The organism is Bradyrhizobium sp. SZCCHNRI1009, from assembly GCF_032487575.1.
Taxonomy (GTDB): Bacteria; Pseudomonadota; Alphaproteobacteria; order Rhizobiales; family Xanthobacteraceae; genus Bradyrhizobium.
Map to the genome: position 1 here is coordinate 285010 of NZ_JAUEUL010000003.1, position 114205 is coordinate 399214.

Annotated in this window: 103 protein-coding genes and 3 tRNA genes (1 of these 106 cut by a window edge); 51 read left to right on the forward strand and 55 right to left on the reverse strand. The window is 65.2% G+C overall.

The window, feature by feature from the left end; all coding sequences use genetic code 11:
* Window positions 1–1880 carry the end of a beta strand repeat-containing protein gene (locus tag QX010_RS08145; protein ID WP_316178759.1) on the forward strand. The gene continues 2782 nt to the left of window position 1, outside the view, so only the last 1880 of its 4662 coding nucleotides appear in the window; its start codon lies beyond the left edge, outside the window; it ends in the stop codon at window positions 1878–1880.
* Window positions 1881–2044: 164 nt separating this feature from the next.
* On the opposite strand, the gene QX010_RS08150 is transcribed toward QX010_RS08145, so the two are convergent.
* Window positions 2045–2959 (reverse strand): septal ring lytic transglycosylase RlpA family protein, encoded by a 915-nt coding sequence (locus tag QX010_RS08150; RefSeq protein ID WP_316178761.1) that lies wholly within the window; start codon window positions 2957–2959, stop codon window positions 2045–2047.
* A 926-nt stretch (window positions 2960–3885) separates the two neighbouring features.
* On the opposite strand from QX010_RS08150, the gene QX010_RS08155 reads away from it, so the two are divergent.
* A tRNA-Ser gene (locus tag QX010_RS08155) sits at window positions 3886–3975 on the forward strand.
* Between the two features lie 118 nt (window positions 3976–4093).
* Here the strand turns inward: QX010_RS08155 and QX010_RS08160 are convergent.
* From QX010_RS08160 to QX010_RS08170, 3 genes are all read right to left on the reverse strand, one after another.
* Window positions 4094–5365 (reverse strand): reverse transcriptase domain-containing protein, encoded by a 1272-nt coding sequence (locus QX010_RS08160; RefSeq protein ID WP_316178763.1) that lies wholly within the window; start codon window positions 5363–5365, stop codon window positions 4094–4096.
* Window positions 5366–5634: 269 nt separating this feature from the next.
* Window positions 5635–6900 carry a hypothetical protein gene (locus QX010_RS08165; protein WP_316178765.1) on the reverse strand — a complete coding sequence of 422 codons (1266 nt, stop codon included), beginning with the start codon at window positions 6898–6900 and terminating at the stop codon, window positions 5635–5637.
* Between the two features lie 429 nt (window positions 6901–7329).
* Complete coding sequence (locus tag QX010_RS08170) at window positions 7330–8061, reverse strand: Spy/CpxP family protein refolding chaperone (RefSeq protein ID WP_410051930.1); 732 nt, start codon at window positions 8059–8061, stop codon at window positions 7330–7332.
* 390 nt (window positions 8062–8451) lie between these two features.
* Between QX010_RS08170 and QX010_RS08175 the strand changes: the two genes are divergently transcribed.
* The 7 genes from QX010_RS08175 to QX010_RS08205 all read left to right on the forward strand — a co-directional run bounded on the left by QX010_RS08175 (window position 8452) and on the right by QX010_RS08205 (window position 15538).
* Window positions 8452–9792 carry an ABC transporter substrate-binding protein gene (locus tag QX010_RS08175; protein WP_315799987.1) on the forward strand — a complete coding sequence of 447 codons (1341 nt, stop codon included), beginning with the start codon at window positions 8452–8454 and terminating at the stop codon, window positions 9790–9792.
* A gap of 124 nt (window positions 9793–9916) precedes the next feature.
* A complete protein-coding gene (locus QX010_RS08180; RefSeq protein WP_315799988.1) occupies window positions 9917–10852 on the forward strand; it encodes a sugar ABC transporter permease in 936 nt (311 codons plus the stop codon).
* Entirely contained in the window at window positions 10852–11763 is a 912-nt protein-coding gene (locus QX010_RS08185) for a carbohydrate ABC transporter permease (protein ID WP_316178769.1), read from the forward strand. Before QX010_RS08180 ends, QX010_RS08185 begins: the two co-directional genes overlap by 1 nt.
* Before the next feature lie 19 nt (window positions 11764–11782).
* Window positions 11783–12883, forward strand: coding sequence for a sn-glycerol-3-phosphate ABC transporter ATP-binding protein UgpC (locus QX010_RS08190; protein ID WP_315799990.1), 1101 nt, complete (start codon window positions 11783–11785; stop codon window positions 12881–12883).
* Between the two features lie 29 nt (window positions 12884–12912).
* Complete coding sequence (locus tag QX010_RS08195) at window positions 12913–13911, forward strand: hydroxyacid dehydrogenase (RefSeq protein ID WP_316178770.1); 999 nt, start codon at window positions 12913–12915, stop codon at window positions 13909–13911.
* Window positions 13912–14157: 246 nt separating this feature from the next.
* Window positions 14158–14568, forward strand: a complete 411-nt coding sequence (locus QX010_RS08200) for a hypothetical protein (RefSeq protein WP_316178771.1) — start codon at window positions 14158–14160, stop codon at window positions 14566–14568.
* A gap of 178 nt (window positions 14569–14746) precedes the next feature.
* Window positions 14747–15538 carry a transporter substrate-binding domain-containing protein gene (locus QX010_RS08205; protein WP_315799993.1) on the forward strand — a complete coding sequence of 264 codons (792 nt, stop codon included), beginning with the start codon at window positions 14747–14749 and terminating at the stop codon, window positions 15536–15538.
* A gap of 157 nt (window positions 15539–15695) precedes the next feature.
* Here QX010_RS08205 and QX010_RS08210 read toward each other — a convergent pair whose 3' ends face one another.
* On the reverse strand, window positions 15696–16133 hold the full coding sequence (locus QX010_RS08210) for a hypothetical protein (RefSeq protein ID WP_316178772.1): 438 nt from the start codon (window positions 16131–16133) through the stop codon (window positions 15696–15698).
* Window positions 16134–17052: 919 nt separating this feature from the next.
* Complete coding sequence (locus QX010_RS08215; protein WP_316178773.1) at window positions 17053–18072, reverse strand: 1-aminocyclopropane-1-carboxylate deaminase; 1020 nt, start codon at window positions 18070–18072, stop codon at window positions 17053–17055.
* A 147-nt stretch (window positions 18073–18219) separates the two neighbouring features.
* Between QX010_RS08215 and QX010_RS08220 the strand changes: the two genes are divergently transcribed.
* Together QX010_RS08220 and QX010_RS08225 are read left to right on the forward strand one after the other, a co-directional pair.
* Window positions 18220–18696 (forward strand): Lrp/AsnC family transcriptional regulator, encoded by a 477-nt coding sequence (locus QX010_RS08220; RefSeq protein ID WP_315799995.1) that lies wholly within the window; start codon window positions 18220–18222, stop codon window positions 18694–18696.
* Between the two features lie 91 nt (window positions 18697–18787).
* Window positions 18788–19666, forward strand: a complete 879-nt coding sequence (locus QX010_RS08225) for a DUF2147 domain-containing protein (RefSeq protein WP_316178774.1) — start codon at window positions 18788–18790, stop codon at window positions 19664–19666.
* 77 nt (window positions 19667–19743) lie between these two features.
* On the opposite strand, the gene QX010_RS08230 is transcribed toward QX010_RS08225, so the two are convergent.
* Window positions 19744–20151 (reverse strand): cupin domain-containing protein, encoded by a 408-nt coding sequence (locus tag QX010_RS08230; RefSeq protein ID WP_008965351.1) that lies wholly within the window; start codon window positions 20149–20151, stop codon window positions 19744–19746.
* 54 nt (window positions 20152–20205) lie between these two features.
* Window positions 20206–20904: a ribonuclease activity regulator RraA gene (locus QX010_RS08235; RefSeq protein ID WP_006613956.1), complete on the reverse strand. Its 699-nt coding sequence runs from the start codon at window positions 20902–20904 to the stop codon at window positions 20206–20208.
* A gap of 247 nt (window positions 20905–21151) precedes the next feature.
* Between QX010_RS08235 and pxpB the strand changes: the two genes are divergently transcribed.
* From pxpB to QX010_RS08250, 3 genes are read left to right on the forward strand one after another with little or no spacing between them, the layout of a single operon-like run.
* Window positions 21152–21883: a 5-oxoprolinase subunit PxpB gene (pxpB, locus tag QX010_RS08240; protein ID WP_316178775.1), complete on the forward strand. Its 732-nt coding sequence runs from the start codon at window positions 21152–21154 to the stop codon at window positions 21881–21883.
* On the forward strand, window positions 21880–22914 hold the full coding sequence (locus QX010_RS08245) for a biotin-dependent carboxyltransferase family protein (RefSeq protein WP_316178777.1): 1035 nt from the start codon (window positions 21880–21882) through the stop codon (window positions 22912–22914). The genes pxpB and QX010_RS08245 overlap by 4 nt, the downstream gene beginning before the upstream one ends.
* Before the next feature lie 50 nt (window positions 22915–22964).
* The gene (locus QX010_RS08250) at window positions 22965–23732 is read left to right on the forward strand and encodes a 5-oxoprolinase subunit PxpA (RefSeq protein WP_316178779.1); all 768 of its coding nucleotides are present in this window, start codon (window positions 22965–22967) and stop codon (window positions 23730–23732) included.
* A gap of 6 nt (window positions 23733–23738) precedes the next feature.
* On the opposite strand, the gene QX010_RS08255 is transcribed toward QX010_RS08250, so the two are convergent.
* From QX010_RS08255 to QX010_RS08275, 5 genes are all read right to left on the reverse strand, one after another.
* Window positions 23739–23888, reverse strand: a complete 150-nt coding sequence (locus QX010_RS08255) for a hypothetical protein (RefSeq protein ID WP_315711980.1) — start codon at window positions 23886–23888, stop codon at window positions 23739–23741.
* Between the two features lie 159 nt (window positions 23889–24047).
* On the reverse strand, window positions 24048–25649 hold the full coding sequence (locus QX010_RS08260; protein WP_316178781.1) for a sulfite reductase subunit alpha: 1602 nt from the start codon (window positions 25647–25649) through the stop codon (window positions 24048–24050).
* Complete coding sequence (locus tag QX010_RS08265; RefSeq protein ID WP_316178783.1) at window positions 25646–27436, reverse strand: NirA family protein; 1791 nt, start codon at window positions 27434–27436, stop codon at window positions 25646–25648. Before QX010_RS08265 ends, QX010_RS08260 begins: the two co-directional genes overlap by 4 nt.
* A 343-nt stretch (window positions 27437–27779) precedes the next feature.
* Window positions 27780–28934, reverse strand: coding sequence for a CmpA/NrtA family ABC transporter substrate-binding protein (locus QX010_RS08270; protein ID WP_315800003.1), 1155 nt, complete (start codon window positions 28932–28934; stop codon window positions 27780–27782).
* Window positions 28931–29521: an ANTAR domain-containing response regulator gene (locus tag QX010_RS08275; protein WP_315800004.1), complete on the reverse strand. Its 591-nt coding sequence runs from the start codon at window positions 29519–29521 to the stop codon at window positions 28931–28933. Before QX010_RS08275 ends, QX010_RS08270 begins: the two co-directional genes overlap by 4 nt.
* A gap of 113 nt (window positions 29522–29634) precedes the next feature.
* Between QX010_RS08275 and rimO the strand changes: the two genes are divergently transcribed.
* Window positions 29635–30960 carry a 30S ribosomal protein S12 methylthiotransferase RimO gene (gene rimO / locus QX010_RS08280; RefSeq protein ID WP_316178785.1) on the forward strand — a complete coding sequence of 442 codons (1326 nt, stop codon included), beginning with the start codon at window positions 29635–29637 and terminating at the stop codon, window positions 30958–30960.
* 17 nt (window positions 30961–30977) lie between these two features.
* On the opposite strand, the gene QX010_RS08285 is transcribed toward rimO, so the two are convergent.
* The 8 genes from QX010_RS08285 to QX010_RS08320 form a co-directional block, all read right to left on the reverse strand.
* A complete protein-coding gene (locus QX010_RS08285; RefSeq protein WP_316178787.1) occupies window positions 30978–31559 on the reverse strand; it encodes a hypothetical protein in 582 nt (193 codons plus the stop codon).
* Window positions 31560–31570: 11 nt separating this feature from the next.
* Window positions 31571–32416: an aKG-HExxH-type peptide beta-hydroxylase gene (locus QX010_RS08290; RefSeq protein WP_316178789.1), complete on the reverse strand. Its 846-nt coding sequence runs from the start codon at window positions 32414–32416 to the stop codon at window positions 31571–31573.
* Window positions 32417–32442: 26 nt separating this feature from the next.
* Window positions 32443–34362 (reverse strand): RiPP maturation radical SAM C-methyltransferase, encoded by a 1920-nt coding sequence (locus QX010_RS08295; RefSeq protein ID WP_316178790.1) that lies wholly within the window; start codon window positions 34360–34362, stop codon window positions 32443–32445.
* Window positions 34363–34388: 26 nt separating this feature from the next.
* Window positions 34389–35534: a radical SAM protein gene (locus QX010_RS08300; RefSeq protein ID WP_316178791.1), complete on the reverse strand. Its 1146-nt coding sequence runs from the start codon at window positions 35532–35534 to the stop codon at window positions 34389–34391.
* Between the two features lie 24 nt (window positions 35535–35558).
* Window positions 35559–35795 carry a hypothetical protein gene (locus tag QX010_RS08305; protein ID WP_315800010.1) on the reverse strand — a complete coding sequence of 79 codons (237 nt, stop codon included), beginning with the start codon at window positions 35793–35795 and terminating at the stop codon, window positions 35559–35561.
* Window positions 35796–35935: 140 nt separating this feature from the next.
* Window positions 35936–36856, reverse strand: coding sequence for a hypothetical protein (locus QX010_RS08310; protein WP_316178792.1), 921 nt, complete (start codon window positions 36854–36856; stop codon window positions 35936–35938).
* Window positions 36857–36894: 38 nt separating this feature from the next.
* Window positions 36895–38073, reverse strand: coding sequence for a radical SAM protein (locus QX010_RS08315; protein WP_316178794.1), 1179 nt, complete (start codon window positions 38071–38073; stop codon window positions 36895–36897).
* Between the two features lie 191 nt (window positions 38074–38264).
* On the reverse strand, window positions 38265–39386 hold the full coding sequence (locus tag QX010_RS08320) for a DUF2336 domain-containing protein (RefSeq protein WP_316178795.1): 1122 nt from the start codon (window positions 39384–39386) through the stop codon (window positions 38265–38267).
* A gap of 417 nt (window positions 39387–39803) precedes the next feature.
* Here QX010_RS08320 and QX010_RS08325 point away from each other — a divergent pair, with 417 nt between their 5' ends.
* The 3 genes from QX010_RS08325 (at window position 39804) to QX010_RS08335 (ending at window position 42467) form a co-directional block, all read left to right on the forward strand.
* Entirely contained in the window at window positions 39804–41000 is a 1197-nt protein-coding gene (locus QX010_RS08325) for an acetylornithine transaminase (RefSeq protein ID WP_316178796.1), read from the forward strand.
* A 301-nt stretch (window positions 41001–41301) separates the two neighbouring features.
* Window positions 41302–41577 carry a hypothetical protein gene (locus QX010_RS08330; RefSeq protein ID WP_316178797.1) on the forward strand — a complete coding sequence of 92 codons (276 nt, stop codon included), beginning with the start codon at window positions 41302–41304 and terminating at the stop codon, window positions 41575–41577.
* 137 nt (window positions 41578–41714) lie between these two features.
* Window positions 41715–42467 (forward strand): hypothetical protein, encoded by a 753-nt coding sequence (locus QX010_RS08335; protein WP_316178799.1) that lies wholly within the window; start codon window positions 41715–41717, stop codon window positions 42465–42467.
* A 37-nt stretch (window positions 42468–42504) separates the two neighbouring features.
* On the opposite strand, the gene QX010_RS08340 is transcribed toward QX010_RS08335, so the two are convergent.
* The 3 genes from QX010_RS08340 to pcsA form a co-directional block, all read right to left on the reverse strand.
* Complete coding sequence (locus tag QX010_RS08340; protein ID WP_315800017.1) at window positions 42505–43479, reverse strand: quinone oxidoreductase; 975 nt, start codon at window positions 43477–43479, stop codon at window positions 42505–42507.
* Window positions 43480–43664: 185 nt separating this feature from the next.
* A complete protein-coding gene (locus QX010_RS08345; RefSeq protein ID WP_315800018.1) occupies window positions 43665–44393 on the reverse strand; it encodes a TerC family protein in 729 nt (242 codons plus the stop codon).
* Window positions 44390–45124, reverse strand: a complete 735-nt coding sequence (pcsA, locus tag QX010_RS08350; RefSeq protein ID WP_316178802.1) for a phosphatidylcholine synthase — start codon at window positions 45122–45124, stop codon at window positions 44390–44392. Before pcsA ends, QX010_RS08345 begins: the two co-directional genes overlap by 4 nt.
* A 118-nt stretch (window positions 45125–45242) precedes the next feature.
* On the opposite strand from pcsA, the gene QX010_RS08355 reads away from it, so the two are divergent.
* A complete protein-coding gene (locus QX010_RS08355; RefSeq protein ID WP_315800020.1) occupies window positions 45243–46442 on the forward strand; it encodes a UbiH/UbiF family hydroxylase in 1200 nt (399 codons plus the stop codon).
* Between the two features lie 6 nt (window positions 46443–46448).
* On the opposite strand, the gene QX010_RS08360 is transcribed toward QX010_RS08355, so the two are convergent.
* Complete coding sequence (locus QX010_RS08360) at window positions 46449–47402, reverse strand: AEC family transporter (RefSeq protein ID WP_315800021.1); 954 nt, start codon at window positions 47400–47402, stop codon at window positions 46449–46451.
* 144 nt (window positions 47403–47546) lie between these two features.
* Here QX010_RS08360 and hspQ point away from each other — a divergent pair, with 144 nt between their 5' ends.
* Entirely contained in the window at window positions 47547–47879 is a 333-nt protein-coding gene (gene hspQ / locus QX010_RS08365) for a heat shock protein HspQ (protein ID WP_315711998.1), read from the forward strand.
* A gap of 155 nt (window positions 47880–48034) precedes the next feature.
* Here hspQ and QX010_RS08370 read toward each other — a convergent pair whose 3' ends face one another.
* A complete protein-coding gene (locus QX010_RS08370; RefSeq protein ID WP_315800022.1) occupies window positions 48035–48811 on the reverse strand; it encodes an invasion associated locus B family protein in 777 nt (258 codons plus the stop codon).
* Between the two features lie 261 nt (window positions 48812–49072).
* On the opposite strand from QX010_RS08370, the gene QX010_RS08375 reads away from it, so the two are divergent.
* The 3 genes from QX010_RS08375 (at window position 49073) to QX010_RS08385 (ending at window position 53805) form a co-directional block, all read left to right on the forward strand.
* The gene (locus QX010_RS08375) at window positions 49073–50899 is read left to right on the forward strand and encodes an extracellular solute-binding protein (RefSeq protein ID WP_316178804.1); all 1827 of its coding nucleotides are present in this window, start codon (window positions 49073–49075) and stop codon (window positions 50897–50899) included.
* Between the two features lie 51 nt (window positions 50900–50950).
* Entirely contained in the window at window positions 50951–52459 is a 1509-nt protein-coding gene (locus tag QX010_RS08380; RefSeq protein WP_316178806.1) for a class I adenylate-forming enzyme family protein, read from the forward strand.
* Between the two features lie 113 nt (window positions 52460–52572).
* On the forward strand, window positions 52573–53805 hold the full coding sequence (locus QX010_RS08385; protein WP_315800025.1) for a GGDEF domain-containing protein: 1233 nt from the start codon (window positions 52573–52575) through the stop codon (window positions 53803–53805).
* Between the two features lie 42 nt (window positions 53806–53847).
* Here the strand turns inward: QX010_RS08385 and QX010_RS08390 are convergent, their stop codons facing one another.
* From QX010_RS08390 to QX010_RS08400, 3 genes are all read right to left on the reverse strand, one after another.
* The gene (locus QX010_RS08390; RefSeq protein WP_316178808.1) at window positions 53848–54558 is read right to left on the reverse strand and encodes a hypothetical protein; all 711 of its coding nucleotides are present in this window, start codon (window positions 54556–54558) and stop codon (window positions 53848–53850) included.
* Between the two features lie 466 nt (window positions 54559–55024).
* Window positions 55025–58540, reverse strand: a complete 3516-nt coding sequence (gene mfd, locus QX010_RS08395; RefSeq protein WP_316178810.1) for a transcription-repair coupling factor — start codon at window positions 58538–58540, stop codon at window positions 55025–55027.
* Entirely contained in the window at window positions 58540–58827 is a 288-nt protein-coding gene (locus tag QX010_RS08400) for a succinate dehydrogenase assembly factor 2 (protein ID WP_315800027.1), read from the reverse strand. The genes mfd and QX010_RS08400 overlap by 1 nt, the downstream gene beginning before the upstream one ends.
* 193 nt (window positions 58828–59020) lie before the next feature.
* Between QX010_RS08400 and recG the strand changes: the two genes are divergently transcribed.
* Window positions 59021–61123 carry an ATP-dependent DNA helicase RecG gene (recG, locus tag QX010_RS08405; protein ID WP_316178812.1) on the forward strand — a complete coding sequence of 701 codons (2103 nt, stop codon included), beginning with the start codon at window positions 59021–59023 and terminating at the stop codon, window positions 61121–61123.
* A 99-nt stretch (window positions 61124–61222) separates the two neighbouring features.
* Here the strand turns inward: recG and QX010_RS08410 are convergent, their stop codons facing one another.
* Both QX010_RS08410 and QX010_RS08415 read right to left on the reverse strand, forming a co-directional pair.
* Window positions 61223–62077 (reverse strand): NAD(P)-dependent oxidoreductase, encoded by an 855-nt coding sequence (locus tag QX010_RS08410; protein ID WP_316178814.1) that lies wholly within the window; start codon window positions 62075–62077, stop codon window positions 61223–61225.
* 164 nt (window positions 62078–62241) lie between these two features.
* Window positions 62242–64122 (reverse strand): autotransporter domain-containing protein, encoded by a 1881-nt coding sequence (locus tag QX010_RS08415; RefSeq protein ID WP_316178816.1) that lies wholly within the window; start codon window positions 64120–64122, stop codon window positions 62242–62244.
* Window positions 64123–64400: 278 nt separating this feature from the next.
* On the opposite strand from QX010_RS08415, the gene QX010_RS08420 reads away from it, so the two are divergent.
* Window positions 64401–64775 (forward strand): VOC family protein, encoded by a 375-nt coding sequence (locus tag QX010_RS08420; protein WP_315800031.1) that lies wholly within the window; start codon window positions 64401–64403, stop codon window positions 64773–64775.
* Between the two features lie 44 nt (window positions 64776–64819).
* Here the strand turns inward: QX010_RS08420 and QX010_RS08425 are convergent, their stop codons facing one another.
* The 3 genes from QX010_RS08425 to glmS all read right to left on the reverse strand — a co-directional run bounded on the left by QX010_RS08425 (window position 64820) and on the right by glmS (window position 68481).
* On the reverse strand, window positions 64820–65617 hold the full coding sequence (locus tag QX010_RS08425; protein ID WP_316178817.1) for a DUF502 domain-containing protein: 798 nt from the start codon (window positions 65615–65617) through the stop codon (window positions 64820–64822).
* A 196-nt stretch (window positions 65618–65813) separates the two neighbouring features.
* Window positions 65814–66428 carry a LysE family translocator gene (locus tag QX010_RS08430; protein WP_316178819.1) on the reverse strand — a complete coding sequence of 205 codons (615 nt, stop codon included), beginning with the start codon at window positions 66426–66428 and terminating at the stop codon, window positions 65814–65816.
* 226 nt (window positions 66429–66654) lie between these two features.
* Window positions 66655–68481, reverse strand: coding sequence for a glutamine--fructose-6-phosphate transaminase (isomerizing) (gene glmS, locus QX010_RS08435; protein ID WP_316178821.1), 1827 nt, complete (start codon window positions 68479–68481; stop codon window positions 66655–66657).
* Window positions 68482–68720: 239 nt separating this feature from the next.
* On the opposite strand from glmS, the gene QX010_RS08440 reads away from it, so the two are divergent.
* On the forward strand, window positions 68721–68951 hold the full coding sequence (locus QX010_RS08440) for a hypothetical protein (protein WP_315800034.1): 231 nt from the start codon (window positions 68721–68723) through the stop codon (window positions 68949–68951).
* A 226-nt stretch (window positions 68952–69177) separates the two neighbouring features.
* Here the strand turns inward: QX010_RS08440 and glmU are convergent, their stop codons facing one another.
* Entirely contained in the window at window positions 69178–70524 is a 1347-nt protein-coding gene (glmU, locus tag QX010_RS08445) for a bifunctional UDP-N-acetylglucosamine diphosphorylase/glucosamine-1-phosphate N-acetyltransferase GlmU (protein ID WP_316178823.1), read from the reverse strand.
* Window positions 70525–70659: 135 nt separating this feature from the next.
* Here glmU and QX010_RS08450 point away from each other — a divergent pair, with 135 nt between their 5' ends.
* The gene (locus tag QX010_RS08450) at window positions 70660–71994 is read left to right on the forward strand and encodes a hypothetical protein (RefSeq protein ID WP_316178825.1); all 1335 of its coding nucleotides are present in this window, start codon (window positions 70660–70662) and stop codon (window positions 71992–71994) included.
* 108 nt (window positions 71995–72102) lie between these two features.
* Entirely contained in the window at window positions 72103–72483 is a 381-nt protein-coding gene (locus QX010_RS08455) for a hypothetical protein (protein ID WP_315800038.1), read from the forward strand.
* Here QX010_RS08455 and QX010_RS08460 read toward each other — a convergent pair.
* Window positions 72443–74023, reverse strand: a complete 1581-nt coding sequence (locus QX010_RS08460; protein WP_316178956.1) for a beta-(1-6) glucans synthase — start codon at window positions 74021–74023, stop codon at window positions 72443–72445. The two genes, QX010_RS08455 and QX010_RS08460, sit on opposite strands and share 41 nt — an antisense overlap.
* A 378-nt stretch (window positions 74024–74401) precedes the next feature.
* Between QX010_RS08460 and QX010_RS08465 the strand changes: the two genes are divergently transcribed.
* From QX010_RS08465 to QX010_RS08490, 6 genes are all read left to right on the forward strand, one after another.
* Window positions 74402–74983 (forward strand): beta-1-3, beta-1-6-glucan biosynthesis protein, encoded by a 582-nt coding sequence (locus QX010_RS08465; protein WP_316178826.1) that lies wholly within the window; start codon window positions 74402–74404, stop codon window positions 74981–74983.
* A 368-nt stretch (window positions 74984–75351) separates the two neighbouring features.
* Window positions 75352–78057 (forward strand): glycosyltransferase, encoded by a 2706-nt coding sequence (locus QX010_RS08470; RefSeq protein WP_316178828.1) that lies wholly within the window; start codon window positions 75352–75354, stop codon window positions 78055–78057.
* 405 nt (window positions 78058–78462) lie between these two features.
* A tRNA-Lys gene (locus QX010_RS08475) sits at window positions 78463–78538 on the forward strand.
* A 182-nt stretch (window positions 78539–78720) separates the two neighbouring features.
* Complete coding sequence (locus tag QX010_RS08480) at window positions 78721–79359, forward strand: hypothetical protein (protein WP_315800041.1); 639 nt, start codon at window positions 78721–78723, stop codon at window positions 79357–79359.
* Between the two features lie 588 nt (window positions 79360–79947).
* Window positions 79948–80349 (forward strand): transposase, encoded by a 402-nt coding sequence (locus QX010_RS08485; protein ID WP_315802558.1) that lies wholly within the window; start codon window positions 79948–79950, stop codon window positions 80347–80349.
* On the forward strand, window positions 80346–81203 hold the full coding sequence (locus tag QX010_RS08490; RefSeq protein ID WP_315802559.1) for an IS3 family transposase: 858 nt from the start codon (window positions 80346–80348) through the stop codon (window positions 81201–81203). The genes QX010_RS08485 and QX010_RS08490 overlap by 4 nt, the downstream gene beginning before the upstream one ends.
* Before the next feature lie 721 nt (window positions 81204–81924).
* On the opposite strand, the gene QX010_RS08495 is transcribed toward QX010_RS08490, so the two are convergent.
* Window positions 81925–82230: a hypothetical protein gene (locus QX010_RS08495; RefSeq protein ID WP_316178830.1), complete on the reverse strand. Its 306-nt coding sequence runs from the start codon at window positions 82228–82230 to the stop codon at window positions 81925–81927.
* 747 nt (window positions 82231–82977) lie between these two features.
* Here QX010_RS08495 and QX010_RS08500 point away from each other — a divergent pair.
* Window positions 82978–84045, forward strand: coding sequence for a PLAT/LH2 domain-containing protein (locus tag QX010_RS08500; protein WP_316178832.1), 1068 nt, complete (start codon window positions 82978–82980; stop codon window positions 84043–84045).
* A 237-nt stretch (window positions 84046–84282) separates the two neighbouring features.
* On the opposite strand, the gene QX010_RS08505 is transcribed toward QX010_RS08500, so the two are convergent.
* From QX010_RS08505 to QX010_RS08520, 4 genes are all read right to left on the reverse strand, one after another.
* The gene (locus QX010_RS08505; RefSeq protein WP_315802559.1) at window positions 84283–85140 is read right to left on the reverse strand and encodes an IS3 family transposase; all 858 of its coding nucleotides are present in this window, start codon (window positions 85138–85140) and stop codon (window positions 84283–84285) included.
* Window positions 85137–85538 (reverse strand): transposase, encoded by a 402-nt coding sequence (locus tag QX010_RS08510; RefSeq protein ID WP_315802558.1) that lies wholly within the window; start codon window positions 85536–85538, stop codon window positions 85137–85139. Before QX010_RS08510 ends, QX010_RS08505 begins: the two co-directional genes overlap by 4 nt.
* 295 nt (window positions 85539–85833) lie before the next feature.
* Window positions 85834–86139, reverse strand: coding sequence for a hypothetical protein (locus QX010_RS08515; RefSeq protein WP_316178833.1), 306 nt, complete (start codon window positions 86137–86139; stop codon window positions 85834–85836).
* 189 nt (window positions 86140–86328) lie between these two features.
* On the reverse strand, window positions 86329–86850 hold the full coding sequence (locus tag QX010_RS08520; protein WP_316178835.1) for a hypothetical protein: 522 nt from the start codon (window positions 86848–86850) through the stop codon (window positions 86329–86331).
* A 943-nt stretch (window positions 86851–87793) separates the two neighbouring features.
* On the opposite strand from QX010_RS08520, the gene QX010_RS08525 reads away from it, so the two are divergent.
* The gene (locus QX010_RS08525; RefSeq protein WP_316178836.1) at window positions 87794–88417 is read left to right on the forward strand and encodes a LysE family translocator; all 624 of its coding nucleotides are present in this window, start codon (window positions 87794–87796) and stop codon (window positions 88415–88417) included.
* A 335-nt stretch (window positions 88418–88752) separates the two neighbouring features.
* Here QX010_RS08525 and QX010_RS08530 read toward each other — a convergent pair whose 3' ends face one another.
* Window positions 88753–90390: an isocitrate lyase gene (locus tag QX010_RS08530; RefSeq protein ID WP_316178838.1), complete on the reverse strand. Its 1638-nt coding sequence runs from the start codon at window positions 90388–90390 to the stop codon at window positions 88753–88755.
* A 144-nt stretch (window positions 90391–90534) separates the two neighbouring features.
* Between QX010_RS08530 and QX010_RS08535 the strand changes: the two genes are divergently transcribed.
* The 4 genes from QX010_RS08535 (at window position 90535) to QX010_RS08550 (ending at window position 93663) form a co-directional block, all read left to right on the forward strand.
* Window positions 90535–92010: a short-chain fatty acyl-CoA regulator family protein gene (locus tag QX010_RS08535; protein ID WP_315800048.1), complete on the forward strand. Its 1476-nt coding sequence runs from the start codon at window positions 90535–90537 to the stop codon at window positions 92008–92010.
* 183 nt (window positions 92011–92193) lie between these two features.
* Window positions 92194–92580, forward strand: coding sequence for a hypothetical protein (locus tag QX010_RS08540; RefSeq protein ID WP_315800049.1), 387 nt, complete (start codon window positions 92194–92196; stop codon window positions 92578–92580).
* A gap of 145 nt (window positions 92581–92725) precedes the next feature.
* Window positions 92726–93139: a response regulator gene (locus QX010_RS08545; RefSeq protein ID WP_315800050.1), complete on the forward strand. Its 414-nt coding sequence runs from the start codon at window positions 92726–92728 to the stop codon at window positions 93137–93139.
* 95 nt (window positions 93140–93234) lie between these two features.
* The gene (locus QX010_RS08550) at window positions 93235–93663 is read left to right on the forward strand and encodes a group II truncated hemoglobin (protein WP_316164804.1); all 429 of its coding nucleotides are present in this window, start codon (window positions 93235–93237) and stop codon (window positions 93661–93663) included.
* Window positions 93664–93675: 12 nt separating this feature from the next.
* Here QX010_RS08550 and QX010_RS08555 read toward each other — a convergent pair whose 3' ends face one another.
* From QX010_RS08555 to QX010_RS08575, 5 genes are all read right to left on the reverse strand, one after another.
* Complete coding sequence (locus QX010_RS08555; RefSeq protein WP_315800052.1) at window positions 93676–93870, reverse strand: hypothetical protein; 195 nt, start codon at window positions 93868–93870, stop codon at window positions 93676–93678.
* Between the two features lie 47 nt (window positions 93871–93917).
* The gene (locus QX010_RS08560) at window positions 93918–94304 is read right to left on the reverse strand and encodes an NUDIX hydrolase (RefSeq protein ID WP_315800053.1); all 387 of its coding nucleotides are present in this window, start codon (window positions 94302–94304) and stop codon (window positions 93918–93920) included.
* Between the two features lie 146 nt (window positions 94305–94450).
* Window positions 94451–95365: a hypothetical protein gene (locus tag QX010_RS08565; protein ID WP_410051931.1), complete on the reverse strand. Its 915-nt coding sequence runs from the start codon at window positions 95363–95365 to the stop codon at window positions 94451–94453.
* Window positions 95366–95630: 265 nt separating this feature from the next.
* Complete coding sequence (locus tag QX010_RS08570) at window positions 95631–95768, reverse strand: hypothetical protein (protein WP_315800055.1); 138 nt, start codon at window positions 95766–95768, stop codon at window positions 95631–95633.
* A 44-nt stretch (window positions 95769–95812) separates the two neighbouring features.
* Complete coding sequence (locus QX010_RS08575; RefSeq protein ID WP_316178844.1) at window positions 95813–96058, reverse strand: hypothetical protein; 246 nt, start codon at window positions 96056–96058, stop codon at window positions 95813–95815.
* A 323-nt stretch (window positions 96059–96381) separates the two neighbouring features.
* Between QX010_RS08575 and QX010_RS08580 the strand changes: the two genes are divergently transcribed.
* Window positions 96382–96735 (forward strand): DUF6481 family protein, encoded by a 354-nt coding sequence (locus QX010_RS08580; protein ID WP_315800057.1) that lies wholly within the window; start codon window positions 96382–96384, stop codon window positions 96733–96735.
* Between the two features lie 119 nt (window positions 96736–96854).
* Here the strand turns inward: QX010_RS08580 and QX010_RS08585 are convergent, their stop codons facing one another.
* Window positions 96855–97094, reverse strand: coding sequence for a pentapeptide MXKDX repeat protein (locus tag QX010_RS08585; RefSeq protein ID WP_316178846.1), 240 nt, complete (start codon window positions 97092–97094; stop codon window positions 96855–96857).
* A 365-nt stretch (window positions 97095–97459) separates the two neighbouring features.
* Between QX010_RS08585 and dctP the strand changes: the two genes are divergently transcribed.
* From dctP to QX010_RS08600, 3 genes are read left to right on the forward strand one after another with little or no spacing between them, the layout of a single operon-like run.
* Window positions 97460–98482, forward strand: a complete 1023-nt coding sequence (gene dctP / locus QX010_RS08590) for a TRAP transporter substrate-binding protein DctP (protein WP_316178848.1) — start codon at window positions 97460–97462, stop codon at window positions 98480–98482.
* Between the two features lie 3 nt (window positions 98483–98485).
* Window positions 98486–99031, forward strand: a complete 546-nt coding sequence (locus tag QX010_RS08595) for a TRAP transporter small permease (RefSeq protein WP_315800060.1) — start codon at window positions 98486–98488, stop codon at window positions 99029–99031.
* Complete coding sequence (locus QX010_RS08600) at window positions 99028–100386, forward strand: TRAP transporter large permease (protein ID WP_315800061.1); 1359 nt, start codon at window positions 99028–99030, stop codon at window positions 100384–100386. Before QX010_RS08595 ends, QX010_RS08600 begins: the two co-directional genes overlap by 4 nt.
* A gap of 65 nt (window positions 100387–100451) precedes the next feature.
* Here QX010_RS08600 and QX010_RS08605 read toward each other — a convergent pair whose 3' ends face one another.
* The 3 genes from QX010_RS08605 to QX010_RS08615 are packed head-to-tail and all read right to left on the reverse strand — an operon-like array spanning window position 100452 to window position 105005.
* Window positions 100452–101366: a hydroxymethylglutaryl-CoA lyase gene (locus tag QX010_RS08605; RefSeq protein WP_316178850.1), complete on the reverse strand. Its 915-nt coding sequence runs from the start codon at window positions 101364–101366 to the stop codon at window positions 100452–100454.
* A gap of 22 nt (window positions 101367–101388) precedes the next feature.
* Entirely contained in the window at window positions 101389–103395 is a 2007-nt protein-coding gene (locus QX010_RS08610) for an acetyl-CoA carboxylase biotin carboxylase subunit (protein ID WP_316178852.1), read from the reverse strand.
* Window positions 103396–103397: 2 nt separating this feature from the next.
* Window positions 103398–105005 carry a carboxyl transferase domain-containing protein gene (locus QX010_RS08615; protein ID WP_316178854.1) on the reverse strand — a complete coding sequence of 536 codons (1608 nt, stop codon included), beginning with the start codon at window positions 105003–105005 and terminating at the stop codon, window positions 103398–103400.
* Between the two features lie 327 nt (window positions 105006–105332).
* On the opposite strand from QX010_RS08615, the gene QX010_RS08620 reads away from it, so the two are divergent.
* Entirely contained in the window at window positions 105333–105977 is a 645-nt protein-coding gene (locus QX010_RS08620; protein ID WP_315800065.1) for a TetR/AcrR family transcriptional regulator, read from the forward strand.
* Window positions 105978–105990: 13 nt separating this feature from the next.
* On the forward strand, window positions 105991–106479 hold the full coding sequence (locus QX010_RS08625; RefSeq protein ID WP_315800430.1) for an Lrp/AsnC family transcriptional regulator: 489 nt from the start codon (window positions 105991–105993) through the stop codon (window positions 106477–106479).
* Window positions 106480–106517: 38 nt separating this feature from the next.
* Here QX010_RS08625 and QX010_RS08630 read toward each other — a convergent pair whose 3' ends face one another.
* Window positions 106518–106823: an ETC complex I subunit gene (locus QX010_RS08630; protein WP_315800066.1), complete on the reverse strand. Its 306-nt coding sequence runs from the start codon at window positions 106821–106823 to the stop codon at window positions 106518–106520.
* Window positions 106824–107046: 223 nt separating this feature from the next.
* On the opposite strand from QX010_RS08630, the gene QX010_RS08635 reads away from it, so the two are divergent.
* From QX010_RS08635 to QX010_RS08655, 5 genes are all read left to right on the forward strand, one after another.
* Window positions 107047–108189 carry an OpgC domain-containing protein gene (locus QX010_RS08635; RefSeq protein WP_316178857.1) on the forward strand — a complete coding sequence of 381 codons (1143 nt, stop codon included), beginning with the start codon at window positions 107047–107049 and terminating at the stop codon, window positions 108187–108189.
* Window positions 108190–108364: 175 nt separating this feature from the next.
* Complete coding sequence (locus tag QX010_RS08640; protein ID WP_316178858.1) at window positions 108365–108769, forward strand: translational machinery protein; 405 nt, start codon at window positions 108365–108367, stop codon at window positions 108767–108769.
* A gap of 42 nt (window positions 108770–108811) precedes the next feature.
* Window positions 108812–109891 (forward strand): efflux RND transporter periplasmic adaptor subunit, encoded by a 1080-nt coding sequence (locus tag QX010_RS08645; protein WP_316178860.1) that lies wholly within the window; start codon window positions 108812–108814, stop codon window positions 109889–109891.
* Window positions 109888–111123, forward strand: a complete 1236-nt coding sequence (locus QX010_RS08650) for an ABC transporter permease (RefSeq protein WP_316178861.1) — start codon at window positions 109888–109890, stop codon at window positions 111121–111123. The genes QX010_RS08645 and QX010_RS08650 overlap by 4 nt, the downstream gene beginning before the upstream one ends.
* Window positions 111120–111812, forward strand: a complete 693-nt coding sequence (locus QX010_RS08655; protein ID WP_315800071.1) for an ABC transporter ATP-binding protein — start codon at window positions 111120–111122, stop codon at window positions 111810–111812. Before QX010_RS08650 ends, QX010_RS08655 begins: the two co-directional genes overlap by 4 nt.
* A gap of 253 nt (window positions 111813–112065) precedes the next feature.
* Here QX010_RS08655 and QX010_RS08660 read toward each other — a convergent pair.
* The 3 genes from QX010_RS08660 to QX010_RS08670 form a co-directional block, all read right to left on the reverse strand.
* Window positions 112066–112142: transfer RNA gene (locus tag QX010_RS08660), tRNA-Pro, on the reverse strand.
* 156 nt (window positions 112143–112298) lie between these two features.
* Entirely contained in the window at window positions 112299–112952 is a 654-nt protein-coding gene (locus QX010_RS08665; protein ID WP_315800077.1) for a cold-shock protein, read from the reverse strand.
* A 200-nt stretch (window positions 112953–113152) separates the two neighbouring features.
* The gene (locus QX010_RS08670; protein WP_315800078.1) at window positions 113153–113914 is read right to left on the reverse strand and encodes an SIR2 family NAD-dependent protein deacylase; all 762 of its coding nucleotides are present in this window, start codon (window positions 113912–113914) and stop codon (window positions 113153–113155) included.
* Window positions 113915–114205 lie beyond the last annotated feature (291 nt).

Consider the following 114205-nt stretch of genomic DNA (forward strand, 5'->3'; position numbering starts at 1 on the left):
CGGCCGGACTGACCCTCAACACGGCCAACGGCAGCATCTCCGGAACGCCCACGGTGACCATTGCCGCGACGACCTTCACCGTGACCGTGACCGACGCCGCCAACGCGACCGCGACCAACACATTCAGCCTGACCATCAACGGCGCGGTGACGGCGACGACGGCGGTGCCGTCGAGCGCGCTGCCGATCAACCAGGCGGTGACGCCGTTCACGCCGGTAGCCGGCTCGGGCGGCACGGGTGCGCTGGTCTTCGCCGTTTCGCCGGCCCTGCCCGCCGGCCTCAGCTTCAACACCAGCAATGGCCAGATCACCGGCACGCCGACGGCGCCGGCGGCAATGACCACCTATACGGTCACCGTGACCGACACCAACAGCGCCTCGGCCACTGCCACCTTCAACCTGTCGGTGGGCCAGCTGGTCACGACGGTCGCGCTGACCTCGTCGCAGAATCCGAGCCAGTTCGGCCAGCCCGTGACGTTCACGGCCACCGTTTCAGCGTCGGGCGGCACGCCGACCGGCACGGTCACCTTCAACGACAACGGCTCGCCGATCGGCACGGTGACACTGGCTGGAGGCGTCGCGACCTTCGCCACCTCAACGCTCGCCGTCGGCAGCCACACGGTCACCGCAAGCTATGCCGGCAGCGCGCTGTTTACCGCGAGCACATCGCCTGCCCTCGCCCAGACCGTCAACGTGCCCGTCGACAGTGTGCGGCTGCGCTCGCTGCAGCAGACGGTCAGCAAGCTGGTGGCGCAGAACTCGGGACAGGCGATCTCCGGCGCGATCGATGACGCGATTGCCGACGGCTTCAGTGATGGCGGTCCGTTCATGTCGCCGGGCAACATGCGCATGCGCTTCAACTTCTCAGCCGATCCACGCGACCAGGACGAGCCGGCGCCGACCTCGGACCGTGCCGCGGCCGGCGGGAGCGACGCCTATTCCTCCCTGCTGCCCGGCCGGGAGCCGCCGCGAGGCCGCAGCCGCGGGCGTGTCGACGATGCCTTCGCGGCCATCGACCGTGGCGACAAAAAGCAGGCTGCGCCGAGATGGCACGAGCAGAAGGAGTGGCTGCTGTGGGCTGATGTCCGCGGCACCGGTGTCGATCGCTTCGGCACGACCAACAACGGCGGCATCACCCAGGCCAACCAGGTCTCGCTGTACGGGCAGCAGCTCAACGCGATGATGGGGCTGACCTACCGGGCGACGCCGAGCTTCCTGGTCGGCGTGCTCGGCGGCTACGAGACGTTCAGCTACACCCAGCAGGAGATCAACGGAAAGCTCAAGGGCGACGGCTGGACCACCGGCGCCTATCTCGGCTGGAAGATCGTCCCCACCCTGCGCTTCGACGCCGCCGTCGCCTATTCCGGCATCGGCTATGACGGCAGCGCGGGGACGGCCCAGGGCAATTTCAGCGGTCAGCGCTGGATGCTGTCGACCGGCCTGACCGGCAGCTACAAATTGGCCGGCGTGGTGCTCGAGCCCTCGACCAAGGTCTATGCGCTGTGGGAGCATCAGAACGCCTACACCGACTCGCTGGGCACGCGGCAGGGGACGAATGATTTCGCCAGCGGCCGCGCCTCCGGCGGCCTGCGTGCCGCTTACCCGGTCGCTTGGCTCGACAGCGGCGTGCTGCTGACCCCGTTCCTCGGCATGTATGGCGACTACTACTTCACCAAGGAGGACGCCAACACGCTGGCCGCCGGCGCGCTCGCCTCGACGCCGCTGCTGCAGGGCTGGTCGGCCCGCTTCACCGGCGGGCTCGGCATCCAGACGGAGGGCGGCGCCGGCGTCGGCCTCGGCGCAGAGTATGGCGGCATCGGCGGCAACACCCGGGTCTGGACCTTCTCGGCCAGGGCGCGCGTGCCATTCACCGCCCGATAGGCCCCTCCCGGCAGGACTTTTCCCAACAGGACTTTTCGCAACAGGTCCTTTCGCAAAAGGTCTTTTCGCAAAAGGTCTTGGCGGCTCGGTCGAATCGAAACCGCCCCGGCGAGGGACGGCTGGTTCGACGTGCGAGATCGTATTCCGTGAGCGTATTGCGTGGATCAGTACAGGCCGCGGCCGCCGAGGATCTCGCGGGCCTCATCCGAGCCGTCGTATGCGCTGGTCGGCGTCACGTAACGGCCGGCCTGATCGTAGGACACGGCACGCGGATTATCGAGGCTGCGTCCGCGGCTCCGGCTGGAAGCCGACATCTCCGACGTCGCCGCGACCGACGCCAGGTCGGCGGAGGTGTTGCCGAGTGTGTAGGGACGCCCCTCGGGCAGCGGGACTTCGCCGCGAATCGGACGACCTGCGCCGATCTCGGGAACGAACGGCTTGGCGGAGGCGACACGGACCAGGGACGGCGCCGGCGCCGGGATGCCGGTGCGCAGGGTCGCCATCAGCTGGGTATCGTCGGACCCTTCGAGAGGCGCACGACCGACATATTCGACGCGGACGCGGGCGATGCCGCTGCCCTTGAACTCGAGCAGATCGGCGGCCTTGTTGGAGACGTCGATCAGCCGGTTGCCGTGGTACGGGCCGCGATCATTGATGCGGACGATGAGCGATTTGCCGTTGGCGAGATTGGTGACGCGGGCGTAGCTCGGCAGCGGCAGGGTCGGATGGGCGGCCGTCAGCGACGTCATGTCGAAGACCTCGCCATTGGCGGTCAGCCGGCCGTGAAAATCATCGCCATACCAGGAGGCCAAGCCCTCGGCGCGGTAGTTGGTGTCCTCTTCGGGAACATAGGTCTTTCCGGCCACGGTATAGGGCTTGCCGACGCGGTAGACGCCGCCGCCCTTCGGCACCGGCTCGCCGAATCCGACGACGCGCGGGCTCGACGATACGCCGTATTTCGGATCGACCTTGCTGGCGAACTTGTTGGACGAGGCGCAGTTCGCGACCATCAGGCAGGCGAGGACGGCGACGGCACTGCGCACCGCTCTCTCGACCGGATCTGTTTGACCAATCCCCATCGACCCCAATTACCAATGAGCCGGTCGCAGCCGAGCCATCCCATCAGGCCCCCGCGTCCCGGCTTGTCCCCGAGTCGCATCCCCGCAACTCAATGCACAAGGATAACGCAACCCGAACACGGCGGAAATGGGGTGGGCCCCGCCGTGGTTAACCGGAGCTTTCCAGCGGTTGTGACGCGGACCATGGCCGCCCAGGCGTGCACTCCGCTGCGCCACTGTGTTGCGAGTGCACCTTTTTGGACACATATGTTGCGTGAAATCCTCACTTGGGAGTGTTCTCATTTCGCGGGACCTGAATCATTTTGACTGTGCGGGGCTGCACGTCGTTTGCTTCACGTGGGGCGCAACAGGGTGTGTTCGCTATGATCGAAGCAATGACGGCAGTGATGGGCTTGGTTGGCGCCGGGATCTTCCTTGCTCATGCGTTTGAAGGGGTCCGCTCGCGGGCCTGATTCCGGACGGATCGGACAGCCGACGCCATGGTCGGCTCTCGTCCGTTTCAATGTTTGCGTCCGCTTCAATAACGACACTTCAGGAGCATCCCTGAAGCCGGAAGTTTCGACCAGCAGATCATCCAGACCGCTCGTCGCCCGGCCCTCGGTTTTCTCCGGCCGGTGTGAGGTCGGACCGGTAGCGCAGCCGCAGCAGGTGGCCCATGCGACACCAAGATCTACGACATCAAGCGTTGCGACATCAGGACTTGCTCTCGGGCAGCTTTCTCGCCCTGGCAGCGCTGAGCACCGCAGTCTTGTGCTCCGGCCTGATGGCCTTTGCGCTCAGGTGAGCGTGGGCTTTGAGCTGAGGCCGTCCTGGCAGGCGTGAATGCGCCGTTGACGAGCCGCAAGCCCGCACCCTAAACAAGGATCGCGTCGATCCCGCGCCGCCGTGGCGTGGACGTCGCCGACGTCCCGGACACGACGCCGGATGGAAGGGTGGCCGAGTGGTTTAAGGCACCGGTCTTGAAAACCGGCGTGCCCGCAAGGGTACCGTGGGTTCGAATCCCACCCCTTCCGCCAAGGCAATTGATTTCACTAGTGAACTTCCGGTCGCGGGGCAAATCCCCAGCGTCCTCCCCGGACCGCCGGGGCTTCCGTATGACCCCGAAGCGATGCGGCGCGCTTTTTGGCTAGCGTGCTAGAGGTCGAGGCCGTTGTCGTCCGGAACGTCGAGGGAGCCGAGGCCTAGAAACTCTCTTCCTTCCGGAGTCACGCGGTTTAGCACTCCGGCTCCGAACACATCCTCGAACATATTCGCTAGTACTCTGCGGCCTGCGTGTCTCAGTTCGCTATCGAGGGTCGGAAAATCGTAGGTGCCGCGGTAGATGTTCAAGTAAGACGAGATCGTACGCCACAAGCCGATTGAGGCTTGTTGAAAGCCGACGCGTTCCTTGCGCAGATTATCGAAGCTGAACTCCTCCTCCAGTTTCTGCTGGATCTTCGCAATTTGCTTTCGTCCCACGCGTTTGACGTACCCACCGACCGCGTCTGCGTAGAGGAGCTCGAGACCCAAGAAAGTGACGGCTTGTTTCGGTGCGACGATTTGGCTTTTTGATCCCTCACCACCCAGATCGGGAATGGTGAGCCCTTGGTTTCTCAATTGCGATCTGACGAAGTCGAAGCCATCTTCTGCTAGCGCCTTCGAATGAAAGAACAGCAGCAGATCGTCGGCATAACGCACCATTTCGATCTGTGCCGCACGGAACGATGCATCAAAGTCTTTGAGCACGAGGTTGGCGAGTAACGGTGAAAGGGGCATGCCCTGTCGCAAGCCCACGCCCGGGACGATGCCTTGTTTCTTCAACTTCGGTCTCGTGTACTTTGTCGCCTTTATCTCGCAGTCGACGAAAGAATGTACAAGAGGCGTAATGCTACTACCCCTAAGCGCTGCGCTGACTCGGTGTTTTGCTTCTCGCCTAGGAATGCGATCGAAGAACGCCTCGATATCTGTTTTTAAGCACCACTCATACTTTTGCCTTAGCTCCAGCGCGCGGGCAATCGCGTGAGCTGTGCCGCGGCCTCGCACGAAGCCATAGGAGAATTCGTTCTCTATGGAGAGCTTGTCCTTGGTGACCAGATAGTCAACGATCGCTCTTTGCACGAGGCGATCGCGAATGACCGGAATACAGATCAACCGATCCTTGTCTGAGTGTTGCTTAGGTATGAAGATGGCGCGCAGCTTGGACGGATGGTATCTGCCGCTGCGCAGATCAGCGGCCAGTGCAGCGAGGCGATCTTCGAGACGATGGGAAAACTGCTCAGCGGTGAGGCCGTCGACGCCAGGGCGTCCAGGATTGGAAGTAGCGTCCCGCGAGTCTCTCCAGGCAGCAAAGAGATTCTTCTTAGACAGTATCTTCGCTGGTTTAGGATAGTGCTGAAATTCAGTTCTCCCAGGCGTAGGGTCGAGCAAGGGTGCACCTAAGCCTGATTGAACTGGCGCCAACCGATGGTCCGAGACCAATCTTTTGGCTGTTGGAGCTTTGCTGCTGGCGCGCTCTCGCGCGACGCGCTCGGCACCTCACAAGTCTCCGGCTAGGAGGTCGCTGTAAGCTAGAAACGGTCACCAATACATCCAAGATAGCGCTCCACCCTTGATTCTGCAACCAAGGCGAGTGGCGTTACCGCAGTTATCCGCCTCTATTTAGGAGCAGTAGTTTGATAAACGACGGCGTCGTGCGCTCAATGGCTTGCCTGCCGTGCGCGGTGGCCGTTCACCGCGCCGGCCGTCTCGGGCGGCACGCCGACCCGCTCCATCAGTTCGCGAACGTCGCGGATGCGGCTGTCGAGAAGGCCGTGCACCTCGGTCAGCGTCCAGCGCAGCTCATCCACCGCGCCAGGTGCTGCGTCGGGAAAATGCGAGAGATGATAGATCATCTCGTTGAGCACCTGCCGCAGCCCGTACAGGTCGTCGTGGGCGAGCTTCTGGACGTCGAGCTGGCCGAGCAGCCGCTGCACGAAGCTGCGGCGATCGGGCGGCACATGGCGCAGATCGACGAACCGGTTGACGTGGAAGGCGCGCGGCGCCTCGGCGCTGCCGGCCGCGTGCGCCAGCGCGAGGCGCACGCTGTCCGCGTTGAGGTCCTCGGTATCGACGGAGAGCGTGTTCGGGAACAGGCTCTTGTGCCGTTCGATCAAGGCGTGGGTCTTGTCGTAGTACCAGCCGAACTTGTCGGCCAGCGACAGATCCATCCATTGCTGCTTCGACATCTCTCCGAAGTGGACAGCGGTCGGACGCTTGCGCTGCGCGGCCGGCGAGTCGGCGTAGTAGAGGTGGTTCTGCGGCGACAGCGCCGCATTCTCAACCAGGCTTGCGATGCACGCCGCCCGGTCGCGCCGGCGCAGATGCACCAGCGTGACCTGGTCGCCGAGGAGCTCGGCGACGATCGGCAGCACGGCCGCATAGCCGTTGCCGACGACGCAGGCATGGGGGCAATCGAGGATCGTCTGACGAATCTGATCCGCGAAGCTGGGATCGTTGGTTTCCTTGAGCTGGCAGAACAGCTCATTGAGCTCGCTCGACGCCCATTCGTGCACGGCCCTGTCGCCGTTGCCCTGGTTGTCGAACACCTCCTGCATCATCCGCGCCAGCGACGTCGTGCCGTCCCGGCCGGTGCCGACGCACAGCACCCGCAGCGCGGAAGGCGGAGAATTCCTCAAGGCCACGTCACGGCGATTGCCGGAGGGGCGCGTCGCTCCATTGTCCGAGACCACGGCCGGACGCTGGCGCGTCAGCCGGCGAAGCTCCGCGGATGCCGCCTCCCACTCCAGCCTGTAGCCGTCGCGCTCGTCGCGCAGGCGGCCCATGATCACGCCCCTCTCTTCGGTGATGCGCCTGTACCGCTCGCACTCGTCCTTCGCGGCGATCAACTCCGCTTGCAGCGCATCGACGAAGCGTTTCACATCCTCATCGAGGCGGCTTTCGGTGCTGGCGGTGCCAATCCCCAACCGGCCCTCGATCCATCGGCGCAGTCGCACTCTCGACAACAATCATCCTCCAAGACATCGAGCCGAACGGCCTGCTGATCGTCTGCCGTGCGATCGCTGCTGCGAATCAGCACGCCTGCGAAGACCGCCTTGCCGGCTCCGGCTCTCTACGTAATACAATTGCAATGTACATCAAAATGCGTCGCAGTTCGGTTGCAGAAGCAGCGCTGATGGGCCGGGACGTTGCGCGAGCACCCCGCTCGTGCTCGATAAATGTGCACGCCGCTGGAGCCTGCTTTCTCCCGGTCAGGCCGTCAACGCGACCAATCGTCATTCTTATGGTATTAAAATACCGTAGCGCGGTGCGGCCGCGGTGATCATGCGTCACGGCATGCCGCAGGCGCCGCTGCTGCCAACGGACACAGCCGCGGCGACGCCAACTCCGTCGAGCTAGTCCAGTCCGCGCTCGCGACTGAGCCGCACCATCTCGTCGATGAAGATCTGCTTCTGCCTGTCGTCGAGGCTGGTGAAGAGCGGCTCCGACGCGTCGGCCACGGCGCGCTGGTCGGCGGCGCGGTCGACCAGGAACTGAGCCTCGTTGCGCATCTGCTCGACGATGTCATCCGGCGGGTCGCGCTTCGACCGCGCGATGCGCAGATCGAGCCTGTCAGCGCCGTTGCGGCCGAGCGCGTGCATCGCATTCGCGAACGGACCCCAGTTCTTCGCCTGCTCTTCCGTCAGGTTCAGCCCGGTCTTCAGCCGCTCGACATTGCTGTCGCTGTTGGCGACGATCTGTTCGGCCGTGAGTTGCGGGGCGCCTGGCTGCGTCAGCATCGGCGTCGCCTTGGCGACCTTGCTCGTCTTCGCCGCCTTGGAAGGCTTCGCCTTCCTGGCCTCGGCCGGCGGTGCCGCGGGCTGCGCACTCTGCTGGTCGTTGTTGCCGGTGAACGCCCCGGTCACGCCGGTGACCACGCCGACGACACCGCCGATCGCGCCACCGAGCACACCGCCGACCGGGCCTGCCGCCTTGTTGCCTTCGCGCGCGCCCTGCTCGACGCCCTTGAACAGGCCCTGCGCGGCAGGCTGACGCGGTAGGCCCAGGAGGCCGACGAGGCCCACTGACACTCCTATTGCGATGCATCCGAAAGACCGGCGCCAGATGCCGGCGGGGCTCGTCACCATCAGTTCATGCTCCGTGCAACACGTCCGACCGTCTCGCGACTTGCCGGTCGTGACGGCCATGATTCCAACGAATTCTATCGTTGCCGCACCGCGCAAGTCCATCTGTCGCACGCAGTGCGATGCATCCAACGCGTCCAGCTACATCGATTCCTGTTCTGCCGTGACGCGCTTTGCGCTGCAGCGCTCATCGTTGCGATGCAATCAGTTGCGAGACCTGCGACGATTGTGCCCGCCATTAGTTCTAGGATTCGCCCCACCTGCTTTCTCGACAGCCGCTCGCAATTCTGCTCTGATTGCACCCAAGCGAAATCCATGCGTCGCATGACGCGACGCAACAACTAACAAATCGGATTCGCACCCAAACGCTTGGCTCACCAGGGAGGGAACGCCATGTCACGGAGGAAGCTGAACCGCCGACAATTCGTTGCTGCGACCGCTGCCACCTCGGCGGTCATGATTGCCGCGCCCTATGTGCGCGGCGCCTACGCGGCCGGCAAGCTCTCGATGGGATTCTGGGACCATTGGGTTCCCGGCGCCAATCAGGCTTCGACCGATCTCGTCAACGAATGGGCTGCCAAGGAAAAGGTCGAGGTCCAGATCGACTACATCACCAGCCAGGGCAAGAAGCTCGAGCTCACCATTGCTGCCGAGGCGGCGGCCGGTTCGGGCCACGACATTCTCGCCCATCCCACCTGGTGGCCGCAGGCCTATGCCAATCAGCTCGAGCCCGTCAACGACATCATGGAGCCGATCGTCAAGGAGAATGGCTCCGTCAACGGCACCGTCAAATATCTCGGCCAGGCTGGCGGCAAATGGCTCGCGGTGCCGGCCTGCGTCGGCAGCCAGATCAAGGGCCCTTGCACCCGTATCGATCTGATGAAGAAGCACGCAGGGATCGACGTGCAGGAATTGTATCCCGCCGGCAGCCCGCCGAAGGCCGACAGTTGGACCACCGAGACGTTCCTGAAGGCGGCGGAGGCATGCCACAAGGCCGGCGTGCCGTTCGGCATCGGTCTCGGCGAGACGACCGACAGCGTCGATTCCGCCGGCGCTTTCTTCCAGGCGTTCGGCGCCGATCTCGTCAACGCCAAGGGGGACGTGACGGTCAAGACCGATGAAGTCCGTCAGGCGCTGGAGTTCTACAAGCGGCTGATTGCCGTGCTGCCGCCCGACGTCGCGGCGTGGGACGACGCGTCCAACAACAAATGGCTGGTGTCCGGCAAGGGCGCGATGATCATGAATCCGCCGAGCGCCTGGGCGGTCGCCAAGCGCGATGCGCCGCAGGTCGCCGAGCAATGCTGGACGCACGGGTTCCCGGCGGGCCCGAAGGGACGCTTCGCACCCTTCCTGCCGTACTTCTGGGGCATCTGGGCGTTCTCGAAGAACAAGGAAGCGGCCAAGAGCCTGATCGTCCACCTCTCGAAACCGTCTTCGATCGAAAAGATGGTAGTGGCCAGCGGCGGCTACGACCTGCCGGCCTACGAGAAGCTGACGACGCTGAAGGTGTGGGCCGAGGCGGCGCCGCCAAAGGGGACGCTGTTTCACTATCCCAACCCCTATAATCACCAGACGCTGTCGATCGCAGCCTCCCCTGCTCCGCCCAAGATCGCGCAGCAGATCTATGCACAGGCGACGATGACCAAGATGTGCCTGCGCTACGCCCAGGGCGAGAAGATGGAATCGACCCTCGCCTGGGCCGAAGGCGAGTGCGAAGGCTTCATGCGCAGCTGAGGCATGCTCGAAGCAACGCAGGCGGTCCGCCTCGGCAGGCGGGCCGCCCCCTTTCACCTCGTCAGTGTTTCCCATCCAGTGAGGACCCCGCCTTCGCAGGGGACATCACGAGGAGCCCTTTCTCATGGTTGATGCCGCCATCGGTGAAAACGCCGTCGCCCGCCCCCGCGCGGCCCGTCGCAATGGTCTGCACAGGGCGCTGAAGCGGAAATCGACCGCCGCTTTCCTGATGACGCTGCCGCTGATCCTGCTGATCGTGCTCCTGGTCGTCTATCCCGCCCTGTATTCGGTGCATCTGGCGACCCTGAACAAGTCGATGCAGCGCTTCGTCGGCTTCGGCAATTTCGAGTTCCTGTTCAAGCGCGACACGTTCTGGCTGGTCGTCAAGCAATCCTGCATCTTCGCGATCACCGCCGTCGTCTTCAAGGCGCTGATCGGCTTCATCGTCGCGCATTTCGTCCACAACATCCCGGCCAAGGGCCAGCGCAAATGGCGCGGCATGCTGCTGGTGCCCTGGGTGATTCCGCCGGCGATGAGCACGCTGGCCTGGCTGTGGCTGTTCGACCCGTCCTACAGCGCCTTCAACTATACGCTGTCGTTCTTCGGCATCGGCCCGATCCCGTGGACCGGTGATGCCGCCTGGGCGCGATTCTCGGTGATCCTGGTCAACGTCTGGTACGGCGCGCCGTTCTTCATGATCATGTACCTGGCCTCGCTGAAATCCGTCCCGGACCAGCTCTATGAGGCCGCGGCGATCGACGGCGCCAATTGGTGGCAGCGGATCTGGTACGTGACCCTGCCGATGATGCGCAACATCATCGCCATCACGACGCTGTTCTCGCTGATCGTGACGTTCGCCAACTTCGACATCGTCCGCATCCTCACCGCCGGCGGCCCGCTCGACAAGACGCACATCTTCGCGACCTGGGCGTTCCGCGTCGGCATCGAGGGCAGCGACATTCCGCTCGGCGCCAGCGTCTCGCTGTTCATGGTGCCGATCCTCGCGGTCGCCGCCATCTTCATCCTGCGCGACGTCAACAAGCGGGGGAACGAGTCCTGATGAGCACGATGACCGTCGACAAGGCCGGCCCGACCCGCACCGTCAAATATGGCTCGATGAGCCGCGACCGCGCCTGGGCGCTGCGCTGGTCGTATTTCTTCCTGACGCTGTTCGCGATCTTCTCGCTGGTTCCGCCGCTCTACATGCTGATCACCTCGCTGAAGGGCAGCGCGGAGATCTCGGCGGCGACCAACCCCTGGTGGGTGTTCCACCCGACGCTGGAGAACTATGTCGGGCTGCTCACCTCGAACCAGTTCCTGCGCTTCTTCTTCAACTCCGCCATGGTCTCGATCATCGTCGTGATCATCACCATGCTGATCAGCATTCCGGCCGCGTTCGCGCTGTCGCGGATGAAGTTCTGGGGCTCGGCGACGCTGGCGACCGGCGTATTCCTGACCTACCTGATCCCGGACAGCCTGCTGTTCATTCCACTGTTCAAGATGTTCGCGCTGGTCGGCGACGTCACCGGCATCCAGTTGATCAATCGCTGGTACGTGCTGCTGTTCATCTATCCGACGCTCACCGTGCCGTTCTGCACCTGGATCATGATCGGCTATTTCGCCTCGATACCCAAGGAGCTCGACGAGGCCGCCATCATCGACGGCGCCTCCTGGTTGCAGACCTTGACGCGGATCTTCATCCCCGTCGCCCTGCCCGGCCTGATCGCCGCGACGATCTTCGCCTTCACCGTCTCCTGGGCGCAGTTCCTGTATCCGCTGGTGTTCACGACCTCGACCGACCAGCTGGTGCTGCCGGTCGGCATCGTCACCACCCTGATCAAGGGCGACGTCTTCAACTGGGGACAGATCATGACCGGCGCGCTGCTGGGCGCGGCGCCGCCGCTGATCATCTACGCGTTCCTGATGGACTATTACATTGCCGGGCTCACGGCCGGCGCGACCAAAGGCTGATGACGGGGGTTGATCACACATGGCTGAAGTGAGCTTGCGCAAGGTCGTGAAGCGTTATGACGACGTCGAGGCGGTCAGGGGCATCGATCTCGATATCGCAGACCACGAGTTCGTCGTGCTGGTCGGCCCGTCCGGCTGCGGCAAGTCCACGACATTGCGGATGATCGCAGGGCTCGAGGACATCTCCGATGGAGACATCACCATTGGCGGCGACGTCGTCAACGACGTGCCGCCGAAGGACCGCGACATCGCCATGGTGTTCCAGAACTACGCGCTCTATCCGCACATGACGGTGGCCGAGAACATGTCGTTCGGGCTGCGCCTGAAGCATTATCCGAAGGCCGAGATCAAGAGCCGCGTCGCGGAGGCCGCGCGCATGCTCGACATTGCCGATCTCATCGACCGCAAGCCGAAGCAGCTGTCCGGCGGCCAGCGCCAGCGCGTGGCGATGGGCCGCGCCATCGTGCGCAATCCCAAGGTGTTCCTGTTCGACGAGCCGCTGTCGAACCTCGACGCCAAGCTGCGCGTGCAGATGCGCATCGAGATCAAGAAGGTGCACCAGAAGGTCCGCACCACGACCGTCTACGTCACCCACGACCAGGTCGAGGCGATGACCCTGGCCGATCGTGTCGTGGTCATGAACAAGGGCCGCATCGAGCAGATCGGCACGCCGAACGAGCTGTACCACAATCCGGCGACACGCTTCGTCGCCGGCTTCATCGGCTCGCCCGCGATGAACTTCGTGCCGTGCCGGCTCGAGGAGGCCAATGGCCGGCTCCACATCCGCCTCACCGATCGGATCGCCTTTCCGCTGCCGCCCGCGCGCGCCGCGCGCTATCAGTCCGTGTCACGGAATGAGCCGCTGCTGCTCGGCATCCGGCCGGAGCACATCACCGAGACCAAGCCGCATGCGGAGCCTGGGATCGAGCCGTTCGAGGCGCTGCTCGACGTCACCGAGCCGATGGGCATGGAGACGCTGGTCTACTTCACCCTCAACGAGACGCCGGTCTGCGGGCGAGTCAACCCCAATGCCGGCGCGCGGGATGGCAGCCCTCTGCGCATGGCAATGGACCTCAACAACATGCACCTGCTAAACGAGGCGACCGGGCTCGTGATCTGACGAGCACCAGGACGATTCAAGGGCAGGACATGACCACCAGGACGGCAACCAACAAGAACAAGATCCTCGTCACGGAATCCTTCTCGGCCAAGGGACGCGCGCTGCTCGCAGCGCGCGACGACGTCGAGATGATCGAGTTCCCCAACATGATCTCGGCTGCGGATTTCTCCGTGCTGCTCGCCTCCCATGCCCCGGTGCATGGTGTGGCTCTCGGTGCGACGCGCTTCGGCGAGCCGGAGCTCGTCGCTGCCGGCGACATGAAGGTCGTGACCCGGATCGGCGTCGGCTTCGATGCGGTCGACGTGCCGGCGCTGAGCCGCCACAAGGTGCCCTTGATGGTCGCCGGCACCGCGAATTCGCCGTCGGTCGCCGAGCAGGCGCTGTTCATGATGCTGACCTTGGCCAAGCGCGCCAACGAGATGCATGCAATGGTCAAGGACGGCACCTGGGGCTCGCGGCTCGGCGTGCTGCCGTTCGATCTCTACGGCAAGACCGTGCTGATCATCGGCTTCGGCCGCATCGGCACCCGCACCGCCAAGCGCTGCCTGGCGATGGAGATGCAGGTCCTGGTCTACGATCCCTACAAGCCCGCCGCCGACATCACCGCCGCTGGCTGCGAGCAGGTCGCCGACCTCGACGCCGCGCTGCCGCGCGCCGATTTCGTCAGCATCCATTGCCCGAAGACGCCCGAGACCATCGGCCTGTTCAATGCCGCGCGTCTGCGGCTGATGAAGCCGACCGCCTATTTGATCAACACCGCGCGCGGCGGCCTGGTCGACGAGGCCGCGCTGTACGACGCGCTGGTGTCCGGCCGCCTCGCCGGCGCCGGCCTCGACGTGTTCGAGCAGGAGCCGCCGCCGGTCGGCCACGCGCTGCATATGCTGCCCAACGTGATCATGGCCCCGCACGTCGCCGGCGTCACCCGCGAGGCGGTCGACCGCATGAGCGAGCAGACCGCGCGCAACATCCTGAGTGTGCTCGACGGCGAGCCGATTCGGCAGAACGTGATCAATCAGGACGTGCTCTGAATCGCGGGCTGGCGCCCTCTTCCCCACTGATACCTGTGCTCAGTGCTCGAATGATCATGGCCGGGCTTCATGCCGGCCATTCACGTTTGGAGACAAGCCGGCTGAGTCGAACGCCGTCCTGCGGGGATCTTCATCCACCGCTTTGTCGCCCAAATTTGAACGCAATGTTGCATCTCGCCCAGACTTCGCTACAACTGCAGCTATTGGCGTCGGCGTTTGCGCGCGTCAGTAGGAACAGAGGCGATCATGAGTGTTGCGACGGAGCACGCGCTCGCAACGATAGCGAGCATCCTCGACAAGCCGGAATCTGCGAAGCGTGACGACCGGGCGAGCGCGCCTGTTCCCAACTCTCCAGCCAGAAAGGCCACGGGTACGGTGGTCTCATTCGATCAGGCCGACGGCTACACCAAGATCGGTCCCGGCCCGATCTCTGCGATCCGCTTCCGCTGGACCGCGCGGCGCGGCGAGGACGGCTACTATGTCGATGAGACCGTCGGGCCGACCTCGATCGCCGTCAGCAGCGGCCCGATGACGGCCGAAGCCGCCATCGACATGGTCGACACCCGTGCGCGCGAGGCGGCAGAGCGCTTCGAGGCACTGAAGAACGAGATGACCGGCAAGGGTGCGTTTGCTCCGGTCGAACCCGGCCGGACCTAGCGCTCGGTGGCCGCGCATCGTTGAATGATGCGCGGCATTGCCTGGTGGACCAGGAGGCTCGACCGCTGGCGGCGGCCGTGAGCCGATCCGAACGATGCGACCGCCGCCTGCCCCTCGTCCCGCGACACCGCTTCCTGTAAGAAGACCCTCGTCCCACTCAAGCCGAGGTGTCGCCATCATGGGGTTCTTCGATCGTCCGCTGTCCGTCCTGACCGGGCTCGTCCTCGTCTGCAGCCTTGCCGTGCCGGCGGCCGCGGACCAGGCCTCGCGGCTCGACGAGATCGTGCAGCGCGGTAGCTTGCGGGTCGGCATGACCGGCGACTACAAGCCCTTCACCTATCTCGACAAGGCGACCGGCAAATTCTCCGGCTTCGACGTCGACATGGCCGAGTCGCTCGGCAAGGCGCTCGGCGTCAAGGTCGAGTTCGTGCCGACGAGCTGGCCGCAGCTCATGAAGGATTTCGAGGCCGACAAGTTCGACGTCGCCATGGGCGGCGTGTCGATCACGCTCGACCGTCAGAAGAAGGGCTACTTCTCGACGCCGATCATGCGCGAGGGCAAGACACCGATCGCCCGTTGCAGCGACACCTCGAAGTACCAGACGCTGTCCGACATCGACAAGCCCGGCACCCGGGTCGTCGTCAATCCGGGCGGCACCAACGAGCGCTTCGCCCGCGCCAACATCAAGGCCGCCGACATCCGGGTCCACACCGACAACGTCACCATCTTCGACGAGATCGCCAAGGGCGACGCCGACCTGATGATGACCGACGCCTCTGAGACGCGCTACCAGCAGAAACTGCATCCTGGTGTCTTGTGCGCCGTCCATCCAGAGAAGCCGTTCGACTTTTCGGAGAAGGCCTACTGGCTGCAGCGCGACGTGGCGCTGAAGGCGTTCGTGGACCAATGGCTGCACATCTCGACGGAGAACGGCAGCTACCAGGCGATCTACAAGAATTGGTTCGAGTAAATTCTGACGAAGCTGACGGGATGTAGGCTGAATATGCAGCGTTCGATGAATTAGGCAGACTCTCTGCAAGTGCCCCGTGAGAACGTCGGATCGAAAAAGTTAAGGCTTGGCGGAAAACGAAGCAACGTCGCTGTCACGGAGCAGAGCAGACACGCAATCAATATTCCCCGTAAGCGCCGCTCGGCCACGGGAGGAAGGGGATCATTCTCAATCGTGCGCTCCCTGTGTTGTCAAAGATGAAGGGGAATGATCCCCAAGTGAGAAGATCGGTGACAAACGGAAGCAGCAATACCCCGGCGATCATCAAGACCGCCCATCGCCATGGCTGTCTCACCGTGACGAGAAACGCAACAACAGCTAGACCGTAAAGCGGCCAAATAATTGAAGTCGCAATTACGCCGAGGAAGAACGCCGCAGACGGCGAGATCAGAGCGCCCCACGTCCAGCGATGCCAGCCGAGCTTGATGAGCAAGAAAGCGTGGCTAACCGTGTGCCGCTCCACGAACGCGAGCACGATCACGCAAAGCGGCACGAACCAAAGCCAATGCCAGCCTAAGCGCAGTCCCCTACCGGTGGCCTTCGCGGTGTCGCTCATGACCGAATTCTAGCGATCGCCCTTCGCTGTTGCTAGGGGCTGAGTGTCACCTCTGGGCCGGGAGTAGATATACGATGGCCGGTTGTGACCTTAGATCGGACCTCGTGGAGCGTCAGTCTACCCGCCGTGGAATTGCACGCCGAGCCTACCCCGAACGACCCGCACCTAAACGCGATATTCCGGCGTAGTTTCAATGAGAAGACCTCTGTCCAGTCCTCCGGTAGAAAATATTCCACTTTTGTTTTTCAGAATTTCATGCTTTACTGCCGCCATCCCGCCTCGTCGAAGAGGGGCGTTGCGCGCGATCGTCACGACACGCGAGGTGGGGAGGCGACGGCCGCGAGATGCCGAAAGCGTGCTTGCACGCGGACGAACGGCAGATTGCGGACGTGAAGTCGCAGGGTCCTGATACCCCGACGCTGGTATCAAGTCGCGATGGTGCTCAAGGCGCCGCGTGGTGATGGTGGCCAACAAGCCCGGCGCACCAGGGAGACTGCGTATAAGCGTTAAGACCGTCGCGCAGGGAATGCCGGTTGATCGGCAGCACCTGTGGTACCTGCCGCCTGCATTTTTTACGCAGGCGGGCCATGGGTGAGGCCCTCACCCGGCATTCCCTGCGCCCTCTTCTATTCGAGAGGGGCACGACTGATGGAATCACTCGGACGTCATGCGTCGCGAGACAGCAAGGTCATGCTCTAGAGTGTTAGGTGCGGATCGCTCGGGCGACACAAACGGTGTCGTCCCGGCCTCGAGCCGGGACCCATACTCACAGGCCGTCGTTTGTGGCAGGTGCGAAGGTGCAGGCCTGCAGAACAGTCCCGCTGGTGGTTATGGGTCCCGGCTCGAGGCCGGGACGACAGTGGAGCGTGTTGTGAAAGCTCGGCTCATAACCGCGCAGCGAACGGAGTTCAAACAGGCCTCAGCCGTTGCGATACGTGTAGCTGTAGCCGTTGATCGCCGGCGCGCCGCCCAGATGGGCGTAGAGCACCTTCGATCCCTCCGGGAAGTAGCCCTTCTTGACGAGGTCGATCATGCCCTGCATCGACTTGCCCTCGTAGACGGGGTCGGTGATCATCGCCTCGGTGCGGGCGGCGAGGCGAATGGCCTCGTTGGTCTCGGCGCTCGGAACGCCATAGGCCGGATAGGCGTAGTCCTTCAGGATCACGATCTCGTCGTCGCGCACCTTGCGGCCAAGCTCGACCAGCTCCGCGGTGTTGTCGACGATCTGGCGCACCTGGCTGCGGGTCTGCTCGGGCGTGCCGGAGGCGTCGATGCCGATGACGCGGTCGGCGCGGCCGTCGGCGGCGAAGCCGACGATCATGCCGGCCTGGGTCGAGCCGGTCACGACGCAGACGATGATGTAGTCGAACTTGACGCCCATCTCGGCTTCCTGCGCCCTCACCTCCTCGGCGAAGCCGACATAGCCGAGGCCGCCGAACTTGTGCACGGAAGCGCCGGCCGGAATGCCGTAGGGCTTGCCGCCGGCGTCCTTCACCGACTGGATCGCGTTCTCCCAGCTCTTGCGGATGCCGATGTCGAAGCCGTCCTCGACGATGCGGCTGTCGGCGCCCATCAGGCGCGTCATCAGGATGTTGCCGACGCGGTCATAGACGGCGTCCTCGTGCGGCACCCAGCTCTCCTGGACGACGACGCACTTCATGCCGATCTTGGCCGCGGTCGCCGCCACCATGCGGGTGTGGTTGGACTGCACGCCGCCGATCGAGACCAAGGTGTCGGCATTGGACTCGATCGCGTCGGGCACGATGTATTCGAGCTTGCGCAGCTTGTTGCCGCCCATGGCGAGACCGGAATTGCAGTCGTCGCGCTTGGCGTAGATCTGCACCTTGCCGCCGAGCGCCGCCGTCAGCCGCGGCAGATGCTCGATCGGGGTGGCACCGAAGGTGAGCGGATATTTTTTGAATTTGTCGAGCCGAAGCACGGGGCCTCTCCGTGGGTGAATGAGATCGGTCGTCCCCAACATACGAAAAAGCCTGAGAAAGGTGCTCTCTTTATTGGCGCAGAATTTCATGCTTACGTCGGCGCTTGGCTCGTTGAGCGATAGTTTTTCTCAAAAATTGTGTGTCGTATGAAAGAAACTTCCGAAACCGATCTCGACCGCGTCGACCGGCGCATCCTGCAACTGCTGCAGAAGGACGGCCGGATGAGCAATGCCGAGCTTGCCGCCACCGTTCACGTCAGTCCGGCCACCTGCCATCGCCGCACCCAGCGCCTGTTCGAGGAGGGCTACATCCGGAGCGTGCGCGCGCAGATCGCGCCGGAGAAGGTCGAGCGCAGCGCACTGGTGCTGGTCGGCGTCGTGCTCGACCGCTCGACGCCGGAGAGCTTTCGCACCTTCGAGGCCGCGATCCGCAAGCTCAAATTCGTGCTCGACTGCCATCTCGTCGCCGGCGATTTCGACTTCTTCCTCAAGATCCGCGTCCGCGACATGCAGGACTTCAACCGCATGCATGGCGACCAGCTGATCTCGCTGCCCGGCGTGCGGCAGACCCGCACCTTCTTCGTGATGAAGGAGGTGGTCGACAATGCGCCGCTGGATTTCTGAGCGGAGGGCGCGTTGAACCAGGGCTGCCGCAGCGGCGACTTAATTGCGCGTGAGCTCGCTCACATCAGCAACCGACATCGTGGAGATCCTGATGAAGAGGCTGTTGGCCGTTGCTGCCGTGGTTCTGGCCAGCAGTGCCGCCGAGGCGCAGTACGTCATCGAGTACGGCGGCAAGACGATCCGCATCGATCCCGACCGCGGCACCGTGCAGATCCCCGGCGTCTACGACAATACCGAGCAGAAGAAGTCCAAGCGCACCAAGCGCGATCCGGATCAGGCGGCCAGGCCGCCGGCCGCGGCGGACAAGCCGGCTCCGGCGCCCACCGAGGCGGCGGTCACCCCGGCCCCGCAACCGCCTGCTCCGGCGGTCGCGGCCCCTGCTCCAGTTCCCGCCGCGCCTGCTCCGACGGCAGCCGCACCGGTGAGCCCACCGGCCGCTCCTGCTCCCGTTCAGGCGGCCGCGCCACCGGCGCCGCTGCCGCCACCTCCGGCGGCCCCAGCCGCCAACGCTACGGCACCGGTTGCGCCTCCGGCCGCTGCAACGGCCGCTGCGGCCCCCACGACGGCCGCCGCGCCGCCGCCACCGCGTCCAGCCCAGGCGCCTGCCGTGACCACCGCAGCCGCTCCGCCCGCTGCGGCGCAGACCGCCGGTCGCGATCCCAACTCGCCGGTCGGCATCTGGCTGACGGAGGAGAAGGAGGGCCAGATCCGCATCGAGCCCTGCGGCGCCAATCTCTGCGGCTACGCCGTGGATGCGAAGACCAAGCAGAACGGCGAGCAGATCCTGATCAACATGCGGCCGAGCGACAAGGCCCAGGAGAAGAAGTGGACCGGCCGCATCTTCGATCCGAACAGCGGCAGCACCTACGATTCGACCATCGCGCTGAAGGGGGCGGACAATCTGCGCGTGCAGGGCTGCGCCTTCGGCGGCATGTTCTGCGGCGGCCAGACCTGGACGCGGGTGAACTGAGCCCGGCGCGCGACGCGCCTCCAAAAGCAAAGCGCGCGGCCCTGCGACCGCGCGCTCTTGGTCTTGCTAGTCCCGCATCAGCCGACCGGCGTCGCATATTCCTCGTCGGTGACGTGCTCCATCCACGTCACGTGCTCACCGTTGAGCGATTCATGCATCGCGACGTGGACCATGCCGGTGGTCGGCGCGGCGCCATGCCAGTGCTTCTCGCCCGGCGGAATCCACACGACGTCGCCGGCCTTGATCTCGCGCACCGGCCCGCCCTTGGCCTGCACCCGACCGACGCCCTGAATCACGTAGAGCGTCTGTCCGAGCGGATGGGTGTGCCAAGCGGTGCGCGCGCCGGGCTCGAACGCCACGCGCGCCGAGGCGACGCGGGCCGGCGCCTGCGGTGTGATGATCGGGTCCTGCCACACCGTGCCGGTGAAACTTTCGGCCGCCGCGCGGCGCGTGGGGCGCGAGCCCGCGAGATAAACATCCACCATGGTTCTGCCTTTCCTGAGTCCTTGCAGTCGATCGATCGCCGCGTCGGCCGCGACCTACTTCTTCGACGCCGCGTAGCGCGCCTTGGTCTCGGCATTCATCGGATAGAGGCCCGGCAGCACCGCGCCCTTGTTCACCTCGTCGACGATCCAGGCTTCCATGCGCTCCTGCTCCGGGCCTTCGGCGAGCACGTGATCGAGCATCGCCTGCGGGATCAGCACCGCGCCATCTTGGTCGGCGACGATGACGTCGTTCGGAAACACCGCAACGCCGCCGCAGCCGATCGCCTCGCCCCAGCCGACGAAGGTGAGCCCCGCGACCGACGGCGGCGCGGCGTAGCCATCGCACCACACCGGCAGGCCGGTGCCCATCACGCCTTCGAGGTCGCGCACGACACCATCGGTGATCAGCGCGGTGACGCCGCGCTTGACCATGCGGGCGCACAGGATGTCGCCGAAGATGCCGGCGTCCTTGACGCCCATCGCATCGACCACGGCGATGCAGCCTTCGGGCATCGCCTCGATCGCGGTGCGGGTCGAGATCGGCGACGACCAGGATTCCGGCGTCGCCAGATCCTCGCGCGCCGGCACGAAGCGCAGCGTGAAGGCGGGACCGACCAGCCGCTTCTGTCCCGGGCGCAGCGGCTTGGCGCCGCGCAGCCAGACATTGCGCAACCCCTTCTTCAGCAGGACCGTCGTGATGGTCGCCGTAGTGACCTGGGAGAGGGTAGCGATGGCTTCGGGAGTGAGGGACATTGTGAGACTGGCGCTCCAAACAGGCTGGCGGAAAAAGCAGGCGCATCTTGCGAGCGACGAAGGCCGCGTCAAGGGCATGCTCAGTGCGCCCAGCGCATGCGGGGCCTGCAGCGGCCCGATAAGGTCTTCTTATCGCTGGGCATCCGATTAATTTATTGAATTTTCGAGACTTTTTGTCTCCAGCGCAATTCCACTGGCGATCGAAAGCGGCTAGATGAGGAACAGCAACACGGATCTTCTCGGACAGATGGCCGACTCTTTTCCACCTCCTCGCCTGCTGCCCAGCGGCGACAGCGCGGTCACCGTCGAGTTCAGCCGGACCATCGACGAGACCGCCAATCGCCGCGTGCTTGCGCTCGACCATGCGCTGACTGCCGCCGCCATCGCGGGCATCACCGAGACGGTGCCGACCTATCGCTCGCTGCTGGTGCACTATGATGCAGGTGTGATCGACCACGACACGCTTGGGGCAAAGCTGTTGGCGCTGTCGGCCGGGTCGCTTGCGCCGGACAGCGAGATCCGGCGCTGGCGGGTTCCAGTCTGCTACGGCGGCGAGAATGGCATCGACCTGGAGGACGTCGCCAAGGCGCTGAACCTGACGCCGGACGAGGTCGTCGCCCGCCATGTCGCTGGCATCTACCGCGTCGCGATGATCGGCTTCACGCCGGGCTGGTCCTATCTGTCCGGTCTCGATCCGACGTTGCAGATGTCGCGCCGGCAGAACCCGCGCTTGGCGACACCGGCAGGCATCATCGCGATCGGCGGCATCCAGACCGGCATCCAGTGCCTTGCCGGCCCCTGCGGCTGGCACCTGCTCGGGCGCACCGCGATGCGGACGTTTCAACTGCACCGCGACCCGACCTTCCTGCTCGAGCCCGGCGACGAGGTCAGCTTCTACGCCGTCGACGTGAAGACCTTCGCGGAGCAGGAGCGCGCCGCGGAGGGCGGCGAGCTCATCGCAGAGCGGATCGCCGCATGAGCACGCTCGTCGTCTCACAGATCGGTCCGGCAAGCTCGGTCCAGGATAGCGGGCGTTTCGGCGCGCAGCGCTACGGACTGACGCCATCCGGCGCGATGGACAAGCTGGCGCTGGCCGCAGCCAACAGCCTCGTCGGCAATGTGCCGATGGCGGCTGCGATCGAGATCGGACCGTTCGGCGCGACGTTCGCGGCGAAGGGCGGCGCGGTGCGCGTGGCGCTCGCCGGCGCGCAGCGGCCGGCGGACGTCGCCAAGCGACCGGTCGAGATCAACACGTCGGTGACACTGAACGACGAAGAGCAGCTCACGCTCGGCTTTGCGCGCGGCGGCTCGTTCACTTATCTGGCCATCGAAGGCGGCATCGCCGGCGAGCCGATGTTCAACAGTCTCTCGGTGAATGCGCGCGCCGGGCTCGGCAGCCCCTACCCGCGGCCGCTCCAGGCCGGCGACAGGTTCGAGGTCCCCCCCGCCAGCGACGCGCCGGAACTGCGGATTGATGTGCCGAGAATGAGCGGCGTGATCCGCGTCGTGATGGGGCCGCAGGACGATGAGTTCAGCGACGAGATGAAAGCGCTGTTCCTCGGCAGCGACTGGATGGTGTCAGCAACCAGCGACCGCATGGGCTATCGCCTTGAAGGACCGCCGATCCGCCATCTCCATGGCCACAACATCGTCTCCGACGGCACCGTGGACGGCAGCATCCAGGTGCCTGGCAACGGTTCGCCGATCGTGCTGATGTCCGATCGCGGCACCAGCGGCGGCTATCCGAAGATCGCGACCGTCATCACGGCGGATTTCGGCCGCCTGGCGCAGACGCCCGCCGGCACGCCATTCCGCTTCAAGGCCGTGAGCATCGCCGAGGCGCAGGCCGAGCTGCGCCGCTACAAGGATCTGCTGCGCAGCCTGCCCGGCCGCGTCACCGAGCTCGCCAACAGCGATTTCAATGTCGATGCGCTGTTCACGGCCAATGTCGCCGGTCATGCGGTCAGCGCAACCGACGCCACCACCTGGCCCGGAGCGACTCCCGATTGATTTGAGCACATCTCACGCTGTTTCGGACCCATCAACGAGCGGACCCTGACATGACCAGCACCGTCGACCTGAACTGCGACCTCGGAGAGAGCTTTGGCCCGTGGGAAATGGGCAACGATGCCGCCATGATCGAGCTGGCGACGTCGGTGAACGTCGCCTGCGGTTTTCATGCCGGCGATGCCGACATCATGCGCCGCACGGTCGAGATGGCGAAGGCCAAAGGTGTCCGCGTCGGTGCGCATCCCGGCTATCGCGATCTGCATGGTTTCGGCCGGCGTCCGGTACCCGGATTGAAATCATCGGAGATCGAAAACCTCGTCGCCTATCAGATCGGCGCGCTGCAGGCGATCGCCACCGCGGCCGGCCACAAGGTCACGCATGTGAAGGCCCACGGCGCGCTGTCCAACGTCGCCTGCGAGGATGACATGACGGCAAACGCGATCGCCAAGGCGATCAAGGCCGTCGATCCCAGTCTGATCTTTGTCGTGCTCGCCAACTCCAAGCTGGTGACCGCGGGCGAGAAGGCCAACCTGTCGATGGCGCACGAGGTGTTCGCCGATCGCGCCTATGGCGACGATGGACTCCTGGTGTCGCGCAGCAAGCCCGGCGCCATGCTGCACGATCCCAAGGTCATCGCCGATCGCGTCGTGCGCATGGTTCAGGACGGCGCGGTGATTTCGGTGACCGGCAAGGTGATGAAGATGCGCACCGACACCGTCTGCATTCACGGCGATACCGCTGGCGCGGTCGAGATTGCGCGGGAGGTCCGCAAGGCGCTCGAGGCGGCCGGCATCACGGTCGCGCCGTTCAAGAGGTGAGGAGGATCAGAACGGGTGCGTGAAGGATGTGCCCAGGGTGATCGCGGCAATCAGCGCCATCGCGCTGTAGAAGGCAACCAACGCGACAGTTGCGCCGCGCTCGCGAATGGCGCGGGCCTGGGGCATCTGTCGCAGGGGCGTCGATATCGTCCGCATGGCCGGTCTCCTGAAGTTCCGGCCATGAGAAAAGCGTTCTCGCGGGCCGGTGCAAGGCAACCGGCGAAATAACGACAAGCCCCCTGCTTCGGGTCCCGCTGGAACCAAAAAATTCTCGGCCGGGCTCGCGGCCGAGAATATTCTCCGCAGGGTTCCCGCTCAGTAGACGTCGAGCTGGAACCGGCCCTTCTTCTTGAGGTCGGCCACGAAGCTGACGGCCTCGTCGGTCGAGCGGGCCCCGAACTGGGCGACGATGTCGACGAGGGCGCGCTCGACGTCCTTGGCCATGCGCTTGGCGTCGCCGCAGATGTAGAGATGGGCGCCGTCGGCGAGCCAGGTCCAGACCTCGCGCCCGACCTCGCGCATGCGGTCCTGGACGTAGAACTTCTTGTCGCCGTCGCGCGACCACGCCAGCGACAACCGCGTCAGGAGGCCGGCCGTCTTCATGGCGTTCAGCTCGTCGGCGTAGAAGAAGTCGCAGTCGCTGCGCTGATGTCCGAAGAACAGCCAGTTCTTGCCGGGCGCGCCGGTCGCCCTGCGGTCGTGCAGGAACGCGCGGAACGGCGCGACGCCGGTGCCGGGACCGACCATGATGATCGGCGTCTTCGGATCAGCGGGCAGCGCGAATCCGTGCGCCTTCTGCACATAGACGCGCAGCTTGTCGCCGGGATTGATCCGCTCGGCCAGGAACGTCGAGGCAAGTCCCAGCCGCTTGCGCTTGCCGATGACGTAGCGGACGCAGTCGACCGTCAGCGACAACCTGCCGGGCGTGGCATTGTGCGACGACGAGATGGAGTAGAGCCGCGGCTGCAGCGGCTCCAGCGCCTCGACGAAGGCCTCCGGATGCGGCCGGACGCCGGAGAACTTCTGCAGCACCGCCATCACGTCGAGCGTCGCCGCGTCGCCGTCGGGATCCTCGCCCTGCGCCAGCTGCCGCGCCTTCTCGCGGGTCGCGCCGCCGGTGATGAAGGAGATCAGCTCGAACAGCGAATCCGGCGCCGGCGCCAGCGAGACGTCCTCCAACAGGCACTGCCGCAGCGGCTTGCCGTTCACCTCAGTCATGTGCGAGGCGCCGAGCAGCGCGATGATCTGATCGACGAGGCCGAGATCGTTCTTGGCGAAGATGCCGAAGGAATCGCCGACGACGTAGTCGAGCCCGCTCTCGCCGAGATCGAACTCGATGTGCCAGGTCTCCTTCTCCGAGCCCGGCTTGTTGAGCAGGCGCCGCGACAGGAACGTCGCCTCAACCGGATTGTCGCGCGAACGACCGGGCTTGCTGACGACGACGGCGATGGTGGCCGGCGCAGCCGCAGCGGGCTTGGCCGCGGCCGGAGCCCTGTCGATCTCCTCGTAGAGCGCCTTGAGCATCCGCGCGGTTTCCTTGCCGCCGGGGACGCACAGATTCAGCCGCGCCTCGCTGCGATCGGCAATCGCATCCGAATAGTCGCTGCAATTGTAACCGCATTGGCCGCAGTCCTGCTGCGCCATGGCCGCCATCATGCGCCGGCGCAGCGGACGGCCCTCGGCGAGCTTCATGCGCTCGGCGATCGGCATGGTCTGGTCGTGCCATGGCGCCTCGCCGTCGTCACCGTCGCCCGCGGGCGCAAGCACGGCGCCGTTCTGCGCCGGCGACAACGCTGTCGCGCCGTCGAAGCCGAGCGCTCCGGCCAGAAAGCCGTTGAGCCATGAGCGTTGCGCCTCGGAGAATGGCGCCGTCGAAGGAATGATCTCGATCTTGGGCATGGGCGTGATCTGGTTCATGCTGACACCTCCGACGAGGTCTGGGCTTCGGCGAGATTGCGCAGCGCCTCGCCGTCGTGACGGCGTGCGAACGACAGGAAGGTCTCCTCGGGAGAGGCGCGATGGGCGAGATAGGCCTTGAGCAGCTTCTCAACGGTTACAGGCGCATCCGCCGCCTTGAGGTCGCGATAGACCTCGCGGCCGATGTCGGCCTGCGGGCCGAACCCGCCGCCGGCGAACAGGTGATAGCCCTCGACCGTGTCGTCGCCGTCACCAACCGGCACCTTTGCCGCGATCATGCCGATGTCGCTGATGTAGTGCTGGGCACAGGAATGATGGCAGCCGGTGAGATGGATGTTCAGCGGTGTGTCGACGTCCACCCTGCTCTCGCACCAGTCGCCGATCTCGGCCGCATGTTTCTTGGTGTTGGATGCCGCGAACTTGCAGCCGGCGTTGCCGGTGCAGGCGATCAGTCCGGCGCGGATGTGCGAGGACTTTGTCGACAGCCCGATCTGCTCGATCGCCGCACAGGCCAGAGCGACCTTGTCGTCGGGAACGCCCGAGAGCAGCAGGTTCTGCCACACCGTGAGCCGGATCTCGCCGTCGCCGAGATCGGCTGCGATCTTGGCGAGCGCGCGCATCTGGTCCGTCGTCAGCTTGCCCAACGGCAGCACCACGCCGATCCAGTTCACCCCCTGCTGCTTCTGCTGGTGGACGCCGATATGGGCCATGCGATCGGCGTCGGGCCGCGGCGCGAGCGCCTCGTCGGGGACGCGCGCCAGCTTGCGGCCGAGCCTTGTTTCAACGGCTTCCATGAACTTGTCGTGACCCATGCTGTCGAGCACATATTTGAGCCGCGCCTTGAGGCGATTGGTGCGGTCGCCGGTCTCGATGAACAGCCGCACGATGGCGTCGGCCACCTCGGTCGCCCGCTCCGGCTCGACGATGATCCCTGTCGGCTTGGCGAAATCCTTGTGTCCGGTGATGCCGCCGAGGCCGAGCTTGAACCACACGCCCGGCGCAACGCCAAAGCCGTCCTTCACCTCGACCGCTGAGAACGCGATGTCGTTGGTGTCCTCCAGTGCCGCGATCCGTCCGGCGCCGTCGAAGGCGACATTGAACTTGCGCGGCAGGCCGTACAGCGAGCGGTCGTTGAGGATGTGGAAATGCCATTCGCGGGCGAAAGGCCGCGTATCCAGCAATTCCTGCGGATCGATGCCGGCCGTTGGCGTCCCCGTCACATTGCGGATGTTGTCGGCGCCGGAGCCGCGCGCCGTCAGACCGAGATCCGAGAGTCCTTCCAGCAGCATGACCGCGTGCCTCGGCGGGATTTCGCGCAGTTGCAGGTTGGCCCGCGTGGTGACGTGGCTGTAGGGGCCGCAAAGCTGGTCGGCGAGATCGGCAAGGCCCGTCAGTTGCCAATGCTTCAGGATGCCGTTGGGAATGCGCAGCCGGCACATATAGGAATCCTGCGCCGGCGCGACGTGAAACAGGCCGTAATAGCGCCAGCGGAAATTGTCGGCCGTGGATGGCGCAGCATCATTGCGCGCCTGCTCCTTCAGCCTCTCGTAAGCATCGAAGGGATGGAGCTCGCGCTTGACCTTCTCCTGGTCGACGAGCTTCCGTCCCGACGCGATCACCTTGTCCTGCGCCTTGATGTGGATGGCGTCTGGACCGGTCGGCTCGCTTGCTGTCGGCGTGCCACCCTGGCCGCGCCCTGCCAGCGTGACCTTGAGGCCCGCAGCCAAGCCTTCGAGGTAGCGCTTCTGCTCGTCGTTGAAGTCGACTGACAACGATTCGATTTTCATGATGGCGGACGAAGCTCCAGCGGCCACGGCGGTTGGCGTTCGGGAATGGGATGAGGATCGCACCGTCCGACAGGCCGACATGGCCTGCTTCCGATGAAAGATCCGACCAGCTTCGTTGCTGCGGAAATCCGACACGGATTGCAGTCAGCGGCATCTGCGGCGGCTGACTGCACTGCAATATTCAAGTTGCGTGCCAGCCTGAAAAATCAGGAAAAGCGTGTAAAATCAGAATGCTGATCGAATCAATGAAGGCAAGTTAACCGACTCAAGCCTCGAAATACGGGCACGCCGCCCAAAAATTGGTCGACGGCACACGGTGCCCAGACCCTGATCGGTGCGTGAATCAGGCCGTCCAGCGGCCGATCTTGAAGGCCTTGAGATGGCCGATCACGTCGTCCGCCGCGAAAGGCGGACCGGCGAATGCGCCGATGGCGGCATCCGTGCCGACCGCGGCCGTGCCCATGGCCGCGTCGTAGATGTCCGGCCGGAACACGCCCATGGCAGTGCCCAGGGCTTCAGTACTGAGGGGAGTCTGGCCCCACCGCACCATCTGGGCATAGAGCCATGCCGCCTGGATCCTCTCGGGCCGGCCCGCGTCTTCGCGGCCCACCAGCAGATAGCGCGAGCTTTCGCGGAAGGTGCCGTCCGGCGAGATCTTGAGGCGGCCGTCCAGCGTACGCTGGAGCACCTCCGCATCGACGCCGATGCGCTCCGGCTGAGCCAGGATGCGCGCGGATTCTGCGTGGTTCTGTTCGATGAAATTGGCGGCCTTGGCGCAGGCGCGAACCAGGCCGGCGAGAGCGCCGGGATTCTTGTCAGCCCAGCTCTGCCTGACCGCCAGCACCTTTTCGGCCGCGCGCACCAGCACGTCAGACACGAAGTGGAGAATATGGCCGATGCCGAGATCGACTGCGATCGAGTTCCACGGTGCTCCGACGCAGAACGCGTCGACGTGACCGTTGGCGATGCTCTCCACCATGTAGGGCGGCGGCAGCACCACGAGGCGGACGTCCTCATCGGGGTCGACGCCACCTGCGGCCATCCAGAACCGCAACTGATAGTTGTGGGTCGAGAACGGAAACGTCATGCCGAACGTCAGCGGCTCGCGCCCGGCCTTGCGCCGTTCCGCGACGACGCGCGCCAGCGCCAGCGCCGTCGCCATCGGGTCGAAACGATCCCCATCGAGATTGGCCATGATCGCCGCATGCAGCGCCGGCGTCACGGTGATCGCGTTGCCGTTCACCCCGAGATTGAAAGGAGCCACGATCGGCACCTTGACGTGACCGATGCCCAGGCTCGACGCGATGGCGACGGGAGCCAGCAGATGCGCCGCGTCGAACAGGCCGATGTTGAGCTTGTCGCGCACGTTCGACCACGACACCTCTCGGACCAGCGTGACGTCGAGACCTTCGGCCGCGGTGAAGCCGTTGTCGACGGCGACGATCAGCGCGGCGGCATCGACCAGCGGGATGAAGCCAATGCGAAGCGGGCCGGTCATTTCAACAACTCCGAGGCGGTCAGGATCGACTGCGCGATCTCGCCGATCTTCTTCTTTTCGCGCATGGCCGTGGAGCGCAACAGCACATAGGCTTCCTCTTCGGTGAAGCCCTTCATCTTCATCAGAATGCCCTTGGCGCGGTCGATCACCTTGCGGTCCTCCAGCGCGGACTTGGTGCGCTCGAGCTCGTCCTGAAGCTTGGAGAACGCATTGAAGCGCGAGATGCAGAGGTCGAGGATCGGCTTGATCCGCTCCTTCTTCAGCCCATCGACGATGTAGGCGGAGACGCCCGCCTCGACCGAGGCCTGGATCGAGGCCGCGTCGCTCTGGTCCACGAACATCGCGATCGGCCGGCGGACGGCGCGGCTGACCTGGAACATCTGCTCCAGCACATCGCGGCTCGGGTTCTCCAGGTCGATGACGATGACGTCCGGGTCCAGGGCATAGATGCGCGCCAGGAGACCCTGCATCTCGCTGACATGCACCACGCCGGTAAAACCCGCCTCCCGCAAGCCCTCCTCCAGGATGGCCGCGCGGATCGGGCTTTCGTCGACGATCACGATTTTAGGCGATTGCTCGGCGCTCATCGATCACCAGGTTGTCCGGGCCCTCACCCATAGCATGGACGTGGCCGCCTCAAAGCCTTGTCTTTCTGGACAATTCGGACTAGCTGACGCCTATCCCATCAGGCAGTTCCAAGATGCAGCAGGGTTCGGCACCCAAGATCAGCTTTGTTTCGCTCGGTTGTCCCAAGGCCTTGGTCGATTCCGAGCGCATCATCACGCGCCTGCGCGCCGAGGGCTACGAGCTCGCCCGGAAGCATGACGGCGCCGACGTCGTCATCGTCAACACCTGCGGGTTCCTGGACAGCGCCAAGCAGGAATCGCTGTCGGCGATCGGCGCGGCCATGGCCGAGAACGGCAAGGTCATCGTCACCGGCTGCATGGGCGCCGAGCCGGAGCAGATCGAGCAGGCCTATCCCGGCGTGCTGTCGATCACCGGCCCGCAGCAGTATGAGAGCGTGCTGGACGCCGTCCATCGCGCGTCGCCGCCGGCGCACAACCCGCATCTCGACTTGGTTCCTCCGCAGGGCATCAAGCTCACGCCCCGGCACTACGCCTATCTGAAGATCTCCGAAGGCTGCAACAACCGCTGCACCTTCTGCATCATCCCGAAGCTTCGCGGCGATCTGGTGTCGCGGTCCGCGGCCGACGTGCTGCGCGAGGCCGAGCGGCTGGTCGCAGCCGGGGTCAAGGAGCTCCTGGTCATTTCGCAGGACACCTCGGCCTATGGGCTGGACCTGAAATATGCCGAAAGCGCCTGGAAGGACCGCAACGTCCGGGCTCGCTTCCTCGATCTGGCGCGCGAGCTCGGCGAGCTCGGCGCCTGGGTGCGCATGCACTACGTGTACCCCTACCCGCATGTCGACGAGGTGATCGGCCTCATGACGGACGGTAAGATATTGCCCTATCTCGACATCCCGTTCCAGCATGCCAGCCCCAACGTCCTGAAGGCGATGCGCCGCCCGGCGGCGCAGGACAAGACGCTGGACCGGATCAAGGCGTGGCGGACGACCTGCCCGGATCTTGCGCTGCGCTCGACCTTCATCGTCGGCTTCCCCGGCGAGACGGATGCCGACTTCGCCTACCTGCTGGACTGGCTGGATGAGGCCGAGATCGATCGGCTCGGCTGCTTCAAATACGAGCCGGTGGCCGGCGCGACCTCCAACGCCCTGCCCGACCAAGTCCCGGACGAGGTCAAGCAGGAGCGCTGGGACGCGCTCATGGCCCGCCAGCAGAAGATCTCGGCGCGCAGGCTCAAGCGCAAGGTCGGAACGCGTCAGCAGGTGATCATCGACGAGGTCGGGCCGAGCGTCGCCAAGGGCCGCACCAAGGCCGATGCCCCGGACATCGATGGCGCCGTTTATCTGTCCAGCCGGCGGCCGCTGCGTGTCGGCGAGATCGTCACGGTCAAGATCGAGCGTGCCGACGAATACGACCTGCACGGCACGGTCGCTGGGTTCTAGCGCGGGTCAACGGCAACTCAGGGAAGCCGGCCGATCGCAATCGTCCGGTCGGGTCCCACGCTTTCCAATGATGCAAAGCCGGCGCGTCTGCCGAGTTCATCAAGATTGCCGTAGCGCGCGATCCAATCGGGATAGGCGTAGCAGAGGATGATGTCGGCGTGGCTGCGAAGCCACCGACACAGTGCGGCAGCCCTGTCGGCGCCCGCTTCGAGCAACCGTCCGGGCATGATCAAAACGACGCTCCGATCAGCGGCCGTCTCAAGAGGTGCGGGGCAAGCGAACATGTCGCAACTCGGCCAGTGCGAAACCGCTCGTCCGAACATCGCTTGCGCATGGACGAGCTTTCGTGAATCTCGCTCGATGCCAAGCGGCTGCAGATCAGGCGTCCCTTCGCAACTCGCGGCCAACAGCGCCCCATTGCCGCATCCGAGATCGATGATGTTGTAGCGCGCCCCGGCCGTGACCGTTCTTACGGCCGCGGCGATGGGAGCGTGAGCCTCTCGCATTCCGCGGACGGACACGAAGCCGTTGTCGGCCGCAAGCCAATCCGGCGCGGGCCGTTCGCCAGACATCAGCGCTCGCCACGTTGACAGGTCCAACGACGGCCTCCTCAGTGCACCGCCGCCGCCTCGCGGGTCTCGAGCAACTGCCGGCCTCGCGCGATCAACGCGTCGATCCAGGCATAGAGGCCGGCAACGAACGCCTCTCCGTCCCGGTCGACGCGGATGTACCGCCGGATCTCGTCGACCCCCTCCTCAATGCGGGCGAGATTGCGCCGCAGCAGGCGAAACAGCAATTGGCGCCGTTCTTCATCCGGCTCGGTCTCGATCAGCACGATGTCGAGCGCCGTGATGTAGGCAAACGAATATTCCGCGTGCAGCACCGCGGTCATCGGGCGCAAACGATCCTTGATGACGGGGCTGACATACAACTCGTCCGCCGGATTCAACACCAGCCGATCCGCGGATTCCAGATTGATGCCGAGCGCGCGAAGCTTGTTGTGTCCCATCTCGTGCACGAACGCCTGGGCCAGGCCGATCGGATCGAAGATGGTGGCGAACAGCGTGCCCAGCCGGTCGTCGGTCGAGCCGCTGTAGGATCCGTAGCCCTCGCGATAGTCGCTCTCCGCAACATCGGGACGCGCCAACGGATGGAAGGAATCGATGAGCATGCGCATCTGTTCGAAGGCGACCGGCCAGCGCCGCACGTAGTCGACGGCAGCATCGATGTTGGGGTGCTCCAGCGGACCGTTGCTGAATACGGGCGCCCCCGGCGCGGTCGGCTGCACGTAGCGAACCGACACGGCGCCATCGAAGATGCGCGGCGAATGGCCGGCGACCCGGTGCACGAACGGCTCCGGCCGGTGAGCGTTCGTGGTCGTGCTGGCGAGATGACAGGCCAGCAAGGCGTCATACAGATCATCCTGTGGTGCCGCGGCCCGCGACCAGTCGATCATTGTCTCCTCCCGCGACGGTTGTTGATTCAGAATTGAAGCTGAGCGGACGACGCGCCGGAGCCGTCCCTGGCGATCGGGCGCAGCCAGCCGCCGGGGAAATCGCGCCGGCATTCGTCGTCGATGACGAGGGCTTCGGTGCTGGTGACCAGCGTCAGCGCGCAGTCCTCGTCTTCCAGGATGCACCCGCGGGCGACCAGGCCGGTGTAGCTCTGCTCCACCTCTGGCCAGGAGGTCTCCTGGTCGACCAGCCGCCCGAGGGTCGCGTCGATGCGCACCGGCTCTCGGAAGGCGTCCAGCACGGCGATCTCGATCGGATCGAGGATGCGCCATGTCTCGGTTGCGATCCGGCGCGTGTCCTTGAGGATCGACAACGGACCCAATCCGACCACCGCCAGTATCGGCATTGCGGTGCCGTCCACATGTGCAGACCGCCAAAGCCTGATCGCAGCGCCAAGCGGCGCGAGATCATCATCCGACGCGGTATTGGCCGCCGTGCCGTCGAAGAAATAAGCGAGCCGCGTCAGCACATCTTCCGGCTGGCCATAGACCGCCTGATAGGCCAGCGCGGGAGCGACATTTTCAAACCCGAACTCGGCCGCGTGGTTGAAATACGGGCTGAACCGGTCGAGCCTGATCCGGCAATGTCCGGTCGGCGGCTGCAGATGCTCCAGCAGCGCAAACCATCGCGCTATCTTGGCGTAGGCCGCAGGCCGCTCGCCGGGGAAGCCGCACAGCACGTTCCAGATCGGCCGGAGTCCGATCTCGGCACAGCTTCGGAGCACGCGGACGTTCTGCAGCCCGGTCACGCCCTTTTCCATCAGGCGCAGGACATCGTTGTCGAGATGCTCGATGCCCGGCTGAACCCAGGTCACCCCGCCGCGCGCGAGCGTACGCAGCTGCTCGGGGCGCATGTTCGACTTGATCTCGTAGAGGATCCGGTAAGGCGACGGCGCGGTGTTGGCGAGGTGGCCGAACACGGCGTCGACATGCTTCAAGTTCAGAATGTTGTCGGTCGCCTCGAAGCGCTTGACGCTCCAGCGCGCGGATAGTGTTGCGAGCTCGGCCAGCACGCGCTCGGCCGACTTGGTGCGAAACGCCATCGTCGCGCCGTTCAGGCCGCAGAATGTGCAGTGGTGCTTCATGCCCCACCAGCAGCCGCGCGAGCTCTCGAACGGCAGCGCGGGGAGCAGATCATCGCAGAACGACGCCTGCCTCAGCTCCGCGAAATAGTCGGTGAAGTCGGGGACGGGAAGCTCGTCAAGATTCTGCAGCGGAGTCTCCGCGATCCTCCCATTCGTGCCCACGCGGCCCAGCACGTCGGTGCTTTCACTGTAAGGCAAGGTGCCTGCAAGGAAGCGCTCGACGAAATCCGGGAAAGTCCGGTCGGACTCGCCGCGAAACACATAGTCGATTTGCGGGAAGCGTTCGAGCAGCGCCTCGCCCATCGGCCCCTCGCAGTTGGCGCCGCCGAAGCATATGATCGTGTCCGGCGCGAGCTGCCTGATGCGATGCGCGATGCCGAGAGACGCGCAATTCTGCTGGAACGTCGACGAGAAGCCGACGATGCGGGCGCCGTCTGCGATCAGCAGACGAGCCGACCGGTCGACGAACCTCTCCGCCGCATCGCGCGCCGCGACGACCGCGGGCCAATGCTTGCCGCAATAGGCTTCCATTCGCTCCCGGTGCCGGGCTTCCGCGACAGGATCAGGGGCGTTTTCGAAGGTCGCGGCGAACACCCATTCACCGATCAGCAGGCTGGTCTGAACCTGCTCCGCGATGAACTGGAAGGTGTCGGCGCCGATCAACTCGGCAAACGCAAAACCGAGATAGTACTGCCGTGCGTCGATCCCGCGGTCTTCGAGGGCCGCCTGGAGCGTGCTGATCCCCAGCGCGGGCCGCGTCAGGGCCAGGAACGGCGCTGCAACCAGCGCAACGGATATGGTCATGGCAATGGCTCTCAGAACTTGGGCTGTCAGAACTTGGCGGACAGGTCGGACGACGGCGGAGGCACCGAATGAAATACACCCACTGCCTCGAACATGTGCTCGAGCAGCGTCAACGTTGGCAGCTTCCGCGGCAAATGGCTGTCGAGCAATTGCAGCAGCTCGGGATTTGAGAACAGACGGTCGCACGCCGTGCAGATGCCGTCGAAATCGCTGGCCGCGAGCGGTCGTTCGGTCTCCGCCGTGATTTCGCAGAGCAGAGCGACCGGACCTTCGAAGGCGATCCACTTCCACACCGGGTCCATGTAGGCGCGGGACATCGCCTCGGACATCGGCGTCTCGTTCAGATCACCGACGCTCATCGCGGCATGAAACGGCAGCACGCCGCAGCAGGGCAGAACGTTCCCGCTCGGGGCCACTGAGAAATGCCTCAGCACCGAGGGACATGGTCCGCGATAGACCTGTGGCGAATGCCGCCTTGCGTCGAGGTCGGACGCGCTGACATCGTCGACGGCGCGTCCCGTGGAGTTGATCGCCGTCTCGTACACCGACAGCTGCGGATCCGAGTCAGGGTCGACACCGAGAAGATCGAAGATCCGGGACCGGTCGATCACGCTGCCCGGCGATGTCACAACGGCAATCAGCACGTCCAATCCGAGCGAACGGGCAGCCCGGTAGGCATGCGCGATATTGCGCCCGTCCAAGAATTCGGCATGCATGTCGTCGAAAGAGATGATGATCCGGTCGAGACCTGCTTCAACCAGTGGAGTCAGGATGCGCTCGGCTTTCGCTTCGGATGTCGCCCAATAGGCGCTGGTGGTCGCGGACGTGGAGAGGCCGAACGACCTGGCGCGGGATGCCGCAGCGCGCATCAATTCGGGCTGGAGGAATGGATCGCCGCCGACCAGATTGATCCGCGTCATGTCGTGAGCGACGGCTGCATCATCGATCGCTGCGATCATCAGGTCCTGCGGCAGCACGTCGAGCTGAGTCATATCCGACGAAAAGCAGCAATGGCTGCACTTCAGCGGACAGCGGTAACTGATATTGAAGACAAGCTCAGTCGGTTTCGTCACCCGGTCACGCGAATGCATGTCCAGCTGCTCCCAGGGGCAGGAACTGACTTTGACGGAGGTCGGAGCTGCAGCACGTTTCCGGCCGGGCAATGCAGACATTGTCCGGCCGGCTTGAGATCGCGGTCAGACGTCGACGTGAATGACCGAAGCAGGCGCGGCGGTCGCCTTCTGGCCCGACAGGCGATCCTTGATCAGATCGGCCGTGTTCGAATCGATCTCGATGCCGACTTGGGCGAGATATCCCTGCGGATCCTTCTGGAGCTCGTCCGCGGCATTGGCCTGGCTCTTCAGCTGGGCCGCCGCAGCCTTCACTTTCGCAAGGTCCGCAGTGATTTGAATCTTCTTGTCCATGTAAGACATCTTGGAGTCTCCCGATAATCGCTCTTGGCAATGAAGGTGGTCAATCAACGCAAAGCGGAGCATATAACACTTTTGCGGCAGTAGATACATCACAACTCGCGGAGATTGTATTTTCACTCGGGCTAGGGAAGTAGGACCGCCTACCCTGTCGTCAGCGTTCCCCCACGAAAGCTCTTCGACCCCGTCCAGCGTTCGCGCGATGGTGCCCGATACGGGAAGCGCAAGCCGCTCGCGCCTTCAACGGGCCAGGTCGCGCCATGATAGATAATTTCGCGGCGTGCGCTGCTGTAGGAGGTCGATGCCGTGATCCGGCAGACCGGCGCGTGCAGCTCGGCGATGCCGTGCATCATCGACCACTCGGCCGGCCATGTCAGGACATCGAACAGCCACTCCGTCGTCTGCCCGCAATGCGCTCGGCCGAATGCGAGCATGTTCGCCGCGAGCGCGGCGCTTGCCGGGCAATCGAGCCGGCAAGGCCAGTGCGGGATGATGCAGAGATCAATTGACCGCCAGAGCATGTTCGTCGCCGGCCGCGACGGCAGCTCGATCCGCCGATGTCCCGACGCTTCGGTTCTCTCGAACAGCGCGCTCGCCCAGACCGGATCCAGCGGCCGGCGCTCGCGGCGGCGCAGCGCCTCGGCGCAACAATGGGGACACCCTGCCCAGTCCCGCAATGTGCGTGCCGGATCGCGCTGCCAGTCGGCTTCGAACTCATCCGTGTCGCGAGCACGGACGACAGCGATGGTGACTTCGAGCGGCAGTCTTGCCCGCGTCTGCGACGACGGCAATTTCGGGACCGCCTCGACCGCTAGTCGGACTGGTATGAGCGCGAGCCCTGCGCGTTCGACCTGCAGCGCCATCTCGTCGAGAGCTTCGGGGTTGACGGTGCTGATCGATGCCCGGCTCAAACCGGCCGCGACCGCCCGCCAACGCAACACTTTCCATTCCGTCCTGATCAGCTCGAAGCGCGGCTCCCACACCTTTCTCGCAGCCTCCGAGACCCAGCCGATGCGAACGAATGGCGGGCGGATCGGAGGGAGGATCGCGGCATGCTCGGACATTTGATCGGCCAAATTCTCTTTCGCAAACGTCCTGGATCTCAAACCGCCACAGGCGGCGATCCACTCAAATCGTCCATGATCTCCGTCAGCAACGGGACCCGGCCGTCCATCATCGACTTGATGAGCCTGTGCTCGATCTCGGCGCGACGAGGATCGCAGGACAACGGCGTTTCGCCTGCAGCGAGCAGGTCTTCCTCGATCTGGACAAACAGCGCGGTCCAGAGCGCGCATTGCGCACTGCGGTTGCGCCAATCGCCGTCGATCGAGGTTCCCGGGCATTGGCCCTTGCACATCGCGAAGAAGCGGCAGTCGCGGCAGCCGCCGGCCGGCTGCGGGGTGAACCACAGGGCAATGCTGCGCTCATAGCCGGCAGCCTCGGTCTTGATGAAGTCGATCCCGCGCTTGTTGGTGCGGCCGCAATTGCTGCGCTCGCCAAATCCCTCGATGCCGTGCACCGCGCCGGTCGTATACGGATCACAACCGTGCCAGACACAGCCGGTCTGGTCGTCCAGCCCACGAAGAAGCGCCCGCATCTCGTCGAAGATGTCGAAGCGCATCGAGGTGAGGTGCTCGCGCTCGAATCGATAGAAGTGCAGAAACGCCGCGATGGTTTCGGGATCGGTCATCGCCCAATGCGCCTGCACGGCGGGCGAGTCGACCTCGAGTGCATGCAGCCTGACATTTCGCACCCCCCTCGCCTGCATCTCCAGCAGCCAGCTGTCCATCGAGGGCCAGTGCTGCGGCAGGCCATTGCCCCGATGCATCGTGATGATCAGGCTCGGATGCAGGCCCCGCTCGCACAGTCCGGCGATCGCACGATCGACGCTCTTGGTGAGGTCCCGCGTCCTGTCGAGGGACCCGGCCCAGCGGACATCATTCAAAGCGTCAGGGCCGTCGATGGAAATGCCGACATGAACCGCATAGGTCGCGAACAGCTCCATGTGGCGGTCTGTGATGAGCGTGCCATTGGTCTGGATCCGGTTGCGGCCAAAGCGCGCCAGTCCGAATGCCCACAGCCTCTCGAGATCCGGCAGCGGCAGCAGCAGCGGCTCGCCGCCGAACAACGTGAACGGCTCATCGTCCTCTGCGAGGGCGGCCAGCATCGCATCGATGTCATAGCGCGGGCGCAGGCTGCCGCTGTCCCGGAGCGGGTTCTGGTAGCAATACTGGCACATGATGTTGCAGGTCACGCCCAGCGGACGAAGCTCGACACCCATCACGATCTCCTCGACGGGAGTCATTCCTGACCGGTCTGACCGGGGCATCTCCCGCAGGCAGCGGAGAGGATACGATACAACCCCTGATTTTAAAAGATCAAAGGTGCGTGGATATGGCCGAACGCCCCTCGGTTGTCTTGCTGCACTGCAGCAGGTCGCCCAAGCGCCTTTGCTGCCCGGGCGAGCCGTCCTCAGTGCGAGGAGCCCGTGGTACGAACCGACCAGAGCTTCAGCAGGCGAAGCGCCTCGTCCTGCTTCAGTTCGAGATATTTGTTCTTGAGCTTGGTCAGCTCGTCGGGGGGCGTTGCGCCTGAAACGAACCGGCTATCGAGGATCGCGGCAACCGTGACCCAGCTCAGTCCAGCGGCCTTGCACGGCACGAGGATGCCGTCGCTGCGCAGGCTCTGCATCAGCGGCCGCACCAGCTCGATGCTGCATTTCGCGAGCTCCGCGATGGCCGCGATCGTCTCGCCGTAACGCCGCTGGCGGGCAAATTCCAGCAGCGCGGCTTCGGTCAGTTTGCCGCCCTGCTTCAGCTGGCCGACTGCCACCTTGGAACTGCCCGCGTCGCGATTGCGCGACATTTCGCGCTCGGCGTCGAGCGTGGCCGATGAAATGGCGCTGCGAATTTCCTCGTAGAGATGCGGCGGCGCCGACGCGAGCAGGCGCACCCTCACCGCCTCCGTCGCGCGCTGCAACAGGGTCCTGCGCAAGGCTGCCGGCAGATCGGCGCGGATGCCGGCCGCGACCGTGAGCTCCGCGTCTCCCGCCGCTTGCGCCACGATGGCGGCAAATCCGGCGGGTGACACCCGCGCCCCGGGGTTCTTCATGAGTTGCCGGCTCACGCTCGGATAGCGTCGCGCGAGCAGCGCGTCGGTCACGATCTCCTGCAGCCACCAGCGCCCGGCGATCGCCATCAGGTGCTTCTCGCTGCGCGTCTGCGCGATCTCGATCAGATCCTCGCTGCTCAGCCGCGGCGATTCCGAAAGCACCGGCCCCGCGACGGCGATGTCGTCATGATGGGCCAGCCGCCGGATCACGCCGGCCGGCGCCTGCGGGATCGGGGCGAGCTGGGCGCTGAGTTCGGCGAGTGCGATCCGGGCCCCGACGTCGGCCAGCGCACGCAGCTCGATGGTATTGACGAGACGCTCGAAGACGTCGGCAAACAGCGCGTGCTGCTCGATATCCAGGCTGCCGGCAGAGGCGACGAACAGGGAGGCGACCCGCTCGGCCACGCCGGAGCAGCGGTCGGCTGAGCCGGTGGCTATGGCCGCCTGCACTTCTTCGGCGATCGTGAGATGGGGGTTCGACATCGCTCGTCCTGAGCGCTTGCATTTTCAAGCTGCCCCGGGAGGGTAAACACAGCCGCTAAATGTTTGGTAAAGTTGTCACTAAAGTGCGAGACCCGAGACCGGATCGAGCGGGCTTCGCACCGGCGGCGCTTCCCTCGCCGCTTCCTGGAGCGGCGGCCCTTGTTGCAGTCTGCAGGCCGGCATCTTGACACCGGTTGCGATTTGCCTGTATGGCCGCCGCATGATCCTCAACCGGACCAACCGCCGCGCCGCCGTTTGCCGTCGTCACCGCCGTGACGATGCCGGGGCGCGCCATGTCCGAAAACGTTGCTGATCAGCTAGCTCATCAGCTCCAGGTTTTCGAGAAGGCCGCTCCCGCAAAGGAGCGGCCTTCTCACTTTTTGGCCCCCGCTTCCCCCTGAGCATAGGAGATTGCACATGCTGACCGCCTCCCATCCCTACGACGCTCTGATGGAGATCACGGCGCGCCCGCGCACCGTCTTCGTTCAGGGCAAGGGTTCCTGGTTATGGGACGACGGCGGCAAGCGCTACCTCGACTTCGTCCAGGGCTGGGCCGTGAACTCGCTCGGCCACGCGCCGCCGGAGCTGGCCAGCGCGCTCGCCCACCAGGCGGCACGCCTGATCACGCCGAGCCCGGCCTATTTCAACGACACCAGCCTCCAATTCGCTAAGGCGCTGGTCGACCGCTCGTGCTTCGACCAGGTGTTCTTCACCAATTCGGGCGCCGAAGCCAATGAAGGCGCCATCAAGCTCGCCCGCAAATACGGCGCTCTGCGCAAGAACGGCGCATACGAGATCATCACCTTCGAGGGCGGCTTCCACGGCCGCACGCTGGCGACGATGTCGGCTTCGGGCAAGAAGGCGTTCGAGCCGCTGTTCGAGCCCAAGGTCCCGGGCTTTCCAAAGGCACGGCTGAACGACATCGCCTCGGTCGAGGCCCTGATCTCCGACAAGACGGTGGCGATCATGCTGGAGCCGATCCAGGGCGAGGCCGGCGTGTGGCCCGCGACCGACGAGTTCCTGCAGCAGTTGCGGGCGCTGACCACCAGGCACGGGCTGCTGCTGATCGTCGACGAGATCCAGACCGGCATGGGCCGCACCGGAAAACTGTTCGGCTATGAGCATGCCGACGTCCTCCCGGACATCATGACCCTGGGCAAGGGCATCGGCGGCGGCGTTCCGCTCGCGGCCCTGCTGGCGACCGACGAGGCGTCTTGCTTCGAGCATGGCGATCAGGGCGGCACCTTCAACGGCAATCCGCTGATGTGTGCGGCGGGACTCGCCGTGCTCGATGTGATCGAGAAGCCGGAGTTTCTGAAGGCTGTCGCGGACAACGGGATCTATCTGGAGAGCGAGTTGCAGCGCATCTCGGCAAGGCACGGCCTGGGCGAAGTGCGCGGCCGTGGTCTGCTGCTTGCGCTCGACGTGATCAGGCCAATCGCGCCGGCGATCGTTGCGCACGCCTTCGAGCTCGGCCTGCTGCTGAACGCGCCGCGTCCGGATGCGCTACGCTTCATGCCGGCCCTCAATGTGACTCGCGATGAGATCGCGGCGACGATCGACACGCTGGACGGAATCCTGACCAAAGTCGGCGCCGCGCGCTGCGTCGCCTGATCGAATGCCGTTCAAGACGCAGGCTCCGTGCCACATGCGAAGCCTGCGTGCCGGCTGCCTACAGATGAGGCACAAACACCGAGGTCGGGCTCGCCGCCATTTGACTTGGATCAAGGACAGCTGTCCCCCCGAACAACGATCCTGATCGCGCCAAACACCTGCGATCCGATGACTTACGTTATATCTGCCCTGATATAGCGTTGTACGGGATGTGATCAGCTCGGAGGAGAGAGGCTTGCCGGGACCAAGCTGATGATCATCCGCCGACAACGAGGTCGGCACGATAGAAGGAGATGCAAGAATGGCGAGAGACAATCTGGCTCGGGCGTTGCCGGTCGACGACAGCGGCAGCTACATCGCCCTGGCCGCGACCGAAGAGGTGCTGATCCACGTTCGCTTCTTCCCGAACTCGGACATCAACTCGATCGGCGAGAAGCCCGCCAGCCTGACCGCCAATGAATGGTATGAGCGCCTGCTCGACATGGCGCGTCCGCATTATCAGACCTTCGCCGGCGGCCGCGGCTTCTTCCGCATCCCCCGCCCCTGTTTCGAGGCGATCCTCAAGGGCATTGCCTGACATCGGCTTTCGGGCTGGGTGTGGCAGTGAGCGTCCTCTCTGCCCTGCCCCTGTCGACCGCGGTGCGCCGGGTGCGCCGCGGTCGCTGGCGTTTTGACCGTCCGGCGTTTTGATCGTCGGGTCTTTGGAGGACAGCATTGAGCGATGCGGCTTTCACCGAACTGAAGCGGGCGTTCAGCTCGCTGCTGGCAGCGTGCAGGGCATCGCAGAACTGCGCTGAGACGCTCGCCGACCGCGCTTTCGATCTGTTCGAAGCCAATATCGACGCCCAGACGGCGCATCTGCCCGCCCTCGCCTGCGCCAAGGGCTGCCCCTCCTGTTGCGCATTGCGCGTGACCGCGACGGCACCGGAGATCTTCCTGCTCGCGCGCTATGTCCGGCAGATCGACCAGCGCATGCCGGCTAAGGCGCTCGGCTCGCTGTCGCGCCGGATCAAGCTCGCCAACCGCGCGACGCACGGATTGAGCGACACCGCGCGGATGAAGTTGCGTCAGCCCTGCCCATTCCTCGTACGCGGCGGCTGCATCGTCCATCCCGCGCGTCCGCTCGCCTGCCGCGGGCATGCCTCGTTCGACCGGCGCGCCTGCGCACAGGCCATGGCCGGCCGCGAGGTCGACGTGCCGGTCTCGGCACCACACCTCGCGCTGCGCGCGCTGGTGCAGGATTCGCTCAGGGCGGCGCTCGTCGCTGCGGGGCTCGCCTCTGGCCTGTATGAGCTCAACCAGGGTCTCGTTCTGGCGCTCGACGACCCCGAGCGCGAGCGCGCTTGGCGGGACGGGCAAGACAGCCTCGCGCCGGCGCGGATCGAGGCGTCGACGGCAGCGCAGACCGATGCGGTGCTCTGGAGTCGCGCGGCAGCCGGCGACGCTTCGATCCGGGGCGAGGTGTAGCGACAGGGCTCGGTCGCGCGGCTGTTAAGGCCGGCTGTTAAGGCTTGAGGATCGAGGCCCCGGTCGTGGCGCGGCTTTCGAGGTCGGCATGCGCCCGACCCGCATCCTTCAGCGCATAGGCGTGATTGATCGGCACGTGCAGCTTGCCGCTGATCACCGCCGAGAACAGCGTATCGGCGCCCTCCAGCAGTTCGGACCGCTTGCCGATATAGTCGTTGAGCTTCGGCCGGGTCGCGAACAGAGAGCCATGACTGTTGAGTTCGGCGATCGAGAACGGCGGCACCGGACCCGAGGCGTTGCCGAAGCTGACGAACAGGCCGCGCTGCTTCAGGCAGGACAACGAGCCGGGGAAGGTCGACTTGCCGACGCCGTCATAGACCACGTCGCACAATTCGCCGCGGCTGATCTGCTTGACCCGCGCGACGAAGTCCTCCTCGTTGTAGAGGATGACGTGGTCGCAGCCATTGGCCAGCGCGAGATCCGCCTTCGCCTTGGAGCCGACGGTGCCGATGACGTGCGCGCCGAGCGCGCGCGCCCACTGGCAGGCCAGCAGGCCGATGCCGCCGGCGGCGGCGTGGATCAGCACGCGATGGTGCGGCTCGACCTTGAAGGTCTTGTGCAGCAGATACCAGACCGTCAGCCCCTTGAGCATCAGCACCGCGCCCTGCTCATAGGTGATATGGTCGGGCAGCTTGACCAGGCGCTGCCAGGCGATGTTGCGCTCGGTGGCATAGCCGCCGAGGTTCTCATAGTACGCGACGCGGTCGCCGGGATGGAAATGCGTGACGCCGGGCCCCACGGCGATCACCTCGCCTGCCGCCTCGTTGCCGGCGATGAACGGCAGGCCGGGCGCCTTGTACAGACCGGTGCGATAATACACGTCGATGAAATTCAGGCCGATCGCGTGCTGGCGGATGCGGACCTCGCCGGGGCCGGGCGCGGCGAGATCGACCGGCTCATAGACCAGCGCCTCGGGGCCTCCCACCTTGTGCACGCGCACCGCCTTGACCATCCCGCCATCTCCCCTTCGGACTCTCCATCGCCGCGTCCGGGAATCCGGCGAAAGAACCTTCGACACTTACCTGATTCCCATCGGACATCCGGCTCCGTTGAAGGAGCCGACCTCCGGCCGCGCACCCGGCGCTGCCGGCGGCAAAAGCGAAGGCGATCACGGCGGCCTTGTCAACTCGGCACCGGTCAGGCGTTGCGCTTCCTGCGGTTGCGCGACGCCATCACGTTGAAGGCCTCCACCGCCAGCGCAAAGACGATCGCGAAGTAGATGTAGCCGCGCGGGATGTGGAACTTGAAGCCGTCGGCGACCAGCGCGACGCCGATCAGCACCAGGAAGGCGAGCGCCAGCATCTTGGTGGTCGGATGGTTCGCCACGAAACGCGCCACCGGTCCCGAGGACACGTACATGATGACCATGGCGATGATGACGGCGGCGATCATGATCTCGAGATCCTGGGCCATGCCGATCGCGGTAATGATCGAGTCCAGCGAGAACACGAGATCGATGACGATGATCTGCAGGATCACCCAGAAGAACTTGTTGGCGCCGCCGCCCTGCGACCCCTCCTCCTCCTCGCGCGCCTCGACCTCGGCATGGATCTCGTGCGTGGCCTTGGCGATCAGGAACAGGCCGCCGGCGATCAGGATGATGTCGCGCCAGGAGAAGCCCACGCCGCCGATCGTGAACACCGGCTGCGTCAGCCCGATCAGCCAGACCAGCACGCTGAGCAGCAGGATGCGGAAGATCAGGGCCAACGCCAGCCCGATCTGGCGGGCGCGTGTCGCCTGCGGCTGCGGGATGCGCGAGGTGATCACCGACAGGAATATGACGTTGTCGATGCCGAGAACGATCTCGAGGGCGGTCAGAGTGAGCAGCGCGGCCCACGCTTCGGGACTGGTCAGAAGGTCGATCATGCTTTCAAGGATCTCAGCAGGCGGATCGCGGAGTCGCTCGCGACGATGTAGAGGGCGATCGCGCACAACAAGGCCGTCACGATCGAGCCCACGGCGAAGTTGTTTCCCAGCACGTCGATGACCAGGACGCCCCAGAGCGCGACCAGCGGCAGCGTCAGCCAGCGCAGCCGCTCGACGCGCACCGGGTGGATGACGTGGAATGGGACGAAGGTCAGCGCGATCAGGACCGCGAGACCGAGGGTCGCCAACGATGGCGAGGGATGCAGCAGGAACAGATAGAATGCCGCAATGTTCCAGAGTCCCGGAAATCCGCGAAAATGATTGTCGTTACTCTTCATGCGGCGATCGGCGAAATACAGCGCGCCGGTGACGGCGATGCCGACGCCGATGACCGGCGCGGCGAGCGGCAGCAGCATGCCGCTGGCGGTGATGGCGTAGGCCGGCACGAACACATAGGTCGTGAAATCCACCACCAGATCGAGCACGTCGCCCGACCAGTCCGGCTGCACATGGACGACGTCGAGCCGGCGCGCCATCGGCCCGTCGATGCCGTCGATGACGAGCGCGGCGCCGAGCCACCAGAACATCGCAGTCCAATGCTCGCGCACGGCCTCGAGCATCGCCAGCAGCGCGACGCCCGCACCGAGCGCGGTGAAGACGTGCACCGAGAACGCCGCGGCGCGATGCGCCGGCGTTGCGGCGACCCTGCTCTCTGGTCTCAACTGATCCATGCGGCGCCAGTGCTATCAGGAATCGGAGCCGATTGCATATCCGCCGTTGCGGCGATGCGCCGCGCAGGCTCACGCAATACCCTTGAAAAAGCCTTGCCGGAACGTCAAATGTTCCCGCATGAGCAACACAGACGCCAGCTTTGATGTCATCGTCGTCGGCGGCGGACCCGCCGGGCTCGCCGCCGCCATTGCCCTGTCGCAGACCGGGGCGCGGACCGCGCTCGTGGCCCGCCAGGCGCCGTATGCCGACAACCGCACCACCGCCCTGCTCGGCGGCTCGGTCGACTTTCTCGATGAGATCGGTGTCTGGTCGGCGTGCCGTGACCGCGCCGCCGGTCTCAAGGCGATGCGGCTTGTCGACGATACCGGCCGGCTGATCCGAGCCCCGGAGGTCCGCTTCGTCGCCGACGAGATCGGTCTCGAAATGTTCGGCTACAACATCGCCAATGCCGTCCTGGTCGACGCGCTGGAACAACGCGCCGGCGAGATCGACGGCCTGGTGCGGATCGCCGAGGATGCGGACAGCGTGCGCAGCGATGCCGATGCGGTGACCGTCACCAGCGCATCGGGCCGCGTGCTGACGGCGCGGCTCGTGGTCGGCGCCGATGGCCGGCATTCGCTGTGCCGCGAGGCCGCCGGCATCGGCGTGAGCCGGCGCACGCTGCAGCAGTCGGCGCTGACCTTCAACATCACCCATGCACGGCCGCATCACAACGTGTCGACGGAATTCCACACGCCGCAGGGACCCTGCGTGTTCGTGCCGCTGCCGGGCGACCGCTGCAGCGTTGTCTGGGTCGCGGCCCCGAAGGAGGCCGACCGGCTGTTCGCGCTCGACGACGACGCCCTGTCCGCCGCCGCCGAGCGGCAGTCGCACTCGATCTTCGGCCGGGTGCGCGTCGAGCCGGGCCGCCATGTGTTTCCGCTCGCGATCGAGCGGCCCTTGAGCTACGCGCAAAACCGGATCGCCCTGGTCGGCGAGGCCGCGCATGTGGTGCCGCCGATCGGTGCGCAGGGACTGAACCTCGGCCTGCGCGACGGCATCGACATCGCAGATGTCGTGCGCAAGGCCAATGCGGCCGGCGAGGATATCGGTGCGCCGCAGGTGCTCGCGCGCTATGGTGCGGCGCGCCGCGCCGATATCCTGAGCCGCACCTTCGCCATCGACGTCGCCAACCGCTCGCTGCTCAGCGATCTTCTGCCGATGCAGTCGCTGCGCGCCGTCGGCATGCACCTCATGAGCGGCATCGGTCCGCTGCGACGGCTCGCGATGCGCGAGGGCCTGGCGCCGTCATGGAGAGCCACGCGCAGGGCCGGTTGAGCACCGTCAGGGAAACGCCAGCCGGCCAGTCTGGATCAGCCACATCACGCTGGTCAGGGTGATCACCGAGGCGAAGGTGCCGATCAGCACCGCCGATGAGGCCGGCTCGATCCAGCTGTCGTGCTGGCGCGCGATCACGAACACATTGAGCGCCGGCGGCAGCGCCGCCATCAGCACCGCGGTCGCCGCCCAGGGCTGCGCGAACGGCCCGAACAGCAGCATCAGCCCGAACGACAGCAGCGGGTGAACGACGAGCTTCACCACGGTCAGGACCGGCACCTCCCAGGGCAGCCGCTCGAACGGGCGGAGCGCCACGGTCACGCCGAGCGCGAAAAGCGCCGTCGGCGCAGCGGCGTTCTGCAGGAACTGCAGGGTGCGGTCGAGAACGGTCGGCGGATGCAACTGGAACGCGGCCGCCAGGATGCCGGCGGCGGTGGCCATGATCAGCGGGTTCTGCAGGATCTGGCGCAGCACGGTGCGCATCGCGTGCACCACCGAGGCATGATCGCGCTCGGTCAGCTCGACGAGCAGCGGCACGATCGAGAACAGGAAGATGCTGTCGCAGCAGAAGATCAGCGCGGTCGGCGCCGCCGCCTTGGTCCCGAGCACGGCCAGCGCCAGCCCAGGCCCCATATAGCCGATATTGCCGTAGCCACCCGCGAGCCCGGCCATGGTCGCCTCGCGGAGCGACAGCCGCCCGATGGCCTTGCCGAGCACGAGCGCCAGGGCGAAGGTGAGCATGGTGGCGAGCGTCGTTGCAACTAGGAAGGGAGGGTTGCTCAGCTCGGTGAACGGCGTCCGCGCGATGAGGTTGAACATCAAGGCGGGCAGCGAGACGTAGAGCAGGAAGAAATTCATCCAGGCGAGCCCGGCTTCGGGCAGCCTCCTCCACTTACCGCAGGCGAAGCCTATGAAAACGACGCCGAAATAAGGCAGGGCCAGATTGAGAATGTCGAACATGGGCTCGGAAGATGGCCCCCTGAGGGAGCCTGGGAAGGGCCTGGAATGCGGGGGCGTCGCGGCTTGACGCGACTCGGATTGGTCTAGATTAAATCCGCCCGCGGGGCACTAGCATCGCTCCCCGTCCTGGTCTATTCGACTGGGATGATCAAAGCACGAACTGCCAAGTTTCAGATCGGCCAGATCGTCCGGCATCGGGTGTTCTCGTTCCGGGGCGTGATTTTCGACATCGATCCGGAGTTCAACAACACCGAGGAATGGTGGCTGTCGATTCCCGAGGAGGTCCGTCCGCATAAGGACCAGCCATTCTATCACCTGCTGGCCGAGAACGCGGAATCCGAATACGTCGCCTATGTTTCCGAGCAGAACCTGGTTCCCGACGAGTCCGGCGAGCCGATCCGCCATTCCCAGGTTGCGGAGATCTTCATCAAGGACAAATCGGGCGGCTATCGTCCGCGCAATCCGCTGATGAACTGACCTGCTCGACCAGAGAGCTTCGCCTGAGCGCCGTCGGCGCAAGCCCCTCATCGTTCGGTCCCGGCTCGCAAGTTCCCCCTCGCATCAGCTCGCAGAATGAAAAAGGCGCCCCGAATGGAGCGCCTTTTGATGATGCGGGACGGGCCCGGCCAGCGTTACTGCTTCGCCTGCGGCTGGCCTGGCTGGGTCTGCTCGAGCTTCTTGCGCTGCTCCTCGGCGCGCTTCTGCAGCTCTTCCTGCAGCTTCTTCTGGGTCTCTTCGAACTGCTTCGGGTCGGTCGGCGGACCATCATAGGCCTTGGCGAAGCTGCTGTTGCCTTCCTGCAGCGGCAGCGGCAGCGTCAGCGCGGTGCCGTTCGAGTTGATCGCCTGGACGTAGAGGGTCTGGCCCTTCTTGAGGCTGTTCACGAATTCGGGCGTCGCTTCGTAGTCCGACATGCAGCCGTTCTGGAAGCAGATGACGTACTTTCCTTCCATGAACTGGTTGTTGTCGATGACGATGCGGGTTCCGGGCTGGAGCTGCATGCCGAGCGGCAAGGTCACACGCAGGATCTTCTTCGGCTCGCCTTCGGGCTCGATGATGACGGCTGCAACCACAGGCTGACCGGATTCGATGCGGCCGTCCTTGCCGATGAAGCAGACCTGCTTGGCGTTGGCATCCTGCCCCTTCAGGCAGAACTTGGTCCACGGCGCGTAGATCAGCTGCGGCATCTCCTGCTGAGCCTGGGCCTGAGGCTGGCCGCCGGCGGGAGGAATGGCAGGGGCCTGGGCCGCCGGCGCGGGAGCCTTGGGAGCGGCAGCCGGAGCCTTCGCCTTCGGCGCTTGAGCCTGCGCAACCGAAGGAGCGAAGGAAACGGCCAGCGCGGTGACCGCGAGCAGCGCGACAAGCCGCCCACGCGGCCCAACCGACGAGGCCAAGTCACGGAAATTCATTGCGGAAAACCCTTTCTGAACGGCAGCGCCCGAGACCGCCAAAGGCGCCACACCAAGCCGTTGAAGCGGCTGTCTCCTCAGGAAATGAGGCGGTTAAGTGACAGGCGTTGCCGCCCTAACTCAATCGCCCGCCTTCTTAACGCGGTGCGCGGAAGAATCAATGCCGCGAGACCATGTCGAAGCCGCGGTCTAGCGCTGGCGAGCCTGTGGTAAAAGCCCCTTGTGACCTGTTCCGAATCAAATGCTTGCGCCCCGATCCTGATGCTGCAGCGCATGTTCAGCGCGGCCGCGGGATGGGTCGCCGTGGTCCTGGCATTGTTGCCCGCGGTCTACACCCCCACGGCGAACGCGGCAGAGACTGCGGCGATCGCCATGCACGGTCTCCCGGCCTTGCCGGCCGACTTCGACCACATGCCCTATGCGAATCCCGACGCGCCCAAGGGCGGCCGTCTGGTCTGGGGACTGCTCGGCACCTTCGATAGCCTGAATCCGTTCATCGTCCGCGGCCTCGCGGTGCAGCAAATCCGCAGCTATGTGGTCGAGAGCCTGCTCACCCGCGGCAACGACGAGCCGTTCACGCTGTATGGCCTGCTCGCGAAATCCGTCGAGACCGACGAGAACAGGACCTATGTCACCTTCCGGCTCGACCCGCGTGCCCGCTTCTCCGACGGCAGCCCCGTGCTCGCCGAGGACGTGGCGTTCTCCTTTGCGCTGCTGCGCGATCACGGCCGCCCCAACCACCGGCAGTTCTACGGCAAGGTGGCCAGGGCCGACGTGCTCGACCCGCTGACCATCCGGTTCGATTTCGGTGGAACGGAAGACCGCGAGCTGCCGCTGATCCTCGGCCTGATGCCGATTCTGGCGAAGCACGCGACGGACGTGCCGAGCTTCGAGGACACGACGATGAGCGCGCCGCTCGGGTCAGGCCCATATCGGGTCACCGCGGTGCAGCCGGGATCCAGTGTCACCCTCACCCGCAATCCGGACTATTGGGGACGCGACCTGCCGGTCAACCGCGGATTGTGGAACTTCGACGAGGTCAGGCTCGACTACTACCGCGAGTCCAACGGACAGTTCGAAGCCTTCAAGCGCGGGCTGTACGACTTCCGCGTCGAGACCGAGCCGCTGCGCTGGCACGACGGCTATGACTTCCCGGCCGCACGCAATGGCGAGGTCATCCGCGACAGCTTCACCTCGGGGATGCCGCAGCCCTCGCAGTTCCTGGTGTTCAACACGCGGCGGCCGGTGTTCGCCGACGTGAAGGTGCGCCGTGCGCTGACGTTGCTGTTCGATTTCGAATGGATCAACCGCAACTACTTCTTCGGGCTGTACCGCCGCAGCGGCGGCTATTTCGCCGGCTCGGAGCTGTCCGCCTATGGACGTCCGGCCGACGCGACCGAGCTTGAGCTGTTGAAGCCCTACGCCACGCAGATCCCCGCCGACATCATGGACGGCAGCTACCGGTTGCCGATCACCGACGGATCCGGCCGCGACCGCGCAACGCTGAAGGCGGCGCTCGATCTGCTTAACGAGGCCGGATATGGCCTCGACGGGACGGTATTGCGGCATCGGACCACGCGGGCCCCCCTCGCCTTCGAGATCCTGGTCACGACGCGCGATCAGGAGCGCATCGCACTGGCTTACGCCGGCAGTCTCAAGCGGGCCGGCATCAATGCCTCGATCAGGGTGGTCGATCCCGTGCAGTTCGACCAGCGCCGCCTGAGCTTCGAGTTCGACATGATCCAGAACCGCTGGGACCAGTCGCTGTCCCCCGGCAACGAGCAGGCGTTCTACTGGGGCAGCGAGGCCGCCGACCGCACCGGAACCCGCAACTACATGGGGGCCAGGGACCCGGCGATCGACGCCATGATCGCGGCGCTGTTGCGCGCCCGCGACAGGCCGGAATTTATCTCGACGGTTCGCGCATTGGACCGTACTCTTATGGCGGGGTTCTACGCTATTCCAGTGCTCAATGCCGCCGAGGAATGGATCGCGCGGTGGAATCGTATAGAACGGCCAAAGAGGACGGCTTTGACGGGAGCGCTCCCGGAGAGCTGGTGGCAGCGGCCGGAGCCGGCACGGAAGTGACCAATCGGGGCAATTGGTCGTGGCCGGGTCCGTGAAAGTACGGGGCAACAGGTGAATCAGGCCAATACGTCGCCGACGCTCGACGCGTTGTTTCAACGCATCCTGGCGCGCAAGCCGGATGCGGTCGCGCTGGTCGATCCCATCAACAAGCAGCGCGTCACCGGGCGGCCGCCGATGCGCCTGACCTATGCCGAAGCCGATCGCGTGATCTCGGCGCTGGCGGCGCATTTCATCGACGCCGGCCTGCCCGCCCATTCGGTGATCGCGGTCCAGCTGCCCAACACGATCGAGTTCGTGCTGACGGTGTTGGCCGCGCATCGCGCCGGCCTCGTCGTCGCCGTGTTCCCACTGCTGTGGCGTCAGTCGGAGCTCGTGGCGGCGCTGAACCGCACCAGCGCGCGCGCCATCGTCACGATGTCGAAGATCGACGGCGTGATTCACTCCGATCTCGCGATGAATGCGGCGGCGGAGGCGTTCTCGATCCGCCACGTCTGCGGCTTCGGCTCCGACCTGCCCGAGGGGATGTATTCGCTCGACCAGTCGATCGCGAAGCCTTCGCGCTCGACGCGTGGGCTGATGCCGGACGGCCGCAAGGCCGCGATCGTCTCGTTCGACGTGACCGCCGACGGCTTCCGCGCCGTCCCGCGCACCCATTTGAGCCTGATCGCCGGGGGGCTCGCCGTCTCGCTCGAGAGCGATCTGCCGCAGGGCGTGAACATGATGTCGGCCTTCCTGCCGTCGTCATTCGCCGGCCTTGCCGCTTCGGTCGTGACATGGCTGTTGTCCGGCGGCACCCTTGCGCTGCATCACCCGTTCGACGCCGACGTGCTGGAACAGCAGCTCGCGGAGCTCGCCTGCGATACGCTGATCGCGCCGGCCCAACTCGCCTTGCGTCTCGACGAGGGCGACCTCGCCTCGCGGCTGCCGAACCTGCGTTACGTGCTCGGCATGTGGCGCGCGCCCGAGCAGGTGGCGTCGAGCGCATCTTGGAAGACGCGCGACATCGAGATGACCGACGTCTATCTGTTCGGCGAAGCCGGACTGTTCGCCGTTCGCCGCACCGCGGCCGATGGCAGTCCCGGGCCGGTCAAACCAGGCCGCCAGGGCGCGCCGCGCGAACAGCCGGGCTCATCGATCGCCGGCGAGATCCTGGTGACGCCGAAGGGCACGCTCGGGCTGCGGGGGCCGATGGTCGTGCTCGCCGCCTACGCTCCTCCGCCGCCGCCGAGCGACTCGCTGATGCCGGCAGCGCCGCGCGACTACGTCGACACCGAGTATGCCGTGCGCCTCGACCGTGCCCAGGACACGATCTCGATCACGGCGCCGCCGGCCGGCGTGATGGCCGTTGGCGGCTACCGCTTCCTTGCGCAGGACCTGCACGAATGGTCGCGGCGGCTCGGCCAGGGCGCGCTGCTGACCGCTCTGCCCGACCGTCTCAGCGGTCACCGCCTCGCGGGCCGCGCGATGGACAATGCGCGCGCGCGGGAAGCGCTCGCTGAGCTCGGGCTCAATCCGCTGATGGTCGAGGCCTTCCGCGACCGTGCCAGTTCGGGCGGCTGAAGCTGCCGTCCGTGCGAATGCGGAGCGCGCGTGTTTGGAACAGTGTTGACGCCGCGTTAACGGGAGCGACCTAGGATCGCGACAGTATCGTCAGCGTATCCTGAGTTCCCTGGATGTCCCCACAAGGCCCGCTTCTCATCGTCTCCTCGTCCACGCGGCCTTCGCTGAGTGCGGCCCTCGCGGTGGCGCAAATTCTCCCCTCCGTCGAGACGCGCTGGGCTGATGCGATCAGCACGATGTCCCGGGTTCAGCCGGCCGCGGTCGTCGCCGTCGTCGAGGATGCTGATGCAACCGAGCTGGCGGCGGTCTCGCGTCATGTCGGTGCGCGCAAGCCCTACGTGCCGCTGATCGCCATCGCGCCCGGTGGCGCTGTCCTGCCCGACCACGCCATTCCCTTGCATGGCAGCGACAATCACGAGCGGCTGCTGGCGCGGCTGCGCGCGGCGCTGCGTGTCCGCACGCTGCACACCACCGTGCTGCGCCGTCTCGATGAGAAGAAGGCACCCGACGCCACCCTGCCGGAAACAGATCCGCTGGATGACGCGACCGTGCTGCTGCTCGGCCGCGGCAGCTCCCTGCCCGGCCTGTCGGTCGCGCTCGGCGAACGCATGGCGGTCGTCGGCGCGCTGAGCATCGAAGCCGCCGCCAAGCATCTGTCGAGCCGCGACATCGACGGCATCGTGCTTGGCGAAGGGTTTTCGCCGCGCGTGGTCGACGCGTTCCTCGCGGTGCTCGCCGAGGACACCCGCTTCCGCAACCTTGCCGTTGTCGTCACTGCCAACCAGCCGGCGCCGCTGCAGGAACTCGCCAATCTCGAGATCATCGCCGGCGCTCCCGCGCACATCGCGGCCAGCGCGCTGCCGTTGATCCGCCTGCACGCCTTCGAAGCCCGCCTCAACCGCACGCTGCGCGCCATCGAAGCCGGCGGCATGCTCGACCCGCAGACTGGCCTGCTCACCCGCAACGCCTTTGCGCGCGACTTTGCCACCGCGGTCAGCCAGACGCAGAAGAGCGGCGGCAGCCTCGCGGTAGCTCGGTTCGCCTTCGACCCTGTCAACCCGCGCGCGCAATATGACGGCGCCCGCATCATCAGCCGCCTGATGCGGCGGATGGATTTCGGCACCCACGAGGACAACGGCTCCGTCGTGGTCGTCTTCGCCGAGACCGACCTCCGCTCCGCCCATGCCATCGCCCGCCGCCTCTCCAGCGTGATGCGCCACACCTCGCACGGCAAGCGCGACACCCGCACCGAGCCGTCGATCACCGTCGCCGCGCTGCAGCCGACTGACACCGCGCGCACCCTGCTGGCCCGGGTCTACGGCGAGGCCCAGCGCGCGGCGTCCTGAGGCGGGGCAGCCGCCGGATGAATTCCCGGCGGCGATCTCGCGTTAGTCCGAGTCAAGCAGACGGCTTTCCAGCGCCAGCATGTATTTCTCCTGATATGCGACGGCAGAGGCCTGGGTTCCTGTCGCGTTTCGCCGACCCGGTCCGACAAAGCCGTTTCTGCAGGCCTCGCGCCAAGCTTCAAATTCGCGGCGCTTGCCAGCTGCAGCCAGGATTGCTGCGACATTGATCTGCATCATTTCAAGCCGGGATTTCGCCATGGGCTCCATTGCCGCCCGGCTAAATATGTCGACGTCGCAGTATGGCTGAAAGTCCGGCAAGACCTTTTGCAGCAGGGTATCGACGACGTCTACGAGATGACACCGGACGGCGTCAGCTTCCGGAGGAAAAAAATATACATGATTGGATTTGTGATCATTTACGGGCCGGAGCCCAGCGATCGCATACAGCTGGGTTCGCGCCTTGCGGATCTCGGGCACGTCGGGACCATCATAGGGCGACGGCGGCCGGAGGTCGCGAAGCATCTCCTCAGGCTTCGGCCAGCGAAACCACGTCGTCCACGTCACGTGCAGCGCGCCGCGCTTTTGGATGTGAAAGCCGAACTCCGCCTCGAGCCTGATCTCGGGGCCACGGCAAAGTTCGATGATGAGGCGGCGCGTCCGTCTGCCTTCCACGACGGTCCCTCTCACCGCGAGGCCCTGCTGTTCGACCGTGCTTACAAGGAACGCCATGAGTTCTTTGACGAGAGACAGCATTCATCGCTCAAGCTGTGCAGGGATTACCCAGGTTCATGGTAGACAAGCTTGATCCGAATTGTCGAACCGTTGTGCTGCGTAGGGCGGGCAAAGGCGCGTGCAAGGTCTTGCCGCATGCGAGCCATCAGATGGCGCCGTGCCCACCATCTGACGGCACGACGCGACGCGCGACGGTGGGCACGCTGCCGCCTGACGGCGGCCGCTTTGCCCACCCTACGGACTGTTTTCCCTGATCACGATCTCAGCCCAATGCATGCAAGTTGAGATCGCGCATTTGCCCTACTTGTCTGGTGCAATCACGCAAATGCGCTCGGGGGCATCTCAGCAAGCGGAGCATGCGTCATGCACAACCGGCAATCACGGGACGAGACTGACTGGGTCAGCGTCGTCGCGATCGTCTCGGTGTTCCTGATCGCCAGCCTTGCCTTGCATTTCGGCTGGCAGCTTCGGTGACGCTCAGCGCCGGCTAGGCCGCCTTCTTCTTCTCCGCGAGCTCCGCCAGCTCCTTCAGGATATCCGTTGTGCCGGCCAGCCGCTCCTCCGGCGTCTCCCATATCTGCAGGAACACGACCTTCATGTCGGGACGTACCTTGGCGGCCTGGCCGTGGCGCTTGATGAAGGCGACCAGGCGCTCGGGATAGGCAAAACTGTTGTCGCGGAAGGCGATGACGGCGCCCTTCGGACCGGCATCCACCTTCTCGACATTGGCCCGGCGGCAGTAGTTCTTGATCGCCGCGACCTTGAACAGATAGCGCGTCTCGTCCGGCAGCTTGCCGAAGCGGTCGCGCAGCTCGGCGGCAAAGTTGTCGATCTCGTCGTCGGTCTCGAGATCGGCGAGCCGGCGGTACAGCGACAGCCGCACCGAGAGGTCGGAGACGTAGTCCTCCGGAATCAGCACGGGCATGCCGATGGTGATCTGCGGCGACCAGCGGTCGACGGTCGGCTCGGTGATGCCCGCCTTGAGGTTCTCGATCGCCTCCTCCAGCATCGACTGATAGAGCTCGAAGCCGACCTCCCTGATGTGGCCGGACTGCTCGTCGCCGAGGAGATTGCCGGCGCCGCGGATGTCGAGGTCGTGGCTGGCGAGCTGGAAGCCGGCGCCGAGCGTCTCCAGCGATTGCAGCACACCCAGGCGCTTTTCAGCTTGCGCGCTGATCTTGTGAGTCGACGGCAGGGTGAACAGCGCATAGGCGCGCAGCTTGGAGCGGCCGACGCGGCCGCGCAGCTGATAGAGCTGGGCAAGGCCGAACATGTCGGCGCGGTGCACGATCAGTGTGTTGGCGCGGGGAATGTCGAGGCCGGACTCGACGATGGTGGTCGACAGCAGGACGTCGAACTTGCCGTCGTAGAACGCCGACATGATGTCCTCGATCACGGTCGGCGCCATCTGGCCGTGGGCGACCGCGACCTTCATCTCCGGCACGGTCTTGTCGAGGAACTCCTTGACCTCGGCGAGATCGTCGATGCGCGGCACGACGTAGAACGCCTGGCCGCCGCGATAGCGTTCGCGCAGCAGAGCCTCGCGGATCATCACGGGGTCATGCGGCGCGACGAAGGTGCGAACCGCGAGACGATCGACTGGCGGCGAGGCGATGATCGACAGCTCGCGCACGCCCGTCAAAGCAAGTTGCAAGGTCCGCGGGATCGGGGTTGCCGACAGCGTCAGCACATGCACCTCGGCGCGCAGCTGCTTCAGCCGCTCCTTGTGGCCGACTCCGAAATGCTGCTCCTCGTCGACGATGACGAGGCCGAGATCGCGGAACTTGATCGACTTGCCGAGCAGCGCATGGGTGCCGACGACGATGTCGACCGAGCCGTCGGCGAGCCCCTTCTTGACTTGGTTGAGCTCCTTGGTCGAGACGAGGCGCGAGGCCTGAGCGACGTTGACCGGAAAGCCCTTGAAGCGCTCGGTGAAGGTTTTCGCGTGCTGGCGCGCCAGCAGCGTGGTCGGCACCACCACGGCGACCTGCTTGCCGTCGAGCGCGACCGCGAACGCCGCGCGCAGCGCCACCTCGGTCTTGCCGAAACCGACGTCGCCGCAGACCAGCCGATCCATCGGTCGTCCCGCTTCGAGGTCCGCAAGCGTCGCCTGGATCGCGGCGAGCTGGTCCTCGGTTTCGTCATAGGGGAAGCGCGCGCAGAACTCGTCGTAGAGGCCCGCCTGCACCGGCAGCTTCGGCGCCTCGTGCAGCATGCGCTCGGCGGCGATCTTGATCAGCTCGCCGGCCATTTCGCGGATTCGGTTCTTGAGCTTGGCCTTGCGGGTCTGCCAGCCGGAGCCGCCGAGCTTGTCGAGCTCGACGCTGGTCTGGTCGGAGCCGTAGCGCGACAACAGCTCGATGTTCTCGACCGGCAGGTACAGCTTGGTCTCGCCGGCGTAGCGCAGCTCGAGACAGTCATGCGGCGCGCCGGCGACTTCGAGCGTCTGCAGGCCGACGAAACGGCCGATGCCGTGATCGACATGGACGACGATGTCGCCGACCGCGAGGCTCGTCACCTCGGAGATGAAGTTGTCGAGCTTGCGGCTCGCCTTGCGCGGCCGCACCAGGCGGTCGCCGAGAATGTCCTGCTCGGAGATCACAGCGATCTGGTCGGTCTCGAAGCCGGACTCCAGCCCGAGCAGCGCCAGCATGGTCTCGTTGCGTGGCGTCGCCTGCACCACGCGCCAGGTATTGACGCTGGTGACGTGGATCAGTTTGTGGTCCTTCAACATGCTGGCCATGCGGTCGCGCGAGCCCTCGCTCCACAGCGCGATGACGACCTTCTTGCGTATAGACTGCAACGCCTGGACATGGGCGACGACGGCCTCGAACACGTTGACCGCGGCGTCGTTGCGCTCGGGTGCGAAGCTGCGGCCCTGCCGCGCGCCGATATCGACGACTCCGGTGCCTTCCGGCACGGCGAAGGGCGTCACCCGCGCCAGCGGAACGGCTGCGAGCCGCTCAGCCCATTCGGACGACGTCAGATACAGGCGGTCGACCGTCAGCGGCTTGTAGATCGCGCCGCCGCCGGGATGCTCCATGGCCTCGCGACGCGCGTCGTAATAATCGATGATCTGCTTGAAGCGCTCGCGCGCGGCGTCCTCGCCCTGCGGCTCGATCACGACCGGCGTGTTCGGCAGGTAGTCGAACAGCGTCTCCATCTTGTCGTGGAACAGCGGCAGCCAGTGCTCCATGCCGGGATAGCGCCGGCCCTCGCTGACGGCCTCGTACAGCGCATCGTCGCGCTCAGGCGCGCCGAACTCGGCGACATAGCCCATGCGGAAGCGGCGGATGGTATCGGTGACCAGCTGGAATTCCGACACCGGCACCAGATCGAGCGAGCGCATGTCGAGCAGGGTTCGCTGCGTCTCGGCGTCGAAGGTGCGGATCGATTCCAGGCTGTCGCCGAAGAAGTCGAAGCGCACCGGCTGGTCGAGGCCCGCCGGGAACAGGTCGAGGATGCCGCCGCGCACGGCATATTCGCCGCTCTCGCGCACGGTCGACGAGCGGTGGTAGCCGTTGTGCTCCAGCCAGGCGACGACAGAGTCCATCGGCACGACATGGCCGGGCGCGACCGACAGTGCCTGCCCGGCCATGGTGTCGCGCGACGGCACGCGCTGGACGATGGCATTCACGGTGGTCAGCACGATCAGCGGCTTGTCGCTGCCGGCGAGGCGCGACAGCCGCGCCAATGTCGTGACGCGCTGGGCCAGGATGCCGCCATGCGGCGAGACGCGGTCATAGGGCTGGCAGTCCCAGGCGGGGAACTGCATGACAGGAAGATCGGGCGCGAAGAAGTCGAGCGCCCGCGCCAGCTGCTGCATGCGTGCGCCGTCGCGGCAGACCACGGCGAGGCTCACCGCCGGCGGCTTCGGCTTGGCGGCGATGGCGCGCGCGAGGTCGGAGACGACGAGGCCTTCGGCGCCCTCGGCGACGTTGGCGAGCGTCAGCGCGCGCCCCGGCGCGAGATGCTCGGCAGGCGACTTGACCGGGCTCTTCATCAGTCGGCGTCCACCGCGCGGAACGCCTTGATGCGAGCGAACAGCGCCGGGGTCTGCTCCGGCGGCAGCGGCCGGGCGCCGGTGACCGCGGCATAAAAGTCCGGGTCGGGGACTTCGAGCAGTTGCTCGAGCTCGGCCAGCTCGCTCTCGCTGAGGCTGCCGATCTCGGCGTCGGCAAAGCGGCCGAGGATCAGATCCATCTCGCGGGTGCCGCGATGCCAGCAGCGGAACAGGAGCCGCTTGCGGCGGTCGTCAAGGCCTTGGCTCGATCGGGTCGTTCCAGTCATCGCGACATCCTGCAGTACAACGCCAAAAGCCCGGACGGTGCCGGGCGCGGTTGATATAGCGGTGCGCGGCGCCTCTGTCAGCCCTCGGGACTGCAGAACCGGCATGCCCGGCACCTGAAAACTGAGAAAAAGACGTGGATGTCTCGGCATTCGCGGCTATCCCGGCTCTCAAACCGCTTTAAGTGTTCACTCCATGCGCCCCAGCATCCTCAATCCCCTGTTTGCGCCGGTCACCGCCCTCTCCGGGGTCGGGCCGAAGCAGGACAAGCTGCTGCGCTACCTGCTCGGCTGCAGCGAGACGCCGCGGCTGGTCGACCTGCTGCTGCATCTGCCGGCCAGCGTGATCGACCGCCGTAACCGGCCGAAGGTCCGCGACGTCGAGGTCGGCACGGTCGTGACGCTGGAGGTCACGGTCGACCGCCACCGTCCCTCGCGCAATGCGCGCGCGCCATACCTCGTTTACGCCAGCGACGAGACCGGCGACGTCGTGCTGACGTTCTTCCGGCCCAAGGGCGACTACATCGAGAAGATCCTGCCGGTCGGCGCCAAGCGCTACGTCTCCGGCACGGTGCAGATGTACGACGGCGTGCCGCAGATCGTGCATCCCGACCGCATCCTCGATGAGGCGGGGTTTGCAAAACTGTCAGGAATCGACCCGGTCTATCCGCTGACCGAAGGCCTCGCGCTGGGCTCGCTGCGGCGGGCGATCGCCGCCGCGCTGACCAAGCTGCCGGACCTGCCGGAATGGATCAGCCCGGAGGTGCTCAGCCGCTGCAACTTCCCGTCCTTGAGGGAGGCGCTGACGCGGGTGCACGTCCCGCAGGAATTGACCGACATCCTGCCGGAGAACCCGTTCTGGTCGCGCCTCGCCTTCGACGAGCTGCTCGCAGGCCAATTGGCGCTGGCGCTGGTGCGGGCGCAGCTGCGCCGGCCCGCCGGCAACCGCCATGCCGGCGACGGCCGCCTGCGCCGCAGGATCATCGACGCCCTGCCTTATGCGCTGACGAACTCGCAGGCCGAGGCGATGGCCGCGATTGCCGCCGATCTCGAAAAGCCGGTGCGGATGCTGCGGCTGCTGCAGGGCGATGTCGGCTCCGGCAAGACGGTGGTGGCGCTGCTGGCCGCAGCCGCCGTCGCCGAGGCCGGCAAGCAGGCGGCGCTGATGGCGCCGACCGAGATCCTGGCGCGCCAGCATGCCAAGACCATCGCCCCGCTCGCCGCGCGCGCCGGCATGAACGTGGTCATCCTCACCGGACGCGAGAAGGGCAAGGAGCGCCGCGACATCCTCGCCCGGCTCGAAGCCGGCGAGATCGACATCCTGATCGGCACCCACGCGCTGATCCAGGACGACGTGGTCTTCAAGTCGCTGGCGCTCGCCATCGTCGACGAGCAGCACCGCTTCGGCGTGCGCGAGCGGCTGGCGCTGACCTCGAAGGGCGAGGCCGTCGACGTGCTCGTGCTGTCGGCGACGCCGATCCCGCGCACCCTGGTGCTGACCTATTTCGGCGACATGGACATTTCCGAGCTGCGCGAGAAGCCGGCCGGCCGCCAGCCGATCGACACCCGCGCGGTGGCCGATAGCAGGCTCGGCGAGGTCATCGACGCCGTCGGCCGCGCGCTCGATGCCGGCAAGCTGGTGTACTGGATCTGCCCGCTGGTCGAGGAATCCGAGGCCGAGGGCATCGATCATCTCACCAACGCGACGGATCGCTTCGAGAGCCTGCGCGAGCGCTTCGGCGACAAGGTCGGCCTCGTCCACGGCAAGATGAAGGGCAGCGAGAAGGACGAGGTCATGGGCCGCTTCGCGGCGCATGAGCTGCGCCTGCTGGTCGCCACCACGGTGGTCGAGGTCGGCGTCGACGTGCCGGCCGCCAGCATCATGGTGATCGAGAATGCCGAGCGCTTCGGCCTCGCACAATTGCACCAGCTGCGCGGCCGCATCGGCCGCGGCTCCGAGGCCTCGACCTGCATCCTGCTCTATCACGAGCCGCTCGGGCCGATGTCGAAGGCGCGGCTCGCGGTGATCCGCGAGACCACCGACGGCTTCCGCATCGCCGAGGAGGATCTCAAGCTGCGCGGCGAAGGCGACGTGCTCGGCATCCGCCAGAGCGGCCTGCCCGGCTATCGCATCGCGCGGCCCGAGGTGCACGCCCAGTTGATCACCCAGGCGCGCGACGAGGCGCTGCGCATCCTGAAAGAGGATCCGAAGCTGAAGGGTCCGCGCAGCGACGCGCTGCGCTGTTTGTTGTATCTGTACGAACGGGATGAAGCCATCCCGCTGTTGACCGCGGGATAGACCAACGCCGTGATTGCGAGCGCAGCGAAGCAATCCAGAGTCGTCGCGGGATTCTGGATTGCTTCGCTGCGCTCGCAATGACGCGGGGAGAGGTTCCGGCTACGTCTTCGCCTTGCAGCTCTCGGCGAAGGCCACCAGTTGCGCCGCCTCTGCCCCCTCCCCCTGCACGTCCGCCGCGATGTGCTCGAACAGCCGCGCGAAACCTTCGTAGATCAGCGCCGCCGGATGATCCTCTCCCAGGAAGCCCGCGATCTCGCGCATTTCGGCAACCCAGCGATAGGCCTTCGGCAGCATGTCCGGCAGCGCATTGCCGAGCCGCGCCTGCACGTGCGGCTGGCTCAGAGCCAGCTCATCGCGCAGCGCGTCCGCTGCGCCGGCGCGGGTGGCGGCCAGCACCATCGCGGCGCCGAGCCCGGTCAGCCCCTTGTTGATGCCGGCATAGGACATCTTCAGCGCCGAAGCCGCGCCGATGGGTCCTTCGATCCGTCGCAGATCGAGCCCGAGTTGGCCCAGCACGGAGACATCGGCGGACGCCTCGCCGCTCACATAGAAGGCCGGTCCCTTCGTGCCGGGCTTCGGCGGCAGGCCGATGATGGCGGCATCCACCAGGCGCGCGCCCGACGACAGCACGATGTCCTCGATCGTCCGGATGGTCTCGACGTTGACGGCATTGCAGTCGACGATGATGGGCTTCCTCGAATTCCGGTTGATGACCGTCGCGAGCTGCTCCGCCAGCGCCACGGCCTCGCCCGGCGGCACGATCGACAGGATGATGTCCGCATTGGCGATCTCGGCATCGCTGGCGCCGATCATGCCGGATGCGGCCGCTCTCGCCCGCGTCGCCGCGCTGCGCCCCTCGAGCGACGTCAGGACGTTGCAGCCGTGCTCCACGAGACGGGCAGCGATCGCGCCGCCCATTGCGCCCGGTGCGATGACGGCAATGCTGGGGGGCATGAGGACGGCTCCGGTTCCAACGATGGTCTCGAAGACTATGCGCACCCCGTGACAAAATTGAAGGCACGAAAACGAAGGGCAGCCCTTCCGGGCTGCCCTCGCCTTGGCCGCAACTTCAACGCTCCCCTCAGAGCCCCCGAGAACGCTGGCCGCCGCGGCAGACCTCAGAACGCGATCTTCAATCCTCCGCTGCCGAAGAAATCGTCGCCACCCGTGCGTCCGATGGTGCGCGACACGGTCGCCGTCAGCGCCACATTGCTCCAGAACGGCGCCACGACGCCGGCGCTCACCCGGCCGTAGACGTCGTGCGAGATGCCGTTCGGAACGGTCCAGTTGTTGACGATGACGGGCGCCGACGTCGCGCTGTACTGAATCAGGCGGCCGTTGCCGATGATGTCGTCATCGAGCGTCAGGTTCAGGTACGGATTGATGACGTTGCCCTGCACCTGGAACGGGGTGCGCAGCTGCACGCCGACGCTGCCGATCAGGGTCTCGGCGGTCTGCGAGCCGACCGCGAGCGTGAGCGCAGGATCGCCGGTCTCGGTGAAGCCGTCGACACGGGCGCGGGCATAGGTCAGCCCGCCGATCGGGCCGAGCTTTGCCGTGCCGGCATCGAACAGGTAACCGGCCTTGCCGGCCGCGACGAAGGTCGTGCCGCCGGGATTGGAGGTGATGGTGTCGACGACGCCCGGCCGCGTGTTGCGATAGTCCTGATGGCCGATCGTCGCGAGCGCTTCCGCAAACAGGTTGCTGCTGGCCCAGGCGCCGTAGAGGCCGAACTGATAGGAGTTGGCATCCGTGGTGCCGGCGCTGTTGAACAGCCTCGCCTTCGGGTTGGAGTAGTCGAAGGCGGTGCCGATCATGGCGTTCGCCGACAGCCGGTACTCGACGCCAATCGTGCCGCCGATGCTGTCGAGATTGAAGCCGTTCGAGGCGGCGCTGCCCTGGCGGTCGCTGACGCCGCCATTGCCCTGCATGTAGAACGACCATGGACTGACCGACGCGAGCGGCGGCGCCTTGGTGTGGGGCGGGCGGCCCATTGCCCCATAGGCGTTCATCGTCGATGGAGCAAAGCCCGTGGTCTCGCGGAACATGTCGAGCTTGCCGAACAGGGTCGAGGCGAAGCCCATCGCCGTGATCGACCCCACCTCGCCTTGCGGCGCGAAGGTCAGCGGCGCGTTGAGGCGGTTGACGATATATTGGCCCAGCACCTCGAAGCCGTGTGACGTCAGGTGCACGCCATCGACATAGAACAGGTATTGGTTCTGCAGCGCAGGATTGCCGATGCAGGCGATCGGACAGGCGCCGACATTGGTGAAGCCATAGCGCGACGGATTGGCCTGGATCAGCGTCCCCACCAGTCCGGTGTCGACATACTCGACACGTACGCCCGAACGCGCGACGCCGGCGAGCGACTGCTGCATCAGGCTGTTGTAGGTCGTGCTGTAGGCCTTGCCGGCTGGAGCATTGGCGTTGCCGACGGCCTCCGGCAAGGTGCTGACATCGCCGGCCGTGAACACGATGCTGCGCGCACCGTCCCCGACCAGCGCGTTGATGCCGGCCATGGCCTGCTGAGCCGTGACGGCCGCGGCCGTCGGCGCTCCAGCGAGCGAGCCACCGGCGCGGTAGTAGGCTCGTGCGTCATTGCCGCCGACGGAAATTTCGACGAGGTCGGTCGATGAGACCCTGCCGGAGAAGCCGGTCAGTCCGCTCCACTCCTGGAAGAAGCCGGGAATGCCGGGCGCCACTACGTTGGTGTTGCCGGCCATGGCGCCGCCGATCGCGTAGTTGAGCTGGGGAATGCCGAGCAGCGCCGATGTCGTGTCGACGAAATTGGTGCCGCCGCTGAAGCGGCCGGTGGGATAGAGCGGCAGCTTGCCGGCCCCGCCGGTGAAGGTCCAGAGATTGCCCGTATCGGCGTAGCTGTCGCCAAATGCCTGAATGCGCGTATAGGTGGTCTGGGCTGCCGCCGGCCCGGTCAGTTGCAGCGACGCTACGGACAGCGCGACCACGCACAACAACGTCGTTCTACTCACAGGCCTCATACGCGCTTCCCCAACGTCATACTTTTGTTTGCCCGATGTTTCCATGGTGACCATTCGAAACACCACCGCCCGCTGGTTGTAGGAACGACGACATCCGTGGCTGTGCCTTCCTCGCATCATCATGCAGTGCAAAGTGCCGCGATGCGCACGTTTGCCCGCTGGGCGGACCGGACCGCCGCCGACCGTGCTCGCGAAGGCTGCTGACAGAATCTGGCAGGGAGCTCGGCTAGTCGTGTGGCTGACGCGCCGCAGCCGGCGCCGCCACCGGAGAAAAGACGATGCCCGAGTTCAATTTCCTGATCCTCTACGTCGACAACCCGCCGAGCAGCGCGGCCTTCTATGCGGATCTGCTTGGCCGGCCCGTGATCGAACAATCGCCGACGTTCGCCATGCTGCCGCTGCGCGAGGGCGTCATGCTGGGCCTGTGGTCGCGGCACACGGTCGAGCCGCCAGCGGCCGGCGCAGCAGGCTTCGGCGAGGTCGCGTTCGCGGTCGGCGATGCCGGCGAGGTCCAAAGGCTGCACGACGACTGGAAGGCGCGCGGACTTTCGATCGCGCAGGCGCCGACGCGGATGGATTTCGGAACGACGTTCGTCGCGCTCGATCCGGATGGACATCGCCTGCGCGTGTTCGTTCCGCAGGATGCGGCCTAGCTCTTCCGCAGTGGCTGGCCCTTCGCGCCAGTCGGCCTTTCAGCCTAGTCCGCCTTGGCCGGCTCGGGCTCGCGGTGCGGCGATGGCTGCGCGGGTGCGTTGGCGAGGCGCGCCGCGTTGGCCATGTTGGCCAGCGCCGCGACTTTTTTCTGCTGGTCCGATCCCGGCTGCACCACGCCGCAGGACATGATCAGCGTCGCCGCGTCCTCGGCGCTCATGTCCACCTCGATGATCTTGCTCCGCGGCAGATAGAAGAAAAAGCCGGTGGTGGGGTTCGGCGCGCACGGCAAGAACACCGAGATCTGCTCGTCGTCACCGGGCAGCCGGCTCGAAATCTCCGCGCTCGGCGGCTGCGAGATCAGCACGATCGACCACATGCCGGGCGAGGGAAACTCGACCAGGCCGACACGGCGCAGGCTCGAACCCTTGCCCGAGAACAGCGTCTCGAACACCTGCTTGAGGCCGCGATAGATCGCCCGCACTGCCGGGATGCGGCCGAGCAGCCGCTCGCCGAGGTCGACCAGGGTGCGGCCGATCAGGTTGGCCGTCAGGAAGCCGAGCAGCGTCAGTCCGATCACGGCCACGATCAGGCCGGAGCCGGGCACGCCGAACGGCAGATAGGTTTCCGGACGATAGACCAGCGGCACGAACGGCCGAACCAGTCCGTCCACCCAGGTCACGAACCACCAGGTGATGTAGAGCGTGATGGCAACGGGTCCGGCGACGACGAGGCCGGTCAGGAAATAATTGCGAAACCTGAACATTAGCCCATGGTGGGGCGTCTCGGCCGGAACATCGGCCAAGGGATCGGTCTCAGGCGGCAGGTCGTCGCGGGAACTCATGCGAACTTCCGGGTAGGGATCAAATCTCAGCTAGGGGTCTTAGCAGATTTTTGAAGGGCAAAGGCCCTCTTTCCGACACACGCGCGCTTTGCCGCTGACCTGTGGCCCGGCAGTCGGGCCCCAAGTCAGCGCGCAAGCCGTCGATTTCGATCCCTGCGGGGGCGAGGAGCCACTCAAAAGGGCAAACCCGCCGCGCCTAGGCGCTACGCAGCGGCAGGGCCAGACCGACCGCCACGAAGATGCCGCCACAGACCTGGTTGAAGCGCCGCCCGACCCGGGCGAGCCACGGACGAACCCGGGCTGCCGCGCTGGCAATGGCGTATTCGGTGACGAACTCCGTCACCGTATAGGTGACGGCCACGACGGCGAACTGCACCGCCAGGCTGCGATCGGGATCGATGAATTGTGGCAGCAGAGCGCTGAAGAACAGCAGGCATTTCGGGTTGGTGGCCGCGGTCAGGAAGCCCTGGCGGAACAGCGCCTGCGGGCGGGCCGCCAGGGTCTGGCCGGCCAGATCGACGCCCACCGGCGGCGCGAACCAGAGCTTGATCCCGAGCCAGGCAAGATAGAGTCCGCCGACCCACTTCAGGACCACGAGCCAGGTGATCGACGCTTGCACCAGCGCGCCGATGCCGAACATGCACAGCGCGATGACGAGGACGAAGCCGATCAGGCCACCCGCGATCGTGAACAATGTCCTGCGACCGCCATGCAGCGCGCCATGCGTCAGGGCAAGCAGGCCGTTGGGTCCGGGCGTCAGGGAGATTCCGATGCTCGTGAGCAGGAACAGCAGCCAAGTGTCGAGTGCCATCGGAATCCCTGTCAATCAGTTGCGCCACAGCACAGGCAAACTCGGCCGTCGTCCCGGGAGGTGGTTTGGGCCTCGCTGGAGCTGCCAGCCACGAAGTGAGGTGGTTATGGATCCCGGCGTTCGCCGGGATGACAGCGAATGTGCAGAGGCCGCGTCGCAACTCACGCCCAACTGGTTCTCAAGGCGACGCGAGAGCATCGCTTGGACGCGGCAAGCGGCGGCGTATCTACTCCACCGTGACCGACTTCGCCAAGTTGCGCGGCTGGTCGACGTCGGTGCCCATCACCACGGCGGTGTGATAGGCCAGCAGCTGGACCGGGATGGCGTAGACGATCGGCGTGAAGGTCGCGGCCATGTCCGGCATGGTGATCGTGACCAGCGAGTCCACGGTCGCCTCCTCGGCGCCCTTGGCATCGGTCATCAGGATGATGTTGCCACCGCGCGCGGCGACCTCCTGCATGTTCGACACGGTCTTTTCGAACACGCGGTCATACGGCGCGATGACGACGACCGGCATGGTCTCGTCGATCAGCGCGATCGGCCCATGCTTGAGCTCACCGGCGGCGTAGCCCTCGGCATGGATGTAGGAGATCTCCTTCAGCTTCAGCGCGCCTTCGAGCGCCAGCGGATAGGAGGTGCCGCGGCCGAGATAGAGCACGTCCTTCGACTTGGCGATCTCGCGGGCGAGCTTCTCGATCTGCGGCTCGGTGGTCAACGCGGCCGCGATCAGGCGGGGCACTTCGACCAGGCCATGCACCAGCTTGGTCTCATCTTCCTCGGACAATTCGCCACGCCCGCGCCCGGCGGCAATCGCGAGCGCTGCCAGCACCATCAGCTGGCAGGTAAACGCCTTGGTCGAGGCAACGCCGATCTCGGGACCCGCGAGCGTCGGCATCACGATCTCGCTCTCGCGGGCGATGGTCGAGGTCGGCACGTTGACGACCGAGAGCGTGTGGACGCCCTGCGACTTTGCATAACGCAGCGCGGCCAGGGTATCGGCGGTCTCGCCGGACTGCGAGATGAAGATGGCGAGATCACCCTTGCGCAGCGGCGCCTCGCGGTAGCGGAACTCGGAGGCGACGTCGAGCTCGACCGGCACGCGCGCGAAGCGCTCGAACCAGTATTTGGCGACGAAGCCGGCGTAGCTCGCGGTGCCGCAGGCGGTGATCGAGATGCGCTGGATGTCCTTGAAGTCGAACGGCAGCCGCGCCGGCAGCATCACGCGCTCGGTGCCCATGTCGACGTAGCGTGCCAGGGTGTGGCCGACGACCTCCGGCTGCTCGTGGATCTCCTTGGCCATGAAGTGGCGATAATTGGCCTTGTCGACCAGGAACGACGACGCGCCGGATTTCAGAACGTCGCGCTTCACCACTGCGCCGGAAGCGTCATGAATGATGCCGGAGTCGCGGGTGATCTCGACCCAGTCGCCGTCGTCGAGATAGCTGATCGTGTCGGTGAACGGCGCCAGCGCGATCGCATCGGAGCCGAGGAACATCTCGCCGTCGCCATAGCCGAGCGCCAGCGGCGAGCCCTTGCGGGCGCCGATCAGGAGATTGCCATGGCCCTTGAACAGGAAGGCCAGCGCGAAGGCGCCCTTCAACTGCGGCAGCGACGCAGCGACCGCCTGTTGCGGCGTGCGGCCCTTCAGCAGATAGGAATTGACCAGATGGACGACGGTCTCGGTGTCGGTCTCGGATGCGAACCTGGCGCCCTGCTTTTCGAGCTCGGCCCGTAGTTCGCGAAAATTCTCGATGATGCCATTATGCACCACGGCAACATTGTCAGTTGCGTGCGGATGCGCGTTGCTCTCGGTCGGTTTGCCGTGGGTGGCCCAGCGGGTATGACCGATGCCGGCGTGCCCCTTCAGCGGCTGCTGCTCGAGCCGCTTCTCGAGGTTCTTCAGCTTGCCCTCGGCGCGCCGCCGGTCCAGATGATCGCCCTCGAGCGTGGCAACGCCCGCGGAATCGTAGCCGCGATATTCGAGACGTTTCAGGGAATCGACGAGATGCTCGGCAACCGGCCCGCGTCCCAGGATCCCGATGATTCCGCACATCAGCGCCAGTCCTCAAATCGTCGAGAGAGATTCAAAAGCGTGGCATTGTCTTAACGAAAACCGCGCGCTTTCAGGATTCAATAATTATTGCGGATTGCGACAGGGTTAAGTGCAAGACTTCACGCAAGGCTTAACCACGCGGCAGGCCGGCAGCTCCGGTTCGACACGGAGGTCGGTTCGGAGCGGGCTTAACGTGCGGTCAACGCTTTCGCACAAGACTATCGCGTCGGAGATGACCCATGGCCTTTTACCGCCGCCCAACTGATCCAAAGGGAACCAGCTCGCTCAGCCTGTCACATCCGGCGTCCGGGAGCCATCTGGCGCACTGGCCGCCGCCGACGCTGAGTCACGAGCTGAAGCCGATGCCGATCAAGCATCAGAGCAAGAACGAGCCGGTCAAGCACGCCACCCGCCGCGGCTGGCGCCTGACGCGCGCGATGTTCGCCGAGTTCCAGGACGACGAAGAGTGAACAAGCGCGTGGCGCCTATAGAAAGACCCAAGCGGTGATCGCACCGATCAGGGCCCATATGCCGAGCCCGGTCAGCAACATGATCTCCAAAGGGGGAGTTGTACCAAGCGTGGCGTAAACGACGCGGCCAGAAAACATGGCTAGCCGTACGATCGCAGTCAGAATCGCACCGACGAGATCGAACAGCAGTTAACCGAAATCCAAGCTGCCCTGCCCCGGCTCGCGCCTATTTTTTGTGGCGTTGCTTGGCATTCCGGAATCGCGCCGCGGCACCTTCGCGCGTCGTCTGCGGACTGCGCTCCAGCGCCAGCGCATCGTCGGGCACGTCGCGCGTGATCACCGAGCCCGAGCCGATATAGGCGCGCGCGCCGATGTTGATCGGCGCCACCAGCGAGGTGTTGGTGCCGATGAAGGCGCCCTCGCCGATGTTCGTCTTGTGCTTGTTGAAGCCGTCATAATTGCAGGTGATGGTGCCGGCGCCGATGTTGGTATTGGCGCCGACATGGGCGTCGCCAATATAGGACAGGTGATTGACCTTCACGCCCGGCTCCAGCACCGCAGCCTTGGCCTCGACGAAATTGCCGATCTTGGCGCCGTCGCCGAGCGACGTTCCGGGCCGCAGCCGCGCGAACGGCCCGAGCAGGCTGTTGCGGCCGAGCTTGGACTGCACGATGTGCGAGAATGAATGCACCACCGCGCCGTCGCCGATCGACACGCCGGGGCCGATCACGACGAACGGCTCGATGGTCACGTCCTTGCCGAACGTCGTATCCGCGGCGAGATAGATGGTCTCCGGCGCGATCAGCGTCACGCCCGCATCCATCGCCGCGCGGCGCAGCCGGGTCTGCATCACCGCCTCGGCCTCGGCGAGTTGCGCTTTGGTGTTGATGCCGCGCACCTCGTCCTCGGAGGTTTCGATCACGACCGCATCGAGCCCCTGCTCGCGCGCGATCGCCACCGCATCGACCAGATAGTACTCGCCCTTGCTGTTGGCATTGCCGATCCTGTCGAGGATCCCCAGCGCGCGACGGCCGTCCATCGCCATCACCCCGGCATTGCACAGCGTGATCGCCCGCTCCGCTTCGCTCGCATCGGCCTGCTCGCGGATCGCGACCAGCTTCGATCCGTCGAGCAGCAGGCGTCCATAGCCGGTCGGATCGGCGGCGCGGAAGCCGAGCACGGCGAGTGCCGCGCCTTCGGCGAGCGCCGCCCGCAGCCGCGCGAACGTCTCGGCCGTGATCAGCGGCGTGTCGCCGAACGCGACCAGCAGATCGTCGGCGCCGCGCGCGATCGCCTGCCGCGCCGCCAGCACCGCATGCGCCGTCCCCAGCCGGTCGCGCTGGACGAAGATATCCGCATCCGGGCGCAGGCGCCGGGCTTCCTTCTCGACCGCGTCGTGCCCCGGCCCGACCACCACCGCGACGCGGGCGCCATCCCCATGCGGCGCCGCCGCCAGGACGTGCGCCAGCAGTGATTCGCCGGCGACGGGATGCAGCACCTTGGGCACGCTCGTGCGCATCCGGGTGCCCTCGCCTGCCGCAAGCACGATGGTCAGACTGGATCGAGCGGTCATGAAACACCTGGGATGAAGGGAGCGCATAGGTCGCGCTGTCATAATGCGTTTTCTGCGCGGGGCAAACCGCACCGGCTGAAGCCGCTGGTGGTTTTCCTGTTAATGTTCGCTTCGTGATTCGATTAAGGCAGGTTCATGGCTAAGGACTCCCGCAAATCCGCCGGCGCAAATGCAGCTGAGAAGACGGGCACGACTCTGTCTGGACTGTTTGCCGACGAGAACGAGTTCGATCGCCGCGCGCTGTGGCGGCTCGGCTGGTGGGGGGCTGGCGCCGTCGGCGCCGTCGGCCTGGCCGTTTTCACCAATCAGGCCGCACAGGGATGGCGGCAGGACCGTGTTTCTGCGGCCGACCTGTCGCGCCAGGCGCAACTGCTGCAGTCGCTGGCCCGTGAGACCCAGGGCGAGGCGCGCCAGCTCGGCGCGGCCATCGAGACGCTCAACACCGACCGGGACCGGCTGTACGCGCGCGTGACCGTGCTCGAGCAGGGATTGGACTCGGTGACCGGCGCGCTGGCCAAGCAGAGCGCCCAGGCGTCCCCGAATCCCGCCAGCAGGGCCGGGCCCGCGCCGCAGATCGCAGCCGTGGAATCCCTCGCCCCGGCTGCGGTTCCGTCGAGTTCCGTGGCGCCCAGCCCCCTGCCGGCATTCGCGAACGCGTCCCCGTTCATGCCGATTCCCAGCGGAGCGGCCGGACCCAATCCGGCTCAGCCGGTGGCTCCGTCGGCTGCCGCGAGCGCCGACAAGACGAAGCAGGAGCCGGCCTCGGGAGCTTCGTCATCGCCTGTGTCTGCGGCCCCGTCCCCGACACCATCTGCCTCGCCCGCCCCTGCGGTCGCAGCAGCTGGTTCCAAGCCGCTGCCCGCTGGCGCACCGGACCCGGCCGGCAAGCCGGCCGAGACCGACAAGCTCGCAAGAGCTGAACCCGCCGAGGCCGCCGGCGCCAAGGGCAGTGACAGCACCGACGCCGCGGTCACGGCGGTCCAGAAGACCGAATTTGCCGTCGATCTCGGCGCGGCCAACTCGCTCGGCGGCTTGCGGGCGCTGTGGCGGGACCTCGTAAGAACCCATGCCGACCTCGCCTCGCTCAGGCCGATCGTCATTCTCAAGGAAGGCCGAGGCGGTCCGGGCATGCAGCTGCGGCTCGGCGCCGGTCCGTTGAGTGACGCGGCGACGGCGGCGAAGATCTGCGCGGTGCTCGCCGAGAGCCAGCGCGCCTGCGAGACCACCGTCTATGACGGCCAGCGCCTCGCGGTCCGCGAGGAGCCGGAGGCGGCCAAGCCGGGCGCTCCCGCGGCCGCCGCCCCGAAGCCGGTGCAGCGCCGGCGCACCTATCAGCCGCAGGCCCAGCAGCAGCGCCACGGCAAGCGCGAGGAGCCGCCGCCCACGGCAGCCGCGCCGTCGCCGCCGCCGGCCGAGGCGCCCAAGCCCGAGCAGCCGTCGGCGCTGTCGTCGTTCTTCCGCCGCTCCTGAGTCTCAAATCAGCGAGCGGTCAAAGCCGGTTGGGACGGATTGTGAAAGCAGTCCGCGAACCGGCTTTGCGGCTTGTCCGCACGTCCTTTCCGCAGCATAGTCCGGCGCATGAAAAAGACCCCGTTCCGCCTCTCGCCCTATCAGGTGCAATGGCTCCTGATCGTCGGCTTCGTCACCGTCGGCTATGCCCTCTATCTGCGCTATCTGGCGATCGAGCTGTCGAGCGTCGCGCTCGCCTGCGACGCCGGCCTGCAGACGCTGGCCTGCAAGAGCCGGGCGGTGGCGACCCCGCTGTTCAAGAATTCGGTGTTTGGCGCCACCGCGCTGGTGATCGCGGTGCTGCACGTGATGCGGCCGTCGATCGTGCTCTTGACCGGCGGGCTGATCGCCGCCGGCCTCGGCATCGTGCTCTACAACATCGTGCTGTCGGGGCTGGCGATCGGCCTGCTCATCCTCGGCTTTGCGCGGCCCGCGCCCGCCACAGCGTGAACGCCAGCAGCAGATACATCGCGCAGGTCCACATCGCCTGCCAGTTGTCGCGGCCCTCGTTGTAGATCACGTAGACCGAGGAGATCGCCAGCAGTCCGGCGAAGCATGCCTCGGCGATCGGCCGCGGGCCCTGCGTCGGACGGTTGCCGAGCAGCATCGCGAATGGCACCACCGCCATGGTCAGGCTGGCGAACGGGAAATCGCGGTAGCGCGGGTCGAACACGAAGCCGAGCGCCGTCTCGGCCGCGATCAGCACGGTCACGACCAGGACCAGGGCCAGCAGGTAGGTGATCTTCAGCTGCTTGCGGCCGTCATTCGGTCCGAGCAGGTCGAGGAAGGTCGGCAGTGGCCGCCCGGCCATCGCCGCATTGGCGGCCAGGATCGGCGCCAGCACGCCGGCGGCGAGCAGCGCGCCCCATTGCAGCCAGCCGCCGACACCGAGGCTCTCGTAGAACATCTTGTCGGCGGCCATGCCGAACAGCACGCCGGCCGTGGTCGCGGAAATGCCGACGCCGATCCAGGCCGAGATGTGCGGCGGCCAGGGCCGGCGCCGCACCGTCAGCCAGCCGGCGAGGAACACCGCGAAGGACAGGATCATGCCGCCGCCCATCTGCAGCTTCCACAGCGGATAGTTGCTGACGGGCTGGCCCGGCGGATATTTCAGCGTGCGCGTGTCGTCGCTGATCAGGCCCCAATAGCCGCCGACGGTGCCTTCGAGCTTGCGCTTCCAGGGCTGGTCATAGGCCTCGATCAGGTTGACGCGGAAATTCTCGCGCTTGGCGAGCGAGAGGATCTCCGAGACCACGCGGGCCTGGTTGGCGCGCGACGGCAGCGCGCCCTCGCGCATGCGCCCCTCGCTCGGCCAGCCGGTCTCGCCGATCAGGATCTCCTTGCCCGGAAAGGCGACGCCGACCTGCTGGCGGATGGCGTCGACATGGGAGGCGGCGAATTTCGCGCGCACCGGGATGTCCTCCCAGTACGGCAGGATATGAACCGTGACGAAGTCGACGATGTCGTAGAGCTCGCGGTTGCGCAGCCAGAACTCCCAGACGTCGGCATAGGTCACAGGAACCGTGACCTGCGCCTTGACGCTGCGGATGGTGGCGGCGAGGTCGGCGGTCGTCATCTCGCCGCGCAGCAGCACCTCGTTGCCGACCACGACCGCCGTGATGACGCCGGGATAGCGCTTGATCAGGTCGACCGCGATGCCGATCTGCTGCTGGTTCTTCAGCTTGTTTGAGCCGAGCCAGATGCCCTGGATGACCTTGATGCCGACCCGGGCGGCGATTCCCGGCACCTGGTCGAGGCCGTTCTCGATCGAATAGGTGCGCACGCATTCGGAGATCTTGGCGAGTTGCACCAGGTCCTGCTCGATCTGCTCGGCGTCGATATGGGTGGTCGGATCGAGCGGGCTCTGCTGGCCGCGGAACGGCGCATAGGACACGCACTGCAGCTTGGAAGCCGGCTCGATCGGCGCGCGCGCGAGCGTGATCGGCTTGGCCAGCCACCACCACGCGGCGGCGATGACACCCAAGGATATGAGCAGAAGCGCCAGCGGCGTAGGGAGGGATTTCAGTTCCGTTCTCCAGGCAGGGTGGTGTCGATTACCCGGTCGGCGGCGATCTGCCAAGTAGGCGATCGGGCCCGCCGGCGCACCGGGCGTACCCGCTCCAAATCACCCTTTTACGATGACGCGAGAAAGTTGGTACGTTGCTGGACAAAATCCGAGATTCCGGTCATTGGGAATCCCGGTTGACCCCGGCCGTTGCAACCCAGGTTCTGGACCCCTGCGCAAGCGCCCGTTAGGAACGCTCTGCGACAGTCGGAATCAATCTCCCGCCGCAATCGGGGCTGATTTGATCGGCATCAACACTGCGTCCGTCAGGGGACGGCACGAAGGCAACATTTCGGGGAATTTATGGGTCGACGCGTGCTCCACTCCAAGTTTTCGGTTTCGCGCCTGTCGGCGGCTCTGGGCCTCGTGCTCCTCATCGGCGCCCCCGGCGCGCTCGCCCAGAGCGGCAGCGACCATCCCCAGGACCAAAAGCCGCAGGCGGCCAACCCGGCCGACGTGTCGAAGGAGAACCAGCGCAAGGCCGACGAATTCACCGAGGCGTCCCAGGCGCTCAGCGGCGGCCCGGCCGGCAATCCCGAATGCGTCTGGCTCGGCCGCCGCGTCGTCCAGCTGATGTACAATGACGACCTCGATACCGCCTTCCGGCACCTCGATCTCTATGACCGGTTCGGTTGCCCGGGCGGCCACGTCCAGGCCGCCTTCCGCTGCCTGACGCGCTTCATCCCGCAGATCGATCCGAAGGTGCCGAACTCGCTGAACAACCACGTCCACGGCTGCTGGATCAATCCGGACGCCAAGCCGCAGGTGGCTGCGGCGCCGGCGCCGGGCCCGGCCTCGACCCCGGCCGCGCAGGCTTCGCCGGCGCCGGCGCAGCAGCCCGCCGCCCCGGCCTCGCCGGCGCCCGCGCAGCCTCCGGCGAAGTGACCGGCGCCTGACGGCGGCAGGACGCACGATTCCGTCGACCGGGCGCCATGCGCGGCGTGCGGCATGACAGCGCTCCGATCGCGTGGCAGGATACGGCCGAGATATGATCGAGGTCGTCGACGCGCGCCTGAGCCTCGCCCCGGTTCAGGCAGCGTTCAGCAGGATTGGGCTCTGTTGGGATGACATATTGGGATGACGTATGACGTCGCGGCCTTCGGCTGTGACGGCGTGAGACTGATCGCCTTCGCCGTTCGTCGTCGGACGTCACCCGCGAACGTGATCCCGGCAGCATCGCATATCCGAGATGGAACGGCGATCGACCGCTCCGCTTCACCGCTGACTTGATCCTAGGAATGGTTGCCCCTCCCATGCGTGCCGTCGTCGCCGTCCTGCTCCTCGTCACCGCCGTGCACGCCGCCCTCTGGGGACTGCTGCAGGACAAGCAGGAGGCCCCCAACTTCACCGGCCTGCTGCAGAGCGTCTCTTACGATCCGCATGAAGGAACCGGAGCCCCCGGCGCCAACACCGTGGCCTCGCCGGAGCGCATCCGCGCCGACATGAAGAAGCTCGCCACGATCACGCGCGCGATCCGGCTCTACTCCTCGACCGGCGGCCTCGAGATCGTGCCGCCGCTGGCCGCCGAGGCGGGCCTGAAGGTGATGCTCGGCGCCTGGATCGACAAGGATCCGGACCGCAACGAGCGCGAGATCCAGTCGGCCATCACGCTGGCCCGCCGCAACAGCAACGTCATCGGCATCGTGGTCGGCAACGAGACCATCCTCACGGCGACCCAGAAGGTCGACGAGCTGATCGAGAAGATCAAGCGCGTGAAGAAGTCGGTCAACGTGCCCGTCACCACCGGCGACGTCTGGAACACCTGGCGCGACAACCCCGAGCTCGCCGCCAATGTCGACTTCATCGCCGCGCACGTCCTGCCCTATTGGGAGTTCTTCACCGACGACCAGGCCGTCGATCAGGCGGTGGATCGCTATCAGCTCCTGAAGAAGCAGTTCACCGGCAAGCGCATCATGATCGCCGAGTTCGGCTGGCCGAGCCAGGGCTACAGCCGCAGCGGCGACGGCCGCGGCCCAGCCGTGCCGGGCCCGCTCCGGCAGGCCAAGGTGTTGCGCAATTTCCTCGCCCAGGCCGCCTCGATCGGCATGGAGTACAACATCGTCGAGGCGATCGATCAGCCCTGGAAATATTTCGAAGGCGGCGTCGGCCCGTATTGGGGCGTGCTCAACGCCGCGCGCGAGGCGAAATTCGCCTGGACCGGCCCGATCGTGAATCCCGACTATTGGAAGCTCGCGACCATCGCGCTGCTGGTCGGCGTGCTCCTGTCCTTGCCGATCGTGCGGCTGCGCCAGCCGACCGTGCTGCAGGCGATGATGCTCGCCATCACGGCGCACGGCGTCGGCGCCTGGGTCTCCACCGTCTTCGCCTATTGGAACGTGCACTATTTCGTCTGGGGCTCGACCTTCGCGCTGACGCTCGGCCTGATCCTGCTGGTTCCCCTGATCCTGATCGCGATGGCCCGCATCGAGGAGATCGCCGCGATCGCCTTCGGCCGCGAACCGCGCCGTCTCCTCACCCGCGACAAGGTCGCGCGCGACCGCGCCGCCATGCCCCAAGGCTACTGCCCGAAGGTCTCGATCCACGTGCCGGCCTATTTCGAGCCGGTCGAGATGATGAAGCAGACCTTGGATGCGCTGGCGCGGCTCGACTACCCGAACTACGAGGTCGTCTGCATCATCAACAACACGCCCGACCCGGCGTTCTGGCAGCCGATCCAGGATCACTGCCGCATGCTCGGCGAGCGCTTCAAGTTCATCAATGCCGAGAAGGTCAAGGGCTTCAAGGCCGGCGCCTTGCGCATCGCGATGGAGCGCACCGCCGTCGATGCCGAGATCATCGGCATCATCGACGCCGACTACGTCGTGACGCCGGACTGGCTCTCCGACCTCGTGCCGGCCTTCGCCGACCCCACCGTCGGCCTGGTGCAGGCGCCGCAGGAGCATCGCGACGAGGACCTGTCGCTGATGCACTACATCATGAACGGCGAGTATGCCGGCTTCTTCGACATCGGCATGGTCCAGCGCAACGAGGAGAACGCGATCATCGTGCACGGCACGATGTGCCTGATCCGCCGCGCCGCCATGGACATGGCCGGGGGGTGGTCGAGCGACACGATCTGCGAGGACACCGATCTCGGCCTCGCCATCCAGGAGCTCGGCTGGCAGACCCACTACACCGCCACCCGCTACGGCTCGGGCCTGCTGCCCGACACCTACGAGGCGTTCAAGAAGCAGCGCCATCGCTGGGCCTATGGCGGCTTCCAGATCGTCAAGAAGCACTGGCAGCGCTTCCTGCCGGGCAGGAGCCGGCTGACGGCGGACCAGAAGCGCGAGTTCTCGCTCGGCTGGCTCAACTGGCTGGGCGCCGAGAGCCTCGGCGTCGTGGTCGCGATCCTCAACCTGATCTGGACGCCGATCGTCGCCTTCGCCGGCATCGCCATCCCCGACAAGATCCTGACCATCCCGATCCTCGCCGCCTTCGTGGTCTCGCTCGCCCACTTCCTGATCCTCTACCGGCTGCGGGTGGCGGTGAAGCCGTGGCAGATGCTGGGCGCGATGGTCGCGGCGATGTCAGTGCAATGGACCGTCAGCCGCGCCGTGGCGCAGGGCCTGATCACCGAGCACCTGGCATTCGCCCGCACCTCCAAGGGCGGCCTGTCGCGGATGTCGATCGAGTTCCAGGCGTTCTGGGAGGCCGTGATCGGCGCCCTGCTCCTGATCGGCGCCACCATCCTGATCGTGACCAACACGTTGCAGATCACCGAGCTCTACATCTTCGCCGCCGTCCTGATCCTGGAGAGCCTGCCGTTCCTGTCCGCGGTCGCGATCGCGCTGCTGGAGATGTCCCGCATCAACTCCTTCGAGTTCTGGCGCCACGCCACCGTCCGCACCGCCGAGCTGATCGGCCTGCGCCCGGTCTGGGTGCCGGAGCTGGCGGGTCCGGGGATGCAGCCGGCGCCGCTGAGCGCGGCGGCGACGAAGGTGACGGAGAAGGTGTAGGTCCGAGACCGGCGGGCGCGCGGACGTCGCTTTTGCCCGGCTGCTCCCCCACACACCGTCATGCCCGGGCTTGTCCCGGCCATCCACGTCGGAATGGCAGCGCAAGACGTCAGACGTGGATGCCCAGGACAAGCCCGGGCATGACGTGCCTCAAATTGCGTTCGATCGGGCCGCTGACGCGTCCGCCATGATCCGACCCCGCTGTGGTTTGCCCCTTCCGCCCTATTGACCCGACCGCACCCACCCCCTACACAGCGCCCACGACAGCATGCGGCCCAAGGTCGGGGTTTATCCACCCCGTTCCCGCACCGCAGTGAACCACAGCCACGCCTTCAGCGTTCTGATGGTCACCTGCCGACGATCCGGACAGTGACGGTCCAGCCGTCACACCGCTTCCTTGGGAGCGAGCGCGTAGCTCAGCCGGTAGAGCACGTGACTTTTAATCATGGGGTCCCGGGTTCGAGTCCCGGCGCGCTCACCAAGATCAGATCAATACTGCTCTACCTACGAGAGATCGTCGATCATTGTTGCCGGATCGCTTGGACGACCAGTTTGTCCACATGCCTGCTGGCGTGCTTACTGAATCCAAGGCACAATCGGGCGTTGCAGATTTTTTTGCGGGGCGCTTCGATGAGTTGGGCAAGAACAGTCGTCGGCGTTGTGTTGGCCGCCATTGCCTTGTCGGGCTGCATCACGACGTCAATGCAGGGATATGCAGACCGACAACTGCCGACAAAACCGATCGGCCGCATGGTCGCTTATGTCTCCGGACCCGGCCCCCTCGTATCAAGCATTCAGGCCAACATCGCTGAGGAGGCCCGGAAACGCGGCGTAGTCGCTGACGACGCGCTGATGCTGTTTCCTCCAACACGGACCTACACCAACGCCGAAGTCCAACAGGGCCTTGCGCGCGACGCCATCGAAGGCGTCCTGGTCATCGGCGTGGGCGATAGCGGTGTGCAGCAACAATACGCCGGGACGATCTTCTCGGGCCAATACTCCGGAACATCCAGCGCGAGCGGGACCGTCAATACGTTCGGCAACACCTCGACCATATCCATGAATGGCACAACGTCTGGCACGATGGTCGCCACCGCCACTCCGACCTACCGCTACAGACGTCAGACCACGTTTACGGCCCGGCTTCTGGAGGCAAGCACCGGCCGGACTCTCTGGGTCGGCAATGGTCAGGTCAATGCCGGCGGTCTTCTCTTCGTCGGCGACGGCGCAAACGCTTCCAGCTCAGTTGCTGCAATTTTCGACGACCTGCAGCGCAAGAGCATTATCGGATCATCAAGTTAATCGGGTGCCGTGCCGTTCACGACTGACCGATTGCCTGACCGACGCAATTGAGCAAACTTCATTTGCGATCTTCAAAGCCGTCTAGGCTAACCATTTGGACCGGAACTGGTGAGGAAAGGGAGCGTCTATGATACGCATCTACCCAACTGCATTGTTCCTACTCGCCGGGACGCTTGGTCACGCATTCGCCTGCGAGGACGGTCATTGGATAGAGGAAGTGCTTGCTGACGGGCAAATCCTAAAGCTCGAAGACGGCAGCATGTGGAAGGTTGACCCTGCAGACACAGTGGATTCTGCTTTGTGGCTTGCGCCCTCAGATGTGGTCGTGTGTGATTTCACGATCATCAATGTAGACGAGGGAGAGACAGTTCATGTGCGACGGTTGCGATGATCCCGGCATTCATCTATTCGCAGGTGGCCATCAAGGCCACCTCAATTATCACCTAGGGCGTTGCCCGCCTAAAGGTAACCTCCCGACGGCCTCTATTCACTTCTGCACTGAAGCCTAGGAGATTACGGTGACAGTGCTGGACTGCACCCCTCAAGTGAGACACGATAATTTCAGTGACAGGCATTCGAGGATGACCTGTGGCAGTACGAGGAAAGATCCGTCAGTTTCCGACGGCTTACAAATTGAAGGCAATCAAGCGTGTCGAGCGGGGCGAAGGCGTTCTGCCCGTCGCCCGTGATCTCGGCATTGCGCGGAAGCTTCTGCACGAGTGGATCAAGGCCTGGAAGGCGGAGGGGCCGGAGGGGTTGAACCGCAAGCGCGGCCCCAAGCCTGGCCCCCGCAAGCTGAAGCCTGTGGCGACCTATGACGACAAGCGCTCGGCGCTAACGCAGGCGAAGGCGCGGATCGCCGAGCTGGAACGGCTGGTCGGCCGGCAACAGATGGACCTCGATTTTTTTCGGCAAGCCTTGCGCGCTCTGGAGCGGCCGGCCGCGCAAGGCAAACCCGCCCCCGCATCATCGAAGTCATCCAAAGCATGACAGCGGAGACTGCCGAATCGCACGCTCACGTGCAACACCTCTGCGCGCTCGCAGGCCTTCCTCGCGCGACGTACTATCGCTATCTCAACAGGCGCAGCCGCGAAGAGGCCGAGTGTGAGCTGCGTGACCAGCTCCAGCGCATTTGCCTCAAGCATCCTTTCTACGGCTATCGACGGGTAACGGCCATGCTTCGCCGTCGGGGGATGGTCGTCAATGCCAAGAAAGTCCTGCGATTCATGCGTCAGGACAATCTCCTCGCCCAGCGCAAGACGCCGTTCCTGAAGCCGCCGACGGAACGGCCGACGAGCGTGATCGTCGTGCCGAATCTGATCCGCGGCCTGGCGCCGTCCGCACCCGATCAGATCTGGGTCGCGGACATCACTTATGTCCACCTCGCCAGGACATTCGCCTATCTCGCCGTCATTCTCGACGGCTTCTCACGCAAGGCGGTCGGCTGGGCCTTTGAAAACACGCTCGACGCCTCGCTTGCCGTAGCCGCGCTAGACAACGCGCTCAAAGCCCGCAATCCGAAGCCCGGCAGTCTGATCCACCACTCCGACCGCGGCGTGCAATACGCCTCGATCGCCTATCGCCAGCGCCTTGCCGATCGCGAGATCAAGATCAGCATGAGCAGCCCCGGCAATCCCTACGACAACGCCAAGGCCGAAAGCTTCATGAAGACGCTGAAAGCCGAGGAGATCAACGGCAAGACATTCGCCGACCTCAACGACGCTCGGCGGCGGATCAACAGCTTCATCGCCGAGATCTACAACAAAGAGCGGCTACACTCGGCGCTCGGCTATCGATCTCCCCTTGAGTTCGAAGCCGCCTTCACGCAAAACAACACGCGATGAACTTCACCCTCTGTCACTGAAATTATCGTGTCTCACTTGAGGGGTGCAGTCCAGCACTGTCACCGTAACCTCGCAAAAAAACTGAGCCCCCTCGCCCTCAAATACGATCGGCGGCCGGTAAAACTCATAGATGAGAAGAACTATTTCTTTAGGTGGCAATGACACGAATACGTGCCGCACGGAACCTGTATCACGTAGGTGCTTATACAGTTCGTACCGACCCAATTGCATTGGATCACGTCGCAGTATCTTGTGCACATTTCACACGACACGGCTTGGGCAGAACTCTTACTCCTCCGGCTCGAGGCGGCCGATGCTGGAAGCGCGAAAGCCAAGGTCAGTAATGGTATCAGTACCATAGACGCCGATCGCATCATGACAAACATCGTTTCTACCCACTTTTGGCCAGCAACCGATTCAAAGATGCACTACATGCCGCAATTACTATTAAGATAGGTCAAGTGGTTCACTTCGATCGCACCAGGAAACCACATTCCTTCAGAGTGTTTAGGGATTACGGTGACAGTGCACCAAATTGAACGTCCCTCCGTCACTGACTTTCGTGCACTGTCACCTTAATCCCGAGGGCCTATCTCGGCTTTCAAACGCCGATGGAGGTCTTCGCGTCCGAACGCGCCAAGCTGGAGCTTGCGGAGTTACGGAGTTACGGTGACAGTGCACGAAATTCCCATGGACATCAGTTGAAGCAGCCGCGCTGCCCTCACCCACTTACCGCGAACCCAAGCACCAGCTGCCGCGGGCTCTGCTTGAACTCCTTGAGCACCGCGGCCCGGACCTTCTTCGCCAACTCTGGCAGCGGCTTGTCGGTGTAGAGCTTCGGAAAGGTCACCATCACCGACGTCAGGGTGCCGTTGTTCCAGTTGAAGCCGACGGCGGGCTTGACGCCGGTTTCGGCGAGGAGGTCGGCTTCGACGGCTCGGCTGTAGGCCAATCCGTTCTGGACGGCGTCGACCATCCCGCAGCCAGCGAGGCAGGCGATCAGTGGGATCAGCGCGAGAGCTCTCATGACATTCGACTCCGACGTTGAAATCCTTAACGAGCTCTCAGCTCAAATTTCCCGCGGTTGATGGCCTCTGTGCCACCGGCAGTCCGCCGTAGCGTGCGCTCACCGACCGTTCTGCAATTGTGGCCGGCACTAGCGTCCCCTCGAACCTTTGATCTCGACAGGCGATCGATCGAACGAGCTAAGTGCACGGTCACCGCAACTGCATTCACCGCCATTGATTACGGTGACAGTGCACCAAATTGAATGTCCCTTCGTCACCAACTTTAGTGCACTGTCACCGTAATCCCCGCCTCCTGGCGACAGCCAATGCTGCGACGTCGGCGTCGACTGCTGGGATTTCACGCCGGGGTCGATTGAGGAGATCAAGGCGCGGCTGACGTTGCCGAGGCGCAGGGAGCCCGATCATCAACCGTGATAGATACCTGACAACGCGTCGTGCGGAGATCCGACAGCGCTGGTTTTGTGCATTGTCACCGTAATTCGAGAATGCCGATTAGAGCGAAAATTGCTGCTATCGCGCCAAGCATTACAAATCAGATACAGCATAGTAGTAGCGGCTGTTCCATCCAGCGCAAGCCAGCTCCTTTTTTGGCTATTGTCAAAACGGCACCCGCGCCAACGACATCCCTACTCGAGCCGGATAGATCTTGCGATGAACTATCACTTTGATCTCCGTCAAGGAGCGAGCATGCAATTCATGAGTGAATAATTAAGGGGGCCTCAACTCCAACTAGTACGAGGTGTCCTATGTCGACACGACAATACGTTGTAGAGATCCGCACAGGCGATTGTGATCATGCGGGCACGGATGCGCATGTCTATCTCCAAATGATGGGCACGATGGGTGTGAGCGGCGATCACAAATTGGACAATCCAAACGTTAACGACTTTGTGAGGGGGCAGACCGACTTCTTTAAGATTAGAGACAACGATGTTGGTTGGATCAACAAGATTCGCCTGCATCATGATAACGCCAAGCAGCATCCGGGATGGTTTGTTGACTACGTAAAGATAAAATACCCGGATCTTGGGTTTGAAGTACAAGCGAACTACAACCGCTGGCTGGCTAAGACTGAGGGCGATGGGTCAATTGATGTTACGAGGGACGTTCTGTTACCGAGTCCTGCATTTTCTGGCGAGGCTACCGAGAACAGGTATCTAACCTACCTCGTTAAACGCAAACGCAACGACGGACCATCCACCGTCCATTTTGCGGATGAATTCGACTACGAGTACTCCGCAGGGTTAAGCGTTCACGTCGGCCAAAGTGTTTCGACAACCACAGGCGCGTCACTGTCCGCAAGCTTCTTCGGCATCGGCTCGTCGTTTGAGGGGAAGATCACAGAGGCAATGTTTCAAAATTTCGACGTGACCACTCTGGACAAGTTCACACATAGAATGCTCTACGACGCCGACCTTGCGCCGGGGCAGGCAATAACCACAATTGCCCTGTACTATCAGAACGTATTCACCGTCAGTGCGGCGATGTGCGGTATCTCGGTCCCCACGGAAAACAAGTTCGCCGTGACAGCGGATCCGTACGTCTACTCAGGCGTGTTAACCGATGCACAAGTACGACAAGAGGTCGTAAATTTTCTCGGCTACATTGCTGGGGCGCCAGTTGAACCGCATCCATCCGGTCAAGCGATGAACTTTCGATTTGGGCACAAGTCCCTCAAGAAGCCAGTCAACGCGGTCTCCATAGCGCGGGCCCGAGAAGAGATGAAAAAAGTATTGTTATCACCCGCGCGGCTCGCGGTCATCCCGAGAGCCAAACCGCTGTCAACCCAACTACAGATCATAAAGCACCGCTGAATCTGAATATGGCCGGATGCTGGCGTGATGTTTCACGTACGTCTTGACGAAACGATAGGTGTGATCTGGTAAGTCATGCGCAAGGGGCTCCCAACTTCTCTTCGTGAAGAATCGGGGCAAAGAAAAAAGGAAGAAAGGAGTCCCGAGCGGTAAGTGAGATACCTGGGGATTACGGTGACAGTGCTGGACTGCACCCCTCAAGTGAGACACGATAATTTCAGTGACAGAGGGTGAAGTTCATCGCGTGTTGTTTTGCGTGAAGGCGGCTTCGAACTCAAGGGGAGATCGATAGCCGAGCGCCGAGTGTAGCCGCTCTTTGTTGTAGATCTCGGCGATGAAGCTGTTGATCCGCCGCCGAGCGTCGTTGAGGTCGGCGAATGTCTTGCCGTTGATCTCCTCGGCTTTCAGCGTCTTCATGAAGCTTTCGGCCTTGGCGTTGTCGTAGGGATTGCCGGGGCTGCTCATGCTGATCTTGATCTCGCGATCGGCAAGGCGCTGGCGATAGGCGATCGAGGCGTATTGCACGCCGCGGTCGGAGTGGTGGATCAGACTGCCGGGCTTCGGATTGCGGGCTTTGAGCGCGTTGTCTAGCGCGGCTACGGCAAGCGAGGCGTCGAGCGTGTTTTCAAAGGCCCAGCCGACCGCCTTGCGTGAGAAGCCGTCGAGAATGACGGCGAGATAGGCGAATGTCCTGGCGAGGTGGACATAAGTGATGTCCGCGACCCAGATCTGATCGGGTGCGGACGGCGCCAGGCCGCGGATCAGATTCGGCACGACGATCACGCTCGTCGGCCGTTCCGTCGGCGGCTTCAGGAACGGCGTCTTGCGCTGGGCGAGGAGATTGTCCTGACGCATGAATCGCAGGACTTTCTTGGCATTGACGACCATCCCCCGACGGCGAAGCATGGCCGTTACCCGTCGATAGCCGTAGAAAGGATGCTTGAGGCAAATGCGCTGGAGCTGGTCACGCAGCTCACACTCGGCCTCTTCGCGGCTGCGCCTGTTGAGATAGCGATAGTACGTCGCGCGAGGAAGGCCTGCGAGCGCGCAGAGGTGTTGCACGTGAGCGTGCGATTCGGCAGTCTCCGCTGTCATGCTTTGGATGACTTCGATGATGCGGGGGCGGGTTTGCCTTGCGCGGCCGGCCGCTCCAGAGCGCGCAAGGCTTGCCGAAAAAAATCGAGGTCCATCTGTTGCCGGCCGACCAGCCGTTCCAGCTCGGCGATCCGCGCCTTCGCCTGCGTTAGCGCCGAGCGCTTGTCGTCATAGGTCGCCACAGGCTTCAGCTTGCGGGGGCCAGGCTTGGGGCCGCGCTTGCGGTTCAACCCCTCCGGCCCCTCCGCCTTCCAGGCCTTGATCCACTCGTGCAGAAGCTTCCGCGCAATGCCGAGATCACGGGCGACGGGCAGAACGCCTTCGCCCCGCTCGACACGCTTGATTGCCTTCAATTTGTAAGCCGTCGGAAACTGACGGATCTTTCCTCGTACTGCCACAGGTCATCCTCGAATGCCTGTCACTGAAATTATCGTGTCTCACTTGAGGGGTGCAGTCCAGTGAACTAAACTGGACATCGTTTCCGTGCCTCGATTGATTGAGTGCACTGACCGCCAGTAACGAAAGACTCGTCCACTACCTGCCGGAGGGATCGGCCTCCAGCACGACCTTCGCGACGGGATAGCGCCAGTCGTTCTTCGTGTTGTCGGCGGCGGCGTCGATGCCGGGAATTACGGTGACAGTGCACTAAACTTTCATCGACGTCAGGTAGCGCGGCCGCACTGCCTTGGCCCCTCACCCATTCACCGCAAACCCAAGCACCAGCTGCTTCGGGCTCTGCTTGAATTCCTTGATCACCGCGGCCCGGACCTTCTCCGACAGCTCGGGCAGCGGCTTGGCGGTGTAGAGCTTGGGGAAGGTCACCATGACCGACGTCAGCGTGCCGTTGTTCCAGTTGAAGCCGACTGCGGGACGCACGCCGGTTTCGGCGAGGAGGTCGGCTTCGACAGCCCGGCTGTAGGCAAGTCCGTTTTGAACGGCGTCGACCATCCCGCAGCCGGCGAGGCATGCGATCAGGGGGATCAGCGCGAGGGCTCTCATGACATTCGACTCCGACGTTGAAGTTGTGGCCGGCGCTATCGTCCCCCGAACCCGTGATCTCGACAGGCGATCGATCGAACGAGCTAAGTGCACGGTCACCGCAACTGCATTCACCGCCATGCCAAAAGATCCGTCCACCACCTACCCCGGGGGATCGGCCTCCAGCACGACCTTCGCGACGGGATAGCGTCAGTCGTTCTTCGTGTTGTCGGCGGCGGCATCGATACCTGCCACGATGACCGCACCGAGGATGCCGCCATTGATGCCGCTGGCCAGACGAGCCTGGCGCGTCGCATCGATCGGCGCGACCGTGATCATCCGCTTCTGATAGCCAGGCTTTTGGCAGGACACGGCCAGCGTGCTCGACTGTCCGCGATAGAGCGGTACGCGCACCTTCGCGGGGCTCGTCATGGTCGCCGTGAAGCCGGAGGCTTCCAGTGAGCAGGACGCTCCGGCCATCTCGACCTCGCCTCCCCCGCCGGGATTGTGAAACGTCCGCACTTCCACGAGCTGGTCGCCCGCGAACTCGGGCACGCTCGGATCGGTCCGGCGCTTCGCCTCGTAGACGTCGATCCCTCGGCTGCCCGTCGTCGACCTGATGTCGGTTACATTGTTGACCGCAAGCGGCGCAGCACACCCGCCAAGACACGTGACTCCAAGGATGGCCAGCCAGCCGGCAGGCCAACGCAAACACTTCATTTGAGCCCCCACGGCATCCCCAACTGTCGTTGAGTAGCGGTAGCAGGGGCCGATCTGGGGAACAATAGCCGCAACCTCGAGGGGAATGGTGGAACTATCAAAAACCGACCACGTTGCGGGCAGGACACAGCCGTTGCCGTCCCCGGCATCAAGCAGGTCGTTGGCAGGGCGATGCGTTCAGTACCCGCACAGGTTGCAGTGTCCGGGAGGTCCTCACGGCGCAGAAACCGGATCATGGCGCGACGGCGCTGCGCTTGCCGGCAGCATGAGCCGTGAGGATGCGCGGCGAAACTTATTTCAGCAGGCCGCTCAAGACGATCACCCCTGTCCAGTCATCGGCGCAAAAATATTCCTCTTCCCTTTTTCCGAAACTCATGATTGACTGTCCCCATCCCGTGCTCCTCGAGAGGGGCGGATCGCGATCGTCACGGACGTTGGGCGCGGGGAGCGGTGGCCGCAGGCGGGTCGCAGCGTGCTTGGATAGCGCGCGGACGAACGGCTCCTTGCGGACGTGAAATCGCGTGGTCCTGGCGCCCCGAAGCTGGCGCCAAGTCCTGGGGGATGATGACCCCCACGGGCGACGGTGGCTATCAAGCCGGACACCGGGGAGATCGCGTATAAGCGTGAAGATCATCGCGCGGGGAATGCCGGGTTGATCCGGCTGAACCTGTGGTGACTGCCGCCTGCTTTTTCTTCTGCAGGCGGGCCATGGGTGAGGCCCTCACCCGGCATTCCCCGCGCCCTCTGTTTGATGAGGGCGAACGATCTCGCAAAGCTCGGACGCGAACCGCGTCGCGACGATGGATGTGCACGCCCCCTGCCCGCCGATCGTTTCGTCACCGAGCCGTGTCCCGCGCTTGGCTATCGTCCGCCGCTATGCCGTGGAATGATGGAGCCGACGTGAAGCGCGCCGATCGCCTTTTGCCTGGAAGGCCGCGAACCTGGGAGACCGCCAATGTCCACCGCCTTCCTGCTGACCTCGCTGATCGTGGTCGTCTCGCCCGGCACCGGCGTGCTGTATACGCTGGCGGTGGCGCTGACCAAGGGATCGCGGATGAGCATCGCCGCCGCGTTCGGCTGCACGCTCGGCATCCTTCCGGCGATGCTGGCCGCGATCGTCGGGCTTGCCGCCGTGCTGCACACCAGCGCGCTGGCGTTTGCGGCGCTGAAATATTGCGGCGTCGCCTACCTGCTGTACATGGCCTGGCAGACGCTGGGCGAGCGCGGTGCGCTGTCGGTCGAGACGAAGGACGATGCGAAGCCGGACGCCCGCTCGGCCGGGCGGGTGGTGCTGACCGGCTTCCTGATCAACATCCTCAATCCAAAACTGTCGATCTTCTTCCTCGCCTTCCTGCCGCAGTTCATCGCGGCCGATGTGCCGCATCCGCTGGCGCTGATGCTGGAGCTGTCGGCGGCATTCATGGCGATGACGTTCGCGGTGTTCGTGCTCTACGGCCTGTTCGCAGCCGCCGTGCGCGACCGCGTCGTCAGCCGCCCCCGCGTCATGACCTGGCTGCGCCGCGCCTTTGCCGGCGGCTTTGCGTTGCTTGGTGCGCGGCTGGCGCTGGCGGAGCGCTGAGGGCACCGCGCGACGGGGCGAGAGGGTCGCGTAGGAGAATGACGTCCTCAGCCACACGCTCCGGCACCAATTTGTTGCTCGTCATGCCCGGGCTTGTCCCGCCTGCGCGGCCGAAGCCGCTTCGGCGCGGCGAAGGCCCGGGCATCCACGTCGATCCACGTCCGCCGAACGACGTGGATGGCCGGGACAAGCCCGGCCATGACGGCGTGGAGAGAGGCGACCTCAAGCTTCCAGGCTCACGATCGGCGACAGCTACAAGGCGCGTCCCCAAAAAGCGAGACCCGCCTGAAGCTGTCAGCTCCAGACGGGTCCTGTCAGTCCTCAGTCGGCCAAGCTCAGCCGAACTGGTTCATCGTGTTGTGCGCGCCACCGGCCTTCAGCGCCTTCTCGCCGGCGAAGTATTCCTTGTGGTCGTCGCCGATGTCGGAGCCGGCCATGTTCTGGTGCTTGACGCAGGCGATGCCCTGGCGGATCTCGGCGCGCTGGACGTTCTTGACGTAGCCCAGCATGCCCTGCTCGCCGAAATACTCGCGGGCGAGGTTGTCGGTCGACAGCGCGGCCGTGTGGTAGGTCGGCAGCGTGATCAGGTGGTGGAAGATGCCGGCGCGCTTGGCCGAGTCCGCCTGGAAGGTGCGGATGCGCTCGTCGGCTTCCTTCGCCAGCGGGGTGTCGTCGTACTCCGCCTTCATCAGCTCGGCGCGGTTGTACTTGCTGACGTCCTGGCCCGCCTCCTTCATCGCGTCATAGACCTGCCAACGGAAGTTGAGGGTCCAGTTGAACGACGGCGAGTTGTTGTAGGCGAGCTTGGCGTTCGGGATCACCTTGCGGATGCGGTCGACCATCTTGGCGATCTGCTCGATATGCGGCTTCTCGGTCTCGATCCACAGGAGGTCGGCGCCGTTCTGCAGCGAGGTGATGCAGTCGAGCACGCAGCGGTCCTCGCCGGTGCCGGGACGGAACTGGTAGAGGTTCGAGGGCAGCCGCTTCGGCCGCATCATCTTGCCGTTCTGGGTGATGATGACATCGCCGCTGCGCGCGGTCGCAGGCGTCACCTCCTCGCAGTCGAGGAAGCTGTTGTACTGGTCGCCGAGATCGCCCGGCTGGCTCGAGAACGCGATCTGCTGGGTGAGACCAGCGCCGAGCGAGTCGGTGCGGGTGACGATGATGCCGTCCTCGACGCCGAGCTCCAGGAAGGCGTGGCGGCAGGCGCGGATCTTGGCCAGGAAGACGTCATGCGGCACGGTGACCTTGCCGTCCTGATGGCCGCACTGCTTCTCGTCGGAGACCTGGTTCTCGATCTGCAGCGCGCAGGCGCCCGCCTCGATCATCTTCTTGGCAAGCAGATAGGTCGCCTCGGCATTGCCGAAGCCGGCGTCGATGTCGGCGATCACCGGGACGACGTGGGTCTGGAAGCCGTCGATCTTGGCGATGATCTCCGCTTCCTTCGCCTTGTCACCGGCCTTGCGGGCTGCGTCCAGCGTGCGGAAGAGATCGTTGAGCTCGCGCGAGTCGGCCTGGCGCAGGAAGGTGTAGAGCTCCTCGATCAGCGCGGGCACCGAGGTCTTCTCGTGCATCGACTGGTCCGGCAGCGGGCCGAACTCGGAGCGCAGCGCCGCGATCATCCAGCCGGAGAGATAGAGGTAGCGGCGGTCGGTGCGGCCGAAGTGCTTCTTGATCGAGATCAGCTTCTGCTGCGCGATGAAGCCGTGCCAGCAGCCCAGCGACTGGGTGTACTTGGTGCTGTCCTCGTCATAGGCGGCCATGTCGGCGCGCATCACCGCGGCGGTGTAGCGGGCGACGTCGAGGCCGGTCTTGAAGCGGTTCTGCAGGCGCATGCGCGCCACGGCCTCGGCGGTGACGCCGTTCCAGGTCGGGTTGGTCTCGAGCAGCGCACGCGCCGCCTCGACCTCGGCCTGGTAGGACGCCGGTCCCATGATGGCCTGGTCATTCAATCCACGCGGTTGGAAGTTCATGTCCGTGATCCCTTGGTTAAGGACAATCTGGGACCTGTTGTAAGCACGCTGAGCCAGCGGACCAGACATTGCGCGGAAAACTTGTCACACTTTACAAACTTCTCGTGTATAGCTGTAAGGAGATTACAAGACCGGGATATGGCCATGACCACCGCCACGGCACGATCGATCTTCATGGGCCCGCGCTTGCGCCGCCTGCGGCGCGAGCTGGGCCTGACCCAGGCCGACATGGCCGCGGACCTCGAAATTTCAGCGCCTTACGTCGCGCTCCTGGAGCGCAACCAGAGGCCGGTCACCGCCGACATGCTGCTGCGGCTGGCGCGGACCTACAAGATTGACCTGGCCGATCTCGCCGGCGACGGCGGCGCCGACCATACCGCGCGGATGCAGTCGGTGCTCAAGGACCCGATGTTCTCAGACATCGACATTCCCGCGCTGGAGATCTCCGACCTCGCCGTCAGCTATCCCGGCATGGCCGAGGCGTTCCTGCGCCTCTACACGGCGTATCGCGAGGAGCAGCTCGCGCTGGCCGAGCAGCGCGCCCCGGCGCCGGCAGGCAGCGCGCCGCGCGTCGGCAATGACGGCTTCGACGCCAACGATCCCGTCGCCGACGTCCGCCGCTTCCTCGCCGCCCGCCGCAACAACTTTGCCCAGCTCGACGATGCCGCCGAGCGGCTGGCGCAGGCGATCTTCCAGGGGGCGCCGACGGGGGCTCCGCAGGTCTCCGCCGGACCGGCCGGCTTCATCGAGCGGTTCCGCGCGCGGCACAATCTGCAGGTCCGCTACATGCCGCCGAACGTGATGCTCGGCTCGCTCAGGCGGCTCGACCTGCACCGCCGGCAGCTACTGATCGAGGATTCGCTGGACAGCGCGAGCCTGAAATTCGAGCTCGCCCGGCAGCTCGCCTATCTCGAGCTCGACACCGAGATCGGCGCGGCCCTCGAGGACGGCAAGTTCGCCAGCAAGACCGCCGAGCTGCTGGCGCGCCGCGCGCTCGCGGCCTACGCGGCGGCAGCGATCATCATGCCCTATTCGATCTTTGCCAAAGCCGTCGATGCGCGGGCGTATGATCTGGAGGCACTGGCGCGCCAGTTCGGCACCAGCTTCGAGCAGACCGCGCATCGCGTCACCACCCTGCAGAAGCCGGGCGCGGAGCGGATCCCGTTCTTCCTGATCCGGGTCGATCCCGCCGGCAACGTGTCAAAGCTGCTCGACGGCGCCGGCTTCCCGTTCGCGCGCCATGGCGGCGCCTGCCCGCTGTGGTCGGTGCACGGCATCTTCAAGACGCCACGCCAGATCGTGACGCAATGGCTGGAGCTGCCCGACGGCCGCCGGTTCTTCTCGATCGCCCGCACCGTGACCGCCGGTGGCGGCTCCTATGGCGCGGTGCGCGTCGAGCGGGCGATCGCGGTCGGCTGCGCTGCCGAGCATGCGGGGCAGCTGATCTACACCCGCGACGGCCACGGGCCTGATGCCGACGATCCGACCCCGATCGGGGTCGCCTGCCGGGTCTGCCACCGCCCGAAATGCGCGGCACGCTCGGCGCCGCCGATCGGGCGCGAGATCCTGCCGGACGATTTCAGGACGTCGTCGGTTCCGTTCGGGTTTTCGGCGGATTGAGCAGCGGATGGCCGTGGAACCAGGAACTCGCCGGGATCCGGGCCACAGGCGAAAATCCGCCGGATCGGGCTGCAAATCGGCCCTGGACACCATGGCCCTTGACGGAACAGCCATAAACCGGACAAAGATTGCGCCAAAATGTCGCGGCGGAGGTTGGCCATGAGATACGTCGACGGCGTAGTGATGTTCCTCAGCCTGTGGCTGCTGGCATCGATGGTCCTCGACGCCGTGACGCCGCCCGAGCTGAACTTCTACATGATCGGCCCGATCATTGCGCCGGCCGCGATCATCGCCGGCTTCCTGTACTGGCTCCGCATCCCCTCCCGCGACTTTGTGCTGGCGTCCGCAGCCATCTGGATGGTCTGCGAGATGACGATGGAGATGATCACGCCCAAGCCGCTGTCGCCGCTGCTGGCGGTGGCCGCCGTCGCGCCGCTGCTGGTGGCCGGCATCCTTCTGCACGTCGAGCACTGGCGCCGGCCGGGCGGGCGCCTGCCTCCGGCCGATTCGGCAGAGATGACCGATCTGCGGGGCTCCTCCAAAGCCATGCCGAGCCGTCGGCCGTTCTGAGCTGTTCCGCGCGGGCGCCGGCAATGGCGGATAGCGTGCAGATTTTCCGTTGTTCTACGGGACCCGATGTTTACGAGGAAATCAGAAACCCCCTCTTAAGTTCCGCAGGTCCATCTGTAGCCGACACACCAGCCGCGCGGGGACCATGCTGAACGAACTTCTCGTGATCGAAGATGCCGACGTTCATCTGTCGATCCTGCGCAAGATCGCCGTGCAGGCGGGCTTTGCGACGACCGGCGTGAACTCGGTCGACGGCGCGATGAACGTGCTGCGCCGGCGCAACTTCGAATGCATCACGCTCGACCTCAATCTCGGTGAGCGCTCCGGCACCGAGGTGTTGCAGCTGTTGGCGGACATCAAATCCCGCACACCGGTGCTGATCATCAGCGGCTCAGACGATCAGACCCGCGACGTCACGGTCCGCGCCGGCAAGATCCTCGGCCTGAACGTCTATCCGCCGTTCTCCAAGCCGGTCGACCTCGCTCTGCTCCGACAAACGCTGCGCCAGATCGCCGCCGACACCGACCGGCAGCGCCTCGTCAAAGCCAGCATCCGCTAGCCCGAACGCACGCGCGTTTTCCCGCTTGATCCAGATCAAGGCGCCATACCTCTGCCGCTTGTTGGCTGCAGAGGGGCGAGCAGAAACGAGATGCGATGACGGCAGCGAATTCGGCTAACGAAGCAGAAGCAGTTGTGAACGAGGCGACGCCCTATGAGCTCGTAGGCGGCGAGGCCGGCGTGCGCCGTCTGGCGGAGCGCTTTTACACCATCATGGACCAGGAGCCCGGCGCCAGCCGCATCCGCGCGATGCACGACGCCGATCTTGGTCCGATCAAGCAGTTGCTGTTCGAATTTCTCAGTGGCTGGTTGGGCGGGCCGGCGCTTTATTTCGAGCGGGCCGAACATCGCTGCATCATGTCCGCGCACCGTCCGTATCCGATCGGCGACGCCGAGCGCGACGAATGGATGACGTGCATGCGCCGCGCGATGTTCGATTGCGACATCACGGGCGACATGTATGCGTTGCTGGATCAAGCGTTTCTGCGGATGGCGAACGCATTCCGGAGCCGCAAGGCGAGCTGACAGGAACTCCCGTCAGCCCGACTTGGCGGCGGCCTCCCGGGCCAGACGCTCGGCCCGGAGCCGCTCGCGGTTGGCGTAAAAGGCGCGCTGGGCCGCCTCATGCTCGCGCATGGCTTGTTCGGCATCAGCCCTGCGGCTGGCGTCACGCGCTCGACGCTCTTCCGGCGTGAGGACGCGAGGCTGTCTGTCTGTGTTATCGTAAGGCATGGGCAGATAACGCCCAGGCGGCCGGGATGTTCCCAGCCCGCGACGGTTCAGTCCGGCTTTCGTGGAAACAGCTGGTCGCGGATGTAGCGCGACGTCGGCGTCAGGCTGAGTCCGTAGGGCTTTTGCCACACCGCGCGGTCGATCTCCTTCTTGTCTCCGATCTCCAGGCGCCCTTTGGCATGCTTGGCGATGAAGATGGCATCGCTCATCTTGCGACCCGAGCGCTTGTTCTTGGCGGTGACTTCCTTCCATAGCCGCAGCCGGCCGAGCTTGAGCTTGGGAAGCTCCTCCTTGATCTCGCGCTTCAGGCAGTCCTTCGCCGTCTCCTGCGCGCGTTTGCGGCCACCCGGAAACATCCAGCGCCCGTCGGCCCGGCGCCGGACCAGGAGAACCCTTCCGCCCTTGGCGGCAACCAGCTTGGACGCCTTGGTCATGGCCCAGGAGCTCTCACCTCTCGAACAATGAAGCGGAGTCTATCAAGATTCGCTCCCACTCCTGCTCCGGAGCTTTGCGGAGATTCGGCCACAACTCCGCAGCGGCCAACCAAGCTCAGCGCAGCGCTCCGACCGCCGGCGGCGGCTCAGTAGCAGGAGCGCGGATCGACCGCGACATACTCTCCCGACGGATATCGATAGTAGCAATTGCCCTGCGACAGATAATAGCCCGGTCGCGCCGCAGCCGTAGCGCCGGCGATCGCCCCGGTGGCACCACCAAGCACGGCGCCCGCCGCGGCACCGCCCGCCTTGCCGGTGAGGATACCGCCGAGCACCCCGCCGATGATCGCGCCCCCGAGCGCGCTGGCACCCGGATCGACTTCGGCCGGAGGCGGCGCCGGCTCGTAGGCGACCGGCGGGGGCGCCTCGTAGGCCGCCGACGGCGCATAGACCACATCGTCAGCATAGTCCTCCGACACGTAGGTCGGCGGTCCTTCCATGGGCTCGGGATAATAGTACCAGACGCCACCGACGTCCCACCACCAGCCCGGACGGCCATTGTGAACCTCGTGCCGCCATCGGCCACCCTCCCAGCCGACCCGGCCGCGATAAGACTGCCCACCATAGTCGCGCACCGCGACCCGGCCGTGCGCATAACGCGCATCCGGTCCCCGCCCGGCCATCGCCGGACCAGGGCCCGGCCCGTGGCCCGCTGCGTAGCCCTGACCGGCTCCCGGCGGACGTCCCTGCTGCGCCACCGGCGCAGGCTGACGTCCCTGAGGGGCAACGGCAGCCCGCGGCGGTGCGCCCGGCTGTGCTCCCTGCGGCTGGCCGGCCATGGGACCGGCTTGCCGCGGAATCTGGACATGGGGTTGGCCGCCCGGCTGCCCACCCTGGGCCGGCGCTTGGCGAATGACACCCGGCGGGCGGGCCTGGGGCGAATGCCCGGCACCAGGACCAGCCTGGTCCTGGGTTTGCGCCCAGGCTTGGGCGGGGATCCCGACCGCGGTCAGGATTGCGATCGCAGGCAGCCACCGTGTGCTCTGGTTGGACAACATCATTCTCCCCTACCCTTGATCACCCGCCGTCCGCGCTGATTGCCACGGACGCCAAGTGTAATGCGGATTGATCATCCCGGATCGCCGGCTTCGGCGCGCATGATCCGGACACATCATAGTTTCCGCGACAAACGGGTAAAATCCGGACTATTTTGCGGCTAGGTCAACCTGCTGCCGTCAGGTTAACCGAGATGCCGGCTGATTCGCCGCTTCGATCATGCAACCTTGCTGGCGCGGCCCTGCTGATCCGGTACGAGCTGATCGGCGGTCACCGGTCGGGCACGATCACATTGCAGTTGGTTCGTCCCGACATCAGGCAATCCTGCATCTGGCTTGCCGAGGTCAGGCTGCGGGCCAGCCACACGCCGAAGGCCACGACGAGCGCCGCGAACACCAGTGCCGCCATGGCACCGCGTCTATCCGGCCCCTGCGTACTCATCGCCGGTGCGCCTAGGCGGCACGCAGGCCAGCGGCCTCACCGTGCGGTTGCTGCTGCTGGCGAGATGCCGGCGAGATCGATTCGATACGGGTGCAGCTCGTCACCCAGAACAGCTGCCCGCATTCCCATTCGGAACCCAGCACACCGGCCGAACCGGGCCGCGGGCGGGCGAGGACCGCGGTCATCACGCATGCGCTGACCACGAGAGCGACGAGCGCGAGGCCGAGCGCCATGCGCCCGCGGCGAACAGAGATCATGCCGGTCAACTCCGTTGGACGTCGCACCCGGGCGGTGCGCTGGTGCCCGCGAGGCGTGAAGCGACTCACAGCCGGCCGACCTGCGTCAGCGACGGGGGTGCTTACATAGCCTCCGGCGAGCGCCATGCAAGCGCTAGGCAGGTCGGATGTGGAGGAGCGGCGATAAAGCATTTGTCATCGACGCATGCGATCCTATACACACGGGCTCGCGTCGGCCTCCGCTCGTGTTCACGATCTCGTGGAAGAATTGCCTGGCGGCGCGTGCAGCCCCTGACCGACCACACCCTGATCGAACACCCAAATAGCGAAGTGACGACGTCTCCATGAGAGGATTCAAGGAACCTGGATTTGCCGATCGGCAGAAGGCCGCGCAGCAGGCCCGCCAGAGCATCGTGCAGAAGTTCAAATCGCAACCGGGACCGGACGATCCCGAAGTCGTGAAGCGACGGCAGGAGCGCGAAGCTGCCGCCGCCCGCCGCGAGCAGCAGCGATTGGAGCGCGAGGCCGCCAAGGCGGAGCAGAAGCGCCTCGAGGAAGAGGCCAAAGCTGCCGAGATTGCCCGGCTCGCGCGCGAGGCGGAAGACGAAGCCGCTCGCCTCGCCGAGATGGAGGCCGAGCAGAAGGCGAAGCGCGATGCGCGCTACGCCGCGCGCAAGGCCCGCGGAAAGAAGAAGTAAGCAGCAACGCCGCCGCCACGAGACCTGCGTGCCGTCGCGTCCGGCATCGCGCGGCTCCTCACTTCATCGGCGATGGGACTGATACGGTCGTCCCATCGCACGATGCCGGGCGAGACGACTTAGTTCTTCTTCATCATGCCGTCGTCCTTCTTCATCCCGTCCTTGGACATGGCATCGTCCTTCTTCATGCCGTCCTTGGCCATCGAATCCTTCTTCATGCCGTCGTGGGACATCGCGCCCTTTTTCATCCCATCGTCCTTGCTCATCTTGTCCTCCGCGAAGGCCACCGGCGCGACGGCCACGTTGAACGCGAGGGCGGCGGCGGAGATTCCGAGGATGAGGCGGCTACGATTGGTCATGATGATCGCTCCTTCGTATGACGGGGTTCGACGGCGACGGACGCGCCGTTCCTGGATATCGACGTTCCGATGAAGGCGATTGTTACGAGCGCGGGCGAGAATTTTTGTTCGATCAAATTTGACTCGAATGCGTCCCGTTCCGGAATCGAGGACACAATTTTGCCCGGCAAGATCATGTTAGTACAACCCGGGCAAGGGATTCACAGGCCGGTACGTGCGCCGCAGCAATATGTCGCTTCCCATGCATTTGGCCTCGAACGAACTGCCTAGTTCGGCTAGAGGTAAGTCCGGTAGATTGGTTGGTATAACTCACGCCAACGAACCCGGGTCGGGAACCCAACCAGAAGTTGTCCAGGGGAAATCTCATGCTCACACGCCGTCATGTCATCGCATCCGCGCTCGCTGCGCCGGCCATTCTGCGTTTTGGAACCGGCACGGCCCATGCAGCAACGACGCTGAAGATCTCTCACCAGTTTCCCGGCGGCACCATCGACAAGGGCGATTTCCGCGACCGGCTCTGCCGGGTGTTCTCCGAGGAGGTTGCGAAGCGCTCCGGCGGCGAGATCGCGACCGAGATCTATCCGAACTCCTCGCTCATCAAGACCGTCGCGCAATTCTCGGCCATGCGGAAGGGCGCGCTCGACATCAGCCTTTATCCGATGCCTTACGCCGGCGGCGAGGTGCCCGAGACCAACATCGGGCTGATGCCGGGTCTGGTCACGACCTACGACCAGGGGATGCGCTGGAAGAACGAGCCGGTCGGCAAGACGCTGAGCGATTTTCTGGCCGACAAGGGCATCATCCTGCTCACCTGGGTCTGGCAGGCGGGCGGGGTCGCCAGCCGATCACGGCCGCTGGTGGCGCCCGAGGATGCCAAGGGCATGAAGGTGCGCGGCGGCTCGCGCGAGATGGACATGGTGCTGCAGACCGCCGGCGCCTCGGTGCTGTCGGTTCCGTCGAATGAAATCTACACCGCGATGCAGACCGGTGCCTGCGATGCCGGCATTACCTCGTCGACCAGCCTGATCTCGTTCCGGCTGGAAGAGGTGTCGAAGGCCCTCACCTCCGGAGCCAAGGCGTCTTACTGGTTCATGCTCGAGCCGCTGATGATGTCCAAGGCCTCGTTCGACAAGCTGCCGAAGAACCAACAGGACATCATCCTCGCGGTCGGCGCGGAGATGGAGGCGTTCGGGCGCAAGGGCGCGCAGGACGACGACATCGAAGTTGCCAAGGTCTACGAAAAGGCCGGCGCCAAGGTTACGGAGCTCGATGTCGAGACCGTCAACAAATGGCGCGACATTGCCCGTGACACGGCCTGGAAGGACTATGGCGGCAGGTCCGCGAACTGCGCCAAGCTCCTCAAGCTCGCCTCCGACGTCGCGGCCTGATTGATGCACGCGCCCGTTCTCGATACCGAGGCCACGACAGCCATCGGCGCCAGCGGTCCGCTGGCGCCGCTCCAGCGTGTTGTCTCGCTGCTCAATCGTATCATCGTCGTTCTGGCCGCGTTCGCACTGGTCGCGGCCTGCCTCATCCTGAGCTACAGCGTGGCGGGCCGTGCACTGTTCAAGGCCGCCAACTACTGGCAGGACGAAGCCGCCGTGTTCTTGCTCGTCGGCGCAACCTTCATGACTGCAGCCTATGTGCAGGAGCATCGCGGCCACGTCAGCATCGAAGCCTTCGTTGGGCTGATGTCGCCGCTCGCCAACAAGATCAGGCTCTGGCTGGTCGACGTCGCGAGCTTTTTGTTTTGTGCCTTCTTCACCTGGAAATCCTGGACCCTGACACATGAGGCCTGGGTCGATGGTCAGGTCTCGAATTCGATGTGGTCGCCGCCGCTGGCGATTCCCTACGGCCTGATGGCCGCGGGAATGACCCTGCTGTGCCTGCAGATGCTGCTGCAGATCGTGGCTCCGCTGACCGGAGCGCGTCGATGAGCGTGTTCGGAATTGGGGTTGCCTACGGACTCTCGACCCTGTTTGCGATGTTCGCGGGCATGCCGATCGCGTTCGCGCTCGGCGCCGTCGCCGTCGTGTTCATGGCCATCTACATGCCGACCGCGTCGCTCGATACGGTGACGCAGAACGTCTACGAGGAAATGGCGTCGATCACGCTGCTGTCGATCCCGCTGTTCATCCTCAAGGGCGCGGCGATCGGCCGCTCCCGCGCAGGCCAGGATCTCTACTCGGCGCTGCACGCGTGGCTGCATCGCGTGCCCGGCGGATTGGGCGTCGCCAATGTGTTCGCCTGCGCGCTGTTCGCGGCGATGGCGGGATCGTCCCCCGCGACCTGCTCGGCGATCGGCTCGGCCGGAATTCCCGAGATGCGCAAGCGCGGCTATTCCGGCGGCTTCGCCGCAGGCATCATCGCCGCCGGCGGCACGCTCGGCATTCTGCTGCCGCCCTCGATTACGATGATCCTGTTCGCGATCGCGGCGGAGAAATCGCTGGGACGGCTGTTCCTGGCCGGTATCGGCCCCGGGCTGCTGCTGGTGACCCTGTTCGGCGTCTATTCGGTGGTGCGCTTCCGGCAGGAATATGCGCGCGCGAAAGCCGTCTATGAGAAGTCGGGCGCGTGGTCGGACATCCTGACCAAGGACGATTTTACGATGGCGCAGCGCTTCTCCGTGCTGCCACGCGTGATTCCGTTCGTGCTGCTCCTGACCGGCGTCATGGTCGCGCTCTATGGCGGCCTCGCCACGCCATCGGAAACAGCCGGTCTCGGCGGCATCCTCGCGCTCGTGCTGATCGCGATCATCTACCGCGTGTGGAGCCCGGCCGATCTCGCGCCCATCATGAAGGCGACGCTGCGCGAATCGACCATGCTGATGCTGATCATCGGCATGTCGCTGCTGTACTCCTACGTGATGAGCTACCTGCACATCTCGCAGTCGGTGGCGGAGTCCATCGTGGCGATGCACCTGCCGCGCTGGGAACTGTTGTTCGCGATCCTGCTGATGGTGGTCGTGCTCGGCTTCTTCCTGCCGCCGGTATCGATCATCCTGATGACGGCGCCGATCATCCTGCCGCCGTTGCGGGCAGCAAACTTCGACATCATCTGGTTCGGCGTGGTGATGACGATCGTGATGGAGATGGGCCTGATTCACCCGCCGGTGGGTCTCAACATCTTCGTCATCAGGAACGTCGCGCCGGACATCCCGCTGCGCGAGGTGATCTGGGGCACGCTGCCGTTCGTCCTGCTGATGATGGCCGCCGTGCTGCTGCTCTGCTTCGTGCCGCAGATCTCGACGGCGCTGCCGGATCTCGTGATGGGGCCGGATCTCAGCCGCTGACGCAGCGACGAATGGCGACTAGGACGTAGCGAATAGGGATTGGCGATAGGTTCAGCCCCCGTTCGCTATTCGCCATTCGCTGCTCGCCTGTTCTTCGCATTCAGCGCGCCGGCAACGCGGCTGACCGGGGGCCGGCCGAGCAGCCGGCTGATTTCGTTGGTGGCGGCCAGCAGTTTCGTCATGTCGACGCCGGTGCGGATGCCCATGCCTTCGAGCATGTAGACGACGTCCTCGGTCGCGACATTTCCCGTCGCGCCCGGAGCGAACGGGCAGCCGCCGAGGCCGCCGGCGGCGGCATCGATGACGCGGACGCCCTCCTCCATGCCCGCATAGAGATTGGCCAGCGCCTGGCCGTAGGTGTCGTGGAAATGCATCGCAAGATGCATCACGGGCACATCGTCGCAGACGGCGCGCAGCATCTGCTTGGCCTTGAGCGGCGTGCCGACGCCGATCGTGTCGCCCAGCGAGACCTCGTAGCAGCCCAGGTCCCACAGCGCCTTCGCCACGCCGGCTACCGCCTGCGGCTTGATCTCGCCTTCATAGGGACAGCCGAGCGCGCAGGAGACGTAGCCGCGCACCTTGACGCCGTCGGTCCTGGCGTGGGCGATCACCGGCTTGAAGCGCTCCAGCGACTCCGCGATCGAACAGTTGATGTTGGCGCGGGAGAAGCTCTCAGAGGCCGCCGTGAACACGCAAATCACCCTGGCGCCCGCAGCGCGCGCGGCCTCATAGCCCTTCACATTGGGCACCAGCACATGGAATTCGCCGGGCAGCGCAGACACGCTGCGCATCACCTCATCCGATCCCACCATCTGCGGGATCGCCTTGGGCGAGACGAAGGCGCCGACCTCGACGGTCGCCAGGCCGGCGTTCACCAGCGCGCGGACAAAGGCGATGCGATCGGCCACGCCGACCAACGTCTTCTCGTTCTGCAGGCCGTCGCGCGGGCCCATTTCGATGATGCGCACGCTCTCGCTCATGCCGACCTCTCTGGTTCGAGGATCAGGCGGACGGTTCGAGGTCCGCCAGTTCGACGCCTTCCTGCACGATGTCGCCGACCTTGCACTTGATCGCCGTGAGCCGGCCTGCGAACGGCGCCCGCAGGGTCTGCTCCATCTTCATGACTTCGAGCGTCAGGATCGCCGCACCCTTCTCCAGGACGGCGCCTTCCTGCGCAAGCAGCGCCACGACGGTCCCCGGCAACGGCGCCACGATCTTGTCCTCGCCGGCCTGCTCCTCGTCGTCTCCGCCGAACGGATCGATCCAATGCAGATCGAAACGACCGTTGCGGGTCCGCAGGTACAGCTCATGGCCCTCGATGACGGCCACCACATGGGATTTGACGCCGTCGCACACAAGGTCGAAGCCACCGTCATCAGTCGGGATAGCCGAGAACGAGGTCTCACGGCCCGCGATCGACAGGCGCTGCACGCCGGGACCATAGGCCAGCGTGGCGGTCCGCGGTTCATTACCCGCGCTTTGGCGGAACGAGAACACGCGCTGTCGCAGTCCCACCGGCATCCAGCCGGATGCGCGCCACGGCGAGCCTTGCTCCTTCGCAGCCGCGATCTGCTCGCCGATGAGAATGGCCCCAACCGCGGCACAGAGCTCGAGGTCGCCGGCCACCGCTCCTGACTGGGTCAGATGCGTCAGATGGCGCTCGATGAAACCGGTGTCGATCGCGTTCGCCACGACGTCGGGATGCGTCAGCAGCGACGACAGGAACGGGATGTTGCTGACGATGCCTCGGACGTCGGTGTCGTCAAGGCCGCGGTTGAGCCGCTCGATCGCGACCTCGCGGGTCGGCGCCCAGGCGATCATCTTGGCGAGCATCGCGTCGTAATAGGGCGAGACCGCATCGCCCTCGCGATAGCCGGCATCGATGCGCAGGCCGCCGGTGTCAGCGGGAAGCCGCCAGATCTTGATCGTGCCGACTGAGGGCATGAAGTTCTTGGCGGGATTCTCCGCGTAGACGCGCGCCTCGATGGCATGGCCATGCAACCGGATCTGGTCCTGCGTCAGCGGCAGCTCTTCGCCGAAGGCGACGCGCAACTGCCATTCGACGAGATCGACCCCGGTGATCAACTCGGTGACGGGATGCTCGACCTGCAGACGCGTGTTCATCTCGATGAAGAACACGTCGCGGCCGTCGGAGACGAACTCGATGGTGCCGGCGCCGACATAGTTCACCGCGCCCGCCGCGCGACGCGCCGCAGCGCACACCGTGTCCCGTTGCGCCGGCGTCAACGTCGGCGACGGCGCCTCCTCGACCACCTTCTGGTGCCGGCGCTGCAGGGTGCATTCGCGCTCGAACAGCGAGACCAGATTGCCGTGGCTGTCGCCGACGATCTGCACCTCGATGTGACGCGGGCTCTCGACGAACTTCTCGATCAGCACGCGGTCGTCGCCGAACGCCGCCTTGGCCTCGCGCTTGGCGCTGGTGACGGCATCAGTGAGGTCGCCGGCCGCGTGAACCACGCGCATGCCGCGGCCGCCGCCGCCGGCGGACGCCTTGATCAGCACGGGAAAGCCGATCCGCGCGGCTTCATTGGCGAGCGTGGCGTCATCCTGCGCCTCGCCGTGATAGCCGGGCACCAGCGGCACGCCCGCCTGCTCCATCAGAAACTTCGAGCCGGACTTCGACCCCATCGCCGTGATCATCGCCGCGGTCGGCCCGACGAACACCAGCCCCGCATCGAGACAGGCCTGTGCGAACTCGGCACTCTCGGACAGGAAGCCATAGCCGGGATGAACAGCCTCGGCACCGGTCTGCCTGGCGGCCTCGATCAGCCGCTCGATGTTGAGATAGGAGTCGCGGGCGCGCGCAGGGCCGAGCAGCACCGCTTCGTCGGCCAGCGCGACGTGCAGCGCGTTGCGGTCGGCCTCCGAATAGACCGCGACGGTCTTCAATCCCATCGCGCGCGCCGTGCGGATGACGCGCACGGCGATCTCGCCGCGGTTGGCGATCAGGAGCTTGCGAAAACGACGATACAATCCGGGACGAGCCATGATCACATCCTGAACAGGCCGAACTTGGTCGGCTCGGCCGGGGCATTGGCGGCGGCAGACAATCCAAGTCCGAGCACGAGGCGGGTATCGGCGGGATCGATCACGCCGTCGTCCCACAGCCGCGCGGTCGCGTAGTACGGATTGCCCTGCGCCTCGTATTGCGCGCGGATGGGGCTGCGGAATTTCTCTTCCTCTTCCGCCGGCCAGCTCTCGCCCTTGGCCTCGATGCCGTCGCGGCGGACCTGGCTCAGCACCATCGCCGCCTGCTCGCCGCCCATCACCGAGATGCGCGCGTTCGGCCACATCCACAGGAAACGCGGCGCATAGGCGCGGCCGCACATGCCGTAATTGCCGGCGCCGTAGGAGCCGCCGATCACGACGGTGAACTTCGGCACCGACGCGGTCGCGACCGCCGTCACCAGCTTGGCGCCGTCGCGGGCGATGCCGCCGGCCTCGTATTTCTTGCCGACCATGAAGCCGGTGATGTTCTGCAGGAACACCAGCGGAATGTTGCGCTGGCAGCACAGCTCGATGAAGTGCGCGCCCTTCAGCGAGCTCTCGCTGAACAGGATGCCGTTGTTGGCGATAATGCCGACCGGATGGCCCCAGATGTGGGCGAAGCCGCACACCAGCGTCTGACCGTAGAGCTTCTTGAACTCGTCGAACTCCGAGCCGTCGACCACCCGCGCGATGATGTCGCGCACGTCGAACGGCTTGCGGCCGTCGACCGGCACGACGCCATAGATCTCTTCCGCGGCATAGCGCGGCTCGCGCACCTCGCGCATGTTCAGCACGGTGCGCGCGCCCGGCGGCTTCAGGGTGCCGACGATGCGGCGGGCGATGCCGATCGCATGGGCATCGTTCTGCGCGTAGTGATCGGTCACGCCCGACTGTCGCGAATGCACGTCGGCACCGCCGAGCTCCTCGGCGCTGACGACCTCGCCGGTCGCCGCCTTCACCAGCGGCGGACCGCCGAGAAAAATCGTGCCCTGGTTGCGCACGATGATGCTCTCGTCCGACATCGCCGGCACATAGGCGCCGCCGGCGGTGCACGAGCCCATCACGATCGCGATCTGCGGAATGCCCTGCGCCGACATCTGCGCCTGGTTGTAGAAGATCCGGCCGAAATGCCGCTCGTCCGGGAAGATCTCGTCCTGCAGCGGCAGGAACGCGCCGCCGGAATCGACCATGTAGACGCAGGGCAGATTGTTCTGCCGCGCGATGTCCTGGGCGCGCAGATGCTTCTTCACCGTCATCGGGTAGTAGGTGCCGCCCTTGATGGTGGCGTCGTTGGCGACGACGACGCATTCGCGCCCCGCGATGCGGCCGATGCCGGTCACGATGCTCGCCGAATGGACGTCGCCGCCATAGAGCCCGTGCGCGGCCAACGGCGACAGCTCCAGGAACGCCGTTCCGGGGTCGAGCAGCAGGTCGACGCGCTGGCGCGCCAGCATCTTGCCGCGCGACAAATGCCGCTTGCGCGAGGCCTCGCCGCCGCCCTCGGCGACCTGCCCCAGCTTCGTTCTGAGGTCGGCGACCAGCGCGCGCATGGCGTCGGCATTGCGGGCGAAATCGGAGGACGATGGATCGATCGTGGAGTGAAGCGTCATGACCGGCGTCTTCGTTGCGGGGCTGGAGGGGGAAGCCGTGGGAGCACGCGTCAGAGCGGTCGCGGCCGTTCAGGCCGCTGCGAGCCCGGGTGTACCATCTTTGCCCGCATGCTGTCCTCCCTGCCCGCCGGCGGCCGGTTTGCGGCCGTCCGTCCTTCTCGAATTAAACGATCATACGTTTTTAAATTCTATTCTCAAGCGGATTGTTGTAGGGTCCGGGGCGAGCAGCATTTGCTTGAGACCACGGAATTTTCAGACTTCACTACGGGACCCCCTGCCGTGGCGGATCCGCCGCGATCGGCATCGGGACGGTCCAGCGAGGACGAGATGGCGCGCACGATCGGGTCACATGGTCCGACGACGATGGAGGCGATCCGCAGGGCCGGCCTGCGGCTGATCTTCCAGCACGGCTATGAGGCCATGAGCCTGCGCCAGCTCGCCGCCGAGGTCGGCATCCAGCCGGGCTCGCTCTACAATCACATCAGCACCAAGCAGGAGCTGCTGGCAGAGCTGATCCAGGACCACATCAACGACCTGCTGCACGAGCTCGAGCAGGCGCTCCGCGACACCCAGGGTCCGGTCGAACGCCTCCGGGCATTCGTCGCCTTCCACGTCAGCTATCACATGACCCGGAAGCGCGAGGTCTTCATCGCCAATTCGGAGCTGCGCAGCCTCGATCCCCGCAACTACGAGGCGGTGGTGGCGCTGCGCGGCGCCTATGAGCGCCGGCTGGCCGACATCCTCAGCGACGGCGTGGCGCAAGGCGTGTTCGACGTCGACGACATCCAGGTCGCGACCTTTGCCATCATCGCGCTCCTGACCGGGCTGTGCAGCTGGTACCGTCCCGGCGGCCGGCTCACCAGGGAGGCGATCATCGCGGCCCACGAGAAGCTCGTGCTCTCCGGCGTCATGCCGCGCACCGCCGAGCCTGATCCGGCCGGCGGTGGCCGGCCTGATCGCCCGACCGGCTGAACGGGCCGCGCCGATGGCTGGCAGCCCGGAGCTCGACGCGATCGACCGCAGGATCCTGGCGGAGCTCCAGGCCGATGGCCGGATCCGCATCAACGAGCTCGCCGACCGGGTCGGGATCTCGCATCCGAACTGCCTGCGCCGGGTGCGGACGCTGCGCAGCAGCGGCGTGATCAAATCCATCCGCGCCAGCATCGATGAACGGTCGCTGGGCTATGAGGTGGTCGCGTTCGTGTCGATTCAGCTCGACAGCCAGCACCAGACGGCACTGGAGTCGTTCGAGGCCGCGATCGTGACGTTGCCCTGGGTCCAGCAATGCTGGCGGCTGTCGGGAGATGCGGATTTCCTGCTGAAATGCGTGTCGACCGGCGTCGAAGGCATGAGCCGCCAGCTCCGCCAGTTCGCCGCCCTGCCCGGCGTCCGGGCCATCAGGAGCTTCCCGGTGCTCGGCCTGTCCAAGGACGCCCCGCTGCCCATCTCCGGCGGGCCGCCTCAAACAGGTTGAACGGATGACGGCCGAGCCGGCCCCTCAATGCGTCCAAATCAGTGCGTCCAGGGCTCACCGCGGCGGAACGAGAAATTGTCGGCATAGGCGATCTGCCGCTTCACCGGCTCCTTCGGCTCGATCACCTGGTAGGGAATGCCCTTGCGCTCGCAATAGGCGATCGCCTCGTCCCTGGTATCGAAGCGCAAGGTGACCTGCTGCTTCATGTCCGAGGAGGACGTCCAGCCCATCAGCGGCTCGACCGAACGCGGCTGCTCCGGCTCATAATCCAACTGCCAGTCCCTGGTCTTGGCCTTGCCCGATTGCATCGCGTTCTTGGCGGGCTTGAAAATGCGTGCGGTCATGGCTGGAAGAGCCCCTGGAAGCTGAGGTCGTCATGCGTTTGGCGGAAACGGCAGGGATGGGGTACAGGCAAGATCCAGCACGGAACGGTGATTCCCATCCAGGACGTGACCGTCTATCGTGCTCCGTATAGTCATTCTGCCGTCCCGTGACAATCTCGGTCGACTGCCACGGCGCCTCTGCTCCCCGAACGTTTTCCATTCAAAACAGTGCGTTGAAGCGGCCATGAAAATCAATGCCACGCTGCCCGAGCGCGGGCGCGACCTGCGGCTCGACCTGTTTCGCGGAATCGCCAACTGGGCGATCTTTCTCGATCACATCCCGGACAATGTGGTGAACTGGATCACCACGCGAAATTACGGCTTCAGCGACGCCGCCGACCTGTTCGTCTTCATCTCCGGCTATACCGCCTCGTTCGTCTATGCGCGCATGATGATCGACCGCGGCTTCATCGTCGGCGCCACCCGGCTGTTCAAGCGGGTGTGGCAGCTCTACGTCGCCCACATCGTGCTGTTCGTGATCTATATCGTGGCCATCAGCTATCTGGCGACGCGGTTCGGCGTCTCCGAGATCATCGACGAGTTCAACGTCGCAGGCCTCGTCGACCACGCCAGCGATACGCTGGCGCAGGGACTGATCCTGAAGTTCAAGCCGGTCAATCTCGACGTGTTGCCGCTCTACATCGTGCTGATGGGCTTCTTCCCGCCGGTGCTGTGGATGATGCTGCGCCAGCCCGACCTGACCATGATCGCCTCGATCGTGCTGTGGCTCGTGGCGCGACAGATGGGCTGGAATTTCGCGGCCTATCCGGCTGGCACCTGGTACTTCAATCCGTATTGCTGGCAGGTGCTGTTCGTGTTCGGCTCCTGGTGCGCGCTCGGCGGCGCCCGCCGCTCGATGGGCATCATCATGGCGCCGGCCACGCTCTATTTCTGCATCGCCTACATGGTGCTCGCACTGGTCATGACGATGGCCGGCCGCTTCCCTGAGCTCGGATCGATGTTTCCGAACTGGCTCTATGCGGCCTTCAACCCGAACGACAAGACCAATCTCGCGCCGTACCGCTTCCTGCATTTCGTGGTGATCGTCATTTTGGTCATCCGGTTCGTGCCGAAGGAATGGCCGGGCCTGGAGTGGAAGGCGTTCGATCCCCTCATCGTCTGCGGCCAACAGTCGCTGGCGGTGTTCTGCGTCGGCGTGTTCCTGTCCTTCATCGGCCACTTCACCCTGATGCTGAGCTCGGGCTCGCTGCTGGCGCAGATCCTGGTCAGCGCGGCGGGCATCGCGATCATGACAACCGTCGCCTACTACATCTCCTGGTCGAAGCGGCAGGACAAGCCGCTGCCGAAGCCGCCCGCGCCGAAGTAAACTTCGCGCCATTGGGGGCGCGTGGTCGCGCCCCGCCTCCGTTGACCTGCATCAAGCCGGGCCCGATCGGGCTCGCTAAGGTTTGCATCACCAACGGAGCCGCTTCCCGCGGCGCGCGTTCGCTTGCGAACGCGCGAGGCTGCGCAAGCGGTGATTTGCTGACAAGGACCAGATCATGCCGACCCATTTCCATGCCGTCGTGTGGCTCGATCACAGCGAGGCCAAGGTGTTCCACATCGGACTGACCGGTGCCGACGAGCTGACGCTGCATCCGCACCTGCAGACCAAGCATCTGCATCACAAGGCCAACGAGATCGGCAGCGGCCATGCGGCGCCCGACAAGGATTTCCTCGAAGAGGTCGCGCACGCACTCGATGACGCTGGCGAGATCCTGATCATCGGCCCGGCCGGCGCCAAGACCGAGCTTGCCAAGTACCTGCACGAGAAGCATCCTGCGGTCGGAAAGCGCATCGTCGGCGTCGAAGCCGCCGATCACCCGACCGATCGCCAGATCGTCGCCTATGCCAAGCAGCACTTCAAGATGGCTCCGCCCCGCGTGGCGACGGGCACTGCGGGCTAAGTATAGCCTTTCTCCCGTCGCAGGGTCCGTTCGATCATGGACATGCTGACGCCGGACCAATCCAACGCCATTGCTGCCACGCCGGCCGTCGATCGCGGCCGGCGTCGTTTTCCGTGGCGCGGCCTGCTCTCGATCATCCTGCTGTCCGGCGCACTGGCTGGGCTTGCCGCATGGTGGGGGCGTGGACCGCTGATTGCGACCGCCCGCATCACCCGCGGCACGGCGGCCGAGATCGTGTATGCGACCGGCGCCGTGGAGCCGGAGACGTGGTCGCGGAGCACGCCGCTGGTCCGCGGCCGCATCATCGAGCGCTGCCGCTGCGAGGGCAAGTCGGTCAAGGCCGGCGACGTGCTGGCGCGGCTCGACGACAAGGAGGCGCTGGCCACCTTGAACGATCTGCGTGCACAGGAGGAATTCCAGCGCCACGAGTTCGAGCGACAGTCGCAGTTGCTGGCCCGCGGGGCGGCCACCTCGCAAGCCTACCAGCGCTCCGAAAGCGATCTCGCCCGCATCCGTGCCCAGATCGCGGCCCAGACCCAGCGCCTCGACTACTTCAAGCTGGTGGCGCCGATGGACGGCGTCGTCCTCAAGGAGGACGGCGAGGTCGGCGACATGGTCGATCCCGGCACCATCCTCTACCGCGTCGGCCTGGAGAAGCCGCTCTGGGTCGTCGCCGACGTCAACGAGGAGGACATCCCCCGTGTCCAGGTCGGGCAGAAGGCGCTGCTGCGCGCCGATGCGTTCGGCAACCAGGCCCTGCCCGGGACGGTGAAGCAGATCACGCCGGCGGGCGATCCCGTGGCCAAGACGTTCCGCGTGCGGATCGGCTTGCCGGACGACACGCCGCTGCGCGTCGGCATGAGCGTCGAGGCCAACATCGTCAGCCGGGAGACGGCCGACACGCTGCTCGCGCCGGCCAATGCCGTCGTCAACGGCAGCCTCATGGTGATCGAAGGCGGCCGTGTGCAGCGGCGCGCGGTGCGGATCGGCATCCGCGGCTCCGCGGCGGTCGAGATCCTCGACGGCGCCCGCGAGGGCGAGCTGGTCGCAGCGCCCGCGACCGCCGACATCAAGGACGGTCAGCGGATCCGCGTGATCGGGCCCGAGACGTCGGCGCCATGAGCCTCGTCCTGACCATCGCCTGGACTCATGTGCGCCATCGCGCCCGCCAGACGCTGGTCGCGATCGCGGGCGTCATGACCGGCGTGGCGTTTTCGGTGATGATGGCGGCGATGATGGAGGGCTCCCAGGACGACTTCATCCGCACGCTGGTCGATGCGCTGCCGCACATTTCGATCACCGACGAGCTGCGCCAGCCGACCCGTCAGCCGGCCGATCAGATCTATGCGGCAGCCGAATTCCACCGATTGACCCCGAACGTTCGCCGCCCCGGCATCAAGAACCCGATGGCCACCATCGCCTCGCTGCAGGGCTGGGTGCCGGGCGCGCTGACGGCGTCGGTGCAGTCCAAGGCCGTGCTGCGCTTCGCCGGCCGCAACCTCACGGTCGCGATCATCGGCATCGATCCGCGCACGGAGGGCCAAGTCTCGACGCTGGCGAGCCACATGCGACAGGGCAACCTCAATTCGCTGTACCGGTCCTCGCACGCGATCCTGCTCGGCGACCGGCTCGCGACCAAGATCGGCGCGCGGGTCAACTCCAACATCACGCTCGCCTCGGCCCAGGGCGTCAGCATGAACGCGACCGTCGTCGGCATCTTCCATTCCGGCTTCCGCGGCACCGACGAGACCACCGGCTACGTGCTGCTGCGCACCGCGCAGATCCTGGAGCGCCAGACCGGGATCATCAACGAGATCCGCGTCCGCACCAACGATCCGATGCAGGCGCGCCTGATCAGCGAGCGCATCGGCGAGCAGACCGGCTACAAGGCGGTCTCCTGGCAGGAGGCGCAGGAGGACCTGCTGGCGGCGATCACGCTGCGCAACGTGCTGATGTACACCATCGTCGGGGCCATCCTGCTGGTCGCGAGCTTCGGCACCTACAACATCATCTCGACCATCACCCACGAGAAGACCCGCGACATCGCCATCCTCAAGTCGCTCGGCTTCCGCGACCGCACGGTCCGCACCATCTTCATCGTCGAGGCGCTGTTCATCGGCCTGACCGGTGCCGCTCTCGGCTGGGCGCTCGGCTACCTGCTCACCCGCGGGCTCGCCTCGCTCGAGTTCAAGACGCCGTTCTCCGACTACAATCATCTGCCCGTGCTGTATTCGCTGAAGCACTATCTGCTGGCGGGCGCGGTCGCGCTGATCTCCAGCGCCGTCGCCGGCTACTTTCCGGCCCGCGCCGCGGCGCGGTTGCATCCGGTCGACATCATCCGGGGCGCGACGTGAGCCCGCCCCTGATCGAGGCGCGGCAAGTGACGAAGGTGCTGCCCGGCGAGGTGCCGGTGACGCTGGTCGCCGACATCGATCTCGTGATCCATCCGCGCGAGCTCATCGCCATCACCGGACCGTCGGGCTCGGGAAAATCCTCGCTGCTCTATCTGCTCGGCCTGCTCGACCTGCCGAGCCAGGGCGACGTGCTGATCGACGGCCGCTCGACGACGGGCATGAACGAGGACGAGCGCGCCGAGGTGCGGCTGTCACGGCTCGGCTTCGTCTTCCAGTTTCATTTCCTGCTGCCGGAATTCTCGATCACCGAGAACGTCGCGCTGCCGATGCGCGCGCTGGCACGGCTGTCGCCGCGCGCCATCACCACGCGCGCCGAGGAGCTGCTGAGCTCGCTCGGCCTCGCCGAGCATCTGCGCAAGACGCCGGACAAGCTGTCGGGCGGCCAGCGCCAGCGCGTGGCGGTGGCGCGCGCGCTCGCCAACGATCCTCCCGTCATCCTGGCCGACGAGCCGACCGGCAGCCTCGACACCGCCGCGACCGCGCAGGTGTTCGGCATCCTGCGCGATCTCGTCACCCTGCGCGGCAAGACCGTGGTCGCGGTCACGCACGACCTCAACCTCGCCGCTCAGATGCAACGGCGCGTGCACATCATCGACGGCCGGCTGGCGCAGGACGAGCTGGCGCGCTGATCCGCCTGCCGCGACCTCGGCACGGCCGACGCGCGAACCGCCGCCCACGCCCGATTTGATCTAGCGCAAAGACGCGAGATTCCGATTCAGAGGATGCTGGCGGCCAGCGGATGTTCCTTCCCCGGATTCACCCGCACACTTCGGATGCTCCCGGGTTTTGCCGCTGCGGGAGCATCCGAATTTTTTATCGGCCTCGTCGCGCAGTTCGCGCCAGCTATCAGGTCTCACCTGCGAGGCCACGTTGCTGCGGAGATGGTCGGGGCAGCTGGATTCGAACCAACGACCTGCAGTACCCAAAACTGCCGCGCTACCAGGCTGCGCTATACCCCGATGTTCTCAAGGGACGATTGTCCTCGACGAACCCGTCACTACACGGTCGCGGCCTCGGCAGCAAGACCGCGGCCTGGCCGTGAAGACGGAGCCGACATGAAAACGGCCCCGGAAAGCACCTTTCCAGGGCCGCCAAGTGCAGTGATCGCAAGCAACTCAGTGCGAGGACAATGCCGGCGAGCCCGTCTCGGGGTGGATCTCGGCCGCCATCATGCCCTTGGAGCCGGGCCCGTAGCGGACCAGCACCCATTGGCCGGGGCGCAGCTCGGTCATGCCGTAGCGGCGCAGGGTCTCCATGTGGACGAAGATGTCCGGGCTCCCTTCCCCGCAGGTCACGAAGCCGAAGCCGCGCAGGCGGTTGAACCACTTGACCTGAGCACGCTCCAGCCCGCTGGTCGGCGTCACCGTGACATGGGTGCGCGGCGGCAGCATCTGCGCCGGATGGATCGCCGTCGACTCGTCCATCGAGACGATGCGGAAGGCCTGGTAGCCCTTGGAGCGCTGCACGCACTCCACCACCAGGCGAGCCCCTTCATAGGCGGTCTGGTAGCCGTCGCGCCTGAGCACCGTGACGTGCAGCAGCACGTCCGGCCAGCCATTGTCGGGAACGATGAAACCGTATCCCTTCGAGGCGTCGAACCATTTGATGACGCCGCTGATTTCGACGAGGTTCTCGCCAAGACCGGTCATCGCATCGATTGCCGAGTCGCGCGCGACGCCGGTTTGATATTCCGCCCCGAGCCGGGTTGGTGTCGAACCACCAACGACCGGCACCCCAAGCTTCTTGGACTCAAATCCGTCCGACCCCATAACCCCGGACCTCACATATGAATTGTGAGCCGCCACCCCTGCAACGGCGCCCTCATACACGTGCTCACCACCTATACCCACGATGAGTCACGCGAATCTCTCGAATCAAAGATAACATTCCCTCGTGCCGCGCATAGATAAAAATCGGTTTCACTGAGGCATATGAACAGAGATGCCGACAAAAATGCATCAATTTCCGTTCAATTACGGACGAACGATCCGAGTACTTCGCCGATCTCGTGGTGGACAACGAGGTCGGCAACGTCGTCCTGATCGGTCGGTTCCCGGTTGATGATCACGAGTCGCGCGCCAGCCCGCTTTGCCATCAATGGAAAGCCAGCGGCCGGCCACACAACCAGCGACGAGCCGATCGCGACGAACAGATCACAGTGCTGCGCGAGCTCGGTGGCGCGCTGCATTTCATGCTCCGGCATCGACTGACCAAAGGATACCGTCGCGGTCTTCACCGGCTCCGCGCAATCGGGGCAATCCGGCGCGGCCCCGTCGGCCTCGAAGCGCTCGCGCACCCAGGTGAGCTCATAGCGCTGCCCGCATCCGATGCATCGCGCGTAGGTGGTGTTGCCGTGCAGCTCGATGACGTGATCCGGCGCGAAACCGGAGTCCTGGTGCAGGTTGTCGATGTTCTGAGTGATCACGGCCGGAATTTTCCCCGCACGGTAGAGCGACGAAAGCGCCAGATGTCCGCGGCCGGGCCGCGCCGCGGCAAACGTCTCCTGCATCGCGAAGCGCCGCCGCCAGGCCTCGTCCCGCGCCTCCTGGCTGGCGACGAATTCGTCGAAATGGATCGGCCGGTTGCGCGTCCATAGACCGCCGGGAGACCGGAAATCCGGAATGCCCGTCTCGGTCGATATTCCAGCGCCGGTGAAGGGCACGATCACACGCGCCGCAGCGATCATGTCTCCCAGGCGGTTCACCCCGTCGTGCAGATCGGATGCAATCATCAGCGGCGGCCCCGAACCATGAAACCTCGCACCATCATTGTCCTCCCTTCATAGCACGGCAAGCTGGCTCCCGCCTCCGAGCATGTCCGGCCCGGCTGCGTCGTTGCGCTACTCCGCATCCTCCGGAACCAGCCGTGAACGACGCAACTGCAAGCAAGACGAGTCGGATCGTTTCGTGTCTACCGGAAGACGTTGGCGGTGCTCGCCTTCTCTCCCCAGCAAAACGCGCGACCCGCCTGCAGCGGGGCCGGGCGTCCGCAATCACGCCTCAATCGGACACCCACATCGCGC

Coding starts and splice junctions, on each gene's coding strand:
- QX010_RS08150 (WP_316178761.1), bottom strand. CDS start 2,959: ATGGGGATTGGTCAAACAGATCCGGTCGAGAGAGCGGTGCGCAGTGCC.
- QX010_RS08170 (WP_410051930.1), bottom strand. CDS start 8,061: ATGGTGACGAGCCCCGCCGGCATCTGGCGCCGGTCTTTCGGATGCATC.
- QX010_RS08175 (WP_315799987.1), top strand. CDS start 8,452: ATGTCACGGAGGAAGCTGAACCGCCGACAATTCGTTGCTGCGACCGCT.
- QX010_RS08180 (WP_315799988.1), top strand. CDS start 9,917: ATGGTTGATGCCGCCATCGGTGAAAACGCCGTCGCCCGCCCCCGCGCG.
- QX010_RS08185 (WP_316178769.1), top strand. CDS start 10,852: ATGAGCACGATGACCGTCGACAAGGCCGGCCCGACCCGCACCGTCAAA.
- QX010_RS08190 (WP_315799990.1), top strand. CDS start 11,783: ATGGCTGAAGTGAGCTTGCGCAAGGTCGTGAAGCGTTATGACGACGTC.
- QX010_RS08195 (WP_316178770.1), top strand. CDS start 12,913: ATGACCACCAGGACGGCAACCAACAAGAACAAGATCCTCGTCACGGAA.
- QX010_RS08200 (WP_316178771.1), top strand. CDS start 14,158: ATGAGTGTTGCGACGGAGCACGCGCTCGCAACGATAGCGAGCATCCTC.
- QX010_RS08205 (WP_315799993.1), top strand. CDS start 14,747: ATGGGGTTCTTCGATCGTCCGCTGTCCGTCCTGACCGGGCTCGTCCTC.
- QX010_RS08210 (WP_316178772.1), bottom strand. CDS start 16,133: ATGAGCGACACCGCGAAGGCCACCGGTAGGGGACTGCGCTTAGGCTGG.
- QX010_RS08220 (WP_315799995.1), top strand. CDS start 18,220: ATGAAAGAAACTTCCGAAACCGATCTCGACCGCGTCGACCGGCGCATC.
- QX010_RS08225 (WP_316178774.1), top strand. CDS start 18,788: ATGAAGAGGCTGTTGGCCGTTGCTGCCGTGGTTCTGGCCAGCAGTGCC.
- QX010_RS08230 (WP_008965351.1), bottom strand. CDS start 20,151: ATGGTGGATGTTTATCTCGCGGGCTCGCGCCCCACGCGCCGCGCGGCG.
- QX010_RS08235 (WP_006613956.1), bottom strand. CDS start 20,904: ATGTCCCTCACTCCCGAAGCCATCGCTACCCTCTCCCAGGTCACTACG.
- pxpB (WP_316178775.1), top strand. CDS start 21,152: ATGGCCGACTCTTTTCCACCTCCTCGCCTGCTGCCCAGCGGCGACAGC.
- QX010_RS08245 (WP_316178777.1), top strand. CDS start 21,880: ATGAGCACGCTCGTCGTCTCACAGATCGGTCCGGCAAGCTCGGTCCAG.
- QX010_RS08250 (WP_316178779.1), top strand. CDS start 22,965: ATGACCAGCACCGTCGACCTGAACTGCGACCTCGGAGAGAGCTTTGGC.
- QX010_RS08255 (WP_315711980.1), bottom strand. CDS start 23,888: ATGCGGACGATATCGACGCCCCTGCGACAGATGCCCCAGGCCCGCGCC.
- QX010_RS08260 (WP_316178781.1), bottom strand. CDS start 25,649: ATGAACCAGATCACGCCCATGCCCAAGATCGAGATCATTCCTTCGACG.
- QX010_RS08265 (WP_316178783.1), bottom strand. CDS start 27,436: ATGAAAATCGAATCGTTGTCAGTCGACTTCAACGACGAGCAGAAGCGC.
- QX010_RS08270 (WP_315800003.1), bottom strand. CDS start 28,934: ATGACCGGCCCGCTTCGCATTGGCTTCATCCCGCTGGTCGATGCCGCC.
- QX010_RS08275 (WP_315800004.1), bottom strand. CDS start 29,521: ATGAGCGCCGAGCAATCGCCTAAAATCGTGATCGTCGACGAAAGCCCG.
- rimO (WP_316178785.1), top strand. CDS start 29,635: ATGCAGCAGGGTTCGGCACCCAAGATCAGCTTTGTTTCGCTCGGTTGT.
- QX010_RS08290 (WP_316178789.1), bottom strand. CDS start 32,416: ATGATCGACTGGTCGCGGGCCGCGGCACCACAGGATGATCTGTATGAC.
- QX010_RS08295 (WP_316178790.1), bottom strand. CDS start 34,362: ATGACCATATCCGTTGCGCTGGTTGCAGCGCCGTTCCTGGCCCTGACG.
- QX010_RS08300 (WP_316178791.1), bottom strand. CDS start 35,534: ATGTCTGCATTGCCCGGCCGGAAACGTGCTGCAGCTCCGACCTCCGTC.
- QX010_RS08305 (WP_315800010.1), bottom strand. CDS start 35,795: ATGTCTTACATGGACAAGAAGATTCAAATCACTGCGGACCTTGCGAAA.
- QX010_RS08310 (WP_316178792.1), bottom strand. CDS start 36,856: ATGTCCGAGCATGCCGCGATCCTCCCTCCGATCCGCCCGCCATTCGTT.
- QX010_RS08315 (WP_316178794.1), bottom strand. CDS start 38,073: ATGGGTGTCGAGCTTCGTCCGCTGGGCGTGACCTGCAACATCATGTGC.
- QX010_RS08320 (WP_316178795.1), bottom strand. CDS start 39,386: ATGTCGAACCCCCATCTCACGATCGCCGAAGAAGTGCAGGCGGCCATA.
- QX010_RS08325 (WP_316178796.1), top strand. CDS start 39,804: ATGCTGACCGCCTCCCATCCCTACGACGCTCTGATGGAGATCACGGCG.
- QX010_RS08330 (WP_316178797.1), top strand. CDS start 41,302: ATGGCGAGAGACAATCTGGCTCGGGCGTTGCCGGTCGACGACAGCGGC.
- QX010_RS08340 (WP_315800017.1), bottom strand. CDS start 43,479: ATGGTCAAGGCGGTGCGCGTGCACAAGGTGGGAGGCCCCGAGGCGCTG.
- QX010_RS08345 (WP_315800018.1), bottom strand. CDS start 44,393: ATGATCGACCTTCTGACCAGTCCCGAAGCGTGGGCCGCGCTGCTCACT.
- pcsA (WP_316178802.1), bottom strand. CDS start 45,124: ATGGATCAGTTGAGACCAGAGAGCAGGGTCGCCGCAACGCCGGCGCAT.
- QX010_RS08355 (WP_315800020.1), top strand. CDS start 45,243: ATGAGCAACACAGACGCCAGCTTTGATGTCATCGTCGTCGGCGGCGGA.
- QX010_RS08360 (WP_315800021.1), bottom strand. CDS start 47,402: ATGTTCGACATTCTCAATCTGGCCCTGCCTTATTTCGGCGTCGTTTTC.
- hspQ (WP_315711998.1), top strand. CDS start 47,547: ATGATCAAAGCACGAACTGCCAAGTTTCAGATCGGCCAGATCGTCCGG.
- QX010_RS08370 (WP_315800022.1), bottom strand. CDS start 48,811: ATGAATTTCCGTGACTTGGCCTCGTCGGTTGGGCCGCGTGGGCGGCTT.
- QX010_RS08375 (WP_316178804.1), top strand. CDS start 49,073: ATGCTGCAGCGCATGTTCAGCGCGGCCGCGGGATGGGTCGCCGTGGTC.
- QX010_RS08385 (WP_315800025.1), top strand. CDS start 52,573: ATGTCCCCACAAGGCCCGCTTCTCATCGTCTCCTCGTCCACGCGGCCT.
- QX010_RS08390 (WP_316178808.1), bottom strand. CDS start 54,558: ATGCTGTCTCTCGTCAAAGAACTCATGGCGTTCCTTGTAAGCACGGTC.
- mfd (WP_316178810.1), bottom strand. CDS start 58,540: ATGAAGAGCCCGGTCAAGTCGCCTGCCGAGCATCTCGCGCCGGGGCGC.
- QX010_RS08400 (WP_315800027.1), bottom strand. CDS start 58,827: ATGACTGGAACGACCCGATCGAGCCAAGGCCTTGACGACCGCCGCAAG.
- recG (WP_316178812.1), top strand. CDS start 59,021: ATGCGCCCCAGCATCCTCAATCCCCTGTTTGCGCCGGTCACCGCCCTC.
- QX010_RS08410 (WP_316178814.1), bottom strand. CDS start 62,077: ATGCCCCCCAGCATTGCCGTCATCGCACCGGGCGCAATGGGCGGCGCG.
- QX010_RS08415 (WP_316178816.1), bottom strand. CDS start 64,122: ATGAGGCCTGTGAGTAGAACGACGTTGTTGTGCGTGGTCGCGCTGTCC.
- QX010_RS08420 (WP_315800031.1), top strand. CDS start 64,401: ATGCCCGAGTTCAATTTCCTGATCCTCTACGTCGACAACCCGCCGAGC.
- QX010_RS08425 (WP_316178817.1), bottom strand. CDS start 65,617: ATGAGTTCCCGCGACGACCTGCCGCCTGAGACCGATCCCTTGGCCGAT.
- QX010_RS08430 (WP_316178819.1), bottom strand. CDS start 66,428: ATGGCACTCGACACTTGGCTGCTGTTCCTGCTCACGAGCATCGGAATC.
- glmS (WP_316178821.1), bottom strand. CDS start 68,481: ATGTGCGGAATCATCGGGATCCTGGGACGCGGGCCGGTTGCCGAGCAT.
- QX010_RS08440 (WP_315800034.1), top strand. CDS start 68,721: ATGGCCTTTTACCGCCGCCCAACTGATCCAAAGGGAACCAGCTCGCTC.
- glmU (WP_316178823.1), bottom strand. CDS start 70,524: ATGACCGCTCGATCCAGTCTGACCATCGTGCTTGCGGCAGGCGAGGGC.
- QX010_RS08450 (WP_316178825.1), top strand. CDS start 70,660: ATGGCTAAGGACTCCCGCAAATCCGCCGGCGCAAATGCAGCTGAGAAG.
- QX010_RS08455 (WP_315800038.1), top strand. CDS start 72,103: ATGAAAAAGACCCCGTTCCGCCTCTCGCCCTATCAGGTGCAATGGCTC.
- QX010_RS08465 (WP_316178826.1), top strand. CDS start 74,402: ATGGGTCGACGCGTGCTCCACTCCAAGTTTTCGGTTTCGCGCCTGTCG.
- QX010_RS08470 (WP_316178828.1), top strand. CDS start 75,352: ATGCGTGCCGTCGTCGCCGTCCTGCTCCTCGTCACCGCCGTGCACGCC.
- QX010_RS08490 (WP_315802559.1), top strand. CDS start 80,346: ATGACAGCGGAGACTGCCGAATCGCACGCTCACGTGCAACACCTCTGC.
- QX010_RS08495 (WP_316178830.1), bottom strand. CDS start 82,230: ATGAGAGCTCTCGCGCTGATCCCACTGATCGCCTGCCTCGCTGGCTGC.
- QX010_RS08500 (WP_316178832.1), top strand. CDS start 82,978: ATGTCGACACGACAATACGTTGTAGAGATCCGCACAGGCGATTGTGAT.
- QX010_RS08505 (WP_315802559.1), bottom strand. CDS start 85,140: ATGACAGCGGAGACTGCCGAATCGCACGCTCACGTGCAACACCTCTGC.
- QX010_RS08515 (WP_316178833.1), bottom strand. CDS start 86,139: ATGAGAGCCCTCGCGCTGATCCCCCTGATCGCATGCCTCGCCGGCTGC.
- QX010_RS08525 (WP_316178836.1), top strand. CDS start 87,794: ATGTCCACCGCCTTCCTGCTGACCTCGCTGATCGTGGTCGTCTCGCCC.
- QX010_RS08530 (WP_316178838.1), bottom strand. CDS start 90,390: ATGAACTTCCAACCGCGTGGATTGAATGACCAGGCCATCATGGGACCG.
- QX010_RS08535 (WP_315800048.1), top strand. CDS start 90,535: ATGACCACCGCCACGGCACGATCGATCTTCATGGGCCCGCGCTTGCGC.
- QX010_RS08540 (WP_315800049.1), top strand. CDS start 92,194: ATGTTCCTCAGCCTGTGGCTGCTGGCATCGATGGTCCTCGACGCCGTG.
- QX010_RS08545 (WP_315800050.1), top strand. CDS start 92,726: ATGCTGAACGAACTTCTCGTGATCGAAGATGCCGACGTTCATCTGTCG.
- QX010_RS08550 (WP_316164804.1), top strand. CDS start 93,235: ATGACGGCAGCGAATTCGGCTAACGAAGCAGAAGCAGTTGTGAACGAG.
- QX010_RS08555 (WP_315800052.1), bottom strand. CDS start 93,870: ATGCCTTACGATAACACAGACAGACAGCCTCGCGTCCTCACGCCGGAA.
- QX010_RS08560 (WP_315800053.1), bottom strand. CDS start 94,304: ATGACCAAGGCGTCCAAGCTGGTTGCCGCCAAGGGCGGAAGGGTTCTC.
- QX010_RS08565 (WP_410051931.1), bottom strand. CDS start 95,365: ATGATGTTGTCCAACCAGAGCACACGGTGGCTGCCTGCGATCGCAATC.
- QX010_RS08570 (WP_315800055.1), bottom strand. CDS start 95,768: ATGGCGGCACTGGTGTTCGCGGCGCTCGTCGTGGCCTTCGGCGTGTGG.
- QX010_RS08575 (WP_316178844.1), bottom strand. CDS start 96,058: ATGATCTCTGTTCGCCGCGGGCGCATGGCGCTCGGCCTCGCGCTCGTC.
- QX010_RS08580 (WP_315800057.1), top strand. CDS start 96,382: ATGAGAGGATTCAAGGAACCTGGATTTGCCGATCGGCAGAAGGCCGCG.
- QX010_RS08585 (WP_316178846.1), bottom strand. CDS start 97,094: ATGACCAATCGTAGCCGCCTCATCCTCGGAATCTCCGCCGCCGCCCTC.
- dctP (WP_316178848.1), top strand. CDS start 97,460: ATGCTCACACGCCGTCATGTCATCGCATCCGCGCTCGCTGCGCCGGCC.
- QX010_RS08595 (WP_315800060.1), top strand. CDS start 98,486: ATGCACGCGCCCGTTCTCGATACCGAGGCCACGACAGCCATCGGCGCC.
- QX010_RS08600 (WP_315800061.1), top strand. CDS start 99,028: ATGAGCGTGTTCGGAATTGGGGTTGCCTACGGACTCTCGACCCTGTTT.
- QX010_RS08605 (WP_316178850.1), bottom strand. CDS start 101,366: ATGAGCGAGAGCGTGCGCATCATCGAAATGGGCCCGCGCGACGGCCTG.
- QX010_RS08610 (WP_316178852.1), bottom strand. CDS start 103,395: ATGGCTCGTCCCGGATTGTATCGTCGTTTTCGCAAGCTCCTGATCGCC.
- QX010_RS08615 (WP_316178854.1), bottom strand. CDS start 105,005: ATGACGCTTCACTCCACGATCGATCCATCGTCCTCCGATTTCGCCCGC.
- QX010_RS08620 (WP_315800065.1), top strand. CDS start 105,333: ATGGCGCGCACGATCGGGTCACATGGTCCGACGACGATGGAGGCGATC.
- QX010_RS08625 (WP_315800430.1), top strand. CDS start 105,991: ATGGCTGGCAGCCCGGAGCTCGACGCGATCGACCGCAGGATCCTGGCG.
- QX010_RS08630 (WP_315800066.1), bottom strand. CDS start 106,823: ATGACCGCACGCATTTTCAAGCCCGCCAAGAACGCGATGCAATCGGGC.
- QX010_RS08635 (WP_316178857.1), top strand. CDS start 107,047: ATGAAAATCAATGCCACGCTGCCCGAGCGCGGGCGCGACCTGCGGCTC.
- QX010_RS08640 (WP_316178858.1), top strand. CDS start 108,365: ATGCCGACCCATTTCCATGCCGTCGTGTGGCTCGATCACAGCGAGGCC.
- QX010_RS08645 (WP_316178860.1), top strand. CDS start 108,812: ATGCTGACGCCGGACCAATCCAACGCCATTGCTGCCACGCCGGCCGTC.
- QX010_RS08650 (WP_316178861.1), top strand. CDS start 109,888: ATGAGCCTCGTCCTGACCATCGCCTGGACTCATGTGCGCCATCGCGCC.
- QX010_RS08665 (WP_315800077.1), bottom strand. CDS start 112,952: ATGGGGTCGGACGGATTTGAGTCCAAGAAGCTTGGGGTGCCGGTCGTT.
- QX010_RS08670 (WP_315800078.1), bottom strand. CDS start 113,914: ATGATTGCATCCGATCTGCACGACGGGGTGAACCGCCTGGGAGACATG.